This window comes from Pseudomonas sp. LTGT-11-2Z (genome assembly GCF_003691445.1).
In the GTDB taxonomy this organism is placed as follows: Bacteria; Pseudomonadota; Gammaproteobacteria; order Pseudomonadales; family Pseudomonadaceae; genus Aquipseudomonas; species Aquipseudomonas monteilii.
This window is the reverse complement of the sequence record NZ_CP033104.1, coordinates 5,293,814-5,405,315: the sequence shown is the minus strand read 5'-3', so window position 1 is coordinate 5,405,315 and position 111,502 is coordinate 5,293,814. Positions and strand designations below refer to the sequence as shown.

The following is a 111,502-nucleotide window of genomic DNA, read 5'->3' as shown; positions in this document are numbered from 1 at the left end:
AGGCCAAGCGGTGGATGCGTTGTTCGCTGGCCTTGCGCTCGCTGATGTCGGTGAAGAAGCACACGTAGCTGGCCAGGTCGCCCTCGTCATCGAGTACGGCGGTAATGCCGACCCACGCCGGGTAGTGGTCGCCGTCGCGGCGCTTGAGCCACACCTCGCCTTCCCAGCTGCCGCGCTGGTGCAGTTGCTTGACCACGTAGCGCAGGTGGCCTTCCTGCTGTTCATCGACGGTAAGCATGCCCGGAAGCTGGTCGAGCACTTCGCTGACGGCATAACCGCTGACACGGCTGAACGCCTCGTTGGCCTGGACGATATAGCCGGCCGGGTCGGTGATGAGGATCGCCGACGTGGAGTGCTCGAATACCGTCGCGGCCATGCGCAGGTCTTTTTCGGCGCGGCGTTGCTGGCTGATGTCGCGGCCCACGCCAAGCACGCCTTCAAAGCGTTGGTCATCGTCCCACACCAGCACCAGGCGCAGCTCGATCGGGATCTTGCGGCCATCGGCGCGCAGGCAGTCGAACAGGAACAGCTGGGTTGGCAGCTGGCTGCGCAGCTGGGCCAGTTGTGCCGGGTCGCCCATGGCGTTGCTGACGCGTTCCATCAGGCTGTAGATGCCGGTGAGCTGAGCCGGGTTGGCGATGATCGATTGCCAGCCGTTGGCAAAAATCCAGTCAGCCTGGTAGCCCAGCACGCTCTGCACGGAGGGGCTGACATAGTTGAGCTGCAGCAGGCTGTCGGTGGAGAAGATCACATCGCTGATGCTTTCGGCGAGCATGCGGTAGCGCTGTTCGCTGTCGCGCAGTGACTGGCTGGCCTCAATCTGCACCGTCACGTCCTTGCCCACGCCGATGATGCGCGTTACCAGGCCATCGGCGTCACGGGTCAGCACCTGTTCGCGGATATCGTAGCAGCGCCAGCCGCCATCACGGTGGCGGAAGCGCAACTGGCAGTGCAGCGGTTGATCATGGCCGTTGTCACGCTGTTGCTGGCGCAATGCCTGGTAGTGCGCGGCATCTTCGGGGTGCAGCAGCAGCTCCCAGAAACGGTCGCCCATCTGCGCAAGCTCGGTACGGTCGTAACCCAGGGTCTGCCCCAGGTGGCGGTTGCTGAAGATCATCCGCTGGCTGATTACGTCTTGCACATACAGCTGATCGGGCACGGTACGCACCACGTCCGACCAGAAACTTTCGCGCTCCAGCAACGACAGCTCGACCTGTTTGCGGCTGGTGATGTCGCTGATGCTGAGGATCACGGCCTGGTAGTCGCGGCGCTGCTGCGGCAGGCGTGCCATCAGCCACAGGTGCAACTCGCCACCCAGCGGAGCCGGCAGGCGCACTTCAAGCTCCAGCACCTGGCGTTGTTCGATCAGCGCGTCGATCAGTTGCATGCCGACGCTGTCGCGGCCATCGCCGCTGCCGTCGATCAGCCGCTGCCAGGCCCCTTCGTGGCATTCGATGTTCAACAGCTGGCGCGCTACCTGGTTGACCTCGGTAATCTTCAGCTCCAGCAACAGCGAGCGGCGCAGGTTCGGGTCCAGTGCCAGGCTGTGCCTGAGTGCGGCGTGGTTGCGCAGGTGGTAGCGGTCGAGCTGGCCGGGCAGGCTGGACAGGTCGAGCACGCACAGGGCCACGCCGGTGCCTTCGAAGATTTCCTGGTAGCGCCGGCGGTCTTCCTGCAGCGCGCGCTGGCGGCGGCGCATGTTGATCAGCGCCAACACCGGCAGCAGGGCGCAGAACAGCACCAGCAGGCATTTGCCGATCAGCGCAGGCAGCAATTTTTGCTGGGTCAGCTTGGCGTCGAACAGGCCGCGCAGTTGCCAGGTGCTGTTGTCGATGAAGGCCAGCATCACGCTTTGCAGCGGTTCGTGGCTGGTGTCGGTTGGGGCGTGCTGCTGCAGCACTTCGCCGCTGCGGCTGTTTTCCAGCAGCCACAGCGGGTGGCCGCCGCCATCGAGGTGAGTGGTGAGTTCGCGGTAGTAGTCCGGTGACAGGCGCAGCAGCCAGTAGCCGCGGTCCTGTTCGGCGGCCTGGCGCAGCAGCAGGTACAAGGTTCGATTGTCGGCCGAATTGGTAAAGAAGTACGGGCGCCCCTGGTTCAGCGTGAGCAGCTCGTCAAGCGCCTGGCGGTCTGGGCTGCCTGGCAGGCTGTCACTGCGCAGCTGCCCGGCGCTGTCCAGCCATGCCATGCTCTGCAGGGCGGGCAGGCGTTGGCGCAGGGTATTCAGCAGGCTGGGCAGGGCGGCAGGCGTCGGCGCATCGACGTAGGGCTGTACCACGTTCACGGCCTGCTGTGCCTTGAACGCCATGTTCAGGCTCAGGTGGTCGGCCAGCTCTGCGGTGGCGTCCAGGCTTTGTTTGCGCAGGTCGGCCTGGGTGTGGTTGAACTGGGCGAACAGCTGCCACAGCAGCAGGCCCAGCAGGATCAGGGCCAGCAGCGCCAGCGCACCCTTGATCGACCCGCCCAGGGTAGCGGCGGGCGCTTGTGGCGCGGAACGCAATGACGACGGATGAGTTAGGTTGGTCAAGCGTTGATCCTGCGATTGGGCTGGCGATGGCAGGGAAGGATCATGCACGGTGTGTGCCGGTACCTGGCTGGCGCAACGCGGTGGCGCACTATAAGGCCGGACACCTGAAACCGGCTAGCATGCCTAGGATTGTGGCAAAGTGCCAGCCGTGTTGACCGATGGTGCCTGCTGGGTGGTTCGGCAAGCCCCTGCAACCTGTGCGAGAATAGCGCCCGCTTCACATGACAACGCATCGGAGATGTTCGGTTTTGGTTACTCACTTTTCCTCCAATGGCCTCGATTCCGCCTGCGGGCGCAGCAGTCAGACCCTTGTCAGCACTGCCGTGACCGAGGACGTATCCTGCAAGTCTTGCCAGCGTTCGCTGAGCAAACCCGAGGTGGCCAACGCCGCCAAAAGCAAGGCCCCATCGCTGGCTGAACTGCGCAAGACCGCCCAGGCGGCAGCAGAGCCGGCAGTTGCAGTTGCTGCGGCCAACAAGCCGGCAGCCAAGGTGGTCAGCACGGCGCCTGCGGCCGCCAAACCCGCCAAGGTTGCCGAGCAGCAGCCTGCCCGCAGCGGTGGCTTCAGCGTGAAGTCTGCCTGGGCTGCGCGCCTGGCCGAGCAGGGTGACCGTTGCCGGTTGCCGCGTGGCAAGGCCAGGCAGCGTCACGTCTGAGCCATTTTCGGCTGCTGTGCCGGCCCTTTCGCGGCTAAAGCCGAGAAGGGGCCAGCACAGGCAATACGTTTCTCCCAGGGATCACTCCGATCCCGGCCCACCATCGCCCCCTCCTATGCAACGCCGTGCGTTGGCGTAGAATGGTCGACTTTGTTCAACGACACCCAAACACACATCTCCCTGGCCAGCGCGCCGGGGCGATCGTCGATGTCTTTACCTATCTGATTAGAGGGCTTGGTTTTGGCTCAATACGTCTACACCATGCATCGGCTGAGCAAGGTCGTGCCGCCGAAGCGGGAAATTCTCAAGAACATTTCCCTGTCGTTCTTCCCGGGCGCCAAGATTGGCGTGCTCGGCCTGAACGGCGCCGGTAAATCGACCCTGCTGCGGATCATGGCGGGCGTCGACAAGGAATTCGACGGCGAAGCCCGTCCGATGCCCGACATCAACGTAGGCTACCTGCCGCAGGAACCGCAACTGGACCCTAACAAGTCCGTTCGCGAAGTGGTCGAGGAAGCCGTCAGCGTGATCAAGGACGCCCAGGCGCGCCTGGACGAGGTCTACGCCGCCTACGCCGAACCGGATGCCGACTTCGACAAGCTGGCTGCCGAACAGGCCAAGCTGGAAGCCATTCTGCAAGCCTCCGATGGCCACAACCTAGAGCGCCAGCTGGACGTCGCCGCCGATGCTCTGCGCCTGCCAGCCTGGGATGCCCGCATCGAGCACCTGTCCGGTGGTGAGAAGCGCCGTGTGGCCCTGTGCCGCCTGCTGCTGTCGGCCCCCGACATGCTGCTGCTCGACGAACCAACCAACCACCTGGATGCCGATTCGGTCGCCTGGCTGGAGCGCTTCCTGCACGACTTCCCGGGCACCGTGGTTGCGATTACCCACGACCGTTACTTCCTCGACAACGTCGCCGGCTGGATCCTGGAACTGGACCGCGGCGCCGGCATCCCGTACGAAGGCAACTACTCGGGCTGGCTGGAAGCCAAGTCGGACCGTCTGGCGCAGGAATCCAAGCAGCAGAGCGCCCACGAAAAGGCCATGAAAGAGGAACTGGAGTGGGTGCGCAAAGGCGCCAAGGCTCGCCAGTCCAAATCCAAGGCCCGTCTGCAGCGCTTTGAAGAAATGCAGTCGCAGGAATTCCAGAAGCGCAGCGAAACCAACGAGATCTACATCCCGGCTGGCCCGCGCCTGGGCGACAAGGTCATCGAGTTCAAGAACGTCACCAAAGGCTACGGCGATCGCGTGCTGATCGACAACCTGTCGTTCGCCATGCCAAAAGGCGCCATCGTCGGCGTTATCGGTGGTAACGGTGCTGGTAAGTCGACCCTGTTCCGCATGCTGATGGGCAAGGAACAGCCGGACTCGGGCAGCATCGAGATCGGTGAAACCGTGCAACTGGCCTGCGTGGACCAGAGCCGCGAAGACCTGGACGGCGCCAAGACCGTGTTCCAGCAGATTTCCGACGGTTCCGACATGATCCGCATCGGCAACTACGAGATCCCGTCGCGTACCTACGTTGGTCGTTTCAACTTCAAAGGGGGCGACCAGCAGAAGTTCGTCAAGGACCTGTCCGGTGGTGAGCGTGGCCGCCTGCACTTGGCCCTGACCCTGAAGGAGGGCGGCAACGTCCTGCTGCTCGACGAACCGTCCAACGACCTGGACGTTGAAACCCTGCGTTCGCTGGAAGAAGCCCTGCTGGACTTCCCGGGCGCCGCGATCGTGATTTCCCACGACCGTTGGTTCCTGGACCGTGTGGCTACCCACATCCTGGCGTACGAAGACGACTCGAACGTGGTGTTCTTCGAGGGTAACTACACCGAGTACGAAGCCGACCGCAAAAAGCGCCTGGGCGATGCTGCTGCCCAGCCGCACCGTGTACGGCACAAAAAACTGGCCCAGTAAGCCGGTTTGAGATGCACAAGAATGGGGCTCTGCGGAGCCCCATTTTTGTGCCTTGGTGAAACGTGAAAACGGCTTTTTCGGCAGGTGATTTGTATACACTTACATAAATCGCACCAAATAATTTCAAAAAAACGACATCGCGCCCTATTCCAGTGCGATTGCTTCTTGGTACATTCCTGAAAAAACCAATAAGTCCAAAACCTTCGGTGAGATGTCTACCATGATCGAATCTGTCGACAATTTCCTTGCACGCCTGCAACAGCGTGACCCAGGCCAGCCTGAATTTCACCAGGCGGTGGAAGAGGTGCTGCGCACCCTGTGGCCATTCCTTGAAGCCAATCCGCATTACCTGCAATCCGGCATCCTCGAACGTATGGTCGAGCCGGAGCGTGCTGTGCTGTTCCGCGTTTCCTGGGTCGATGACCAGGGCAAGGTGCAGGTCAACCGCGGCTACCGCATCCAGATGAGCAGCGCCATCGGCCCGTACAAGGGCGGCCTGCGCTTCCACCCGTCGGTGAACCTCAGCGTGCTGAAGTTCCTGGCCTTCGAGCAGGTGTTCAAGAACTCGCTGACCTCGCTGCCCATGGGTGGCGGCAAAGGTGGCTCGGACTTCGACCCGAAAGGCAAGAGCGACGCCGAAGTGATGCGCTTCTGCCAGGCGTTCATGAGCGAGCTGTACCGCCACATCGGTGCTGACTGCGACGTACCGGCCGGTGACATCGGCGTGGGTGCCCGCGAAATCGGCTTCATGTTTGGCCAGTACAAGCGCCTGGCCAACCAGTTCACCTCGGTGCTGACCGGCAAGGGCATGACCTACGGCGGCAGTCTGATCCGCCCTGAAGCCACCGGTTATGGCTGCGTGTACTTCGCTGAAGAAATGCTCAAGCGCCAGGACAAGCGTATCGATGGCTGCCGCGTGGCGATTTCCGGCTCGGGCAACGTAGCCCAGTATGCGGCGCGCAAAGTCATGGACCTGGGCGGCAAGGTGATCTCGCTGTCCGACTCCGAAGGCACCTTGTACGCCGAAGCTGGCCTGACCGACGCCCAGTGGGATGCGGTGATGGAACTGAAAAACGTCAAGCGTGGCCGCATCAGCGAGCTGGCCGGGCAGTTCGGCCTGGAGTTCCGCAAGGGCCAGACTCCGTGGAGCCTGGCGTGCGACATCGCCCTGCCGTGCGCCACGCAGAATGAACTGGGCGCCGAAGACGCCCGCACCCTGCTGCGCAACGGCTGTATCTGCGTGGCCGAAGGCGCCAACATGCCGACCACCCTTGAGGCTGTGGATATCTTCCTGGACGCTGGCATTCTGTACGCCCCGGGCAAGGCCTCCAATGCCGGCGGCGTTGCCGTGTCGGGCCTGGAAATGTCGCAGAACGCCATGCGCCTGCTGTGGACTGCCGGTGAAGTGGACAGCAAGCTGCACAACATCATGCAGTCGATTCACCATGCGTGCGTGCATTACGGTGAAGAGGCGGATGGCCGTATCAACTACGTCAAAGGTGCGAATATCGCAGGCTTCGTGAAAGTGGCCGATGCGATGCTGGCTCAAGGCGTGGTCTGATTCGAGATCACCTGGGGCCGCAACACGGCCCCAGGTTTTTCAACCACCAATCTCGATAATCTCGATTTCCTGATCCCCCACCGGCCGCCGCCAAACCACCTCATCCCCAGGCCCTGCGCCCAGCAACGCCCGCCCCAACGGTGAGCCCCAATTAATCAAGCCCCGGCCGGCATCCGCTTCATCCTCGCCCACCAGCTGCACCACCTGTTCCTGATCCTGGGCATCCACAAACCGCACCCGGCTACCAATCTGCACCTTGCTGCGTGAAGTCGCTGCCGGCACCACCTGGGCACTCTGCACCCGCGCAGTGAAATAACGCAGGTCCCGCTCGGTCTCGGCCAGCCGCTGTTTGTCGGCACGCTCACCCTGCGCCTGCAGTTCGCTGCGCAGGGCATTCAGGTCGGCCACGCGCGCCTGTAAAAGGCGCAGGCCGTTGGCTGTGACGTAGTTGGGTTGTTCGCTGACGCGGCGCTCGACGGGCGGGTCGGCCTGGTCAGCAGCCTGGTCTTCGTTGACGAATGCTCGGCTCATGTTGGGCCTCCTTGTGCTGAAGACCAGCATGGCAGGCCGCCGGTTTCAAGGGATGTCCGTTTGCGACTGACTTAGTTGTGGCGATAGGCTTTTGCGGCACCGCGATCCTTTTCCTGCTGCCACTCCCGTTCGCGCTCGTCCCAGAAGCGCTCATGGTACTCGCGCTGTTCTTCGCTGTTCTGCATGGCGTGGCACTGGCGAAAGCCGTCGTCCCAGCCGGTTTCATACTGACGTTCGTGCAGGTAGCGCGGCACGTCCTTGCGGAAGTTGCCCACCATCAGCCCGGCGGCCTGGCGGCCGCTGCTGCAGCCGTCCTGGAAGCCATCGGCATAGGCAGGCGGATAACCACGGTTGACCATCTGCTCGTGGGTGGTTTCGCAACCTGACAGCAACAACGCCATGCACACGCCGAACCAGTACCGCGACATAACCACCCAGCCCTCCAATTGATAATGGAAAGTCTAGGTGGCGATTTGTCGGGGAGCTGTCAAAACGGTGTCAAAGAGTCGATTGGGTCACTAGTAGTGATACCACTTCAGCTCCAGCATCACCTCATTCTGCGCCGTCGCCAGGTGGCTGAACTCGCGCGATGCACTTAACCGCACGCCCAGGTTCTGGCTGATCTCCCACTGCTGGTTCAGGCTCACACTACGGCGGACTTCGCCATTGGTGAAGTAGTCGCCTTTGGCCTCCAGTGTCAGGTTGCCCAAGCCGTTTCGCCACAACAGGCCGCCATTGAAGCCTGCCGCTGGAGCGATGAATTCGGCGAAATCATTGTGATGTTCGACCCGCACGGTACCCAGAGCAAAGCCCAGCAAACCGTCGGCCAACTGCCAGGTACCCCCGGCGCCACCATTTACATGGCTGACCAGGACTTCGTCATCATGTTTTCCCGGCACGCGCTCAAGGCCGCCAGCCACCTGCCACGACCAGGGTTTGAGCAGCTCGTTACGCGGCGTCAGCGAGCGGATGGTGGCCAGGTCCAGGCGCTGCACTTGCCAGTCGTTGCCTTCGTATTGGCGCACCTTCAGTTGCAGGATCTCGATCTGCGCACCCAATGGGAAGCCGTAGGCGTTGTCGTTGAGGTCGTGATAGGCCATGCGCAGGCCATACTCGGCGTAGGCGCGGTCTTCACGGGTGCCCACTCCCAGCTGCCAGGTGCGTGAATCGTGGCCATCTTCGGGTAGGCCGGGGCGTTCGATCTGCAAGGGTGGCGGCGGGTTGCTGTTGATCGCCCGCAGCAGCTCGAAGCTGCGCTTCGCCTGCCCAGGGTCGCGCTCCTGGCCATTGGCCCGGTAACGCTCCAGGCGGTACGCGGCATCTTGCACGAGCGCTTGCCGTTCGCGGGGCAGGGCCTTGAATTCGGGGCTCTGCAATTGTGCGGTGTCGGCACTCACGGCCAGCACCTGCTGCTTTTCGCCGTGGTCCAGTGGCTCGGCGCGGGCCAGCAATTCACGTTCGCGAGAAGGGCGGTATGTCTCGCTGGCGACCAGGCCGGACTGCTTCACGGCCTTCACGGTGTCGGTCGGGATGGCGGTCAACGGGAACTGCGAGGTCAGGTCCAGGCTCGGTCGGGCCACTTGCAGCAGCTCCAGTAGGCGGTACGAGCAGTTTTCGTCGAAGAAGAAGTAGTCGAACTGGATCTGCTTCAACTCCCACACATGTTCGACCATGCGCCCGGTTTCTTCGGGGGTGAGGTCCAGCTGGTACTCCCACAGGTCGCGGTTTTCCAGGCTGCGGTATTCGGACAGTTTTTCCTGGTAGGGCATCAGCGCGAACAGCCCCGGGTAGCCGCCCATCAGGCCCTTCCAGGCGTACAGAATGCTGTTGTCGCTGCCTTCGATGTAGGCACCGAAGTTGATCGCGTAGCTCAGCAACGTGGTGTCGTCGCTTCGGGTGTTGGACTGGTCGATGCGCAGCAGGGTGTGGCCGAACATGGACGATGGGCTGTTCAGGTAGGCCGCCGGGAAAATCAACGCGGCGCTGTGCGGGTCGATCGACTGGTACCAGGTCTTGAATTCCTGGCAATCCGGTTGCGGCAGGCCTTGCAGGCCAAGCTGTTCACGTAGCCAGCGGGTGCGTGCAGGGAATACACACTGGGCATGCTTGTCGCCTAGGCTGGCCGGGGCATACAGCGCATCGACCGTGGCTTGCAGCTCCTGGTCGGGGTGGTGTGCGCCGTCCTGGGCGAGGAAGAACGCATCGTCGTCCACATAGCTGCGCCAGCCCCCGAGCTTGGCGGTTTCGTAATGGCCCAGGGCAATCCAGTAAGGGGTGTTGGCCAGTTGCTGGAGACGGCCTTGATCCAGTACGGGCGCGGCATGAACAGGGGCGCAGGCACACAGCGCCAGGGCAGCGAGGCGTTTGAGCATATCGGGCAACTACTTCTTGACGATGCCGAAAAAGGCGAAACCCGCCCCGGGTGGGGCGGGAGCAGCAGTGCTTAGGCCTCGGTAGCGTATTTGGCCAGGCGTGGGTCGTTCTTCAGAACGGCCAGGGTGTTGCTGTGGACAGTTTCAGCAGTGACGTCGGCGCTGGTGAAAATCTGGTTGAAGTGCTGGTGGGCGACCGACTGGAAGTAGCTGCGGTCTTCCGGGGCCACACCGAGGACCACGGCATAGGTGGTCAGTGCTTCGCCCTGGCCCATGGCCATGTCTTCGGAAAGCTCGTTCATCATGCCGTTCATGGCGAACCACGACTTGCCGCCGTAGGTCAGCGAGGCTTTGGTGGAGCAGCCGTTGGTGCCGGAGGTCATGCCGAAGGTGGCGTTACCGGAGGTGCCGTTGGTGGTGGAGGCCAGGAAGTGTGCCGGCGTGCCGCGCTGGCCTTCGAACAGCATGTTGCCCCAGCCGCAGTTCGGGCCGCCTGGCGCTTCGGCCATGGCGTTCAGCGAGACCACGGTGAACAGAGTACCCAGAAGAATCCGTTTCATAGCATTTGTTCTCTTTGTCTTAACCAAGGGTCAGGGTTTCTGGCAACTCGGTTGCCAGGTCGGGAAAGCATTTCACCCACCCGCGCAGCTTGGAGTTTAGGCACGATCTAAAGGTTGCGTTGTTGATTGCGAAAAATTTGCTGTCACATGACGTGCATGGGCTGCGACATAAAGTCCCGCAGAGCCTTGCAAGGCGCGCGCAGGCAGCGCCAGAATGCTGCGTATCTGCCCCGCCGAAGTAAGGAAACCCAATGCCCGATCCTGTCGCTGCGCGCCTGCGTCTTGCGCCTGAAGCCCTGACCCGGCGTTTCTCACCCGAGCAGTTTGCCTTTACCAATACTGACGATCTGGAGCCGTTTCGCGGAGTCCTGGGCCAGGAGCGTGCTGTCGAGGCCCTGCAGTTTGGTGTGGCCATGCCACGCCCCGGTTACAACGTGTACGTCATGGGCGAGCCGGGTACCGGCCGCTTCTCGTTCGTCAAGCGCTACCTCAAGGCCGAGGGCAAGCGCCAGCAGACCCCGGCTGACTGGGTCTACGTCAACAACTTCGACGACACCCGTGAACCGCGTGCGCTGGAATTGCCATCCGGCAGCGCCGGGGCGTTCATCGCCGACATGGGCGGGCTGATCGACAACCTGCTGGCGACCTTCCCGGCCGTGTTCGAACACCCGTCGTACCAGCAGAAGAAGGGCGCCATCGACCGTGCCTTCAACCAGCGTTATGACCGCGCCCTGGATGTGATCGAGCGCGCCTCGCTGGAAAAGGACGTAGCGTTGTACCGCGATGCCAGCAACGTTGCCTTCACCCCGATGGCAGACGGCAAGGCGCTGGATGAAGCCGAGTTCGCCCAGTTGCCGGAAGACGTGCGTGAACAGTTCCATGAGGACATTGCCCAGCTCGAAGAGCAGTTGAACGAAGAACTGGCCAGCCTGCCGCAATGGAAGCGTGAGTCGAACAACCAGCTGCGCCAGCTGAATGAAGAAACCATCACCCTGGCCTTGCAACCGTTGCTGGCACCGTTGTCGGAAAAGTATGCCGAGAACGCCGCAGTGTGCGCCTACCTGCAGTCGGTGCAACTGAACCTGCTGCGCACCGTGGTCGAGCAATTGGTCGACGACAGCAAGACCGACGCTGCCGCGCGCAAGCTGCTCGAAGAGCAGTACGCACCCAACCTGGTGGTCGGCCACCATGCTGCCGGTGGTGCGCCGGTCGTGTTCGAGCCGCACCCGACCTACGACAACCTGTTTGGCCGTATCGAATACAGCACCGACCAAGGCGCGCTGTACACCTCGTACCGCCAGCTGCGCCCGGGCGCGTTGCACCGTGCCAACGGCGGTTTCCTGATTCTCGAAGCCGAGAAGATGCTGGGCGAGCCGTTCGTGTGGGATGCGCTCAAGCGTTCCTTGCAGTCGCGCAAGCTGAAGATGGAATCACCGATCGGTGAGCTGGGCCGTGTTGCCACTGTCAGCCTGCAGCCGCAGATGATTCCGCTCAACGTCAAGCTGGTGATTATCGGTTCGCGCCAGCTGTACTACGCCTTGCAGGACCACGACTCGGACTTCCAGGAGATGTTCCGGGTGTTGGTGGACTTCGACGAAGACATGCCCATGGTCGACGAGAACCTGGAGCAATTCGCCCAGCTGTTGCGTACCCGCACCAACGAAGAGGGCATGGCGCCGTTGACCAGTGACGCGGTCGCGCGCCTGGCGACCTACAGCGCCCGCCTGGCAGAGAACCAGTCGCGCCTGTCGGCACGCATCGGTGACCTGTTCCAGCTGGTCAGCGAAGCCGACTTCATCCGCCAGTTGGCCAGTGACGAAATGACCGACGCCGGGCACATCGAACGTGCGCTCAAGGCCAAGGCCACCCGCACCGGGCGTGTGTCGCAGCGGGTGCTGGACGACATGCTTGCCGGCATCATCCTGATCGACACCGAGGGCGCGGCCATTGGCAAGTGCAACGGCCTGACCGTGCTGGAAGTGGGGGACTCGGCGTTCGGTATGCCGGCGCGCATCTCGGCCACCGTGTACCCGGGCGGCAGCGGCATCGTCGACATTGAGCGCGAGGTCAACCTGGGCCAGCCGATTCACTCCAAGGGGGTGATGATCCTGACCGGTTACCTGGGTAGCCGCTATGCCCAGGAGTTCCCGCTGGCGATTTCCGCGAGCATCGCGCTGGAGCAGTCTTACGGCTATGTGGACGGTGACAGCGCCTCGCTGGGCGAAGCCTGCACGCTGATTTCGGCCTTGTCGCGCACGCCGCTCAAGCAGTGCTTTGCCATCACCGGCTCGATCAACCAGTTTGGTGAAGTGCAGGCCGTGGGAGGGGTGAACGAGAAGATCGAGGGCTTCTTCCGCCTTTGCGAGGCCCGTGGCCTGACCGGTGAGCAGGGTGTGATCATTCCGCGTGCCAACGTTGCCACCCTGATGCTCGACGAGCGCGTGCTTCAGGCGGTGGAGAACGGCATGTTCCACGTCTACGCGGTCAGCCAGGCCGATGAAGCGTTGAGCCTGCTGGTAGGTGAGGAGGCCGGAGTGCTCGATGGCAACGGCCAGTTCACCGAGGGCAGCGTCAATGCCCGGGTGGTGGAACGCCTGCGCGAAATCGCCGAAATGATCAGCGAGGAAGAAATCGAGAAGGCAGAAAAGGAACGCCTCGAAGAGGTGATTGCCCAGGCCAAACCAGCCTGAGTCAATAAACCGGCGCTAGCGGCGATGTGCTACCGTTCAGCGCCGGTTTTCCATCTTTCTGTACGGTTCTTCTATGCTGGAACTTAAGGACGGTACAGCGTTCAGGATGGAAACAGCCTGAGGTACAGGCTGAACAAGGCTCTTTGGAGGGGACGCGGCCATGCGCAACCTCAGCCTCACACGCCAGTGCCTGGGCCTGGTGACCCGCATCGAATGCAGTATCCGCCCACTGGCTGGGGACAACGGCATGTGGACGCTGCTGTTTGCCGCCGGCATGGCCGGTGAACAACCCTCTGCGATCAAGGCTCAAGGGCCTTTCCATGGGCCGCTGGTGGCCGAATCGGTGCTCAATGCCATTGTCGACAGCCTGACCTTGCACGGGTACCAGGTGGCCGAGGACCCGCAGATCTGGTGCCTGCACCTGCAGGCGCAGTTGCGGCGGATCAATGGCGAGCGGTGCCGGAACCTGGGGGATTACCAGTTTCATCCTGAGTCTTGATTGAGCCTGGGGCCGCTTTGCGGCCCCAGGCTTTTGCTGTAACAGGTGGCTGGCTATACTCGCCGTCGTTTTTTAGTCACCTGATGAGTCCTGAACTTCATGGAACGTATCCTCGAAAATGCGATGTATGCCTCGCGCTGGCTGCTCGCACCCATCTACTTCGGCCTGTCCCTCGGCCTGCTGGCCCTGGCGCTGAAATTCTTCCAGGAAGTGGTCCACGTCCTGCCCAACGTTTTCGCCCTGAGCGAAGCCGACCTGATCCTGGTGATCCTGTCGCTGATCGACATGTCGCTGGTGGGCGGCCTGCTGGTGATGGTGATGATTTCCGGCTACGAGAACTTCGTTTCGCAACTGGATATCGACGAGAGCAAAGAGAAGCTCAACTGGCTGGGCAAGATGGACTCTTCGTCGCTGAAGATGAAGGTTGCTGCTTCGATCGTGGCGATTTCATCCATTCACCTGCTGCGGGTGTTCATGGATGCGCAGAACATCTCCACCGATTACCTGATGTGGTACGTGATTATCCACATGACCTTCGTGGTGTCGGCGTTCTGCATGGGCTACCTGGACAAGCTGACCAAGCACTGAGCCAAATAGCTGTTGGCACCGCCCGTCCGTTGCAAAACGGACGGGCGGTGTTGTTTCTGGCTTGTGCTTTCGGCCGGTCTGTACAAAAAATGAGCTCTCATGCGTGGTTCCCGTCGCGAGGTGCTCTCATGAACCTGCATCAGCTCAATACCGAGGCCAGGGCTGGCCATGTCGATGAACTGAACCTGATCGCCATCGAAGGCGGTGACTACCTGCTCGAGGCCCGGGTCAAAGGCCGTGCCCACCCCTTGTCCGACACCCGTGGTGAGCGCTTGCGTGTGCACTCGGTGGAGGATGCGCGCAAGTTGCTGCAAACCATCCCCATGGTTTCGATGAACCTGGTGCACTGGTCGGTGCAAGATGAAATGTGCGGCATGGGCACGCACCCGGAAGAAGACCTGAAGGTGCCGATTTCCCAGCGTTCGGCCTGGTAGCTGCTCGCAGCGCCCCAGTGTGCTAGGCTGCTCGCCCTTTTCATCAAGGGCGCGGCTGCACTGCGCCCTGCAGTGGAGCACGACAATGTCCGAACTCAACCTGTCCACCGACGAAACCCGCGTCAGCTACGGCATCGGCCGTCAGCTGGGCGGCCAGCTGCGCGACAACCCGCCACCAGGTGTCAGCCTGGAGGCCATCCTGGCCGGCCTGACCGATGCCTTCAATGGCGCCGACAGCCGCGTCAGCGAAGCCGACCTGTCGGCCAGCTTCAAGGTCATCCGTGACGTGATGCAAGCCGAAGCCGCAGCCAAGGCCGAAGCCGCTGCTGCTGCTGGCAAAGAATTCCTGGTCGAGAACGCCAAGCGTGAAGGCATCACCACCCTGGCGTCGGGCCTGCAGTTCGAAGTGCTGACCGCCGGTGAAGGCGCCAAGCCGACCCGCGAAGACAACGTGCGCACGCACTACCACGGCACCCTGATCGACGGCACTGTGTTCGACAGCTCCTACGACCGTGGCCAACCGGCTGAATTCCCGGTAGGCGGCGTGATCGCGGGCTGGACCGAAGCCCTGCAACTGATGAACGCAGGCAGCAAATGGCGCCTGTACGTGCCGAGCGAGCTGGCTTACGGCGCCCAAGGCGTTGGCAGCATCCCGCCGCACAGCGTGCTGGTGTTCGACGTCGAGCTGCTCGACGTTCTGTAATGCCTCGGGGCCGCTTTGCGGCCCATTCGCGGCACAAGGCCGCTCCTACAGGGGTATGCATTTTCCCATGAATATGCGTACCCCTGTAGGAGCGGCCTTGCGCCGCGAACGAGGGCGAAGCCCTCGCCAGACCTGTCAGTTCCAATCCGTTCCCGCCGGGCGCAACGCCCGCGCATAGCAGAACAGAAACAGATTCCGCACCAGCTCCTTGAGCACCCCCGGTTCACTCGAATTCAGCCCGCTCATGTCCAGGTCTCCCTGGTCACGCAGCTCGTCGAGTGCTTCCTCTTCAAGCACCGCGCACACTTCGCCGGTTTCCCGATGAAGAATGCGCAGGTAGGGGTGAGGGCGGTCCAGCCAGGCGTCGATCAGATAAGTCATGGCTATTCTTCTTGGATAGCAGTACCAATGAGAATAATTCTTATTATCTAAATAGCAAGCGCCAATTGGCAGATTTTTGTGTAATCAGACTTTGCGCACGAACTCGGACTTCAGCTTCATGGCGCCGATGCCGTCGATTTTGCAGTCGATGTCGTGGTCGCCGTCGCACAGGCGGATGTTCTTGACCTTGGTGCCGACCTTGACCACCAGGGACGAGCCCTTGACCTTGAGGTCCTTGATCACGGTGACGGTGTCGCCGTCCTGCAGGATGTTGCCGACCGAATCCTTTTTCACCACCTCGTCGCTGGCCGCCTCGGTATCGCCGCTGGCCGACCATTCGTGGGCGCATTCAGGGCAGATCAGCTGAGTGCCATCCTCATAGGTGTATTCGGAGTTGCATTTAGGGCAGGGTGGCAGAGTGCTCACTTCGGTTCCTCAAACAAACAGACGGGCGGTTAAAGGCCTGCATTGTAAAAGGTATTTTTCCAGAAGGGATTATGTCCGGACAAAAGCACCGCGGGCAAACACGCTCCTACAGTCGCAAATCCTGTAGAAGCGGGTTTGCCCGCGAATGAAGACGGCTCGGTCTGTCAGTGAGTACGCGCGACCGCAAACTCGCTCAATTCAACCAGCGCATCCCGATACTCGCTGGCCGGCAGCACTTCGAGGCACTCGATGGCACGCTTCACGTAATCACGGGCCAGCTCTGCGGTGTACTTAAGCGCCCCCGATTCCTCCACGGCCACGCGAATCTGCTCAAGGTCCTCCAGGCCACCTTTCTGGATCGCCTGGCGCACCAGTGCAGCCTGTTCGGCAGTGCCTTCGCGCATGGTGTAGATCAGCGGCAGGGTAGGCTTGCCTTCAGCCAGGTCGTCACCCACGTTCTTGCCAAGGGTTTGCGAGTCGCCTTTATAGTCCAGCAGGTCGTCGACCAGCTGGAAGGCCACACCCAGGTGGTCACCGAAGGTGCGCAGGGCTTCGCGCTGTTCGTCTGTCGCTTCGGCCAGCGCGGCAGCGCTGTGGGTCGAGGCTTCGAAGAGCATCGCGGTCTTGCCGCGGATGACTTCCATGTAGACTTCTTCGGTGGTGCTGGCATCGCGTACTCGCGACAGCTGCAGCACTTCACCCTCGGCAATCACGCGGGTGGCCTTGGACAGGATCTGCATGACCGGCATCGAGCCCAGCTCGACCATCATTTCGAACGAGCGCGAATAAAGGAAGTCGCCCACCAGCACGCTTGGCGCGTTACCCCACAGGGCATTGGCGGTGGAGCGGCCACGGCGCATGCCGGACATGTCGACCACGTCGTCGTGCAGCAGGGTGGCGGTGTGCAGGAATTCGATGGTGGCGGCCAGCAGGCGCAGGTCGTCGCCTTCGCGGCCCAGGGCTTTGCCGCACAGCAGCACCAGCAGGGGGCGCAGGCGCTTGCCACCGGCGGACGTGATATAGTCGCCGATCTTCGATACCAGCGGCACGCGCGAGGTCAGCTGCTTCTTGATGATCTCGTCGACGGCGCTGAAATCATCAGCCACCGCACGGTAGAAGGTTTGGGGTTGCATCGGCTGCTCCAGTGAGGTTGCGCGGCATGCTAGGTTGCAGGTCCCGGTGTGTCAAGGCGCGGTGCCAGCTGGCCGGGGGCGGCACTTGCAAGCAAAACCTGGGTTGCGTACAATCGCGCACCCTAACTTCCTGGGCAGCACCTGCCTTACGCAATTGCACCGGGCCGTTCCAGCCCCATGCAGCCATGCCAGCCAATACTCATCATATAAAGCGCTGGGTGAGCAGGATTATCGGAGAAATACCATGTCTTACGCAGTAATCGTTACCGGCGGCAAGCAGTACAAAGTCGCTGAAGGTGAATTCCTCAAGATCGAAAAACTGGAAGTCGCCACTGGCGAATCCGTGACCTTCGATCGCGTTCTGCTGGTCGCCAACGGTGAAGAAGTCACCATCGGTGCTCCAGTTGTTGCTGGCGCTAAAGTAGTGGCCGAAGTCGTTTCGCAAGGCCGCCACGACAAGGTTCGCATCATCAAGTTCCGTCGTCGTAAGCACCACATGAAGCGTATGGGCCACCGCCAGTGGTTCACCGAGATCAAAATCACCGGCATCCAGGCTTAATCCCCTAGATCCCCTGAATTTATTTGGAGAATTGAACCATGGCTCACAAGAAGGCTGGTGGTAGTACTCGTAACGGTCGCGACTCAGAATCTAAACGCCTTGGCGTGAAGATGTATGGCGGCCAGGTTATCAAGCCAGGCAACATCATCGTCCGTCAGCGCGGCACTGAATTCCACGCTGGCTACGGCGTTGGCATGGGCAAGGACCACACCTTGTTCGCCAAGATCGAAGGCGTGATCAAGTTCGAGAAAAAAGGCGAGTTCATGCGCCGTTACGTGAGCATCGTCGCCGCTTAATCGCGACGTCGCTCCAGAAGCCCCGTCATGCGACGGGGCTTTTTCGTTTGTGGTGAGCCTCTTGCAAAGCTGTTTGTCTGGGTTGCCGGCGTTGGTTTCTACGGTCGTACGGGGCCGCCGCGCTCATTTTTGCAAGAGCCTCATGTTTTTGAGTCATTCAGCTCGTCTGCCGACGAGAGGCGGTTTTAATGAAGTTTGTTGACGAAGTATCCATTCGGGTCAAGGCCGGTGACGGCGGCAACGGTTGCATGAGCTTCCGTCGCGAAAAATTCATCGAGAACGGTGGCCCCAACGGCGGTGACGGTGGCGACGGTGGCTCGGTGTACATGGTCGCCGACGAAAACCTCAACACCCTGGTCGACTATCGCTACACCCGTCACCACGAGGCCCAGCGCGGCGCCAACGGCGGTAGCACCGACTGCACCGGCAAGAAAGGCGAGGACCTGTTCCTGCGTGTGCCGGTCGGCACCACCGTGATCGACGCTTCCACCCAGGAAGTGATCGGTGACCTGGTGACCCCGGGCCAGAAGCTGATGGTCGCCCAAGGCGGCTGGCACGGCTTGGGCAACACCCGTTTCAAGTCCAGCACCAACCGTGCACCGCGCCAGACCACCCCGGGTAAACCAGGTGACCAGCGCGACCTGAAGATGGAAATGAAAGTGCTGGCCGACGTTGGCCTGCTGGGCCTGCCGAACGCCGGCAAGAGCACCTTCATTCGCTCGGTTTCCGCAGCCAAGCCGAAAGTGGCTGACTACCCGTTCACCACCCTGGTACCGAACCTGGGTGTGGTCAGCGTCGACCGCTGGAAGAGCTTCGTCATCGCCGACATCCCCGGCCTGATCGAAGGCGCCTCCGAGGGTGCCGGCCTGGGTATCCGCTTCCTCAAGCACCTGGCGCGTACCCGCGTGTTGTTGCACCTGGTCGACATGGCGCCGCTGGACGAAAGCAGCCCGGCCGATGCCGCCGAAGTGATCGTCAACGAACTGACCCGCTTCAGCCCGTCGCTGGCCGAGCGTGAGCGCTGGCTGGTGCTGAACAAGGCCGACATGGTCATGGAAGACGAGCGCGATGCGCGCGTTCAGGAAGTGGTCGAGCGCCTGCAATGGGAAGGCCCGGTCTACGTGATTTCGGCCATCTCCAAACAGGGCACCGAAAAGCTCAGCCACGACCTGATGCGCTACCTCGAAGACCGCGCCGACCGCCTGGCCAACGACCCGGCCTACGCCGAAGAACTGGCCGACCTCGACCAGCGTATCGAAGACGAAGCCCGTGCCCAGCTGCAGGCCCTGGACGACGCGCGTACCCTGCGCCGTACAGGCGTCAAGAGCGTACACGACATCGGCGACGATGACGGTTGGGACGATGATTTCGAGGACGACGAAGACGGCCCGGAAATCATTTACGTGCGCGACTGATCGGTTGCAGTACACTAAACGCCGCTCTCTGGAGCGGCGTTTTTGTATCCACGGTATCTACAGATTCGACATAGGTTGGAAGAAGATGCGAAGCAAGGTGACGGGCGCCAAGCGCTGGGTCGTGAAGATTGGCAGTGCTCTGCTGACCGCCGATGGCAAAGGCCTCGACCGCGGTGCCATGGCCGTTTGGGTCGAGCAGATGGTCGCGCTGCGTGAGGCGGGCGTGGAGTTGGTACTGGTGTCCTCCGGGGCCGTGGCTGCCGGCATGAGCCAGCTGGGCTGGACCACGCGACCGAGCGCGATGAACGAGTTGCAGGCGGCTGCCTCGCTCGGCCAGATGCGCCTGGTGCAGGCGTGGGAGTCGAGCTTCGGCGAGCACGGCAAGCACACCGCACAGATCCTGCTGACCCATGACGACCTGTCCGACCGCAAGCGCTACCTGAACGCCCGCAGCACCTTGCGCACGCTGGTCGACCTGGGCGTGGTGCCGGTGATCAACGAAAACGACACCGTGGTCACAGATGAGATCCGTTTCGGCGACAACGACACCTTGGCGGCGCTGGTGGCCAACCTGGTCGAGGCCGACCTGCTGGTGATCCTCACCGACCGCGATGGCATGTTCGACGCCGACCCGCGCAACAACCCCGAAGCCCAGCTGATTTACGAAGCCCGTGCCGACGACCCGTCGCTGGACGCCGTGGCCGGTGGCACCGGTGGTGCCCTGGGCCGTGGCGGCATGCAGACCAAGCTGCGCGCTGCGCGCCTGGCTGCCCGTTCCGGTGCCCACACCATCATCATCGGTGGCCGCATCGAGCGCGTGCTGGACCGCCTCAAGGCGGGTGAGCGCCTGGGTACCTTGCTGTCGCCCGAGCGCGGCATGCTCGCTGCGCGTAAACAGTGGCTGGCAGGCCACCTGCAAACCCGTGGGACGTTGGTGCTGGATGCCGGTGCCGTGCAGGCACTGCGTGAAGCCAACAAGAGCCTGCTACCGGTCGGCGTGAAGACCGTGCAGGGCAGTTTCCGCCGTGGCGAGATGGTGGTGTGCGTCGGCCCGGACGGTCTGGAGGTGGCGCGCGGGTTGGCCAACTACAGCGCGCTGGAAGCGCAGAAGATCATTGGCCAACCGTCCGATGCCATCGAAAGCCTGCTGGGCTATAGCGCCGAGCCGGAGCTGGTGCACCGCGACAACCTGGTGCTGGTATGAGCCTGTTCAAGTGGGTGATCGGGGTGGCAGCGCTGGTGCTGCCAATGCTGGCCGGGGCAGAGGAAATCGGCCAGGTGTCCACCGTGTTCAAGTTCCTCGGGCCGAATGACCGCATCGTGGTCGAGGCGTTCGACGACCCCAAGGTCGAGGGCGTGACCTGCTACCTGTCGCGGGCCAAGACAGGCGGTGTGAAGGGTGGGTTGGGGCTGGCCGAGGACCGGGCGGAGGCATCGATTGCCTGCCGTCAGGTGGGGCCGATCAACTTCAAGGGTGAGTTGAAGGACGGCGAGGAGGTGTTCAAGGAGCGCACCTCGCTGGTGTTCAAGACCATGCAGGTGGTGCGCTTCCTGGACAAGAAGCGCAATACGCTGGTGTACCTGGTGTACAGCGACCGCATGATCGAAGGCAGCCCGCAGAATGCGGTGACCGCGATACCGATCTTGCCTTGGGCGCATTGATAACCTGGTAGATCGCCGGGAGGCCTTCGGCCTCCTATCGCGACCTGCGGTCGCTCCTACGGGAGATTGCGATACCCCTGTAGGAGCGACCGCAGGTCGCGATGGGCCGCAAAGCGGCCCTGGTTACCTCAGGCCAACTCTTCGGCCTGATCCTCACGCACAACCGCCTTCACCTCATCCAGCCGGCTGATGAACTTCCAGTCCGCCTCGTCGATGTAGATGCCATTCGGCCCGCTACCGCCTTCCAGGTCGATCGCCACACGCGCCGATACCTGAGGCTTCACACTCGCCAGAATCGGCACGAAGCCCAGCTGCAGGCTGGTCTCCAGCAGTGCTGCCTGGTTGCGTTCGTCGATGTCTGCTGCCTCATCCAGGTAGTACGGCAGGCGAATGCGTCCGGCCAGGTCACGGTCCATCAGGTGCAGCAACAGGTACATGTTGGTCAGCGCCTTGATGGTCATGGTGGTGCCGTTGGACGCCGCGCCGTCGATGTCGGCGTGGATGACCGGTTGGCCGTTGACCTTGGTGATCTCGAACGCCAGCTCGAACAGGTCCTTCAGGCCCAGCTGGTTGTGGTTGGCCGCCACCAGCCGTGCCAGGTACTCCTTGGCCTCTTCGTTCTTGTTGTCCTGCTCGGCGCTTTGGGTCAGGTCGAACACCGACAGGGTTTCGCCTTCTTCGTACTGGCCGGCACTGTGGATGATCTGGTCGATGTGCTTGAGCGCTTCCTTGTTCGGTGCCAGCACCACGCGGAAGCTTTCCAGGTTGGACACCTGGCGCTTGTTGATCTCGCGGTTGAACAGGGCCAGCTGGTGCTCGAGGCTGTCGTAGTCGCTGCGGATGTTGCGCAGAGTACGGGCAATGTCGGTGACTGCAGCGCGGCGTGCCTTGGCCAGGGTCAGGGCTTCGTCGGTGCGGTGCGCGTAGGCGTTCACCAGCAGTTGCAGGCGGCGTTCCATGTCGTCTTCGCTGTCGAACTTGGCCACGCCTTTCAGGCGTACCTGGGCGTACAGCGCCTCGATCTGGTTGTCCACGCGCTGCAGGGCTTGCCAGCTGTCCTGGTAGTCATTGAGCAGCGGCAGCAGGTTGTCCATCGAGTCGTCGATGGCTTCCATGAACGGCGTGCCGTAGGGCAGGTCGGCCGGCAGCAGTTGACGACGGCGCAGGGCGTCTTCCAGGGTGCGTTGCTTGGACTCGAGGTCGCCGATCTGGCGGCCGACCAGCTGCAGCTTGGCCGACAGCTGCTGGACGCGCTCGGTGAAGGCGTCGCTGGAACGCTTCAATTCGTCCTGGGCAGCTTCCAGCTGCGACAGTTGTTCCAGCTTCTCTGGCTCTTCGGCGCTGAGGGTTTCAGTGCGGCGGAAGTCTTCCAGCGCCTTTTGCGCATCCAGCACTTCCTGATACAGGGTTTCGGTTTGCGCTTTGGAGGCGGAGCGGTCGGCGGCTACGGCTTGCTGGGTCTTGAGCTGTTTCAGCTCTTTTTCCAGGCGCTCCTTCTGGTCGCGCAGGGCGGCACGGTCGGCCAGGGCCTGCAGTGCCGGCGGGTCGATGTTGGTCAGGTCGATGGCCAGGCCCGGCGCTTCGAAGCGCTCGCCCTTGAAGCCGTCGAGCACCGCTTCCAGCGATTTTACCCACAGGTCGCTGTCGTCCAGCTCGATGCCACGGTCGCCCAGCGGCAGGCTGAACAGCGCGCCGTTGAACAGGCGCATCAGGCGGTCGACGTCGGCTTGCGAGAACTCTTCGCGCAGGCGGGCATAGCTGTTGTTGTCGGCGTGGTCGAGCTGCTGCTTGACCTGTTTCAGGCGTTTTTCCAGGTCGCGTACGCGCTCGTCGAGGTCTTCGGCGCTAAACTGCCGCGACTGGGCCAGGGCGCCGGCCAGTTCGTCGTGGGCGTCCTTGGCTGCCAACAGTTGCTGTTCCAGGACCTTGACGTCATCGACCAGGGCAAAGCGGTGCTTGAGCACCGACAGCTCGCCCAGCCAGCGCTGGATGCCGGTAATTTCACGCTCCAGGCGCATCAGCTCCTGGGTGCCGCCGCGCTGGTCATTCTGCAGGCGATCCTGCTCGCCACGGTAGTGCTCGGACTGGATGACCAGCTCTTCCTTGCGCGCCATGGCGTATTCCTGCCAGGTGCCCAGCAGGGTGTCGAGTACGGGCGAAATGCGGTGCAGTTTGCCGCGCAGGATGTCGCGCTGGGCCACACCACCGGCCAGGGCCTCGACCAGCGGGCCGGCGGCGACCAGGGCGTTGTAGTCCTGCTCCATGCGGCGCACGTCGCGGAACGCTTCCTCGCAGGCGGCGATGTAGTCGACGCTGCCCGAACGCAGGCTGTGCTCGAACGCATCGAGGAACAGCTGCTTGAGCTTGGCGGCGGTGATTTCGCGCATGTGCAGCAGGTTGATGAACAGTGCGCGGAAGGTTTTCAGGCTTTGCTCGCTGGTGGAGCGCAGCGGGATCATGGTCAGGTCCAGCGGCACCGAGGTGTGGCCGCCAACCAGCAGGCGGCGCAGTTCATCCGGCTTCAGCTCGTAAGCCTTGATCCCTAAGCGTTCAAGGTTGGTGAACAGCTCTTTCTGGCGCAGGCAGGTGTCGTTCTTCTGGTAGTGGGCCAGGTCCAGTTCGCCCTTGTAGGCAAAGAACTGGTGGCCGAAACCGCCACCCGGGCCGCGACCGACCACGCCGATCACGTGCGGGCCGTGCGGCAGGCTCAGTTCGCAGAGAATGTACGAGGTGTCGCTGGCGAAGTAGAAGCGGCGCGACTGCTCCAGGCTGTACTTGCCGAAGCTCATGTCCGACATGCGTGCCAGGATCGGGAACTGCAGGGCGTTGATCGACGCCGATTTACCCAGGTTGTTGGCGCCGTACACCGACAGCGGGTGTTCCAGCGGGAACAGGCCAAGGCTGTATCCGGCGGTGTTGAGCAGTGCGAAGCGGCGGATGCCGTAGCGTTCCTGGCTCATGCGTCAATCTCCTGTTGCTCTTCGCGGATGGCCCGGGCCAGGGCTTGCTCTTCGCTTTCCTCGCCGTCGAACGGGCTGAGGTCCAGCGGATCGTCGGTGCGGTTGAGTTCTTCGGGGCTTTCTTCCTCGACCAGCACCGGGGTGGGCAGCGGCAGGTCGCTGTGCAGGGTGGCGGCCAGGTCGCGGTCCTGCTGCACCGACAGGCACACATCGAGGAAGCGGTGCATCGGCGGCAAGAAGCGGTAGATGCCGCCTTCTTCGTGGGCAAAGCCAAGCTGGGTCATGCGGCGCAGGATTTTTTCTTCCAGCTCGTCCACCGTCTGCACTTCGGCCTGCAGGAACAGGTCGCGGTACTTGTCCAGCAGCGAGGGCAGCTCGTCACGGCCAATACTGCCGCCATCGAGCACGGCCATCGGGTCGCGGCCCTGGTCGGCCAGATGCTCGACCAGAATGAAGGTGAACAGCGACAGGCGCTGTGCGGTCTTGTTCACCTGTGCGGCGGTCATGTCCGGCACGAAGTAGTAGAAACCACGGGTGTCGCACACCAGCTCGAAGCCCAGGGCCTTGAACAGGGTGCGGTACTGGTCCTGGAAGTTCGACAGCTGGGCGTACAGCTCCGGGTCGCGGCGGCTGACGTGGAAGCCTTTGAACAGCTCGCGGAAGATCGGTGCGAGCTGGGACAGTTCGGAAAGATCAAGATGCATGGGCTGGGCTCGCGTTGGGTTCGGTAGGCGCGCTGGTGGCGTCTTCGCGGCTGGAGGTCAGGGCGAACGAGCGCAGGCTGACCAAGTGTTCCTGGGTGGTGTATTCGCGGCGGTCGAGGCGTTCGCGCTTGAAGCGCTTTTCTCGCGACAGGCGCGAGAACCAGTACAGCAGCTCGTCGGTGGCGCCTTCGGGTTCTTGCTCCAGCAGCCAGACCATCAGGTCGGGCAGCGGCAGGGCCTGTTCGCAGCGTTCGGCCATCTCTTTGACCGTGCGCGGTGCGCGGGGCAGGGCGCCGGACTGGGTCTTGTGGGCCTTGGGGAAGCGCGCCGGCTTGGGCTCGAAGCGGGCCAGGGCGTACACATAGGCCTCGACCTGGCTCGCGCTGCCCAGGAAGGTGCTTTGCGGGCGGGTGAACATCGGCATGGCCGCTTGCGGCACGGCATCGATGCCCTTGCGCCGGATCACCGACAGGGCCAGCGCAGCGCCACGGGTCACGGCGTTGTGCCGGCGGGCTTCTTCACGCAGCGGCAGCAGCAGTTCGCGGGCATGGCGCAGGGTGAGCTGGGCGCTGGTCTGCATTTCCAGAATGCGCGCGTGGGTACGCAGCAGCATGTCGTCGTCGACCAGGTGGCCCAGACGGGCCTGTTCGCCCAGCAGCTTCAGCAGCACGGTCTCGACCTTGCGCACGCCTTGTTCGAAGGCGCCGTCGGCGTTCACCAGCTGGATCATCGGCTCGACGTATTCGTCCCAGGTGGCCAGGACTTCAGCATAACGCTGACGCAGCGGGATCTGGCGGTTGCTGGTCTTGGCCCGCTCGGCCACGGCCACCAGCGCCTGCTCGTCGTTATCGAGCTTTTTCAGTACATCGCGCACACGCATGTCGAGCAGGCGCAGCTGGCGCGCCAGGTCGTCGCTGTCGCGGTTGTCGAAGGCATCCTGGATGTGGCCGGCCAGGCGCTCCAGGTGGCGCAGGTAGGCTTCGATCTCCAGGCACAGGCCCAGCCGGTGTTCGCGGCGCAGGTAGGCGAGGAAGTCGTGGATCTGCGCGTTGAGCTCGAAACGGTTCGGGCTTTTGGCCACCGGGACCAGGATATCCAGGCGGATCCATACGTCGAGCAGCTGGGTGATGTCCTGCGGGGTGCTCTCGACCTGCTGACGGGCCACGTGCTGGCGCAGCTCGACCAGGCTCAGGGTGCCCTGGTCGAAACGCTCGCACAGCGGCTCGATCAGGGCCCAGTGTTCGGCTAGGGCGCGCAGGACGCGCTTGGGTTCGATCATTGGCTTCGACTCGTTGCCAAGAAAAAGGGGGCGATTGTACTGCATCCGGGGGGGAGGTTTTTACCCCTTGGTCTGTAATGAGAGATGTTTGGCTTGAGGTTTGTGCTGGATGTGGGACCGAGCGCCGCCCGCGCGGCGCATCGGGGCGGCGCTCGGTCGGACAGACCCTGCAAAAACCGAGGCGTACACGCTAGAATGTGCGACGTTTCATACCCCGGACCCCCGAGCCTTGCTGACCGAACCCCGCCGCCGCGCCTACCTTTCCGCCATGCAAGTGGTGCATTGGCTGCCGCGCGCCGAACTGCCGTTCGCCGCACCGTCGCGGCCCGAGCTGCTGCTGCCGGTGGCACCGGTCGAGGACATCGATTTCGAGGTCAGGCCGGCACCGGCTGCAAACACTGCGCCCGCCGCCCCTCAGGCTCGCTCCGGCGAGCGGCCAAAAATCGAAATCCCGCGCCCGGGCAGTGCGCCCAAACCGGCTGCCAAGCCTGTCGAGGCCGAGGAACAGCCCGCACCGCCACGGCCGGCCCCCGTGCCGCCCCCGCGTTTCTCGCTGCAACTGCTGCGCGCCGGCAGTTGCCTGCTGCTGGTCGAACTGGCCACCGGCCAGCCGTTCCAGAGCCGCGATCCATCCTACCTGCTGCTCAAAGACATGCTGCGCGCCGCCGGCCTGCCTGACGCCCCGCAGATCATCGGTGAACCGGTGCGCTGGCCGTTGCTGGTGCGAGGCAACATGGACCAGGGGCCTGAAGCCGCGCGCGATTTTGTCCGGGGCTTTGTCCAGGCACGCCTCGAAGATGCCCCGAGCACCTGCCTGTGGCTGATCGGCCTGCCGGCGCTGCGCTTTGCCGCCAATGCCGACGTCGAAGCCTATTACCAAACCCTGACGCTCGACGGCCTGGGCGACGCCTGGGCACTGCCGGGCCTTGAACTGTTGATGGACGAGCCGCAGCGCAAGGCGGACGTCTGGAAAGCCATGCGCCAGCTGATGGCGCGCTGGAAGAGCGTTGAATGAGTGAATCGATCAGTTTCCGCCCGATGACCGAGGCGGATCTGGATGCCGTACTTAAGATCGAATATGCCGCCTTCAGTCATCCCTGGACCCGCGGGATCTTTCAGGATGCGCTCAAATCGTACGAAATCTGGCTGATGTTCGACGGCCAGCAGCAGGTAGGCCATGGCGTGATCAACGTGATCATCGACGAGGCGCACCTGCTCAACATCACCGTCAAACCTGAAAACCAGGGCCGTGGCCTGGGCCTGCGTTTGCTGGAGCACCTGATGGCCCGGGCCTACCAGCTCAATGGTCGCGAGTGCTTCCTGGAGGTGCGTGCCAGCAACCAGTCCGCCTATCGTTTGTATGAGCGCTACGGCTTCAACGAAATCGGCCGCCGCCGCGACTATTATCCGGTTGCCGGGGGGCGTGAAGACGCGCTGGTGATGGCGTGCACCCTGCTTGAGGACTGACCGAGCATAGCCGCTACCACCTTTGGCCTGGTTTTCTTTGTTCTCTATGCACGGATGGATAAAGGATGAAAAAACGGCTTCTGGTGGCGGGCCTGCTGATTGTTGGTGCAGCACACGCCGACGAACGCGACCTGTGGATGTTCGCCCAATGGGCTGGCGACCACCAAACCCGGCCTTTCCGTGAAATGCTGGTGGATGCCCGCCTTTACGGCGTAGTGCCTATCCACCAGTTGCTGCGCTCGGCTTCGGACTGGAAGCTGTGCCAGGCGTCTCCCTTTGCCGTGCCGCCTGCCAGCAACTGGGCGGCTGTACGTTCGACCCTTTCGCTGATCAAGACGCTTGATGACCAAGGCATCCTGCGCCAGTTCGAAGTGGTCTCCGCCTACCGCAACCCACGCCTGAATACCTGCGCGGGTGGTGCTGCCAACAGTGCCCATACCCGCGCCTTCGCCGTCGATATCCTGTTGCCGGCCTGGGCTGATCCCAACCCGCTGTGCCGCTTCTGGCAGCAGTATGGCCAGGCCTGGAACATGGGCCTGGGGCGCTACCCGTCCGGGCGTATCCATGTGGATACCGCCGGCTATCGCACCTGGGGCGGCGATGGCAGCGCCGGCTCGTCGTTCTGCATCAAGCCCAGGTGAGCCAGGCAGCGCTGGCATTCGCTTGTGACCCATTCGGCAAAACGCTGGCGCTTTCCGCCGTCTTCGACCGGTTGTGGGCTCAGCAAGTGGTAGGCCGAGCCATCGCGCACAAAACCGAAGGGTGCCTGCAACTGCCCGCTGTCGAGTTCGTCGCGCACCATCAGGGCTGAGGCCATGGCCACGCCCAGGCCGGCGTTGGCGGCCTGGATCGACAGGTAGAAGTGCTCGTAGTCGCTGCGTTCGTTATGCCGCGCCTGCTGGCCGCTGAGGCGTAACCAGGTGGGCCAGGCGCCGGGGCGGGTGGTGCTGTGCAGCAGGCGCTGGCCGTTCAGCTGATTGGGGGCGGTGGGATGACACACCGGGCCGATCCATTCGTCGCAGATTTTCTGGTTGTACAGCTGGTTATCCCAGTGAAAGTCGTCGCGGCGGATTGCCAGGTCGACACCGCTACGGGCGAAGTCCAGCGGCCCGCCTGCGGCTACCAGGTGCAACTGCAGGTCGGGGTGGTCGGCATGGAAGCGAGGCAGGCGCGGGATCAGCCAGCGCATGGCGATGGTCGGCTCGCAGGACAGCACCAGCACATTGTCGCGGGCCTGTTGTTGCAAGCGCTGCACGGCGCCTTCGAGCTGTTCGAAGATCGCCTGGGTGGTGCCCTGCAGGGCGCGGCCGGCTGGGCTGAGGAAAATGGCCCGGTTACGGCGTTCGAACAGGTCCACGCCGAGGTGTTCTTCAAGCAGGCGTACCTGGCGGCTGACGGCGCCGTGGGTGACGTGCAGGTGCTCGGCGGCGCGCACGAAGCTTTCGGTCTGGGCGGCGATGTCGAAGTAGCGGAAAGCGTTCAAGGGCGGCAATTTCATGGCTTGCATGTTTTCAGGCCCGGCCTCTTCGCGGGCGTGCCCGCGAAAAGGCCAGTACTGGCAAAACACCTCTGTGAGAAAAACTGTCAGATATGTCTCACTATAAATCGATTTTTCCCCACCTATAAGCGCTCGATAATCATCCCTTCTGTGCATTTTCATCGCCTATCGAGAGCCACCCGCATGACCGAACTCATCGCCGTCGCCCTGTTCACCCTGCTCGCCGTCATCAGCCCAGGCGCCGATTTCGCCATGGTCACCCGCAGCAGTTATGCACAGGGCCGAAGGGCCGGGTTGGCCGCTGCCGTGGGCATTGCGCTGGGAGTGCAGGTGCATGTGCTGTACACGGTGTTGGGCATTGCAGTGCTCATCAGCCAGAGCCCGGCTTTGTTCTTCACCATGAAAGTGCTGGGTGCGGGTTACCTGATCTATCTGGGTTACCAGTCATTGACCAATACGCGGCGCATCAGCCTGGAGGGTGTAGGGCAAGCCGATGGTGGCGTGCTGCAAGCCCTGCGGTCGGGCTTTCTGACCAACGCCCTCAACCCCAAGACCATGTTGTTTGTCATCAGTGCGTTCACCCAGGTCGTCCAGCCCAACAGCCCGTTGGTGCTGGATTTCGCCTACGGCGCGTTCATGTCCTTGACCCATTGGCTGTGGTTCAGCCTGGTGGCGGTGTTCTTCTCCAGTACGGCACTGCGCAAGGCCATGATCGAACGGCAAATGCTGGTGGACCGTGCCATAGGCCTGGCGCTGATCGGGCTTGGCCTTGCGGTAGCCGTAACCGGCATACGGTGAAGTGTCGATTGCATGACGGGGTGATGGCCATGGCAGGCGCCTGCAGCCAGCGCGCTTTTTATCTGCAACCACTGCCTGTCGAGTCAGGGGCTGAAAGCGATAGCCCTGATCGTGATCGTGGCATTGGCTCTGGCGCTGTAGTTGCAGCAGGGGCGGCCTTGGCTGCAAGTGAGGGTATTGCCCGGCGCTAACTTTTTCGCAGGCAAAGAAAAAGGGCTTACCTTGCGGTAAGCCCTTCGTCTTGTTTGGTGGCTACACAGGGACTTGAACCCCGGACCCCAGCATTATGAATGCTATGCTCTAACCAACTGAGCTATGTAGCCGATGGCGCGCATTATTCTCTTGAACGCCCCCCCTGTCAACACTCATTTCAAAAAAAATTTGCACGCTTTCAAAAGCTTAGCGGCCGGGCACGGTTTCAGCGCACCACAAGCCAGTGGCCGAGCACGTCCTGAAGCTGCAAATGCTGGGCCGCAGCCAGGGATTGCAGGCTCTCCTGTGGCCGGTCGAGGTTGAAATCACCGCTTACGCGCCGATGGGCCATTTGTTCATCCATCATCCACAGGCGTTGCCCCTGGTACCCGGCAAGGCGCTCCAGCACCTGCCCCAAAGGCATGTCGGTGGCTTTCAGGCGGCCGTTGCGCCAGCTGTCGGCGGTTTTCAGGTCGGCTTTCTGCACCGGGTTGATACGCATGTCATCAAAGGTAACCCGCTCACCCGCCGAGACCATGCGTTGATCCCCCCCTTGGGTGACCAGGGCCTTGCCACTGAGTAGCACGAGTTCATCATGATTTGCATGGCGGGCGACCTGCAGGCGGGTGCCGAACACCTGGATGCGTGCGTTGCCCACTTCCACTTCCATCGCCCGCCCATCGAGCACAACCTCCAGGTACACCTGGCCCTGCACCAGGTGCAGTTGACGCGTGCGGCCGCGCAGGTCGACGTTCATGGCGCTGGCGCTGTCCAGGTTAAGCGTGGTGCCATCTGCCAGACGCGTGCTGCGGCGTTCGCCCACGTCGGTGTGCAACTCGCTGGCAAGGCGCTGCATCAGCGGCCAGTAGAGGTAGGCTGCGGCGCTTAATACGAGCAGGAACACCAGTGCCAGCCATTTGCCCAGGTGACTGCGGCGCACGGTGACCTGCCGTGGGCGGGGGCGGGCGGGTGGTGGCTGCAACTGCTGCCAGCACGTTTCCAGCTCGGCGTAGGCGCGAGCGTTTTCGGGGGCCTGGCACCAGGCCGCGAATGCCTGGCGCTGGGCTTCATCACAGCCGGGTTGGTGCAATAGCGAAAACCACTCCAGCGCTTCCTGCTGTGGGTCGGGCTGCAGTTGCATGGCGGGCATCGGGCTCATGGGTAGGTCTGCTCACGATAGGGGCCGTTTCGCCCAACGATGACAGGGGTATGGGTCAAGGATGCTAATTATATTGAGAACCATTTTCAAGTGCGTCGCAAAGGGGGATAAAAAAGGTAGCTATGTATCTATTTGTTTCCTGATAATCGGATCCCAAACCTAAGGACGGAGATTTAGGCAAATGGCCATCAGTAGTGCCTCCACCGCGTCCACCAACGCAACGGCGAACCAAGCCACGCCGCTGGTGATGCGCATCATTGGTTTCTGCGCCCTGGCGCACCTGATCAACGACCTGATCCAGTCGGTGCTGCCGGCGATCTACCCGATGCTCAAGGCCAACTACGACCTGAGCTTTGCCCAGATCGGCCTGATCACGCTGACGTTCCAGATCACCGCTTCGTTGCTGCAACCCTGGGTCGGCTTTTTCACCGACCGCCGGCCGACACCGAACCTGTTGCCGATGGGCACCTTGTGCACGCTGGTGGGCATCGTGATGCTTGCCTTTGTGGGCAGCTTCCCGATGATCTTGCTGGCCTCGGCGCTGGTCGGTATCGGCTCATCGACGTTCCACCCGGAAACCTCGCGTATTGCACGCCTCGCCTCTGGCGGGCGCTTCGGCCTGGCCCAATCAACCTTCCAGGTGGGCGGCAACACCGGTTCGGCCCTGGGCCCGCTGCTGGCGGCGGCCATCGTCATTCCATTCGGTCAGACCCACGTCGCCTGGTTCGGCCTGGCCGCGCTGTTCTTCTTTGGCGTCACCTTGATGCTGCGTGGCTGGTACAAGGAGCACCTCAACCAGGCCAAGGCGCGCAAGGCGGTGCAAGCCACCCACGGCATCTCGCGCAACCGGGTGATCGCGGCGCTGATCGTTCTGGGCCTGCTGGTGTTCTCCAAGTACTTCTACATGGCCAGCTTCACCAGCTACTTCACCTTCTACCTGATCGAAAAGTTCGATGTGTCGGTGGCCAGCTCGCAGCTGCACCTGTTCCTGTTCCTCGGCGCGGTGGCGGCCGGCACGTTCTTTGGCGGGCCGATCGGTGACCGCATCGGGCGCAAGGCGGTGATCTGGTTCTCGATTTTGGGCGTGACGCCGTTCACCTTGGCACTGCCGTATGCAGACCTGTTCTGGACCACGGTGTTGAGCGTGGTGATCGGCTTTATCCTGGCGTCGGCGTTTTCCGCGATCGTGGTGTATGCGCAGGAGCTGGTACCGGGCAGCGTGGGCATGATCGCCGGAATCTTCTTCGGGCTGATGTTCGGCTTCGGCGGCATTGGTGCGGCGCTGCTGGGGTATGTGGCGGACCTGCGCGGTATCGAATATGTGTATGGGCTGTGCTCGTTCCTGCCGTTGTTCGGCTTGTTGGCGGTGTTCTTGCCGTCTACGGGTAAACGCTGATATCCCTGGGGCTGCGTTGCAGCCCCGACGATTGACGACCTGACACCCTTGGCCTAGAGTGCCGCCTCTTTTTCCAACCACCTGCGTAGTAGTCAAAGCAATGCGCCGTACCCAGTCCCTGCCAAACGCCCGTCAGCCTGCCTTCCAGGCCTTGCGTCGTGCGTGGCCGAGCGACACGGTGCTCAAGCGCCGCCGCAGCGTGCTTTTTGCCTTCACCTTCTCGCCACACCTCGCCTGAACTGATCTGCGCTTTTGCGTCGCTCGCCAATCTGGCGTGCGCGCCTGTGTCTGCACGTCTTTTCGGTTTGCAAGGAGTGGTACATGAACATGCGTTTGCTGGCGGGCCTGTTGTTCGCCGTTTCGGTCGTGGGTTTCAGTTTGGGGGCCAGCTTGCCGCTGGTGTCGTTGCGCCTGCATGAAGCGGGGGCGAGCACCCTGGAGATTGGCATCATCTCGGCCGTCCCTGCTGCGGGCATGATGCTCTCGGCGTTTCTGGTCGATGCCTGCTGCCGTCACCTCACCCGGCGCACCATTTACTTGCTGTGTTTCAGCCTATGCACGGTCAGCATTGCCTTGCTCGAGCCGGCATTCGGTTCGCTGTGGCTGCTGGCGCTGCTGCGCCTGGGCCTCGGGCTCGGCATGGGGATCGCCATCATCCTCGGCGAGTCGTGGGTCAACGAGCTGTGCCCGGAGCACAACCGCGGCAAGATCATGGCCCTGTATGCCACCAGCTTCACTGGCTTTCAGGTGCTCGGCCCGGCCATGCTGGCGGTGCTGGGTGCCGATAGCCCGTGGATCACCGGGGTGGTCACCGCCTGCTATGGCCTGGCGCTGCTGTGCATCGTGCTGACCGTGCCCAACGACCATGTCGAACATGAAGAGGGCGAAAAGAGCTTTGGCTTGGCCGGGTTCTTCCGTGTGGCGCCGGCGCTGTGCGTGGCGGTGCTGTTCTTTTCGTTCTTCGATGCCGTGGTGTTGTCGCTGTTGCCGGTGTATGCCACCAGCCATGGGTTTGCCGTGGGCATCGCGGCGCTGATGGTGACTGTGGTGTTTGCTGGCGATATGCTGTTCCAGTTGCCGCTGGGCTGGCTAGCCGACCGGGTGGAGCGCACCGGGCTGCACCTGGTGTGCGGGCTGGTGGCGATGGCGATCGGCATCGGCCTGCCTTGGTTGTTGAACCTCACCTGGCTGCTGTGGCCGCTGTTGGTGGTACTGGGCGCGGTGGCAGGGGGTATCTACACCTTGGCGTTGGTGTTGATCGGGCAGCGCTTCAAAGGCCAGGACCTGGTCACTGCCAACGCCAGCGTAGGGTTGCTGTGGGGCGTGGGGAGCCTGATCGGGCCGCTGCTCAGTGGCGCGGCAATGAATGTGGCGCCACATGGCTTGCCCATGGCGCTGGCGCTGATGGCCGGGTTGTTCGTGTGTTTTGCCAGGCAGTCGTACCGGCGTGCGGGGCGCATACGCGCTGTGGCGCAGTGATGACCTTTCAGGCTGCGCCGACGTTTACCCAGAAGCGCGTCCGGTAGTCGACCCGCACAGGCAGGCTGCGAGTGAGCAGTTGCAGGACCTGCTCGGTGTCAGCCAGCTGAAAGGTGCCAGACACTTTCAAGCTTGCCACTTCAGGCGCGCAGCGCAACAGGCCTGGACGGTACCGGCCGAGTTCGGCGACAAACTCGGCCAATGGCATCTGCCGCACACTGAGTACACCGTCGGTCCAGCCCCAGGGGTCGCTGTGCAGCGTCACTGCGTGGATGCTGCCATTTGCCCCGATCTGCAAGGTTTCGCCTTGCTCGATTTGCCGCGCAGAGGCGGAGGAGGGGAACAGCGTAACTTCGCCACGACGCACCGACAGCAGCAGGCCCTGGCTGTTTTCGCGCAGCAACAGCTGGCTGCCGAGTGTGGTCAGCGGGCCGACACGGGTGTCGATACGGAACGGTCGGTTGTCATTCGGGTTGCTGTCCAGGCTGACCTCGCCGTGGATCAGTTCCAGCCGGCGCTGCGCTGCGCTGTAGCGCAAGTCGATGGCGCTGGCGGTGTTGAGCTGGATGCGGCTGCCGTCGCTGCCTTGCCATTGGCGTCGTTCACCTGTGGCGGTGCTGCTGTCGGCCAACAGTTGTGGCAAGCCCAACGGTTCGCGTGCGGCCCAGCCCAGGCTGCCGCCCACGGCCAAGAGCCCCAGCAACTTAAGGTGGTTTCGGCGGCTGACGCGTTGGCGCTGGCCGCCCTCCAGGGTCCGCCGGCTCAGGTCCTTGGGCAACGCAGCCATCTCGTCACTGAGGTGGCTGACACGCTGCCAGGCCAGCGGGTTGTGCGGGTGGCTGGCCAGCCATTGCCGGAACTGTTGCTCGGTATGTGCGCTGGGGCGGTCGAAGCGCAGTTTCACCAGCCAGTCGATCGCCTGGTCGACCTGTGCCTGCGCGGGTGCGCTGTCAGGTGTCGGCATAGCGCAACCGGTAGCAGACGCCCAGGGCCTTGGCCAGGTCTCGCTCGATGGTGGCGCGGGATACGTCCAACTGCTGCGCGATCTGCACGATGCTCAAACCGTCCAGTTGGGCCAGCAGAAACGCCTGGCGTACACGCGGCTTCAACTGGTGCAGGGCACGGTCCAGGCGCTCCAGGGCATCGAGGATGACCAACCGGTCTTCCTCGCTGGGCACTTCAGCCTCGGGCAAGTGCGCAAGGCTTTCCTGGTAGGCCCGCTCCAGTGCGCGCCGGCGGAACTGGTCGATCATCAGGCCACGGGCGATGCTGCTGAGGTAGGCGCGTGGCTCTTTCAGCGGCGACACCTGGCGGGCGCGCAGCAAACGTACGAAGGTATCCTGAGCCAGATCGGCGGCATGCTCGCCGCAACCAACCCGGCTACGCAACCAGTCGCGCAGCCAGGCATGGTGGGACTGGTACAGCAGAGCGACCTCGGCCGGTTTGAGCGTGTCGTTGATCTGCATCGTAGCGAAGGCCCAGTCCCTTGATGTGTGCGATTGTGAATTGTTCTCAATTCTATGCGGGGATCATGGCGTGGAGCAATGGTATGCCAGGAATTAGCCGCGCAAGAACCGGCGTTTGCCCGATGAACGGCTGCGCTAAGCTGGACCTGCAATCGACTTGATGGAGGTGCCATGATTCTGGCCGACCTTTCGCCGCAGGCCTTGCGCGAGGCCACCGATTACTTTGCCGCGCTCGATCCGGACTGGTCGCGGCACGTCGCGGCGACCGGGCCGTGTCTGCACCAGGCCACGCCGGGGCGTGAGCCTTATGAGGCACTGGTGCGGGCGATTGCCTACCAGCAGCTGCATGCCCGCGCCGCAGAGGCGATCCTTGGCCGGTTGTTGGCGCTGTTCCCGCAGGTTGCGTTCCCGGCACCTGAGCAACTGTTGGCTGTCAGCCCGGATACCCTGCGCGCCTGTGGGTTTTCGGCAAGCAAGATGGCCACGGTGCAGGGCATTGCCCAGGCCCGGCTGGAGGGCCTGGTGCCGACGCGGGAAGAGGCATTGGCCATGGCTGATGAAGCCCTGATCGAGCGCTTGGTGGCATTGCGTGGGGTAGGACGTTGGACAGTGGAGATGCTGCTGATCTACAGCCTGGAACGGTCGGACATTCTGCCAGTGGACGATTTTGGTGTGCGTGAGGGCTATCGACGGCTCAAGGGGCTGGAGAAGGCGCCAACGCCTGCGCAGATGCGCTCGCTGGGTGGCGGCTGGCGCCCATACCGTACCGTGGCGGCCTGGTACCTGTGGCGGGCCTGAGGCTTTTGCACTGCCTGTGCCTGCCCTTTCGCGGGTTTACCCGCGAAGAGGCCGGTACAAGCAACCACATACTCGGAAATCAAAGATGAACGCCTACACCACCCCCGACCAACGCTGGCACGCTGTAGAATCCCGCGACACCGCTGCCACCGGCCACTTCGTCTACGCCGTGCGCACCACCGGCGTCTACTGCCACCCCGGTTGCAAGTCTCGCATGGCCAAGCGCAGCAACGTCGAGTTCTACGACACCCCCGTTGCCGCCGAAGCGGCCGGTTACCGCGCCTGCAAACGTTGTATAAGCAAGGCCAGCGCCACCCGCCACAGTCAACTGGTCACCCGTGCCTGCCGCCTGATCGAAGCCAGCGACCCTGCACCCAGTCTCGACCAGCTCAGTGCGCAACTGGCCGTCAGCCCCTTCCACCTGCACCGTTTGTTCAAGGCTGAAACCGGCGTCACCCCCAAGGCTTATGCCACCGCCTTCCGCGCCCGGCGTGTGCGTGCGCACCTGGAAGACGGTGAGCGTTCAGTCACTGACGCCATCTACGACGCGGGCTACAACTCCAACAGCCGCTTCTACGAAAGCGCCGGTCAGCGCCTGGGCATGCGCCCCCGGCAATTCCGTGCTGGCGGCACCGGGGCAACGATCCATTTCGCCATCGGTCAGTGTTCACTGGGCGCGATCCTGGTGGCCCAAAGCGAGAAGGGGATCTGCGCGATTCTGTTGGGCGACGATCCCGAGGCCCTGTTGCAAGACTTGCAGGACCAGTTCCCCAAAGCCCTTCTGATTGGCGGCGACAGCGCCTACGAACAGCTGGTTGCCGAAGTGGTGGGCTTCGTCGAAGCCCCGGCGCTGGGCCTGACCTTGCCGCTGGATGTACAGGGCACGGCGTTTCAGGAGCGGGTGTGGCAGGCCCTGCGCGAGGTGCCGGCTGGCAGCCGGGTCAGCTACACCGACATCGCCGAGCGCATCGGTGCGCCCAAAGCGGTGCGCGCAGTCGCCATGGCCTGCGCGGCCAACCACATCGCCGTGGCCATCCCGTGCCACCGGGTAGTGCGTCGGGACGGCGACATCAGCGGCTACCGCTGGGGCGTCGAGCGCAAACAGCAGCTACTCAAACGAGAGACGGCACTCTCCTGATGGCTTGAAGCCGCGTAGAATCCTCCGCCAAATCGAGTTGTAAAGAGGAATATTCGATGAGGCGTGTCAGCCTTGCCCGTTATTGCGCAGGCCTTATGGTCCTGCTGTTGGCGCTTGCCAGTCCGGCGTGGTCGGCCCCGGCCACGCCATTGTCCAACCTGGCGGCAGCCGAAGCGCCAGCGCTGGATGAAAACGCCAGCATCGAGCAACTGAGCGAACGGTTGGATCAGGTCCGTCAGGGCGTCACCAGTGAGGCCAACGACGACCTGCTGTCGCAATTGCGCCTGGCCGCGATGCAGGTGCAGCGCCAGGCGGACGCATTGAGTGCGCAGCGCACCACCGATGTGGAAAAGCTCGACGACAAGCTGAAGGTGATTGGCCCGGTCCAGCCGGACGAGGCCGCCACCCTGACCCAGCAGCGCAAAGCCCTGGAGGCCGAAAAAAAGGCGCTGGTGGCCCAGCAGGATCAGGCCACCAAGCTGACCCAGTCAGCACGCGACCTGTCCACGCAAATCGTCAACCTGCGCCGCAGTCAGTTCAACTCGCAGATCACCAGCCGTGCGGCCTCGCCACTGAGCCCGGCGTTCTGGCAAAGCATCATCCGCCCCACCCAGGACGACGTGGCGCGCCTGCGTGACCTGCGCGGCGAGGCAGCCGATGCCATCAGCAGTGCCTTCAGCGCCGAAAACCGCTGGCTGTTCATTACCAGCCTGGTCGCGGCGATTCTGGTCTGGACTCTGGTGCGGCGCGTGCTTGAGCGGTTGCTGGCCAGCGCCATGGTGGGCTGGTTACCTGAGGGCCGTCTTCGCCGCAGCGCCTTGGCCCTGGGCGTCAGCCTGGCAACCCTGGGCACCATCGCCGGTTCTGTTTCGCTGCTGCGTTGGGGGCTGGAGAGCAGCGCCGAGCTGGGCAGCGATATCGCCAGCCTGACCAACCACATTCTCGCCCTGGTGGTGTTCAGTGCCTTCATCACTGGCCTGGGCCGTGCCATGCTGATGTTGCAGCGCCCGTCCTGGCGGCTGCCGCCGATCCCCGACGAAGTGGCCAGTGCACTGGGCTGGTTCCCCAAGGTGCTGGCATTGGCACTGATGGTCATGATGACCATGGAGCGCATGAACAGCGTGATCGGCGCCAGCCTGGCGCTGACGGTGGCCGTCAACGGGCTGACCGCGCTGGTGGTGGCGTTCATCTTTGCCGGCGCGTTGCTGCGTTACCGCCGCACCCTGCGCAAGCATGACCTGGAGCGCCCCACGGGCCTGGCCGGGCTGATCCCGTTTGTAATGGTCATCTGGTTGTCGTTGATTCTGCTGGCGCTGCTCGCCGGTTACCTGACGCTTGCCTACTTCCTCACCGCCAAGTTGCTGTGGGTTAGCCTGGTCGTCACCTGTGCCTACTTGCTGACCACGTTCTTTGGCGACCTGTGCGAAACCCTGTTGTCGCCGCGTCAGCCCGGTGGCCTGGCTCTGGCTTCTACCCTGGGCCTGGCGCCGCGCCATCAGGCACAGGCCAGCACCATCCTGGCCGGCATCGGCCGCACCATCGTGCTGTTCCTGGCGCTGTTGCTGGTGTTGATGCCATCGGGCACCAGCCCCAGCGAACTGTTGCTGAGCCTGGGCGACTGGGACGGCACCGGCGGCAAGCTGCTCGGCAACCTGAACATCGTGCCGCAGGACATTCTGCTGGCCCTGGCGATTTTCTTCGGTGGCCTGTTCGCTATTCGCGTGGTCAAGCGCTGGCTGAGCGATCGCCTGCTGCCGGAAACCGACATGGACGCCGGCATGCGCGCCTCGCTGGTGACCCTGGTGGGGTATCTGGGCTTCCTGTTCCTGGCCATGCTGGTGATGTCGACCTTGCGCATCAACCTCACCAGCCTGACCTGGGTGGTCAGTGCCCTGTCGGTCGGTATCGGTTTCGGTTTGCAGCAAATCGTGCAGAACTTCATCTCCGGCCTGATCCTGCTGACTGAGCGCCCGGTAAAGGTGGGCGACTGGGTTAGCCTGGCAGGTGTCGAGGGTGATATCCGCCGCATCAACGTGCGCGCCACCGAGATCCAGATGTCGGACCGTTCGACGGTGATCGTGCCCAACTCGCAGTTCATTTCGCAGAACGTGCGCAACGTGACCATGGGCAATGCGTTGGGTGTGGTCAGCATTACCCTGACGCTGCCACTGGAAACCGATGCCAACCGTGTGCGCGAGCTGCTGCTGGCGGCATACGACGAGCATGAGGCGATTCTGGATGCGCCGGCCACTTCGGTGTCGTTCAAGGACCTGACCAGCAGCGGAATGGTGATTGGCGTGAGCGGTTATGTAGCCGGGCCGCGACAGGTATCGGGTACCCGCAGTGACCTGCTGTTCACCATTCTCGGGCGGTTGCGCGACGAAGGCATTCCCCTGTCATCGCCACAGAGCATGGTGCTGGTGCAAGAGGGCGCTCGCCCCGCTGACGAGTCGGTGTAAAGAGCGGGGGCGCCAAGCGCCCCCGACCTCAATGCTGCTTGGCCTGCCTGATCCGCAGCAAAATCACCAGCAACACCAACAACACTGGCGGCGCCATGGCCAACAACCCATCCCGCGCCGTCAGCCCCAACCCCAGCACATTCAGCCCGCCATACAGCAGCTTGAACAGATTCAGCAAGTAGTAGGTGATGGCGATGATCGACAGCCCCTCCACCGCCCGCTGGATCTTTACCTGGGCATCAGCCCGGGCATTGAGGCTGCGCAGAATGCCGGCGTTCTGTTCTTCCATCTCCACTTGCACCCGCGCCTGCAGCAAGTCGCCCAGGTTCGCCACGTTCTTCGCCAATTGTTCCAGCCGCTGCTCGGTGGCCGCGCAGTAGCGCACGGTCGGCTTGAACCGACGTTCGATGAACACCCCCAAACGCTGGCAGTCCCCCACATGGCTCTCCCGCAGTTCGCCCAGGCGTTCGAACACCAGTTGTGCATAGGCTTGGGTGGCGCCGAAGCGGTGGCGGGTTTTTACCGTGCGGCTTACAACCTGGCGTGACAGGTGGGCAATGGCTTCCAGCAGTCCTTTGGAGTCATGCCCTTCACCCCCGGCACTGCGCTCGGATAGGGTGACCAGGGTTTTGTCGAAGGCATCCAGCTCCTGGCTCAGGGCCTTGGCCGTGGTCAGGGTCAGCGAGGCCATCATGCGGTACGTCTCGATCTCCAGCAGGCGGCGGATCATGCGGCCCTGGCGGTAGGCATTGAGGCGGCGGTTGATGAACAGGAAGCGGTTGGTGCCGTCCTCGGTCAGGCGGAAGTCACTCCATACCACCGCATCGCCACCACCGACGCACGAGCCGCAGGGGTCTTTGAAACCGTATTGGGGCAGATCCAGGCCTTGCTCGTCGCGTACCAGCACCTGCACGGCGTTGATCACCTGTGCCGCCTGCGGGGCGATGGCCTCGGCCAGCACGGGTGGCAGGGCTTGCCAATCGGTATCGGCAGCCGTGCAGGGCACTACCAGTGTCAGGGTGAAGAACTCGGTGTGCCGTTCCCACTTGAACGGGTGGCCGTCCAGGCGGGTGATGCCTTGGGCTGCCGTAGTGTCCAGGGCATCCGGGCAGCAGCGTTGCAGCAGGGCCGCACAGGCAGCATCACCGCCGAGCAGGGCCAGGTGGAAGACATGCGCCGGGCCGTCGAAATACAGCGACGGGCGGGCGTGCAGTTCGTTGTGCAAGGCGGTGCGTTGAGGGTGCATGGGTGGTCCGGCCTGGTGTTGTGATTGTGGGGGTACCAGGAAGTGGGACTTTGCGGGGGGAGGGGAAAGTCACGCGGGCGAGGGTTTGTATCGCGAAAAGGGCCGCAACGCGGCCCCTTGCGATATCAGCCGAGGCACCGCGTCACATGCTTGACCGACTGGTAGGCCGACAACCCCCACGGCCCCAGCTCACGGCCGATCCCGCTGCCTTTGGTGCCGCCCCACGAGGTTTCGACGAACACGGCCTGCACCGAGTTGATCCATACATGGCCAACTTCCAGCGCATCGGCCACGCGCTCGGCACGTTCCAGGTCCGCGGAGCAGACGGTGGCTACCAGCCCGAAGCGGCTGTCGTTGGCCTCGGCAATCGCCTGTTCCTCGCTGGCAAACCGCCGTGCACACAGCACCGGGCCAAAGATCTCCTCGCTCCACAGGCGGCTGTCTTTCGGCACATCGGCATACAGCGTCGGGCTGACGAACCAGCCGTCCCGGTCCAGCGCCTTGCCACCGGCCAGGCACTGCAAACCCTCCTCGCGTGCGGTGGCAAAGTAGCTGGCCACCTTTAGCCATTGTGCCTGGCTGGTCAGCGGGCCCATGTCGACTTCTTCGGTCAACGGGTTACCCACCCGCAAGTTTTCCAGTGCCGCTTGCAGGCGCGGCAGCAGCGCATCGGCAATACCGTCCTGCACCAGCAGGCGCGAAGTGGCCGAGCACATTTGCCCGGCGTTCCAGGTGATGCCGGCGACGATCCACTCCACTGCCTGGTCCACATCGCAATCATCGAACACCACGATCGCCGACTTGCCGCCCAGCTCCAGCGTGACTGGCCGGCACTGCGCCGAAGCGCTGCGCATCACCTGGCTGCCGACGCTGTTGCTGCCAGTGAACGACAGCTTGTCCAGGCCGTTGTGGTTGCTCAACGCAGCGCCAGTCTCGGCCTTGCCGTTGACGATGTTCAACACGCCAGCCGGCAGGCCCAGGGCATCGGCGATCTGGCCGTAGGCCTGCTCGATCAGCGGGGTGACTTCCGACGGTTTGAGCACAACGGTGCAGCCAGCGGCCAAGGCCGGGGCGAGCTTCCAGGCGCTGGTCACCAGCGGGAAGTTCCACGGCACGATCAGGCCGACTACACCCACCGGCTCCAGGCGGGTACGGGCAGTGAAGCCTGGCGCGGCCAGTGGCACATCACGGTTCTTCGAAGGCAGCTGTTCTGCCAGTTCGGCGTAGTAAGTGAAGGTGGCGATGGCGTCGTCCAGGTCGATTTCGGCCTCATGGCGCGGCTTGCCGTTGTTGCGCATCTGCAAGGTGATCAGCGCTTCGCGGCGCTGCCCGAGCTGTTCGGCAAAACCGCGCAGGAAGGCTGCACGCTCGCTGGCGCCGGTGCTTTTCCAGGCGGGCAGGGCGCTACGGGCGGCGGCCACGGCCTGGTCGACCTGGGCAACGCTGGCAGCCATGAATTCAGCGAACGGTTGCCCCAGCGCAGGGTCGTTGACGCTGATGCAGTCGCTGCCCTGGCCTTCGACCCAGCGGCCGGCGATATAGTGGGAAGTGGTCATGGTCGGTTTCCAGTCAGGCCATTTCGGCAGTGGTCACGGGCGTGTGCGTGGTGCTTTTGCAACGCACCCAACGCGGGCCTTGAGGGCCATACACACCAGCAGGTTCAGGGAAAAGGTTGAGCAGCAGCAGGTACAGCACGCCAGCCAGCCCCAGGGTGACCGGCAGGCTCAGGTCGATGCCCCCGGCCAGGTCGCCCAGCGGGCCGACGAACTGCCCCGGCAGGTTGACGAAGCACAGGCCGACCGCTGCGCTGGGGATCCACGCCCCCATGCCGCGCCAGTTCCAGCCATGCAGGAACCAGTAGTGGCCACCACGCTGGCCGCGGGTGAACACCTGCAGGTCATCGGCGTGGTAGAAGCCGCGGCGGGTAATCAGGCCGAGGATCATGATCACCATCCACGGGCTGGTGCAGGTGATGATGAGCACCGCAAAGGTCGACACGCTCTGCACCAGGTTGAAGGTGAAACGGCCGACGAAAATGAAGCCGATCGCCAGTACACCGATCAGCAACGTGGCGCCGGCGCGGCTGAGCAAGCGCGGAAACACGCTGGACATGTCCAGACCGGTGCCATATAGCGCCGTGGTGCCGGTGGACATGCCGCCGATCACCGCAATCAGGCACACCGGCAGGAAGAACCAGGTTGGGGCCACGGCCAGCAGGCCACCTACATAATTGTTGGCGGCGATGTAGTCCGGTGCCTGGGTTGCAACCAGGGTGGCCGTGCACAGGCCGAACAGGAACGGAATCAGTGTGGCGCCCTGGGCGGCAATCACGGCCAGCATGATGCGCGCCTTGGGCGTTTCACGCGGGATGTAGCGTGACCAGTCGCCCAGGAAGGCGCCGAACGACACCGGGTTGCTCATGGCCAGGATCGCTGCACCGACGAAGGCTGCCCAGAAGCCCGCCTGGCCCAGGTTGACGCTGCCGGCGTAACCGGCATCGAACGGCCCGGCAAAGGCGACGATACCCAGCAGGAACAGCAGGCTCGACGCCCACACGGCAATTTTGTTGACCCACAGCATGAAGCGGAAGCCGAAGATGCACACCACCAGCACCAGCACCGCGAACAGGCCGTAGGCCAGGCCCAGGGTAAGGTCGGTTTCCGGCAGGCCGGCCAGGCGCTTGGCCCCGCCGATCAACGCATCGCCCGAGCTCCACACCGACAGCGAGAAGAACGCCACCGCCGTCAGCAGCGACAGGAACGAGCCGACGATACGCCCATGCACGCCAAAGTGTGCGCCTGAAGACACCGCGTTGTTGGTGCCGTTCAGTGCCCCGAACAGGCCCATGGGTGCAAGGATCAGCGCGCCCACGGTAACGCCGAGCAGAATTGCCCACACACCTGCCTGGAACGACAGCCCGAACAGCACCGGGAAGCTGCCCAGCACGGCGGTAGCGAAGGTATTGGCGCCGCCGAAGATCAGGCGGAACAGGTCCAGCGGGGAGGCGTCGCGTTGATCGTCGGGGATCTGTTCGACGCCGTTGGTCTCGATACCGGTCGAGTGGCTCATGGTGATGCTCCAGCGCGGTTGTTGTAGCCTGCGCAGTGCGCGGGCCTTCTTGTGGGTGCGATGGCAGGGCGGCAGGGCCGCGTAAAAAGGTGATCAGGCCGGCGATACGACCGACAGGTGTTCGTGGCAGGCCAGCCACTGTTCGCCGTGGCGGCGGAACACGATGGTTTCGCGCTCGCTCAACTGGTGTTCTTCACCGGCGATGCGGATATGGGTGGCCACATCGTGCATGAAGATCGCCACATCACCTTGCACGCTCACCTGGGCATTGCCCGACTCGCAGGCGAGCACGGCAAAACCCTCGACCTGCCACTGGGCCCAGAGGTCTTCGTAGGCACGGCGCGACAGCAGCGGTTGCGGCAAGGTGTGGAAGAGGAAGGTGGCGTCTTCGCTGAAGCAGGCGAAATAGCGGGCGGTGTCGTTGCTGGCAAACGCGGCGACGAGGTCGGCGGCCGCCTGCCGTACCTGGAGAGTCTGGTCCACGGGAGTGGCCTCACGGTTTTTGTGATTATGGTGAAGCGATTCTGGTGGCGGTTGGCGAGGGGAAAAATCGCTGGCGGCAAATAATCAGTTCAGGAATTTGTGAAGTGATGGCAGAGCTTCCTTTTAAAGCGGAAGGGAGCGGCCAGGCAACCCGACCGACGGCCTCTGCAGTCCTGCATCCTTGCCTACGCTGATACTCCCAACCCGCTGAAGCAAGGAGATCCCCCATGGCCTTCGAATACAAGCGCCTGGACAAGAACAACGCTGCGGTGCTGCTGGTCGACCACCAGACCGGCCTGCTCTCGCTGGTAAGGGATATCGACCCCGACCGCTTCAAGAACAACGTGCTGGCTCTGTCCGACCTGGCCAAATATTTCAAGCTGCCGACCATCCTCACCACCAGCTTCGAGACTGGCCCCAACGGCCCGCTGGTGCCGGAACTGAAAGAGCAGTTCCCCGACGCCCCCTACATTGCACGCCCCGGCAACATCAACGCCTGGGACAACGAAGACTTCGTCAAGGCGGTAAAAGCCACTGGCAAGAAGCAGCTGCTGATTGCCGGTGTGGTCACCGAAGTGTGCGTGGCCTTCCCGGCACTGTCGGCACTGGAGGAGGGCTTCGAGGTGTTCGTCGTCACTGACGCCTCTGGCACCTTCAACGAACTCACCCGCGACTCCGCCTGGCGGCGCATGGAGGCTGCCGGTGCACAGTTGATGACGTGGTTCGGCGTGGCCTGTGAGCTGCACCGTGATTGGCGCAATGACATTGAAGGGCTGGGGACCCTGTTCTCCAACCATATTCCGGATTACCGCAACCTGATGACCAGCTACAACACGTTGGCCAAGTAGGTTTTTTTTGGGGGGGCTGCACCGCAGCCCCCTCTCAGCCGGCAAGCGAAGCGGCAAACCGTCATGAATCGACCATACTGACTCTTCATTCCCCTTCAGGAGAGTGTCATGTCGAAGCCGTCCAGGAAGAAACCCACCCAGGAAATGCCAGAAAAACTGGGCGGCAAGGCCTACGAAAAAGCGCTCAAACACCTGCATGTAGAGCTGGTGAAGCTACAGGAGTGGGTGGTTGCCAAGGGCCTGAAGGTGTGCATCGTCTTCGAAGGCCGTGACGGTGCCGGCAAGGGTGGCACCATCAAGGCCATCACCGAGCGTGTCAGCCCACGGGTGTTCCGCGTGGTGGCACTGCCCGCACCGACCGAGCGAGAGAAAACCCAGATGTACCTGCAGCGCTATCTGGGCCACCTGCCCGCTGCGGGCGAAGTGGTGATCTTCGACCGCAGCTGGTACAACCGCGCCGGGGTCGAGCGGGTCATGGGCTTCTGCTCTGACGAGCAAGTGGACAAGTTTCTGACCGGTGTGCCCGTGTTCGAAAAGGTCATGGTCGAGTCGGGGATCATCCTCATCAAGTACTGGCTTGAAGTCAGCGCCGAAGAGCAGACCCGGCGCCTGCAGGACCGCATCAATGATGGCCGCAAGCTGTGGAAGCTGTCGCCGATGGACCTCAAGTCGTACACCCGCTGGGATGATTACACCCAGGCGCGCGACGACATGTTCCAGGCATCGGATACCGCCTGGGCACCGTGGTTCGTGGCCCATTCCAACGACAAGCGGCGCGCCCGGCTGAACATCATCAGCCATCTGCTTGGCCGCATTCCCTACAAGGACATCACCCGCGACCAGCTGGTGAAGTTGCCCAAACGCGGCAAGATCGGCAAGTACAAGGCTGTGGCCTATCCGTTCAAGGTCGTTGAAGAACGCTTCTGACCCCCTCCCTGCGGGGAGCTGCGAAGGTACGAGCTCATGCCACATGACGGCAGCCTGTTGCAGGCGACGGTGGTGTTCCTGTTGGCCGTGGTGCTTCTGGTACCACTGGCACAGCGCCTGAAAATGGGGGCGGTACCGGGTTACCTGCTGGCGGGTATCCTGATTGGTCCTTCGGTGTTCGGCCTGCTCGACAACCCGGACAACGTGGCGCGGCTGTCGGAAATGGGCGTGGTCATGCTGCTGTTCGTGATTGGCCTTGAACTCTCACCCCGGCGTCTGTGGACCATGCGCCGGGCGCTGTTTGGCGTCGGCAGCTTGCAGGTGGGGCTGACTGCGGTGCTGCTTGGGCTGCTGGCGTACTGGCTGTTCGACCAATCGAAACCCGCTGCCATCGTGCTAGGCCTGGGCCTGGCGCTGTCGTCCACCGCCTTTGGCTTGCAGGTACTGGCCGAGCGCAAGGACCTGGGCAAGCCGCACGGTCGCCTGGCGGTGGCCATCCTGCTGTTTCAGGACATTGCCGCCATCCCCTTGATTGCCGTGGTGCCGCTGCTCGGGGGCGATGTCAGCACCGCCGACGAAGGGGCCTTGCCACTGCTGGCAGTGGCTGTCGGCATAGGCGTGCTGATTGTCTTTGGTCGCTATCTGTTGACCCCGGTATTCAAGTGGACGGTGGGTTCGGGCTTGCCCGAGCTGTCGACGGCCACGGCCTTGCTGGTGGTGCTGGGCACCGCCTGGCTGATGGAGCACGTGGGCGTGTCGATGGCACTGGGTGCATTTCTGGCCGGCGTGCTGATGGCCGAGTCGCCATTTCGCCACGAACTGGAAACCCAGATCGAGCCGCTCAAAGGCCTGCTGCTGGGGCTGTTCTTCGTTGGCGTGGGCATGAGTGCCGACCTGCGCCTGCTGTTTGGCATGCCACTGATGGTGTTAGGCCTGACCGTGTTGCTGGTCGCCATCAAGCTACCCTTGCTGTATGGCCTCGGGCGTACGGTTGGCGGGCTCAACAAGGCCCAGGCGTTGTGCCTGGGTGTGGTGCTGGCCTCGGGTGGCGAGTTTGCCTTCGTGGTGTTCAAGCTGGCGCTGGAGCATCAGGTGCTGACTCGGCAGGTGCATGACGTGCTGGTGCTGGCCATTACCTTGTCGATGGCGGTGGTACCGCTGGTGATGATGGCCTTGGCGCGGCAGTTACGAGACGCCAGCCCCGTACAGGCAACCCCGGAAACGAGTGACTGAACCGTGGCACATGACGAACTGAATGTTCGGAGGTGAAGCATGCAACCGGGTATCAAGCTGGACAGCGCCCTGTCGCGGGGTTTGCTCGATGTGCTGATCAAAGCCGGCCTGGTGGCTGCCTTGGTGATCTTTGCCTTTCAGGTGTTCCAGCCATTTCTGGAGCTGATGCTGTGGGCGGTTATCCTGGCGGTCACCCTGTACCCGTTGCATTGTCGCCTCCAGCGCCGTACCGGCCTCAAGCAGGGGTATGCGGCGACGCTGGTGGTGGTGTTGGTACTGGTGGTGCTGCTGGTGCCGATCTACCTGGTGGTGATGTCCATCGGCGAATCGGTGGACAGCCTGGTGACGTTGCTCAAAAGCGGAGCCTGGAGCGTGCCGACCCCGCCTGACGCTGTGGCGGCCTGGCCACTGATCGGGCCGAAGGTGCATGCCCTTTGGTTGGCGGCCTCCGAAAACATGGCCAGTGTGCTGAACCAGTGGATGCCCCAGCTCAAGGGCGCCGGGCGCACGGTGCTGGGTGCTGCGGCCAGTGCCGGGGGGGCCTTTTTGCTGTTCATTGGTGCGATCATCATCTCCGGGGTGATCATGGCCTTTGGTGACCGTGGTGAAATCGCGGCACAGCGTATCGCCATGCGGGTATCGGGTGAGGAGCGGGGCAAGCCATTGGCCAAGTTATGCACCGCGACCATTCGTGCGGTGGCCCAGGGTGTGATCGGCATTGCGTTCATCCAGATGTTGCTGATCGGCGTCGGCTTCGTGGTCAAAGGGGTGCCAGGGGCCGGCATGCTGGCCATCGTCATCCTCATGCTGGGGATTGCCCAGGCGCCCGCTACCCTTGTCACGTTGCCGGTGATCATCTATGTGTTCAACGTCGAAGGCTTTACCGCCGCGACCATCGTGTTTGCCATCTACACCTTCGTTGCCGGGCTGGCCGACAACGTGCTCAAGCCGCTGCTGCTGGGGCGAGGGGTGGACGTGCCGATGCCGGTGGTGCTGATCGGGGCGCTGGGCGGCATGGTGGTCAAAGGGATCATCGGCTTGTTCATCGGCCCGGTGATCCTTGGCGTCACCTACGTGTTGTTCTGGCAATGGGTTGCACTGCAGGTGCCGGAGCAACCGGCACCACCTGCTGCCTGAGCCAGGGGTTGCCATGCCCAAGTACGGCTATGGTCTGGGGCTGCTGCTAGTGCTGGCCGGCTGCACCCAGGTTGGCCCGGATTTCGAAAAGCCCCAGGCCCCTTGGCTGGCCGGCTGGAGCACGCCTTTGCTGGAGCAGGCAGGACGCAACGCTGTGGCGCCCGACCTGCGCCGCTGGTGGACGGTGTTCGCCGACCCAATGCTGGACGCGCTGATTGCCGAGGCCGATGCCAACAACACCAACCTTCGCGTGGCGGGCCTGCGCATCGCCGAAGCCCGTGCCCAGCTGGCCATCGTGCAGACCGGGCGTTATCCACAGTTGCAACAGTTGAGCGCGCAGAGCCTGTACCTGAATCAAGACCAGTCCGGCGCTGCAGCAGCGCGTGACTCGGTGTTCTGGCAATCCAGCGTGGGCTTCGACATCGGTTGGGAAATTGACTTCTGGGGGCGCTTCAGCCGCGCCATCGAAAGCGCAGATGCGGCCTACTTCGTTTCCCAGGCCAATTACGCCGATGCCATGCTGCTGTTGCGTGCACAAGTGGCCGACACCTACTTCGCCCTGCGTACCGCCGAGGCACGGCTGGATATCGCGCGCGAGAACGCCGAGCGCCAGGCGCGTAGCCTGGAGATCACCGAGCGGTTGTTCCGCCACGGCGAAAATGACGAGCTCGACTGGCAGCAGGCGCGCACCCAATACCTGGCGACCCTGGCCACCATCCCCGAGTTCGAAAACCAGCTCAACGCGCTGCGCAACGTGCTGTGCTCGCTGCTGGGCCGCCCGCCCGGGCCGCTGCCGCAGCTGGAGGCCGGTCATGGCCAGCTGCCATTGCCAGACCGCGCCGTGCTTCAGGACGTACCGGCCAACCTCTTGCAGCGCCGCCCGGACATCCGCGCCGCCGAGCAGGCGGTGGCGGCGCAGTCGGCGCTGGTTGGGGTTGCCGAGGCCGATCTTTATCCACAGCTGAGCCTGCTGGGCAGCATTGGCTGGACCTTTTTATCCGCCAGTCACCTGCCCGACACCTTCGACCTGGCTGCTGGCCCGAGCCTGATCTGGAACCCGTTCGACTATGGCCGGCGCAAGAATGCCGTGCGCGTAGAGGATGCCCGCTTGCAGCAACTGATCGAGCTGTACCAGCAAAACGTGCGCGAAGCGGCCCGCGAAGCCGACGATGCCGCCAGCGGGCTTGTCCGCTCGCTGCAGAGCGCAACCATTCGCGACCAGGCCTCGCAGGCTGCGCAGCGTTCGCTGAACCTGGCCAGCTCGCAGTACCGCGAAGGCTTTGCCGACTTCCAGCGCGTGCTCGATGCCCAGCAACTGCTGTTGCAGCAACAGGACGGTTACCTGGTCAGCCGTGGCAACGCAGTCAGTAGCCTTGTGACTTTGTACAAGGCCTTGGGCGGTGGCTGGGATGCCCGCCGCGCACCGATCGACCCGGCCACCCGCCAGCACATGCAGCACCGCACCGACTGGGGCGAGCTGCTCGACGAGCCAGCCCCCACCGCACATGCACAAGGTGAAAAGCAATGAGCGACAGCACGCCTACGCCCCCCCCGCCAGCCCCTGATCGCGGCATGCGCTGGGTGCTGCTGCTGATAGCCGTGAGCCTGCTCTGGTACTTGCTGGCCGACCGCTTCACGCCGTACACCCAGCAGGCCCGCCTGCAGGCGTACGTGGTTCCGGTGGCCGCCGAAGTGGCCGGGCAGATCAAGCGTGTCGCAGTCGGCAACAACCAGGAGGTGCGCCAGGGCGATGTGCTGTTCGAGCTCGATCAGGAACAGTACCGCATTGCCTTGGCCCGCGCCGAAGCCGACCTCGAAACCGTGCGCCGTCAGATCGGCGCCAGTACCGCCGGCATCGACTCGGCCCAGGCCGCGCTCGTGGCCGCCGAGGCCAACGCACGCAAGGCCCGGCAGGACGCCGAGCGCCTCAAGCGCCTGATTGATGAGGACCCCGGCACAGTATCGGTACGTCGCCTGGAAGGCGCCCAGGCAACCCGCGACCAGGCCATCAGCCAGGTGGCGGCGGCCCGTGCGGAGGTGGAGCGGGCCCGTGAGCAGCAGGGCGGGGCGCAGGAGGACAACGCCCAGCTGCGCAGTGCTGCGGCCAATGTCGAAAAGGCACGGCTTGACCTGGCGCGCACGGTGGTGCGCGCTGATGCGAATGGCCTGATCACCGACCTGCGCACTGACGTTGGGCATTATGTCGGGGCTGGCAGCCCGATGATGACGCTGATCAGTATCCACGACGTGTGGATAAGTGCCGACATGACCGAGAACAACCTCGGCCGCCTGCGCCCCGACACCCCGGTGCTGGTGGTGCTTGATGCGCTGCCCGGTACCGTGTTGAAGGGGCGTGTTCGCAGCATTGGCTACGGCGTGAGCGTGGGCCAGGGCACCCCGCCGGGTACTTTGCCGACCGTTCAGAACAGCCGCGAGTGGCTGCGTTCGGCACAGCGCTTCCCGGTGATTGTCGAGCTTGAGCGCGACCAACTTCAGGACAAAACCGTGCTGCGGGTTGGTGGCCAGGCCGAGGTCATGGCCTTGCCTGGCGAAGGCAACCCGCTGAACCTGCCGGGCAGGTTGTTCATGTGGCTGATGAGCTGGCTGTCGTATGCCTATTGAATTGCGCCGCCTGCGGGCCCTGCGCCTGGCCTGGGGCGTGGCGCTGTGCCTGGTGGTCAGCTTCGGCATCGGCCTGCCCGTGCCGATCCTGGCACCGGTGTTCGCCGTGCTGTTGCTGGCCATGCGTAGCCAGCCATTGCCGTTGCGCGCGGCACCCGCCTTGGCGGTACTGGTGCTGCTCGCGTGTGGCAGCGGGTTATTGCTGATTCCACTGTTGCGTCACGCCCCGGTCAGCGGAGTGTTGCTGGTGGGCGTGGGCGTTTTTCTCACGTTGCGCTATGCCTTGATGGGCGGCAACGGCCTGCTGGCCAACTTGCTGATAGTCGGCCTGACCATGATTGCTGCTGCGGGTACCAGCGACTTCACCTTGGCCCTCTCGGTGGTCGAAGCGCTGGCCAAAGGCATGTTGCTTGCGGTGCTGGGCACGGCCTTGGCCCATGTGCTGTTTCCCGAACCTGCCAATGCGCCGGCACAGCCGGTTCCGCCGCTGCTGGGGCGCGGGCATGTCAGCTGGGTAGCGTTGCGCGCCACGTTGATTGTGATGCCGGCCTTCCTGCTGGCGCTGATTGCCCCGGACCAGTACATGCCGCTGATCATGAAGGCAGTGAGTGTGGGGCAACAGGCCGGCGAAACCCGCGCGCGGCACGCCAGCCGTGAGCTGGTTGGCTCAACGTTGCTCGCCGGGTTGCTGGCGATACTGATGTGGGGCGCGTTGAGCCTGTTCGTGCACCTGTGGATGTTTTTTTTGTGGGTGCTGCTGTTCGCGCTCTGGCAGGCGCGGCGGCTGTATCAGGTGGTGCAGAACCGGCAGAGCCCGGCGTACTGGGTGAGCTGCCTGACGACCCTGTTGATCCTGCTGGGGCAGTCGGTGCAGGACAGTGCTGGCGGGCAGGATGTGTACAAGGCGTTTGCGGTGCGCATGGCACTGTTTCTGGCGGTGTCGGTGTATGCCAGTGCCATGCTGATCTGGATTGATCGGCGCCGGGTTCGGGCTGCCTAGGGTTGCCAGTCAACTCCGCTCTCATCCAGATAGGCATCCACCGCCGCGCCCACCGTTGGATGAAAGGCATTCTCCCCCATATGGTGGAACAACCCGAACCGCCGCATCTTGTCCTTCACCGGGTCCTTCATCTCGGCAAACTGCAACTCCACCCCCCGTGCTTCCAGCGCCCGGTCCAGCTCGGCCAGCATGTCGGCCGAAGTGATGTCGATACTGGTCACTGGCTCCGCCGCGATGATCAACCGCTGCACCGGTGTAGGCGACGCGTCCACTGCCGCCATCACTGTGCTCTGGAACTGCTCGGCGTTGGCGAAGAACAGCGGCGCGTCCCAGCGCAGCAGCACCAACCCTGGAATGCGTCGGGCCTGTGGATAACGCTGCACATCATGGTAGCCCCGCGTACCATCCACCCGGCCCAGTACCGCATGGTGCGGCCGCCAACCGTCCCACAGAAACTCTATCACTGCGATGGCCACGGCGATGCAGATACCTGGAATAGCGCCAAATACGGCTACGCCGACAAAGCAGGTGAACGACAGCCAGAACTCCCACTGCTGCATGTGGAATATACGTTTGAGGTCGGTGAACTCGAACAGGCCCAGTGCGGCAGCAATCACCACGGCGGCCAAGGCACTGTTGGGCAGGTGCTGCATCAGATTGGGCGCCACCAGCAGCAACAGGGTTACCGCCAGCGCGCCGATAATACCGGTGAGTTGGGTTTGCGAGCCTGCCGCTTCGGCCACTGGCGTGCGCGATGAACTGCTGCTGATCGGAATACCCTGGAACAGCCCCGAAGCCAGGTTGGCTATACCCAGGCCGAACATTTCCTGGTTCGGGTTGATCGGCATTTTCAGGCGGGCGGCATAGGAGCGCGACAGCACACTGGTGTCGGTGAACGACACCAGCGCTACCGCGATGCCACCGAGCAGCACCTCCACCAGGTCGATGTCGCTGACCCAGGGGAAGACAAAACCGGGCAGCCCTTGGGGCAACTCGCCGAGCACCTTCACGCCTTGCTGGTCGAGCCCCAGCAGGCTCACCGCCAGCGTGGCCAGCACCACGGCAATGAGGATGCCCGGTACCCGCTTGAGGGGCTTGAGCAAAAGGATCAGCACCAGGCTGCCACCACCGACCATGAAGCTTGGCCAATGCCCTTGGCCGGCAAGCAAGGCCTGAATCAGGTTCCAGATATCTCGTAGCGGTCCTTGGCTGTCCACCGAGAGGCCGAACAGCTTGGGCAGTTGGCTGATCAACACCGTGAGGGCGATACCGTTCATGTACCCATAGCGGATCGGCTTGGACAGCAACTCGGTGATGAAGCCCAGGCGCAGCAGCCCGGCAATCACACAGAACGCCCCGGCGACCAGCGCCATCATGCTGGCGATGGCGATTGCCCGCTGCGGGTCACTGGCGGCGTACTGCACCACCACCGCCAGGATCGGCGCGGCCAGTGCCGAGTCCGGGCCCAGCACGAGGATGCGGCTGGGGCCGAACAGGGCATAGGCCAGCAAGGGGATGATGGTGGCATACAGGCCATAGATGCCGGGGACGCCGGACGCTTCAGCGTAGGCAATGCCCACGGGTACCAGCATGGTGGTGAGCACCAGGCCGGCGCCGATGTCCTTGGCCAGCCAGGCTGGCTTGTAGTGGAGCAGGGTGACCAGGCCGGGTAACCAGCGTTGCCAGTCGAAGCGAGTGGGTTCGGGCATGGTGCGGGCTCTGGGGGAGGAGGGGACTCAATCACAGCTTAGATGTTGGGATGGGGGGCTGCGCAGCAGCCCCTTCAATCTCAATCCATCTATACAGTCGTCACCACTGCTGCGCATTCAACCGGGAAGTTCACCGAGTTGGCAATAAAACACTCATGGTGCGCATCCTCATGCAAACGCAAGGCAATCTCCCGGTCCGAGTTCGCACTGATGGTCACTTGCGGGCGCAGTAGCACTTGAGTGAAGCGACCCTTCCTCTGTGTATCGCCCTCCACCATGCGCCCCAGTGGTTTGTCGACGTACTCCAGCACATTTACACCATTCACCGCACACAGGTGCAGGTACCAGAGCTTGTGGCAGGCCGACAGCGATGCTACCAGCATGTCTTCCGGGTTCCAGCGTTGTGGGTCACCGCGAAAGGCGGGGTCTGCCGATCCGGCCAAGGCAGCCTTGCCGGGGGCCTCAACGTTGAAGTCGCGTGCATAGGCGGTATAGCTGGACGTACCGTCACCCTTGTTGCCGGTCCAGGTCACTTGCACTTCGTACTGGTGTTCTTTCATCTGTCCTCCTTGAACCCATGAGCCCATCGCGGGCAACGCCGACTATAGCGCTTCCTGTACTGTCGATGGCGGGCAGGGCCTCCAGCACCTCAATGCCCGCCTGCACATGACCGAGGGCCTGAGCCTGGTGCTGGGGGCCGGGCAAAACAAAACCCCTTGAAGCGTAAGCCTCAAGGGGTTTGTGGTTACAGCAGGCTACCGCTTAGACGTTGAAGCGGAAGTGCATCACGTCGCCGTCTTTGACGATGTAATCCTTGCCTTCCAAACGCCATTTACCGGCTTCCTTGGCACCGCTCTCACCCTTGAACTGGATGAAGTCGTCATAGGCCACCACTTCAGCGCGGATGAAGCCTTTTTCGAAGTCGGTGTGGATCACGCCAGCGGCTTGTGGTGCGGTGGCACCTACGCGTACGGTCCAGGCACGTACTTCCTGCACGCCGGCAGTGAAGTAGGTTTGCAGGTTCAGCAGCTCGTAACCGGCGCGGATCACACGGTTCAGGCCAGGCTCTTCCAGGCCCAGGGCCTCGAGGAACATGTCCTTCTCTTCACCGTCGTCCAGCTCGGCGATTTCCGCTTCGATCTTGTTGCACACCGGCACCACCACCGCGCCTTCTTCCTCGGCAATGGCCTTGACCACGTCCAGGTGCGGGTTGTTGTCGAAACCGTCTTCCGCCACGTTGGCGATGTACATCACCGGCTTGCTGGTCAACAGGTGGAAGCCGCGGATGACCGCCTTGTCTTCGGCGCTCATGTTCTTCATCAGGCTGCGCGCTGGCTTGCCTTCGGTGAAGTGCGGGATCAGTTGCTCCAGGATAGCCTTCTGCGCCAGGGCTTCCTTGTCGCCGCCCTTGGCGTTGCGGGCAACCTTCTGCAGTTGCTTCTCGCAGCTGTCGAGGTCGGCGAAGATCAGTTCGAGGTCGATGATCTCGATGTCACGCTTGGGGTCGACGCTGTTGGAAACGTGGATCACGTTTTCGTCTTCGAAGCAGCGCACCACGTGGGCAATGGCGTCGGTCTCGCGGATGTTGGCGAGGAACTTGTTGCCCAGGCCTTCGCCTTTCGACGCACCCGCCACCAGGCCGGCGATGTCGACGAATTCCATGGTGGTGGGCAGGATGCGGTTTGGCTTGACGATTTCAGCCAGCGCATTCAGGCGCGCATCGGGCATCGGCACGATGCCGCTGTTTGGCTCGATGGTGCAGAAAGGGAAGTTCTCCGCCGCGATGCCAGACTTGGTCAGGGCGTTGAACAGGGTGGACTTGCCGACGTTGGGCAGGCCGACGATGCCGCAATTGAAACCCATGGGTATTCCCCTCTCTAAAGGAAATCAGGCCTTCTGGCTGTGCAGCTCGCGCATCGCCTTGGCGAAGTCGCCGGCAAGCACGTCCGGCAGCACGCCGAGGGCAAAATCGATGCTGGCGTCGAGCTTCTCCTGCTCGGCGCGTGGCGCGCGGCCCAGGACGAAGTTGGAGACCAGTTTGGCGTCGCCCGGGTGGCCGATGCCAAGCCGCAGGCGGTGGAAGTCGTTCTGGTTGCCGAGCTGCGCGATGATGTCGCGCAGGCCGTTATGCCCACCATGGCCGCCGCCGCGCTTGAGCTTGGCAACGCCCGGAGGCAGGTCGAGTTCGTCGTGCGCCACCAGGATCGCTTCCGGCTTGATGCGGAAGAAATTGGCCAAGGCCGCCACGGACTGGCCGCTACGGTTCATGTAGGTGGTGGGGATCAACAAACGAACGTCGTTGCCCTGATGGCTGAACTTAGCCGTCAGGCCGAAATATTTCTTGTCAGCGGTCAGCGAAACACGCTGTGCGCTGGCAATGCGTTCAACGAAAAGAGCCCCTGCGTTATGCCGGGTCTGTTCGTATTCGGGGCCGGGGTTACCCAGGCCGACGATCAACTGGATGGCGGTCACGTCAGGGGCTCTTCCTTGGAGTTGGTGGGTTACAGGGCGCGCGGCACTGTAACCCGATCAACGCCGGCGTGCGAGTAGATTACTCGGCAGCGCCTTCTGCTTCTGGAGCAACGCGTGGAGCGTGAACGTTGGCAACAGCTTTGTCATCACCGTGGGCCAGAGCAACGAACTCTACGCCTTTCGGAGCTTTCAGGTCCGACAGGTGGATGATGGTGCCGACTTCGGCGTTGGCCAGGTCAACTTCGATGAACTCAGGCAGGTCTTTGGCTTCGCAGGAAACTTCGATCTCGGAAACAACGTGGGAGATCTCGCCGCCTTTCTTGACCGGTGCTTCTTCGTTGATGAAGTGCACTGGAACAACAGCGGTCAGTTTCTGGCCAGCAACAACGCGAACGAAGTCGGCGTGCATGATGAACTGCTTGGCTGGGTGGCGCTGCATGGCCTTGATGATGACGTTTTGCTTAACGCCGTCAACGTTCAGCTCGATAACGTGGCTGAAGGCAGCTTCGTTTTCGAACAGCTTGGTGATTTCCTTGGCCAGGATGGTCAGGGATTGAGCTTCTTTATCGCCACCGTAGACAACGGCTGGGATGCTCAGCGAGTGACGCAGGCGGCGGCTCGCACCTTTCCCCAGGTCAGTACGCGCTTGGGCGTTCAGGATGAAATCAGTCATTTTGCTTCTCCAAAATAGCCCCCCGAGGGCGTTTGCGACCAGCGCCAACGGGGATGGCAAAAAAGCCCCGCCCCAACACATGTTGGGGCGGGGCGCTTCACATCAACACGTGTTCCGCTTAGCGGAACATCGCGCTGATCGATTCTTCGTTGCTGATGCGGCGTACCGCTTCAGCGACAACCGGTGCGATATCCAGCTGGCGGATACGGTCACAGGCTTGAGCAGCGGCGGACAGCGGAACGGTGTTGGTCACCACCAGCTCGTCCAGTACCGACTTCTCGATGTTCTCGATCGCGCGGCCCGACAGGACAGGGTGCGTGCAGTAGGCGTAAACCTTGGCAGCGCCGTGTTCTTTCAGGGCTTTGGCCGCGTGGCACAGGGTGCCGGCGGTGTCGACCATGTCGTCTACCAGGATGCAGGTGCGCCCTTCGACGTCGCCGATGATGTGCATAACCTCGGAGTGGTTAGCCTTTTCGCGGCGTTTGTCGATGATACCCAGGTCGACACCCAGGGACTTGGCGACTGCACGTGCACGCACGACACCACCGATGTCCGGGGAGACAATCATCAGGTTCTCGAAACGCTGGTCTTCGATGTCGTCAACCAGTACGGGCGAGCCGTAGATGTTGTCGACCGGGATATCGAAGAAGCCTTGGATCTGGTCAGCGTGCAGGTCGACGGTGAGAACACGGTCGATACCCACGACAGTGAGCATGTCAGCGACGACTTTGGCGCTGATGGCTACACGTGCCGAACGCGGACGGCGGTCCTGGCGGGCATATCCGAAGTAAGGAATCACGGCGGTGATTCGGGATGCTGAGGAGCGGCGGAAGGCGTCGGCCATCACTACCAGTTCCATCAGGTTATCGTTGGTCGGGGCACAGGTCGGCTGAATAATGAAAACGTCTTTACCGCGAACATTTTCATTGATCTCAGTGCTGATCTCACCGTCGGAGAATTTACCGACAGAGACGTCACCGAGAGGGATATGCAGCTGACGTACGACACGCCGAGCCAGATCGGGGTTAGCGTTCCCCGTAAAGACCATCATCTTGGACACGCGCAGTACCTGAAGGCTGAGGGTATACCTGGATGAGTATAAGGAAAATGGCAGGGGCGGCTGGATTCGAACCAACGCATGGCAGGATCAAAACCTGCTGCCTTACCGCTTGGCGACGCCCCTGTATCTGTTGCTGCGAACGCTTATGCGCTCGGCTTCTTGACCAGACTTTGCAGCTTGCGATGCAACATCGAAACATTGCTTCCTTTCGCCACAAACCCTGTTTGGGTCGCTGAAAGAAGGGCCAGAACTTTATCAGCTTCGGCTTTGCTTGGGAAGGCCCCAAACACACAACTTCCAGTGCCGGTTAGTCGAGCCTCAGTGAATTTTCCCAGTGAATTCAATGCATTGCGAACTTCTGGGTAATTCTGCTCTACCACCGGTTGGCAGTCATTTCGACTGTTTCCCTTGGGAACGGGGCGCATCTTAAGGGGGAGTGAATCACGTGTCAACTGTGGATGTGAAAAAATTTCTACTGTGCTGACAGACACTTGCGGCACCAGCACGACATACCAGGGTTCTTCCGGGTCTACCGGGGTGAGTTGTTCGCCCACGCCCTGTGCGAACGCCGCATGGCCGCGCACGAATACCGGTACGTCGGCGCCCAGGCTCAGGCCCAGTGCGGCCAGTCGGTCTTCGTCCCAGTCGAGCTGCCAAAGGTGGGCCAGGGCAAGCAGGGTGGTGGCGGCATCCGAGCTGCCACCACCGATGCCGCCACCCATGGGCAGCACTTTGGTCAGCCAGATGTCGGCGCCGAGCGGGGTGCTGGATTGCTCCTGCAACTTGCGGGCGGCGCGCACGATCAGGTTGCTGTCGTGCGGTACGGCTTCAATCTCGGTGTGCAGGCGGATCACGCCATCGTCACGCAGGGCGAAACTCAGTTCGTCGCCATGGTCGAGAAACTGGAACACGGTTTCCAGTTCGTGGTACCCATCTGGGCGGCGGCCGATGATGTGCAGCCACAGGTTGAGCTTGGCCGGGGCGGGCAGGGTGAGCGTTTGCATGTGATCAGTGCCCCAGCTGGCGTGGCTGCCAGTCCTTGACCACCAGGGTCACGTCCAAGTCCTTGCCGTGCAGTTTCAGGCGCTCGGGCAGCCAGTAGCCGTTCTGCTCGGTGTAGCTCAGGTACTGCACCTGCCAGCCGTCCTGGTCGAGGCTGGCCAGACGGCTGTCACCGTCCAGGGTCAGCTTGCTCTTGCTGTCGGGGGCGGGCAGGCCGCGTACCCACCAGACCAGGTGGGACACCGGCAGTTGCCAGCCAAGCTGCTCTTCCAGCAAAGCTTCGGGGCTCGTGGCCTCGTAACGGCCCTGGTTGGCTACTTCCAGTACCACGCCACCCGGCCGGCCGGTCAGGCGTGCGGCACCACGGCCCAGCGGGCCGGCAAGGCGGATGTCGTAGTAGTCCTGGCGCTGCAGCCAGAACAGCGTGCCGCTGCCGGAGTCGCGCGGTGCGCGGATGCCGACCTTGCCGTTGATCTGCCAGCCATCGAGGCTGCTCAGTTGTTCTTTATGGGCGCGCCACTGTTGTGGGTTGCCGTGGCCCTGCAGGGCCTCGCGGCTACCGAAACCGGCACAACCGGCCAGCAGGGCGATCAGGGTGAAGGTGATGCAATGGCGCAGGAACATGGCGTTAAAGGGTCTCGGATCCGGTCAGGCGCAGGAGGGTCTTGCGCAGGATGGGGCTGTCGGCCTGGGCTTCGAAGCCTTTGGCCCACACCTGGCGGGCTTCGCGGCGCTTGCCGTTGGCCCACAGCACTTCGCCCAGATGGGCGGCCACTTCATGGTCTGGGAAGTTGGCAAAGGCCTGACGCAGGTAGGTTTCGGCCTCGTCGAGGTTGCCCAGGCGATAGTTGACCCAACCCAGGCTGTCGAGCACTGCCGGGTCGTCCGGGGTCAACTGATGGGCCTTGTCGATCAGCGCCTTGGCTTCGCTGTAGCGGGTAGTGCGGTCGGCCAGGGTGTAACCCAGGGCGTTCAGGGCCATGGCATTTTCTGGCTCGCGGGTGATGATGGCGCGCAGGTCTTTTTCCATCTGTGCCAGGTCGTCGCGTTTTTCGGCCAGCATGGCGCGGGTGTACAGCAGGTTGAGGTCGTCCGGGTACCGTTGGATGGCTTGTTGAAGCACCTGGTTGGCCTGGGCGTCCTTGTTGTTGTTGCTGTAGCTCTCCGACTCGATCAGGTACAGCTGGATGGCGAGGTCCGGCTGGGCTTCGCGGGCTTCGGCGAGCAGGCGCGAAGCGTCGGTGCCTCGGCCGTTGGCAATCAGGATATCGGCCTGGCGCAGTTGCGCGGGCAGGTAATCGGGGCCAGGGCCGACCAGCGCGTATTCGCGCAGGGCACCTGCGGGGTCGTGGCGCTCTTCCCGGATGCGGCCCAGGTTCAGGTGCGCGGCGTCGACGTTGCTGTCACGCTCAATCAGTTCCTGCAGGTAGCCTTCGGCTTCATCCCAGTCTTTGTTCTCCAGGCACACCAGCGCCAGGGAGTAACGAAGTTCGTCATCGTCAGGGTACTGCTGGACCAGGCTGAGGAACTCGCCCTTGGCATCGGCGATGCGGTCTTGCTCGACCAGGGTGCGGGCGTAGGTCAGGCGCAGGCGCTTGTCATCCGGGTTGTCGCGGATAGCGCTGCGCAGCAGTGGCAGGGCTTCCGGGCCACGGTCCAAAGTCTGCAGCAATCGGGCGCGCAGCAGGATCGGGGCGATTTCGCCGTTCTGCGCCGGGTGCGACTCAAGCAGCTCCAGTGCCTCTTCGGCCTTGCCGTCCTGATTCAGCAGTAGCGCTTTGCCGAACACCAGCTGGCCGTTGTTCGGGTATTTCACCAGCAGGCGCTCGAAGCTTTGCAGCAGGCCATCGCGGGTGCTCTGGTCGGTTTCGGCGGCAGACAGGGCGAGGAAGTCGAAGTGGGTGTCGCCTTGGCCCTGCAGCACCTTTTCCATATAGGCCATGGCGTCGTCATAGCGGCCGGCGCGGGCCAGCTGGATGGCGGCGGCGCGTTGGGCGTCGAGGTTTTGCGGGTCGTTGCGGGCCCAGACCAGGGCGTTTTCCAGCGATGGCTCATCGGCGCCGAGGTACTCGGCGATGCGATAGGCACGTTCGGAAACCGCAGGGTCCTGGGTTTTGGCAGCCTGGTCGGTGTAGTTGGCCAGGGCGATGTCGAAGCGGTTGCGCTGGCCGGCCAGCTCTGCGACCAGCAGGCTATAGAGTGTGTCCTGCTTGAACGAGCCATACACCACGGGCTTTTGGGCCTCGCTCTTTGCGGCCTCGGCGACGGGAGGCTCGGCCTTTTGCGGGGCCAGGCTCTGGCAGCCCTGAAGCAGGGCGAAGGCAAGCAGCAATGCGTATGGTTTGTTCATAGAAGGCTTTAGAAGGACTCACCGGCGGTCGGAGCATGATGACACAAGCGCGGTGGCAAACCCACCTGCGAAGGTATGAAGCTGCGCTTCGCTTATGCAGACCGCGCAGCGCCTGCGTGGTTCGCCGCAGAGCCTGCCAACACGATCCAGTGCTCTTGCTCTTGCTCTTGCTCTTGCTTTTGCTCTTGCTCTTGCTCTTGCTCTTGCTTCAGCTTTTGCTTCTAAGCGCGCGATAGTTCAGGCGCTGTAGATTGCGACTTCAGGAGGCCGAGCGGAGGGATTGCGGAGGGAGGTGACGGGCATGGATGCCCGTCAAGCGCTGAGGCCCCATGGATGGGGCCTGCAGCGCGTACTCCCGGGAGCAAGCCCGTAGCGAGGGAACCCCGGAGCGCAGCGTAGGGGCCGGATGATGGGAGCGGACGGTTTTTGGTTCCTTTTTGCCACGACAAAAAGGGACCCGCCGTAAGGGCGGAAAGGTGACTGAGCGCCACCTTCGAGAATGAATGTTTACTGTGTTGTTGATGCCCACGCCTAAAAGCGAAAAGCGAAAAGCGAAAAGCGAAAAGCGAAAAGCGAAAAGCGAAAAGCGAAAAGCGAAAAGCGAAAAGCGAAAAGCGAAAAGCGAAAAGCGAAAAGCGAAAAGCTTAAGCGATGGTTTTTATATAGCGATAAGTCCGTATGCGGTGGCGACGCATACTCACCTTTTCGCCCTTACGGCGAGTCACTTTTTGCCAAACGCGGCAAAAAGTAACCAAAAAACGCTGCGCTCCCATCATCCGGCCCCTACGCTGCGCTCCGGGGTTCCCTCACTCCGGCCTTGCTCCCGGGAGGACCGCGCTGCAGGCCCCATCCTGGGGCCCAGCGCTTGACGGGCATCCATGCCCGTCACCTCCCTCCGCAAGGCCTGCGTTCGGCCTCCTGAAGTCGCGAAGATCAAGATCAAGATCAAAAGCCAGATCAAAAGCCAGATCAAAAGCGGGGGAGGGGTGAAATTACCGCTGATGCTGGCCTGGACGCGGCGATAGCCGCAGCGCTATCAGCGCAATAGCGAACGGTGGTTGTCCAAAAACCTGCGAAAGAGGACAATTATCGGCTTCCCGTCACAACCAGCGACCTTGCATGGCCTTTCTTGCACTTGGTATCAACCATAAGACTGCCTCGGTAGACGTACGCGAGCGCGTGGCGTTTACCCCAGAGCAGCTGGTAGACGCCCTGCAGCAGCTCTGCCGACTGACATCCAGCCGCGAAGCGGCGATCCTGTCGACCTGCAACCGCAGCGAGCTGTATATAGAGCAGGACCACCTGTCCGCCGACGCCGTGTTGCAATGGCTGGCCGACTATCACCGCCTCAGCCTCGACGAGCTGCGCGCCAGCGCCTACGTGCACGAAGAGCACGATGCCGTGAGGCATATGATGCGCGTGGCCTCGGGCCTTGACTCGCTGGTACTCGGTGAGCCGCAGATTCTCGGCCAGATGAAGTCGGCCTACGCCGTGGCGCGTGAAGCAGGTACCGTCGGCCCGCTGCTCGGGCGCCTGTTCCAGGCCACCTTCAGCGCCGCCAAGCAGGTGCGTACCGACACTGCAATCGGCGAAAACCCGGTTTCGGTGGCGTTTGCCGCGGTCAGCCTGGCCAAACAGATCTTCGCCGACCTGGGTCGCAGCCAGGCCTTGCTGATCGGTGCCGGCGAAACCATCACCCTGGTCGCCCGCCACCTGCACGAGCAGGGCGTACGTCGTATCGTCGTGGCCAACCGCACCCTGGAGCGCGCCAGCACGCTGGCCGAGCAGTTCGGTGCGCATGCCGTGCTGCTGGCCGACATCCCCCAGGAGCTGGCCAACAGCGACATCGTCATCAGTTCCACCGCCAGCCAGTTGCCGATCCTGGGCAAAGGCGCGGTCGAGAGTGCGCTCAAGCAGCGCCGGCACAAGCCGATCTTCATGGTCGACATCGCCGTGCCGCGCGACATCGAACCTGAAGTCGGCGAACTGGACGATGTCTACCTGTACACTGTCGATGACCTGCACGATGTGGTGGCGGAAAACCTCAAGAGCCGCCAGGGCGCGGCCCAGGCCGCCGAAGAGCTGGTGTCGGTGGGCGCCGAAGACTTCATGCTGCGCCTGCGTGAACTGGCTGCGGTGGATGTGCTCAAGGCCTATCGCCAGCAAAGCGAGCGCCTGCGCGACGAAGAACTGCAAAAAGCCCAGCGCCTGCTGGCGAACGGCGGCAACCCCGAAGACGTGCTGGCCCAACTGGCCCGGGGCCTGACCAACAAACTCCTGCATGCGCCCAGCGTGCAGTTGAAAAAGCTCTCGGCCGAGGGCCGCCTCGATGCGCTGGCCATGGCCCAGGAACTCTTTGCCCTCAACGAGGGCTCCACGGACAAATCCCCGCAATGAAAGCGTCGCTGCTGAACAAACTGGAAATCCTCCAGGACCGCTTCGAAGAACTCACCGCCCTGCTCGGTGACGCCGAGGTCATTTCCGACCAGACACGCTTTCGCGCGTATTCCCGTGAGTACGCCGAGGTCGAGCCGGTCTACGCTGCTTATAAAGAGTGGCGCAAAGTGCAGGACGACCTCGAAGGCGCCCAGGCGCTGCTCAAGGACAGTGACCCGGACCTGCGCGAAATGGCCGTGGAAGAAGTGCGTGAAGCCAAGGAGCAACTGTTGACGCTGGAGGCGCAGCTGCAACGCATGCTGCTGCCCAAAGACCCTAACGATGGTCGCAACGTGTTCCTCGAAATCCGCGCCGGCACCGGTGGCGACGAGGCGGCGATCTTCTCTGGCGATTTGTTCCGCATGTACTCGCGCTACGCCGAAAAGCGCGGCTGGCGCCTGGAAATTCTGTCCGAGAACGAAGGCGAGCACGGCGGCTACAAGGAAATCATCGCCCGTGTCGAGGGTGAAAACGTTTACGGCAAGCTCAAGTTCGAGTCGGGCGCTCACCGCGTCCAGCGTGTACCCGAGACCGAATCCCAGGGTCGTGTGCACACCTCCGCATGCACGGTGGCGGTGCTGCCCGAGCCGGACGAACAGGCCGCCATCGAAATCAACCCGGCCGACCTGCGCGTGGACACCTACCGTGCCTCCGGCGCCGGTGGCCAGCACGTGAACAAGACCGACTCGGCCATCCGCATCACTCACTTGCCTACCGGCATCGTGGTCGAATGCCAGGAAGAGCGTTCGCAGCACAAGAACCGGGCTCGCGCCATGTCCTGGCTGTCGGCCAAGCTCAACGACATGCAGACCAGCGCAGCACAGAATGCCATCGCCAGCGAACGCAAGCTGCTGGTGGGCTCTGGCGACCGCTCCGAGCGCATCCGCACGTACAATTATCCACAGGGCCGGGTGACCGACCACCGCATCAACCTGACCCTGTATTCGCTGGACGACATCCTCAGTGGTGGCGTAGAGGCGGTGATCGAACCGCTACTGGCCGAATACCAGGCCGATCAACTGGCCGCCCTGGGGGACTGATGACCATCATCGCCAGCCTGCTGCGCAACGCGCAGTTGCCCGAATCGCCCACCGAACGGCTGGATGCCGAATTGCTGCTGGCGGCTGCCATCGGCAAGTCGCGCAGTTACCTGCACACCTGGCCCGAGCGTATCGTCAGCAGCGAAGATGCCGAGACTTACGCGGGTTACCTGCAGCGCCGCCGTGGTGGCGAGCCGGTGGCTTACATCCTCGGGCAGCAGGGCTTCTGGACAATCGACCTGGAAGTGGCGCCGCATACCCTGATCCCGCGGCCAGACACCGAGCTGTTGGTCGAGACGGCCCTCGAACTGCAACCCGCCTCGCCAGCCAAGGTGCTGGACCTGGGCACCGGTACGGGCGCGATTGCCCTGGCCTTGGCCAGTGATCGCCCGGCCTGGCAGGTGACTGCGGTTGACCGGGTAGAGGAAGCCGCTGCCCTGGCTGAGCGCAACCGCCAGCGCCTGGGCCTGGCTAATGCCCAGGTGCGGGTAAGCCACTGGTTCGACAGCCTGGTCGGCGAGCGTTTTGACCTGATTGTCAGTAACCCGCCCTACATCGCAGCTGCAGACCCGCACCTGGTGGCCGGTGACGTGCGCTTCGAGCCCAGCAGTGCGCTGGTCGCTGGCGTCGATGGCCTGGACGACCTGCGCGTGATCGCCGCCCAGGCCCCTGCGCACCTGTTGCCGGGGGGCTGGTTGTTGCTGGAGCATGGCTACGATCAGGCAGCAGCGGTACGCGCCTTGCTGGCGGAACACGGTTTTATCGAGGTTACCAGCCGCACGGACCTGGGCGGCCATGAACGCATTACCCTGGGGCGCCTGCCATGCTGAGTGATGAGGAACTGTTGCGTTACAGCCGGCAGGTACTGCTGGCCCAGATCGACATCGATGGCCAGTTGCGGCTCAAGCAGAGCAAGGCGCTGATCGTCGGGCTCGGTGGCCTTGGCTCGCCAGTTGCCCTGTACCTGGCCGCCGCCGGGGTGGGTGAGCTGCACCTGGCCGACTTCGACACCGTAGACCTCACCAACCTGCAACGCCAGGTCATCCACGACAGTGCCAGTGTCGGCATGAGCAAGGTCGACTCGGCCTTGCAGCGCCTGGAGGCGATCAACCCGGAAATCAGCCTGGTTGCCCACCGCCAAGCACTGGACGAGGACTCGCTCGCTGCCGCCGTGGCGGCGGTCGACCTAGTACTGGATTGCTCCGACAACTTCGGTACCCGCGAGGCGGTAAACGCCGCGTGTGTTGCGGCTGGCAAGCCACTGGTCAGCGGCGCGGCGATCCGCCTGGAAGGGCAGTTGTCGGTGTTCGACCCGCGACGTGACTACAGCCCTTGCTACCACTGCCTGTACGGGCATGGCAGCGAAGCCGAGCTGACGTGCAGCGAAGCCGGTGTGATCGGCCCACTGGTGGGGCTGGTAGGCAGCTTGCAGGCGCTGGAAGCGATGAAGCTACTGGCCGGGTTCGGCGAGCCGCTGGTCGGCCGCTTGCTGTTGATCGATGCTCTCGGCACGCGCATCCGCGAATTGCGGGTCAAGCGCGACCCGGCCTGTGCAGTCTGCGGCAAGCGCGATGGCTGAGCGTTCGGCGCCAATCGGCGTAATGGACTCCGGGGTTGGCGGCTTGTCGGTGCTCGCCGAGATCCAGCGGCTGCTGCCCAACGAGACGCTGCTGTACGTGGGCGATTGCGGCCACATACCCTACGGCGAGAAGTCGCCAGATTATATCCGTGAGCGTCTCCGGCGCATTGCTGCGTTCTTCCATGAACAGGGCGCCAAGGCCATGGTACTGGCCTGCAATACCGCCACGGTGGCGGCGGTGGCCGACCTGCGCGAGTTGTACCCGACCTGGCCGCTGGTGGGCATGGAGCCGGCGGTGAAGCCCGCTGCCGCCGCCACGCGCTCGGGCGTGGTCGGTGTGCTGGCCACCACCGGTACCCTGCAAAGCGCCAAGTTCGCCGCCTTGCTCGACCGTTTTGCCAATGACGTACAGGTCATCACCCAACCTTGCCCGGGGCTGGTCGAGTTGATCGAGGCCGGCGACCTGGCCAGCCCGGCAGTGCGCCAGTTGTTGCAAGGTTATGTACAGCCGTTGCTGGCCGCTGGCTGCGACACGCTGATCCTGGGCTGCACCCATTACCCCTTCCTGCGCCCGTTACTGGCCGGCATGGTGCCAGCCGATGTGGCCATCATCGACACCGGCGCCGCGGTGGCGCGCCAGTTGCAGCGGCTGCTGGGCGCGAATGACCTGCTGGCCGATGGGCCGGCCCGGGATACCCGCTTCTGGACCAGCGCCGACCCGCAAACCCTCAGAAATATCCTACCGATGCTGTGGCATAAGTCTGGCGATGTGCAAAGCTTTGCGTTGTGAAAAAAACGTGAAAATTAGCTGAACTATCGTTCCACTGCCGCGCTCTACCGCTTTGCCTGAGATGAGGCAGGCATTAATAACAGCATCAGGAAGAAGGATGTTTCTCATGAAGAAACTGCTCGGCTTGGCGGCGGCTGCCGCTTTTACTCTGGGGCAAGCACTGTCGGCGCAGGCAGCCGATATTTCCTTTTCGGTAGGTCAGACCGGTGACTCGACAATGGTCTACCGGCTGGGACTGCAATCAAACTGGGATGCCAGTTGGTGGCAGACCAGCGTTGGCCGCCTGACCGGCTATTGGGATGGGGCCTACACCTATTGGGATGGCGACGAGACGGCGAGCAACCACAGCCTTTCGTTCGCGCCAGTGTTCGTTTATGAGTTTGCCGGGGCGTCGGTCAAGCCCTACATCGAAGCCGGGATCGGTGTGGCAGCGTTTTCCAGCACCGAACTGGAAAGCAACGAGCTGGGCTCGGCATTCCAGTTCGAAGACCGCATCGGCTTTGGCTTGCGCTTTGCTGGCGGGCATGAGATCGGCGTGCGGGCCATTCACTACTCCAACGCGGGTATCAAAGAGCCCAACGATGGAGTAGAGAGCTACAGCCTGCATTACCGCATGGCGCTGTAGCTGGCACGTTAGCCGTCTAGCTACGTGGCAGCGGCCATAGACTGCTCAGATCAAGTGTTTCCAGCACCAGCTCTGGCTCTCTCTGTGGCCACCGCCGCAGCAGTTCTTCAGCCGCACGCCGCGGCGTCCATTCCTCCGGTATGGCTTGCGCCGGCGTCACGGGTGTTTTCAGCGATTGGGGGCTGACCACCGTAACGTCTATCCCTTGGCCTTTCAGCGTCTTGCGCTGTTCACGCATCCATTGCGGCATGTTGTTCCAGCCAGCGCTCACCTGGGTTGGTGCATACAGCTGCAGCGCCGAATACCGGTTGAAAACGGCCATCACCTGCGGTGATTCACCTTTCAACAGCAAAGGCAGCGCATTGGCAAGGCTATGTTCGCCCGCCACCTGGTTGCTGGTGACAATCGCCTCGAACACATCGCTGCCCGCCAGTGGGGCATCCAGGTAGTCGCTGGTACCGGCGTTGAGGATCAGGCCATCCAGCGAGCACCAGGCATGGCATATCTGCTGGCACGCATCTGCCGCTTGCCCATCGGCATGCAACTGCCAGGGCAGGCGCAAGAAGCGCCGCCCATGCTGTGCCGCCAAGGCGTTCAGTTCATCGCTTTCCTTAGCACTGGCGGCAACGCAATGGCCCTGTTCGAGCAAGCGTTCCACCAAAGCCAGACCTAATCCGTTGCTGGCGCCTGTAACCCAAAAACTGCGTGAGTCAGTCAAGACGTTGTACCCTCTAATTCTGCCGACGTGGTAGGCCCTTGAAGGCTTCCAGTGCACGCTGGCGACTGCTGCTGAGATTCACCATGGGACAGTGATACAAATTATTATCAAAAAGATCTCGGTGTTTCACGGGCTCATGGATGGTTTTATCGTCGAGGTCACGTAATTCCGGCAGCCAGTGCCGAATGAACCGCCCCTGTGGGTCGAAACGTTGCGACTGCGAAATCGGGTTGAAGATGCGGAAATAGGGCACTGCATCGGTGCCGGTAGACGCGCTCCACTGCCAGCCGCCGTTGTTCGCGGCCAGGTCGCCGTCTATCAGGTGGCGCATGAAGTAGCGCTCGCCCTTGCGCCAGTCGATCAGCAGGTTCTTGCTCAGGAACATGGCCACCACCATGCGCAGGCGGTTATGCATCCACCCAGTATGCAACAACTGGCGCATGGCGGCGTCGATGATCGGGAAACCCGTACGGCCCTGTTCCCAGGCTTCCAGATCTGCCGGTGCATCGCGCCAAGGCAACGCTTCGGTTTGCGCGCGGAAGGCGCGGTGGCGAGAGACCTGTGGGTAACCGGTCAGGATGTGCTTGTAGAACTCGCGCCACAGCAGCTCGTTGATCCAGGTTTGCACGCCCGCGCTGCCGCTGTCGAACTCGCCCCGGTTGCTGGCCAGGGCACCGTGCAGGCACTGGCGCGGCGAGATCACCCCCGCGGCCAGATAGGCCGAAAGCTGGCTGGTGCCGGGTTTGGCTGGCAGGTCACGCAGTTGCTGGTAGTCATCAATGGTTTCATCGAGAAAGCGAGACAATCGCCCCTGCGCTTCGGCTTCACCCGCCGGCCAATGTGCTTGCAGGGCGCGCTCGGGCTTTTCAAAACCCTCCACATGCTGCGGAATCGGGTCGCTCTGGATCTGCAGGGGCGCTTGCTGTTTAACCCGGTGAGCCATGGCTGGCAGGCTGCGGTGCAGGAGCTCCAGACAGGTTTTTTTGAACTGGCTGAAAACCTGGAAGTAGTCGCCGCTGCGAGTGAGGACTGTGCCCGGGCGGAAGAACAGCTGGTCGAGGTGGCTGTGTGCCTGAATGCCCGACTTTTCCAGCAGGGCTCGGGTGGCATCGTCACGGCGCTGTTCGTTGATGCCGTACTCTTCATTCCAGTGAACGCTCGCCACCTGATGCTGGCGGCATACCTCAAGCACGGCCTGTGGTGCCTGCTCCCAGGTGTCGATGCTGCGGATCAGCAGGGGAATATTCAGGCCTTCCAGCGACTGGCGCACGTCGCGCAGGTTGCGCAGCCAGAAGTCGACTTTGCAGGCAGCGTCGTCGTGGGCCAGCCACTGGGCGGGGCTGACAAGCCACAGGGCGATGGTCGGGCCGCGTTCACTGGCGGCGCTGAGCGCAGTGTTGTCATTGATGCGCAGGTCACTGCGCAGCCAGGTCAAATGCATGGTGCAGGCGTCTCTTCAGGCTGGCGGTCATGGGCTTGAAGCAAGCGCAATGCCGCCTGAGGGGTGTCGAACAGGGCGAGGTCTGGCAGCTCCAGGGCACGCAGCTGCGCTTCATGCAGTACCAACGTCGCACCACCGGCCAAGGTTTTCACGGGCAGGTTGTGCAGGGCGCGTTGCAGTGCCTTGCCATCAAAGCGTGGCCCCAGGTGCAGAAGCACGGCACGCGGGGCGAGCGTGCTTACGGCACGTTGCAGGTGCGGGCCGGTGACCGGGTGTTCCAGTACTTCTACCGGAAAACCGTTGCTGGTGAACAACCAGGCGCATAGCCATAAACCGGGGCTGAAAGTACGTTCACCGTCTTCCACCAGCAATACGGCCGGGCCCTGCAGCAACTGGTTGTCGTGGTACACGCGGGCGCCGAGCTTGCTGCGTAGCCAGCTGTGGAAAAACACCTGCTCCAGTTGCGCGTTGAAGTAATTGCGCCAGCGCAGGTCGAGCAGGTCGAGCAGTGGCAGCAGCAATTGTTCGCACAGGGTAACAGCGGGGTACAGCGCCATTGCCTGGTTGAGCTGGTGGTCGAGGGCACGCTGTGACAGGTTGGCGATAGCCTCGATCAGCTGGAGCTGCCGGGCCTGCCAGTCGCCTTTGGGCGCAGTGCTGGAGGGTTTGTCGAGCAGCTCGCCCACCTGCCCGACCGAGGCCCCCCGCTGCAGCCAGGCAAGGATGGCTTCGACCCGTTCGACCTGTTCCAGCGGGTACAGGCGGTGCCCTTTCGCGGTGCGCTGTGGCTTGAGCAGGCCATATCGGCGTTCCCAGGCGCGCAGGGTGACCGGATTGACGCCGGTGCGACGGGCCAGCTCACCGATGGGCAACAAGGTTTCAGACGGCATTGCGCAGGCCCAGGTTTTCGGGGTGCGGTTGCAGGTACGCTTGCTGCTGTAGGTAGGGGTCAGGGTGGTTGCGTAAATGGTGCTTGAGCAGGGTCAGTGGCACCACCAGCGGTACCACGCCTTTTTGATACTGGCCGATGACCGTCTGCAGTTCGGCTTTGTCCTGTTGTGTCAGGCTGTCCTTGAAATAGCCGCAGAGATGCTGCAGCACGTTGCTGTGGGTTCCGCGGCTGGCGCAGCGACGCAGGGCCTGCATCAGTTGGCTGAAGTAGCGCGGGCCGATGTTTTGCGGGTCGTCATCGCGGCTCATGCTACCCAGCAGGCGCCCGAGGGTGCGGTAGGCCTGGGGATTGTTGGCCATCACCAGGTATTTGTAACGCGAATGGAAGCGCACCAGCGCGCCACGGCTAAGGCCGTCGGCCAGCAGGCGCTGCCAGTCGGCGTAGGCATACACGCGGCTGATGAAGTTCTCTCGCAGCACGGCGTCGTGCAGGCGGCCTTCTTCTTCCACGGGTAGGTCCGGGCGTTTCACACAGAACGCCTGGGCGTAGACGCCGCGTCCTCGCTGGAGGGCCGGGTGGCCGTTGTCCTGGTAGACCTTGACCCGTTCCAGCCCGCAAGACGGTGATTTCTGCATGAAGATGTAGCCGCAAATGTCGTCGAGTTCGTCGGCCATTTGTTCGCCGTACGTGCGCAGCGGGCCGGTCAGGTCCATGCCGGGGTTACGGGTGCCGACCACTTCGGGAGTTTCGGGGTTGCCTACCAGGCGGATAGGGTCACGCGGAACGCCAAGGCCGATGGCCACTTCCGGGCACACCGGCTGCCAGTCAAAATGTTGTTCTAGCTGCGTCAGGCACAGGTCGGAGGCCTTGTGGCCGCCGTTATAGCGCACGCTTTGGCCCGTCAGGCAGGCGCTGATGGCGATACGCGGCTTGCTGTGGGTGAAAGGGTCGTGCATGGCTGTCTCCAGTAAACCTGTACATGGCAAAAAACTTGTACAGGTTTATTCCAGCACAGCCCTGAAGTTATGCAAACCATTATTTTTGTATAGCGCTACATCATTCCAGGTGTTCGAGCAGTCGCCGTGCCGCTTCCTGGCCGCTGAGCCAGGCGCCCTCGACGCGCCCGGAAAGGCACCAGTCGCCGCACGCGTACAAGCCTTGGTCGGCATCGGCCAGCGCGCCCCATTCGTGGTTGCTGCTGGGGCGTGCATAGAGCCAGCGGTGGGCCAGGGCGAAGGTAGGTGCGGGCACCACGCAGCCGACCAGCTCGGCGAACTCGCCCCACAGCTGTTCGATCACTTCTTCCTTGGGCAGGTCGAGGTGTTGCCGGCTCCAGTCAGACGTGGCGTGCAGCACCCAGGTGTCGAGTTGTTCGTCACGGCCGGGTTTGCTGCGGTTGCGGGCCAGCCAGTCGAGCGGGTTGTCTTGCACGAAACAGCCTTGCATCGGCGTATCCAGCGGCGCTTGGAAGGCGAGGGCGACGGCCCAGGTGGGCTCCATCTGCACGCCAGCGGCCACGGCAGCCAGTTTTGGGGTAGCAGCCAGCAGCGGCGTGGCCTGCGGTGCCGGTACCGCGATCACCACGCGGCTGTAGGGGCCATGGCTGCAGCCTTCGGTGTCCTGCAGGTGCCAGTACTGTTTGCCGCGGAACACCTCGGTGATGCGGCAGCCGAAGTTCACCGTCACATCCTTGAGCAAGCCACGGGTGATGGCGCTCATGCGGGGCACGCCCACCCAGCGCGTCTGCTCGTCGGGAGAGGGGGTGAGTTCGCCGTCACGGTAGTTGTACAGCTGCGGCTTCCACTGCTCGGCCCAGCCAGCGGCGACCCACTGTTGTACCTGCTCGACGAAACGCCGGTCACGGGCGGTGAAATACTGCGCGCCGAGGTCGAGTGCGCCGGCTTCGCTGCGCTTGCTGGCCATGCGACCGCCACTGCCGTGGCCTTTGTCGAACAAATGCACGGATTGCCCCGCCTTCTGCAAGGCCTGGGCAGCTGACAAGCCGGCGATACCGGCCCCGATGATGGCGATAGGTACTGTCATGATGGCCTCTTCAAACCTTGCTGTAAGCAGACTACGCTGTCAGGCAAACCTGTACAATCCAGAATTTTTGTATAAGGTTATTCCGCTTTGGCGGGCAGGTTAGCCTATGTTTATCCGAGAGCGTCGGGTCAAAAAAGTGCCTTGATGTTAAAAATAGACCACCGCCGCATTCTGCGAGGACACAGCCATGCATATATTGCTGACAGGCGGCACCGGGTTGATAGGCAGGCACCTCTGCCAGCACTGGCTTGGCCAAGGCCATCGCCTGACGGTGTGGAGCCGGCGCCCTGAGCAAGTGCCGAAAATGTGTGGCACTGGTGTACGTGGCATTGCCCGTCTGGAGCAACTGGAAGCGGACGATCACCTGGATGCAGTGATCAACCTCGCCGGCGCGCCGATTGCGGACCGGCCCTGGACGGCGGCCCGGCGTAACCTGCTGTGGGCCAGCCGCGTTACCCTGACCGAGCAGTTGCTGAGCTGGCTGGGTACCCGCGAGCAGCGACCAGACGTGCTGATCTCCGGCTCTGCGGTTGGCTGGTACGGTGATGGTGGTGAGCGCGAGCTGACCGAGGCATCACCGCCGGTGCGCGAAGATTTTGCCAGCCAGTTATGCATTGCCTGGGAGGAAACGGCCCTGCGTTCCCAGGCACAGGGCATCCGCGTGGTGCTGGTGCGAACTGGGCTGGTGCTGGCCAGCGATGGCGGCTTTTTGTCGCGGCTGCGCCTGCCCTTCAAGCTGGGGCTGGGCGGGCCTTTGGGCGATGGTCGGCAGTGGATGCCGTGGGTCCATATAGACGACCAGGTCGCCCTGATTGATTTTCTTTTGCGGCACAAGGATGCCAGCGGTCCCTATAATGCCTGCGCCCCGGAGCCGGTGCGCAACCGCGAGTTCGCCAGGTGTCTGGGGCGCACCTTGCATCGGCCGGCGTTGCTGCCGGTGCCGGCGCTGCTGCTCAAGGCTGGCCTGGGCGAGCTGTCGACCTTGCTGCTGGGTGGCCAGCGGACACGCCCGGTACGCTTGTTGGCGGCTGGCTTCACCTTCCGCTTCAACGATCTGCAATCGGCCCTGGACAACTTGTCCAGCCGCCTCTGACATAGGATGCTGCATGACCGATCACGCCCTGCTGCTGGTCAACCTGGGTTCCCCGGCCTCCACCTCGGTGGCCGATGTACGCCGTTACCTCAACCAGTTCCTCATGGACCCGTACGTGATCGACCTGCCCTGGCCGGTGCGGCGGCTACTGGTGTCGCTGATCCTGATCAAGCGCCCGGAGCAGTCGGCGCATGCCTATGGCTCGATCTGGTGGGAGGAGGGCTCGCCGCTGGTGGTGCTGACCCGTCGTCTGCAGGCTGCCATGGTCGAACACTGGCCCCACGGCCCGGTGGAAATTGCCATGCGCTATGGCCAGCCGGCCCTGCCAGACGTGCTGGAGCGCCTGGCGGCCCAGGGTGTACGCAAGGTGACCTTGGCACCGCTTTATCCACAGTTCGCCGACAGCACGGTGACCACTGTGGTCGAGCTGGCCAGGCAGACGGTCAATGAACGTCGGTTGCCGTTGCAGATGCGTGTGCTGCAACCGTTCTACGAGCATCCGGACTACATCGAGGCGCTGGCCGCCAGCGCGCGTCCGTACCTGGAGCAGGATTACGACCACCTGTTGCTGAGCTTCCACGGCTTGCCGGAGCGGCACCTGAAGAAGCTGGACCCGACCGGCAAACACGATTTCCAGGCAGCCGACTGCTGCAAGGATGCCAGCGCCGAGATGCGTGCGGTGTGCTACCGCGGGCAGTGCCTGGCCACGGCCAAGGCCTTTGCGCAGAAGATGGGCATCCCGGATGGCAAATGGTCGGTGTCGTTCCAGTCGCGGTTGGGGCGGGCCAAGTGGATCGAGCCCTATACCGAAGCGCGGCTGGATGAGCTGGGCAAGGCAGGGGTGAAGAAATTGTTGGTGATGTGCCCGGCGTTCGTGGCCGATTGCATCGAGACGCTGGAAGAGATCGGCATGCGTGGCAGCGAACAGTTTGTCGAGGCCGGCGGGCGGGAGCTGGTGCTGGTGCCGTGCCTGAATGATCACCCTGAGTGGGTAAGGGTGTTGGCGGGGATGTGCGAAAAAGCCTGATCTGATGGTTGCCTGAACCGGCCTCTTCGCGGACAACCCCGCGAAGAGGCCAGATCAGGTTAAAGCCGGATCACGGCAACTGATCATCCAGCTTCTTGTGCTTCCAGCCATCATTGCCCGGCAAGATCAGGTTCAGGGCAATCGCCACGATGGCGCACAGGGCGATGCCTTTCAGGCCCCAGTCATCCGGGCCGTCACCGCTGCCGATCAGCACGCCGCCGATACCGAACACCAAGGTGACCGACACGATCACCAGGTTGCGGGCTTCGGCCAGGTCGATCTTGTGGCGGATCATGGTGTTCATGCCCACTGCCGCGATCGAGCCGAACAGCAGGCACAGAATGCCGCCCATCACCGGTACCGGGATGCTTTGCAGCAGCGCGCCGAACTTGCCGATGAACGCCAGGGTGATGGCGAAGACCGCCGCCCAGGTCATGATCTTCGGGTTGTAGTTCTTGGTCAGCATCACCGCGCCAGTCACTTCGGCGTAGGTGGTGTTGGGCGGGCCGCCGAACAGGCCGGCTGCGGTAGTGGCCAGGCCGTCACCCAGCAAGGTGCGGTGCAGGCCAGGCTTTTTCAGGTAGTCACGACCGGTCACGCTACCGACCGCGATTACCCCACCGATATGCTCGATCGCTGGTGCCAGGGCAACAGGGACGATGAACAGGATGGCCTGCCAGTTGAACGCCGGTGCGGTGAAGTTGGGAATCTCCAGCCACGGTGCAGCGGCGATCTTGGCGGTATCGACCACGCCGAAGGCGAACGACAGGGCAAAGCCTACCAGCACACCCGCAATGATCGGCACCAGGCGGAAGATGCCTTTACCGAACACGGCGACGATCAGCGTAGTGAGCAGCGCCGGCATCGAGATCATCATGGCGGTCTTGTACGGCAGCAGCACGCTGCCATCACCGGCCTTGCCCATTGCCATGTTGGCAGCGATCGGTGCCATGGCCAGGCCGATGGAGATGATCACCGGGCCGATCACCACCGGCGGCAGCATGCGGTCGATGAACCCGGTGCCTTTGATTTTCACCATCAGGCCCATGAAGGTGTACACGAAGCCTGCGGCCATCACGCCGCCCATGGTCTCGGCCAGGCCGAACTGGCCTTTGGCGAGGATGATCGGAGTGATGAAGGCAAAGCTGGAGGCCAGGAACACCGGTACCTGGCGGCCGGTGACCAGCTGGAACAGCAGGGTGCCGATGCCGGCGGTGAACAGCGCGACGTTCGGGTCGAGGCCGGTGATCAATGGCATCAGCACCAGCGCGCCGAATGCAACGAAGAGCATCTGCGCGCCCGAAACGACCTGGCGCCAGAGCGGGTCGTTGAAGCCGTCCTGCATGGTCAGGCGTCCTTTTGCTTGGTGCCGAAGATTTTGTCACCGGCATCGCCCAGGCCCGGCACGATGTAGCCGTGTTCGTTCAGACGCTGGTCGATCGAGGCGGTGTAGATCTGCACATCCGGGTGGGCTTTTTCCACCACTTCGATGCCTTCTGGCGCGGCAACCAGCACCATGGCGCGAATCTCTTTGCAGCCGGCCTTTTTCAGCAGGTCGATGGTGGCGACCATCGAGCCGCCGGTGGCCAGCATCGGGTCGATGATCAGGGCCAGGCGCTGGTTGATATCCGGCGCGAGTTTTTCCAGGTAGGTGTGGGCTTCCAGGGTTTCTTCGTTACGGGCAACGCCGACGGCGCTCACCTTGGCGCCCGGGATCAGGCTGAGCACGCCGTCAAGCATGCCGATGCCGGCGCGCAGGATAGGCACTACGGTGATTTTCTTGCCGGCGATTTTTTCAACTTGCACCTTGCCACACCAGCCGTCGATCTCGTAGGTTTCGAGTGGCAGGTCCTGGGTGGCTTCGTAGGTCAGGAGCGCGCCGACTTCCTGGGCGAGTTCGCGAAAGTTCTTGGTGCTGATATCGGCACGGCGCATCAGGCCGAGCTTGTGGCGGATCAGCGGATGGCGGATCTCACGAGTGGGCATAGGGGGGCTCCGAAAGGCGGGCAAAAAAACCGCGCTAGATTAATCTATTCAGCCTGTGCTGTCGTCTGGTCATTCTGGACGTTAGTCCATAAATGCTTGATCTGTGACGAGCGGATGCGTACCTTTGCCCGCTTTTCCAAAATGCCCCACCGGAGAGCGCCATGTCCGCCGATCTCGAGCATATCCGTCAAGTCATGCGTGAAGCTGACTGCCTGTACACCGAAGCTGAAGTCGAAGCGGCCATCGCCAACGTCGGCGAGCAGATCTGCAAAGACCTGCACGACAAGAACCCGGTGGTGTTCTGCGTGATGAACGGTGGCCTGATCTTCGCCGGCAAACTGCTCACCCACCTGCAGTTCCCGCTGGAAGCGTCGTACCTGCACGCCACCCGCTACCGCAACCAGACCAGCGGCGGTGAGCTGTTCTGGAAGGCCAAACCGGAAGTGTCGTTCATCGACCGTGACGTGCTGATCGTCGATGACATCCTCGACGAAGGCCACACCCTCAGCGCCATCATCGAGTTCTGCAAGCATGCCGGCGCGCGTTCGGTGCACACGGCGGTACTGATCGACAAGGACCACGACCGCAAGGCCAGCCCGGACCTCAAGGCCAACTACGTGGGCCTGCCGTGCGTCGACCGCTACATCTTCGGCTACGGCATGGACTACAAAGGCTACTGGCGCAACGCCAACGGCATCTTCGCCGTCAAGGGGTTGTGACCATGCGCCAGCCTGCGTTCATCGACCAATCGCTGTTCGCCGGGCTGGCCGAAAAGGCTGCCGCCAACCCGCGCGGGCGGCAGCATCACAACTTCCATGAGATGGAAGAGCCTTGCCACCGCATGGCGGTGGGGCTGCAGCCGAATACCTATATTCCGCCGCACCGCCACCTGAGCGACGACAAGGCTGAGGCCCTGATCGTGCTCAAGGGCCGCCTGGGCTTGCTGATTTTCAATGAGCAGGGCGTGGTAACCGCCAAGCGGGTGCTACAGGCGGGCGGCGACTGCCTGGGAGTGGACCTGCCACCAGGCACGTACCATGGGTTGGTGGTGCTGGAGCCCGACAGCATGCTGTTCGAATGCAAGGCCGGGCCTTATCGGCCAGTGGGCGAGGGCGAGCATGCGCACTGGGCGCCGCGTGAAGGCGAAGAGGGTGTCGCCGAGTACCAGGCCTGGATGCGCGCGCAGTTCGATTGATAGTGCCTGCACACGGCATGCTAGAGTGCTCCTTCATACAAGGAGCCTCACATGCGTGCGATTCTTCCCCTCCTGCTGGCAGTCAGCCTGCCACTTGCCGCCGCACCGCTGCACAGTCAGTTCCTGCCACCTGACGACCTGTCTTTACGCCAGGAGGCGCCGACCGGCCAGCAATTGCTGCAAGTGACCGACTACTCCGTGGTGGTGGGTGCCCAGCGCCAGTCCGATCAGCAGCCGATCCCGATCACGTCGTCGTTGCAGGTGCGCCTGAAAGGCAAGCCGCTGAGCAAGGGCGCGACCATTGCCCAGGTGCTGCTGACGTTCGACGGTGAGGCGGCCAAGAGCCTGAAGAAGCCCGTGTATGACGAAAAAAACCGCACCCTGAGCCTGAATTACCCGGTCAGCGACTATCGGGTGATCATGGACCTGCTGCGCAACGAAACGCTGTATGTGCAGTTTCTGACCTATAACAACGGCCATATCTGGGCCGACCTGCACACCGGTACCGTACGTACGCGTTGAGGCACGCGGCCTGCGAGGGGTACACTGCCGGCCTTCGAAATTCCGTGATGGTCCAGTTGGAGTCGGCAATGCGTAAAGACAAGAAACAGGTAATCGGTGACGAAATCAGCGACGACTACATCAAGTCGTTCCTTCAGTTCGAGCCGGCCGATGGCGTGACCTCGCCGTCGCTGCACAAGCTGGTCAAGGCCTACCGTGGCCTGCGCGTCGATGACTTCGAGCGCTTTGTCGGCTTCTTCGTCGAAGCGGGCCTGGACCTGGATGGCAAGGACGAGCACGGAAAGACCTTCGTCGAGCAGATAGCCGACCAGCGCAATGCGCCGGAGTACATCGAGATCATCGATAAAGCCCGCGGCTGATAACGGCCCAGGCACAAAAAAACGCCCCGAGGGGCGTTTTTTCGTTTCAGGCCGGCATTAAGCGTAATGCTTGGCTGCCGGGCTGCTTTCCACCAGGTCCAGCGCCACGTCGTTGTCGGCACTGATCTTGTGGTACAGAGCGGCATCGGTCGCCAGCGTCTTCTCGCGCGCCGGGAAGATTTCCTTGAGCTTGGCAGCCCAGGCACCTTTGGCCTGCTCGGGGAAGCAGCGCTCGATCAGTTCCAGCATGATCGACACGGTAACCGAAGCACCTGGCGATGCGCCGAGCAGTGCGGCCAGGCTGCCGTCCTGGGCCGAGACCAGCTCGGTACCGAACTGCAGCACGCCGCCTTTTTTCGGGTCTTTCTTGATGATCTGCACACGCTGACCGGCCACTTCCAGTCGCCAGTCTTCGGCCTTGGCCTGCGGGTAGAAGCGACGCAGGGCTTCCAAGCGCTGCTCCATCGACTGCATCACTTCGCTGACCAGGTACTTGGTCAGGTCCATGTTGTCGCGGGCCACGGCCAGCATCGGGCCGATGTTGCCCATGCGTACCGACAGCGGCAGGTCCATCAGCGAACCGTGCTTGAGGAACTTGGTGGTGAAGCCAGCGTATGGGCCGAACAGCAGCGAAGTCTTGCCGTCTACAACACGGGTGTCCAGGTGCGGCACCGACATCGGCGGGGCGCCTACGGCGGCCTGGCTGTAGACCTTGGCCTGGTGCTGTTTGACGATTTCCGGGTTGTCGCAACGCAGCCACTGGCCGCTGACCGGGAAGCCGCCGAAGCCTTTGCCTTCCGGGATGCCCGACAGCTGGAGCAGCGGCAGGGCCGCGCCACCGGCGCCGAGGAAGACGAAGCGGGCGTCGACTTCACGGCTGCCGCCGCTGTTGACGTCCTTGATGCTCACGGTCCAGCCGCTGCCGTTACGACGCAGGCCGACAACCTTCTTGCTGTACTTGACCTGTGCGTCCTGCGAGTCGCCCAGCAGCTTGAGCAGCTTGTTGGTCAGGGCGCCGAAGTTGACGTCGGTGCCTTTGGCCACGCGGGTAGCGGCGATGTGCTGGTCGGCCGGGCGGCCAGGCATCATCAGCGGCATCCAGTCGTTCATCACGGCCTTGTCTTCGGTGTATTCCATGTCGGCGAAGGCATGGTGCTGCTTGAGCAGCTCGAAGCGCTTCTTGAGGAAGGAAACACCCTTGTCACCTTCGACGTAGCTCAGGTGCGGGACAGGGTTGATGAACGCACGTGCCGAGCCGAAGTTGCCCTTCTTGCTCAGGTAAGCCCAGAACTGGCGCGAAACCTCGAACTGGGTGTTGATGTGCACGGCCTTCTTGATGTCGATGCTGCCATCTGCGGCCTGGGGCGTGTAGTTAAGCTCGCACAGACCGGCGTGGCCGGTGCCTGCGTTGTTCCAGGGGTTGGAGCTTTCCGCGGCTCCGGAGTCCATCGCCTCGACGACCTCAAGCTTCAGGGTCGGGTCGAGCTCCTTGAGCAGTACGGCCAGGGTGGCACTCATGATGCCCGCGCCTACCAGTACCACATCAACCGATTCGTTCTGCGCCATTTAACGCGTCTCCACAATCTACAGCTACCTAATTGACAGCATAGGACCTGGGTTCGCCAGGGTCGCCATGTCCGACTTTTCGCAGTTCTTGCAACTTCCGCGGACACCGCCAATCAGTCTTCGGGTTCGGGTATTGAACGCCGTTTGCCACAGGTGCGGCAATTCGACTTATGGTCAAGGTGTCGTGCGTGCGTTATGGAACGGTTCAGACACTCATACGGGATGAGCGCATTTGCCGCCTGTTCAGGGCTGTTCGGGACACATCTGCCGCTTTTGCACATGCCAGACTGTTCATTTGCTCGCCACACTCTTGTGAAGTTGTGAAAACCGTTTTTTCACGCTCTTTTGGAGACGTGAACCTCAAAGGGGGACTGCGCGATGGCAACCCGCAGGTTCATGCAGTGTGAAGGGCCGGAAAAGCAGGCACGACAGCCGATGCAAGACCTGAGTGGAAGGCTCTCTGTGGGCGAAGCGGTGAAGTTGCCGGGGTCAATCGGCGAGTGCGGGGCCCGATCAGGAGACGTCCTTATAATCGGGGGGAGATTATAGCGATGTCGCGGGCAGAAATGTCGCCATTCGTGGTTTTTATTGCAGCGTTTGTCAGGCCGCGAGGATGCGCTGGTGCCAGCGGCGGCTTGCGCGGGCGCAAACCCGGGCGTCGGCAGGCAGTTCGTGGCCCAGCCAGGCCAACCGGGTTTCACCAATCTGGACCCAGTCGCTGCCGTTGGGGGCCTGGCTGCATTGCTTGAAGGCCACGCATTTGCCGTGGGCATCGAGGCGGGCATAGGCATGGTGGCGCGGGCGTTGGAAGAGCAGCGTCCAGAGCGAGGCCATGACGAGGAGTCCTTTGCGTGAGGGCTTGGCGCGAGGATAAGGGCGAGGCCATGAAACGATTGTGACAAGCGGGCCGGACCGATGACTGGTCGATGCGTGCCTAGGTATACTGTGCGCCTTAGCCGCATTTTCTGGAGAAACGCGCATGTTGCAACGTCTGTTGTTCGGTTTGATCGCCGTGGCCAGCCTCAGCCTGGTCGGTTGTGCCCACAGCCCGCAACAACTCAACCCGCAACCCACGCTCAAGGCCCAGCTCACGCCGGTCGGCCATGGCCAGCCGGTGGTGGTCCGGGTGGTTGACGGCCGGGCTTCGCAGTCCCTGGGTACCCGTGGTGGCATGTACCCCGAAACCAGCACCATCAGCGTCAGCGGTAACGACGTGGTGCCCAAGCTGCAAGCCCAGGCCGAAGCTGCCGTGCGCCTGCTCGGTTTCACCCCGACGCCAAATGCCTATAACGCACCGCAGCTGACCGTGACCCTGGCCGAGCTGAAATACCAATCGCCCAAAGACAACCTGTACGTGACCGAAGCCACCATCGGCGCCACCTTCCGTGCCGACGTGCGCAACGGCGGCCGCAGCTACAGCGGCCGTTACGGTGCTTCGCTGGACCAGCGTTTCGGCATGGCGCCGAACCAGGACACCAACACCCAGCTGGTGGGTGATGTGCTGAGCGATGCGTTGACCCGTATGTTCAAAGACCCGACCATCGGGCAGGTGCTGGGGCAGTAAGCCCTCAGCAATAAAAAAAACCGCTGCCTGGGTGCCAGGCAGCGGTTTTTTTGTCTGTACAGGTTCAAGCCGCTTCTATGTGGAAATCCAGCAAGCTGAAGCCGGTTCCGGCATCCACTTCGGGCAAGTCTTCGTGCACATGCCCACCTAGCGCACAGTAGACGAGCCATTGGCGGTCCTGCACGTTGATGGCAAAACCATCGATCAGCGCCTGTTGTTCATCGCTCTGGGCGACGAGGTAAAGGCGGTCCTGGTTTTCGGCGTGCAACATGAACAAGCTCCGGGTCATGAAAGGCCGATAGGGTGGCCTGTTCTGATGACGAGCTAATGACAGATGAAATTTAATGACACTTTGTCGCCCAGGACGGGTACGCGGGTGCGACTTGGGTAAAATGCGGGCCTTTGTTGCTGCTCACACCGAGGTCGCCTGATGTCCTTGCAAGTGCTCTGGGGGTTTCTGTCCGCCCACCCCGCCAAGTGGATCAACCTGCTGGCGCTGCTGCTGACGTGTCCGGGTGGGTTGCTGCTGCACAGTGCTCGGCGGCGTGATGCCGAGACCCGTGAATACATGGCGGTGGATGAGGGGATTGTGGACGCGTTCGACCTTCGAGTGCCGAAGTACTTCTATATCCTCGGTTTCTCGTGCCTGGCGATGGCGTTGCTGCTGTCCTGGTTCAGCACCTGGGTCTGAGCAATGGGGGCTGCAAAGCAGCCCCCAGCAATCTATCAGGCGACCGGCGCTTGTTGCCTGACCTGGTACTGGTTACGCACCGGCGTCGCATACTGCAACACCAGGTAAGGCCGCTGCTCTTCAGGGCAGGCATCCAGGCGGCGCTGCCATTCTTCCTTGGCCTTGGCCAACTCATCGGCCGGGAACACTTTCTCGGCACTCGGCACCTGCAGGGCCTCGTCCTTGCCCTCCCACATCGCATACGCCAGGTAATGCACCGGGAATAGCCGGTAGCCACCCAGGATCTGCCGGTCGATTTCCGCCGCCAGCTGCTTGGTATCCTCGTGGTATTCGGTCACCGGTGGGGCGAAGTTGATATGCACCCGGCCCTTGTAGCCGGTAATGCCCTTGGCGATGCTGTTGTCATCCTCGCCCGGCGCCTTCTTGTAGGTGCCGGTGGTGGCGCGGATGTAAAGCTCGCGGGCCTTGGCCTGGTCGCACGGGTCGTATTCGTAGCTGATCGACACGGGCGTCAGGTTAAGGCTCTGGATCACTGCACCGAACGGCTCGTCCTTGCGGCTCATGTGGAACATCTTGAGGATCGCCGAGTCGGTACGGTCGTCACCGTCCTTGGCCCGCCCTTCGGCCTGGGCGATCCAGATCGAGGTGGCATCGTTGCGGATCGAGTGGTTGATGTAGGCCGAGAGCAACTGGTAAGCCGCCAGCTTCTCGCGGCGCCCGCTGATCGAACGGTGAACGATGAAGCTTTTGTTCAGGCGCATCATGTCGCTGACAAAGGGCTTTTGCAGCAGGTTGTCACCAATGGCGATGCGCGGCGTGGGCAGGCCGGCATGGTACACCGCGTAGTTGACGAAGGCGGGGTCCATGACGATGTCACGGTGGTTGGCCAGGAACAGGTAGGCAGTGCCGGCCTTGAGCTGCTCCACGCCGGAATAGGTGACGCCGTCGGTGGCACGGTCGATAGTCTGGTCGACGTAGTACTCGACTTTGTCCTGCAAGGTGGAAACGCAGGTGACGCCGGCGAATTCCTTGCGCAGGCGGCGGGCAATCAGCGGTTTGAGCAACCAGCCGAGAGCACCGGCCGCACGCGGGAAGCGGAAGTGGGTGAGGATATCGAGGAATGCCGGGTCGCTGAGCAGGCGTGCCAGAACGGCAGGGACCTCAGCGTCGTCGTACGGTCGGATGGCATCGAATTCGCCCATCATGCTCTCTTGTTGGAAACGGCTAGGGTAATAAGGTAGGGGCGGGCTCCGAAAAACGGCTCGGACACACACTGGCCCTGTAAACAGACCGGCAATTATACGCATAAGTCACCCCGGAGGCCGCGATGCTGGAAACTGCGATCTACGATTGCCCTTATTGTGGCGAAGAAGTCGAAACCACGGTGGACCTGTCCGGCGGCGATCAGGAGTACATCGAGGACTGCCAGGTATGCTGCAAGCCTATCCGCTTCGTACTGCAGGTTCATGGCGAGGAGTGGATGCTGGATGTCTTCGGTGAGAACGACTGATGCGGCGGATCTATGAACCTGAAAGCCTGCTCGAAGCCGAAATGCTGATCGGAATGCTGGCCAGTGAGGGTGTCGATGTGCAACTGGTGGGCCGTGACCTGATGGGCGGTGTGGGCGAGTTGCCGATGCAAGGCTTGCTGGGGCTTGCGGTAGCGGATGAGCAGGCCGAGTACGCACGGCGGCTGATCGATGCGTACAATGATGCCCAGCCACTGGTTGGCGACGAACCGGAGAGTTTCCCCGGTACCTTGATCTGCTAGGTTCTGAATTCGCCCATGTGTGGACGTTACGCCCTGTTTCGCTGGCCCCAGGCGCTGGCCTGCCTGCCTGGTTTTCCCGAAGGCCAGCCGGCCCAATGGAACATTGCTCCCGGTGCCACGGTGCTGATCCAGCGCCAGCTCGACGGCCAGCAGCAACTGGCCAAGGCGCGCTGGGGGCTGACCCCGGCCTGGCTTACCGACCTGTCCCGCACCCCCGCCCATGCCCGCGCCGAAACGCTGGCCGAGCAACCCATGTTCCGCGAGGCGTTTCGCCAGCGCCGCTGCCTGATGCCGGCCAACGGCTTTTACGAGTGGCGTGGCAGCGTGCGTAAACGCCCGTACTGGTTGACCCCGGGGGAGGGCTCGTCGCTGTACTTTGCTGCTGTGTGGGAGGCCTATCCCGTGCAGGATCAGGTGTGGCTTAGCTGTGCGGTGGTGACCCAGGCGGCCATGAACCAGCGTCGACCGCTGATACTGGATGAGGTGGGGCAGGCCGCCTGGCTCGACCCGGATACGCCGGTTACCCGCTTGCACGAGTTGCTGGCCAGCCCTGCGGCACAGCTGCGCGAGCGGGCCCTGGCCAATTTCGTCAATGACCCGAAGCTGGATGCGCCGGAGTGCCTGACTCCAGCCTGATGCGCTGGTCGATAAAATCTTCCCTGCGGCTATGGCAGCCACAGGCGAGTCGGCCTAGGATACGCCGCATGTGGATAGGGAGTGCTTTCATGCGTAAGTCTTTTGTTGTCAGCCTGTTGAGTACTGGCATCCTGCTGGCCGGCTGCCAGGCGGTGAACACCACCAGCGGTGGTGCTGTCGGCGTGCAGCGCCAGCAGTACATGTTCAGCATGCTTTCGACCGATGAGGTCAACCAGATGTACGCCCAGTCGTACCAGCAGACCTTGGGCGAAGCGTCGAGCAAGGGTGTGCTCGACAAGTCCAGCGCCGATGCCAAGCGCGTGCAGGTCATCGCCAACCGCCTGATCGCCCAGGCGCCCAAGTTCCGCCCGGATGCCGCGCAGTGGAACTGGGAAGTCAACGTGATCAAAAGCGACGAACTGAACGCCAACTGCGGCCCAGGCGGCAAGATCATCGTCTACACCGGGCTGATCGATCAGCTCAAGCTCACCGATGCGGAAATTGCCGCCGTGGTGGGGCATGAAATTGCCCACGCCCTGCGTGAGCACAGCCGTGAGGCGATGTCCAAGGCCTATGGCGTGCAAATGGCCCGTCAGGGTGCCGGTGCCCTCTTGGGCCTGGGTGAGGGCAGCATGGCCATGGCCGATGCCGTGGTGAACTACTCCATGACCCTGCCCAACAGCCGGGCCAACGAGAACGAAGCCGACCTGATCGGCCTGGAACTGTCGGCCCGTGCGGGTTATGACCCGAATGCCGCGATCACCTTGTGGAACAAGATGAGCAAGGCTTCCGAAGGCGCGCCACCAGAGTTCATGAGCACTCACCCGGCTTCTGAAAGCCGTATCGCTTCGCTGCAGGCAGCGATTCCGAAGGTGATGCCGCTGTACCAGGCTGCCAAGCAGTAGTTGCAGAACCCGGGGCCGCAACGCGGCCCCGCCTTTGCTGTTATCCCACCCAGCCACTGGCCTTCATCGCCGAATAGACGGCCACGATCGCCAGCACGAAGAACGCCGTGGCCGCCAGGCGACGAATCAGCGTCAGTGGCAGCTTGTCTGCCGCGAAGTTACCCGCCAGAACCACCGGCACGTTGGCAATCAGCATGCCCAGCGTGGTACCGATAATGACCATGATCAGGTGCGGATACTGCGCAGCCAGCATCACGGTTGCAACCTGGGTCTTGTCACCGATTTCGGCCAGGAAGAACGCGATCAGCGTGGTCAGGAACGGCCCGAAGCGACGTGCGGGGTTTTCGTCTTCATCCATCTTGTCCGGTACCAGTGTCCACAGCGCGGTGGCGGTAAAGCTCGCGGCCAGGATCCAGTGCAGGGCCGAGTCGCTGAAGAAGCTGCCGAACCATGCGCCCACGGCACCGGCTGCAGCATGGTTGGCCAGGGTGGCGGCGATGATGCCGGCGATGATCGGCCAAGGCTTGCGGAAGCGGGCAGCAAGAATGAGAGCGAGCAGTTGCGTCTTGTCGCCGATTTCGGCCAAGGCAACGATAGCGGTGGGGACCAACAGAGATTCCAGCATCAGGATTCCTACGGGGGCGGGTCGACACGGCTATGACACGTACAGCCTCCCCGCCCCGGGTAAGGTGTGCGTGTCATAGGTCTTGTCAAACCCTGGATCCGTCTACGCGGATCTCTCCATGCAGGCTGGCATGGTGGGTCGCACGCGCCATGGTCTGTGGACCAAGTATGTTGACGCGTACCGGGCGAGCAGTGCGCTCGCGGGAGACTACTCCCCTAGGACGGTGCGGATTCTGCCTAGGCAAAACGCTTTCGGCAAGCGCTGTTTTTTATCCGTGGGTTGCCTGGTAGATACGGAAGCCGTCGGCCTCGTCGCGTACCTGGCAGTTGCCAAGTGCCCCTTCGATCAGCGGTTGGTAGCGCAGGAAGCTGTTGGCGACCAAGCGCATTTCGCCCCCTTTTCGCAGATGAACGGCAGATTTTTTCAGCAAGTTCTCCGAGGCCTGGTAATTGGTGTGCACCCCGGTATGGAACGGTGGGTTGCTCAGAATCAGGCTCAGCTCGGCAGGTGCCGCATCAATGCCATCACCGCTGATCACCTCACCCTCCAGGCCGTTGGCAGCCAGTGTCAGACGACTGGCCTCAACCGCGAAGGCGTCCACATCCAGCAGCGTTACCCGGCTTTGTGGATAACGGCGCTTGACCGTGGCGCCCAATATCCCTGCGCCGCAGCCGAAGTCCAGCACATGGCCGCCTGGCAGGCCGTCGAGGTGCTTGAGCAGCAGGGCAGTACCGCGGTCGAGGCGGCCGTGGCTGAATACGCCCGGCAGGCTGACCACCTGCAAGGGGCCGTCTTCCAGCGCCAGCTCGAAGTGCTCGGCCAGGCTTGCCAGCGGCTTGGCATCGGGGGCGTGCTCGATGGTCACTTGCCACAGCTGGCAGTGGCGGGCGCTGTCGAGCTTGCGCGGTTTGCCAAAGGCTTGCAGTTGCTTGGCCGCACCTTCGATGCCGCCGCGTTTTTCGCCGACCAGGTACAGCTCACGGCCGGCCAGGCGCGATGCCAGGGCATTCAGCAGGTAGGCCGCCAGCTCACGGGACTTGGGCAGGAACAGCACGGCGCTGTCGAATGCCATTTCAGGCGGCTCTACCCCGTAATGGCTGCGGCCGGCGAAGCGGCTGTCGAGCATGGCCTGATCGCCGGCATGCCAAGTCCAGGCCTTGGCCTGTGGCAATTGGGCGAGCAGGCCGTCGGCGGGGGCGCCAGCGATCAGCAGCGGCCCCTGGAACAGCTCTGCCTGGCGGAGCAACACTTCACTGCGCGGGTCCATGGACGACGCCTCCTGGAAAAAAGTGGCGAAGTGTAGCAGAGGCGGGCGCCGGGCTCAGCTGACCACGCGGCGTGGCTGCCCGGCAAAGAAGGCCTGAGCGTTCTCGCTGAGCTGGCCGACGATACGCTGGCGCGACTCTACCGCACCCCAGGCGCTGTGCGGGGTGATGATCAGGCGTGGGATGCCCGGTTCGAGCAGCGGGTTGCCGTTGACCGGCGGCTCCACACTCAACACATCGGTGGCCGCGCCGCCCAAGTGGCCCTGGCGCAGGGCGTCGGCCAACGCCTGTTCGTCGATCAGGCCGCCACGGGCAGTGTTGACCACCAGCGCATTGGGCTTGAGCAGGGCCAATTCGCGGGCACCGAGCATATGCCGGGTGTGCTCGTTCAGTGGGCAATGCAGCGTCAAGGCGTCCACTTGCGGGAGTAGTTCGTCCAGCGGCAGCCGGTCGTCACGCTCCGGGCGGCCGGGAATCTGCCCGCTCAGCACGCGCATGCCGAAGGCTTCGGCCAGCCGCGCCACCGCGCCGCCGAGCTCGCCGTGACCGAGCAGGCCGAGGGTTTTGCCCTCCAGCTCGACGATGGGGAAGTCCAGCAGGCAGAACTGGCTGGCCTTGGCCCACTGGCCGTCGGCTACGGCCTGGTTGTAGTCGCACAGGCGGGTGGCCAGGGCCAGCAGCAGGGCGAGGGTGTGCTGTGCGACGGACGGCGTGCCGTAACCCTGGCAGTTGCAGACGGTAATGCCTTGGGCGCGCGCCGCTGCCAGGTCGACATTGTTGGTGCCGGTGGCGGCCACCAGGATCAGCTTGAGCTGCGGGTTGGCGGCCAGGGAGGGGGCGTCGAGCATTACCTTGTTGCTGACCACGGCGACCGCGCCTTGCAGGCGCTCTGCCACCTGGTCGGGACGGGTGGCGGCGAACAGTTCGAATTCATCGAACTGCTGCTTCAGGGGCGAGAGGTCGAGGTCGCCAAGGTCCAGGGACTGGTGATCGAGAAACACGGCGCGACGCGGGCTGGGCATGGGGGGCTCCGGTGGCAGGGCGGGGTATTGGTGTTATGGCCATTCGCGGGCACGCCCGCGTTTACAGGCGCAGTGTCTAGCCCGGGGTTACTGCCCGTCAACGCCTGCCACTCATACCTTCGGCTCGCAAATCATTCCTTCGGCTGATTTAGCCGTCACATTGCCGCACTACAGTAGTTGTCAGACTTGTCCGGCTCGCTTTTCAGAAAAGGGATACCCATGTTGCAGACCCGCATCATCAAGCCCGCCGAGGGCGCCTACGCCTACCCACTGCTGATCAAGCGCCTGCTGATGTCCGGTAGCCGCTATGAAAAGACCCGTGAAATCGTCTATCGCGACCAGTTGCGGCTGACATATCCACAGCTCAACGAACGTATTGCACGCCTGGCCAATGTGCTGACCGAGGCCGGAGTAAAGGCCGGTGATACCGTGGCGGTGATGGATTGGGACAGCCACCGCTACCTGGAATGCATGTTCGCCATCCCGATGATCGGTGCGGTGGTGCATACCATCAACGTGCGCCTGTCGCCCGAGCAGATCCTCTACACCATGAACCACGCCGAAGACCGCGTGGTGCTGGTCAACAGCGACTTCGTCGGCCTCTACCAGGGTATTGCCGGGCAGCTGACCACCGTCGACAAGACCCTGTTGCTGACCGATGGCCCGGACAAGGCCGCCGAGCTACCCAATCTGGTGGGTGAATACGAGCAATTGCTGGCCGCTGCCAGCCCGCACTACGATTTCCCCGACTTCGACGAAAATTCGGTGGCCACCACCTTCTACACCACTGGCACCACCGGCAACCCCAAGGGCGTGTATTTCACCCACCGGCAACTGGTGCTGCACACGCTGGCCGAGGCTTCGGTCACCGGCAGTATCGACAGCGTGCGCCTGCTGGGCAGCAACGACGTGTACATGCCCATTACCCCGATGTTCCATGTGCATGCCTGGGGCATCCCCTACGCCGCCACCATGCTCGGTATGAAGCAGGTGTACCCGGGACGCTACGAGCCAGACATGCTGGTCAAGCTGTGGCGCGAGGAGAAGGTCACGTTCTCTCATTGTGTGCCGACCATTCTGCAGATGCTGCTCAACTGCCCGACCTCGCAGGGCCAGGACTTCGGCGGCTGGAAGATCATCATCGGCGGCAGCGCGCTCAACCGCTCGTTGTACCAGGCAGCCCTGGCCCGGGGTATCCAGCTAACCGCAGCGTACGGCATGTCCGAGACCTGCCCGCTGATATCCGCCGCGCACCTGAACGACGAACTGCAGGCCGGTAGCGAAGACGAGCGCATCACCTACCGCATCAAGGCCGGCGTGCCGGTGCCACTGGTCGAAGCGGCGATTGTCGATGGCGACGGCAACTTCCTTCCTTCGGATGGCGAGACCCAGGGCGAGTTGGTGCTGCGTGCGCCGTGGCTGACCATGGGTTATTTCAAGGAGCCGGAGAAGAGCGAGGAGCTGTGGCAGGGCGGCTGGCTCCACACCGGTGACGTCGCCACCCTCGACGGCATGGGCTACATCGACATCCGTGACCGTATCAAGGATGTGATCAAGACCGGTGGCGAGTGGATTTCCTCACTCGATCTGGAAGACCTGATCAGCCGCCACCCGGCCGTACGTGAAGTGGCGGTGGTCGGAGTGGCCGACCCGCAGTGGGGCGAGCGCCCGTTTGCCCTGCTGGTGGTGCGCGACGGCCAGGCCATCGATGCCAAGGCGCTCAAGGAACACCTCAAACCGTTCGTCGAGCAAGGGCACATCAACAAGTGGGCGATTCCTAGCCAGATCGCCGTTGTTACTGAAGTTCCCAAGACCAGTGTCGGTAAGCTCGACAAGAAACGCATCCGCCAGGACATCGTCCAGTGGCAAGCCAGCAACAGCGCCTTCCTTTCCACCCTGTAACCGCCGTGCGGGTCGCGAACGCCAGAACGCGACCCGCACGCTAGAGGCCTTCACGCCTTGCCAAACGGCTGAAATGCGCCATCCTTTAGCACTGCCAGCCCGCAACCGGGATAACAGTGCAGCGAGTTGGCGGCATGGAGCGCAAATCACACTTTAGAGGGATCAAGCGCCTGTGCCTTGCTGGCTATAGTCGGGGCCAGGGGATTTTCAGGAATGGGGGAGGGCGACACGCGCAAGCCGTGTCGTCGCAGGTGCAAACCTGCAAACCGGTCGCTCGGGCCGTTCTTGAAAGGACTCACTGCCATAACAAAAAAGTACATGGAGTAGCGTCGATGAAATCTGCAAACCTGTTCTGGCGCCGGGCCAAGTTGCCCCTGGCCGTCAGCCTTGCTTCCACGCTCGCAAGTCCTGCTTTCGCTGTCAGCTTCAACATTGGTGAAATCGAAGGCCAGTTCGACTCCTCGCTCTCCATCGGCGCCAGCTGGTCGACGGCCAACCCCAACAAGAACCTGATCGGTGTCAACAACGGCGGCAAGGGCCTGTCTCAGACCTCCGACGATGGCCACCTGAACTTCAAGAAGGGCGAAACCTTCTCCAAGATCTTCAAGGGTATTCATGACCTGGAGCTCAAGTACGGCGATACCGGTGTGTTCGTGCGCGGCAAGTATTGGTATGACTTCGAACTCAAGGACGAAAGCCGCGAGTTCAAGGACATTAGCGACTCCAATCGCAAGGAAGGCGCCAAGTCGTCCGGCGCCCAGTTGCTCGACGCCTTCGTGTACCACAACTACTCCATCGCTGATCAGCCTGGCTCTGTGCGCCTTGGCAAGCAGGTGGTGAGCTGGGGCGAAAGTACCTTCATCGGCGGCGGCATCAACTCGATCAACCCCATCGACGTATCGGCGTTCCGCCGCCCAGGGGCGGAGATCAAGGAAGGCTTGATCCCGGTCAACATGTTCTACATCTCGCAAAGCCTGACCGACAACCTGTCGGCCGAAGCCTTCTACCAGATCGAGTGGGACCAGACGGTTGTCGACAACTGCGGTACCTTCTTCTCTCAGCCGGACATCATCGCCGACGGCTGTACCGACAACCTGCGTGTGCTCAACAGCAGCCGCACAGTGCCGGCTGCGGCCCAGCAGTTCCTCGCCACCCGTGGCGTCAACATCAATGAAGAAGGTGTGATGGTGGCGCGCGGCGCCGACCGCGACGCCCGGGACAGTGGCCAGTTCGGTGTGGCCATGCGCTACATGTTCGAACCGCTCGACACTGAATTTGGCGCCTATTTCATGAACTACCACAGCCGTGCGCCGATCTTCAGCGCCACCGGCGCCTCGCCTTCGGTATTTGCCGGGCTGAGCGCGCTGCCGGCGCAGCTGCGTGCATTGGCGCCGTTGATCGTCGCGGGTAACTCGAAGTATTTCGTCGAATACCCGGAAGATATCCGCCTGTATGGCCTGAGCTTCTCCACCACATTGCCCACCGGCACCGCGTGGAGCGGCGAAATCAGCTACCGGCCGAATGCCCCGGTGCAGCTGAATACCACCGATATCCTGTTCGCGGGTGTGCGTCCGATTGGCGGTGCATTGACCAACGCCTCGCTGCTGACCGGTACGCCAGGGGAAGACCTGCACGGGTATCGCCGTAAGGAGATCACTCAATTCCAGACCACCCTGACGCACTTCTTCGACCAGGTGATGGGCGCCAGCCGGATGACCGTGGTGGGTGAAGTGGGTGTCACCCATGTCGGCGGGCTGGAGAACGCACACGACACGCGTTACGGTCGTGACCCGGTGTTCGGCCCTGGTCCATTGCCATCCACTGGTGGCGCAGACACCTGCCAGGCGCTCAATGCCAGCACTATCGCAGGCGCTGGTGCGGGGGCATCCACTGCCAACCTGAACCGCAACTGCGAGAACGACGGCTACACCACCAGCACTTCCTGGGGTTACCGCGCCCGCGTCATCTGGGACTACAACGACGTCTTCGCCGGGGTGAACCTGAAGCCGAGCGTGGCCTGGTCGCATGACGTGTCTGGCTACTCGCCAGGCCCTGGTGCGAACTTCGAGGAGGGCCGCAAGGCAGTTAGCCTGGGCCTGGACGCCGAGTACCAGAACACCTACACGGCGAGCCTGTCGTACACCAACTTCTTCGATGGCAAGTACACCACTGTGGATGACCGTGACTTCGTCGCGCTCAGCTTCGGCGTGAACTTCTAAGCACACAGATCCAGGACGACACGACATGAACAAGACCAGAAGTCTGCTGCAAGCCGGTGTACTGGGCCTGTCCCTGCTGGCGACCAGCGTGATGGCTGCGGTATCCGCCGACGAGGCGGCCAAGCTGGGCAGTACCCTGACCCCGATGGGCGCCGAGAAGGCCGGCAACGCCGATGGCTCGATCGGCCCGTGGGAGCCGCTGTCGAAGAGTGCGGGCAGCGTCGACAGCAAGGGCTTTTTGGCCGACCCGTATGGCAGTGAAAAGCCGCTGTTCACCATCACCGCGCAGAACGCCGACCAGTACAAGGACAAGCTTTCGCCGGGCCAGTTGGCCATGCTCAAGCGTTACCCGGACACCTTCAAGATCCCGGTATTCAAAACCCATCGCGGTTCAACCGTCCCGGCCGATGTGTTTGCGGCCATCAAGGAAAACGCCACCAAGACCACCCTGGTGGAAGGCGGCAACGGCCTGAACAACTTCCGCACGGCTGTGCCGTTCCCGATCCCCAAAAGCGGCCTGGAGGTGATCTGGAACCACATCACCCGCTACCGGGGGGGCAGTGTCAGCCGCCTGGTAACCCAGGCCACGCCACAGCAGAACGGCTCGTTCAACCCAGTGTACTTCTCCGACCAGTTCGTCTTCCGCGACAAGATGAAGGATTACGACCCGAACAACCCGGGCAACATCCTGTTCTACTTCAAGCAGGAAGTGACCGCGCCTGCGCGCCTGGCCGGTACCGTGCTGCTGGTGCACGAAACCCTCGATCAGGTGAAGGAACCGCGCAAGGCGTGGATCTACAACGCCGGCCAGCGCCGTGTGCGCCAGGCGCCGCAGGTGTCGTATGACGGCCCGGGTACCGCTGCCGATGGCTTGCGTACCTCCGACAACCTGGACATGTTCAACGGTGCGCCAGACCGCTACGACTGGAAGCTGGAAGGCAAGAAAGAGCTGTACATCGCCTCCAACGCCTTCAAGCTGGACGACCCCAAGCTGAAGTACACCGACATCATCAAGGCCGGGCACATCAACCAGGACCTTGCCCGCTACGAGCTGCGCCGCGTGTGGCATGTGGTCGCGACCCTGAAGCCAGGCCAGCGCCACATCTATGCCAAGCGTGACTTCTACATCGACGAAGACACCTGGCAGGCGGCGGTGATCGACCAGTACGACGGTCGCAACCAGCTGTGGCGCGTTTCCGAAGCTCATTCCCAGCCGTATTACAACAATGAGGTGCCTTGGTACACCCTGGAGGCCATTTACGACCTGCAGTCGGGTCGTTACCTGGCCTTGGGCATGAAGAACGAAGAGAAGCGTGCCTACGACTTCGGCTTCAGTGCCAGCAAGGCTGACTTCCAGCCAGCAGCGCTGCGTCAGTCGGGTATTCGGTAACCTGAAAGACTCCGTGTGATCCCCAGAACGCCCCGGCCTGCCGGGGCGTTTCTATTTTCCTGCCCTGTCCTCTTCGCGGGCAGGCCATAAACCTGCTGAATACCCACCCAAACCCCCGCACCAGCCGCTGTCCATCAGCCTTGTCGCTTTTTGTCGCAGTCTTTCCCGGGGCAAATGCGCCCATCATCTTCAAATGCGCTGCGTTACCGGCTAGTCTCGCAAGCATCCATATCGCCGTAGTCTTCCAACCAGAACGAGCCGGCCATGACAGACTTGTCCCGTACGCATGGATTCGCCAGCCAGGCCCTGGGCCTGCTGGACGGGCGTTTCTTTCGGCCCCCCCTGCCGGAGGGGCATGTGCCGCGTCCGCGCCTGTGCCAGCGCCTGTACACCGGCCTCGGCGCTCGCCTGCTGCTGGTCAACGCCCCGGCGGGTTTCGGCAAAAGCTCCCTGGCCATCGAGTTTTGCGAGGCACTGCCTGAACACTGGCGCAGCCTGTGGCTTGGCCTGAGCCAGCGAGATGCAGACCCAGGCCGCTTCCTTGAGCGCCTGCTCGAAGGGCTGCAGCAATACTGCCCGGCCCTGGGTGGTCAGGCCATGGGCTTGCTGAAAATGCGCCAGCGCCATCAGCCGTTCGCCTTCGAAGAGTGGCTTGACGGCCTGCTCGACGAGCTGGCGTTGTACCTGCAAGCGGATACACCGTTGCTGCTCGTACTGGATGATTACCACCTGGCCCAAGGGCCTGTACTTGACCGTTGCCTGCAGTTTTTCCTCAACCACCTGCCGGCCGGCCTGGTGTTGCTGGTTACCAGTCGCCAGCGCCCGGACTGGCACCTGGCGCGCCTGCGGCTGTCGCGTCAGCTGGTCGAGCTGAACGAACAGGATTTGCGCCTTACCGCCGAAGAGTCGCTGGCGGTACTCGGTCGCCAGCCCACGGGCCTGCGCGGCCAGGCCCTGGACAACCTTATCCAGCGCAGTGATGGCTGGGTGGCCGGGTTGCGTTTCTGGCAACTGGCGGCCAGCGACAGTGCCGACGAGCAGGCCTTGCCCCAGGCGCTGCATGGTGGCGAAGGGCTGATTCGCGACTACCTGCTCGAAGAAGTCATCGACATGCTGCCCGCCGATGTGCAGGCCTTCTTGTACGAAACCGCGTGCCAGGAGCGTTTCTGCGCCCAACTTTGCGATGCCGTGCGGATTCGCCACGACAGTGCCGAGATCCTGCGTTTCCTGCAGGCGCACCAGGTGTTTCTGGTGCCGTTGGACGAGCACGGCCACTGGTTCCGTTATCACCACTTGTTCTCCGACTTGCTGCGCAGTCGCCAGGCCAACGAACCGCTGGCCGGCTTGCACTTGCGGGCGAGCCGTTGGTTCGAAGCCCAGGGCCTGCTGGACGAGGCGGTGGAGCAGGCCTTGCGTGCCGGCCACCTTGATGTTGCCGCCGACCTGGTGCAGAGCCTGTCCGAGGAGCAACTGCTGGCCGAACAGAACGTCGGCATGTTGCTGCGCTGGAAGATGGACTTGCCCGACAGCCTGCTGATCAGCACGCCAAGGTTGATTGTGCTGTACAGCTGGGCGTTGGGCCTGGCTTGCCAACTGGACGCGGCCGAGGAGCTTGCCGGCTACCTCAGCCGCTTCCTGCCCGCACCTTCGGCGACCGCGCAAAAGTCGATGTTGGCCCAGTGGCTGGCGCTGAGTGGGGTGATTGCCCGAGGCCGGGGTGACCGTGAGCGCACGTTGGCCTATTGCAGCGAAGCGCTGCAGAGCCTGCCAAGCAAGCGCTATGGCCAGCGCCTGGTGTGCCTGTCGACGCTGTCCAACCTGGCCATCGCCGATGGTGATTTCTGGCGGGCCCGCGGCTGGAACCGAGAAGCCCTGGAACTGGCCCAGCGAGTCGGCAACCCGTTGTTCGAGGCCTTGGCCCATTACGACCGGGCGCGTGTACTGCACGCCCGTGGCGAAGTATTGCGGGCGCTGGACGAAGTGCGCCAAGGGCTGCAACGCCTGCAAGGGCTTTCGGCACAGCGGTTGTATGCCGTGCGCGCACGCCTGACCCTTTACGAAGGCTATCTGTTGGTTTCGCGCCTGCAGCCTGCCCAGGGCCGTGCGCGGTTGCGCGCGGGGCTGGGCGAGGCGCGGGCCTGCCGGGACATCAGTGTGCTCATCGGCCATTGCGTGATCGCCACGCTCGATGGGCGGGAAGGGCACTTTGCCGAGGCCTTTGCCGAACTGGCCGAGGCTGAGCGCCTGATGCATATCTGGGACGTGCCCCCGGTCTACTACCTGGCCATGATTACCCTGGTCAAATGCGAACTGTGGCTGGCCCAGGGGCGCACCGACCTGGCCGAGTCGTGGCTGCTGCGCCTGGGCCAGACCTACGGCGGTGAGCAGCCAGCGGCAGCACCGGAGTTCCACCCACTGCTGCCGTTGCACATTGCGCTGCAGCAGGCGCTGCTCGAGCGCATCCAGTTACGCGGCGACGACGCCGTGCAACGTCTGGCCAGCCTGGTCGAGCGCGGGCAGGCCAGTGGCGGCATGATGCTCACCGTCAGCGCTCTTTGCCAATGGCTCTCTCTGCTGCTGGCCGAAGGCCGCGAAGCGCAGGCCGCGCAGTTGCTGCCAGGCTTGCTTGAGGCCGCCCGTGGCGGCGTGCTGCAACCGTTCCAGCCGCTGCTGGAAAAACACCCGCAATGGCTTCACGAGCAACTGCAGGCAGGTGCCGCGTGCCCGGTTCAGGCCGAACTGCTCAAACGCCTGCCACCGCTGCCAAGCGCCAGCACGGGCAGCGGCGAGGCGTTGAGTGGCCGTGAGCTGGCAGTGCTCGAACTGATCGCTCAGGGTTGTTCCAATCAGCAGATCAGCGAGCGGCTGTTCATATCCCTGCACACGGTCAAGACCCACGCCAGCCACATCAATAGCAAGCTGGGCGTCGAGCGGCGTACGCAGGCGGTGGCCAAGGCCAAATCCCTGGGGTTGCTGGCGTGATGCTGGTCCTGCAGGTCATTGCCCGCTAAAGTGATGGCCTGAGGCCATGGTTTGTGGCCGCCAATGCTCTACCCTCATCTTTCCCGACCAGCTGCCGATACAGCGATCGGTGGCATCGCCTCGCGCGATTTTTCAATCATTCCAAGGCAGGTCGTGTTGATGCTGCAGTACGGGCAAAAAAGCTTTCTGATCGTCGACGACTTTACCGACTTTCGCACGTCGACCCGTTCAATGCTGCGCGAGTTGGGCGTGCGCGACGTGGACACCGCTGACAGCGGCGAGCAGGCGCTGCGCATGTGCGCACAGAAGCGCTATGACTTCATCCTGCAGGATTTTCACCTGGGTGATGGCAAGAAGAACGGCCAGCAGGTGCTCGAAGACCTGATCATCGACAAGCACATCAGTCATGAGTGCGTGTTCATCATGGTCACGGCCGAGAGCAGCCAGGCCATTGTCCTCAGTGCCATCGAGCACGAGCCCGATGCCTACCTGACCAAACCGTTCAACCGGGTTGGCCTGGCCCAGCGCGTCGAGAAGCTGTATCAGCGCAAGACCTTGCTCAAGCCGATTCTGCAGGCCCTGGACCGCAGTCGCCCGGCCGAAGTGCTGGCAGCTTGTGCCGAGCTGTGCAAGAAAGACCCGCGCCTGGCACCACTGTGCCTGCGCTACCGGGCCGATGCCTTGCGCAACCTCAACCGCTTCGAGGAGCTGGAAAAATTCCTCAAAGCCATCCTGGCCAGTCGCCCGCAGCCGTGGGTGTACGCTGCATTGGGCGCCCTGATGCACAAGCGTGGCCAGAATGCCCAGGCCCAGGGCGTGTACGAGCAGGCACTCAAGGCGTTCCCGATCATGCCAGGGCTTTACGACGGTATGGCCGAAGTGCTGGTGGCTCAGGGCGATACCCGACGTGCGCAAAACCTGCTGGAAGAGGCGGTACGCCTGTCGCCACTGTCAGTGCGTCGGCAGTCGACCCTAGGCAAGCTGGCGCTGGAAAACGAAGACTTCGAAAGCGCGTCGAAGGCGTTCCGTCATGCGGTGAACCAAGGGCAGAGCTCGCGCTACAAGGACGCCGAAAACAACCTGGGCCTGGTGCAGGCCCTGATGAGCAAGAATGCAGGCTTCGGCCTGGACGCCCGTACCCGGGTCGAGATCAACACCACGCTCAGCGAAGTGGCCAAGGAAAACCCCGAAGACCAGGGTTTGCAGGTGCGCGCGCGGATGATGAAAGCCGCCAGTCTGCAGCAGGCGGGCGACCCGGAAACGGCGGCCAAGCTGACCGAGCAGGCGATCCAGCGCCTGGACAAGATGAACCAGTTTTTCTCGGTCGATTCGGCCCTGACCGTTGCCGCACAGTTGCAGGCAATGGGCCAGGAAGCCGCCGCCATCGGCGTGCTGAAAAGCTGTGTGGAAAGTTATGGCGATGACCCCAAGGTCATGGAGAAAGTGGGCAAGCTGACGGACGACCCCAGCGTGCTCAACGCCATTACCGAAGCGGTCACCCTCAATCGCCAGGGTGTGCGCAGTTACCAGGGAGGGCAGCTTGGCGAGGCGTTGCAACTGTTCCGCAAGGCGCTGGGTATGCAGCCGAAGAACATCAGCATCGCCCTCAACACCGCCCAGGCGCTGCTGCGTATTGGCGGTGACAACCCTCAGCCCGCGATCATGCAGGAATGCCAGGACGCCTTGACCAGCGTGGCCGGTATCCCTGCCAGCGACAATCGCTATGACCGTTACCGCAAACTGCACATCCGAGTGTTCGGCGCATGAATCAAGACAATCAGGGGCTGGACTTTTCCACGGTGATCGCCTCCACCGTGCACGACCTCAAGAGTTCGTTGTCGGCGCTGATCCAGTCCCACAATCAGTGGGTTGAACGCCTGCCCGAAGAGCTGCGCGGTGGTGCCGAGCAGGGCATCATGGAGCATGAGTTTCGCCACCTCAACGGCATGCTGGTGCAACTGCTGGGGCTCTATAAACTGGGTATCAACCAGCTGCCGGTGTGCCCGGACTACCATGAGCTGGACGACTTCATCGAAGCCCAGCTGGCGGCGCACCAGGAAGTGCTCAAGCACAACGACATCCTCGCCACCTGGCGCATCGACACCGACAACCCGCTGGGTTTCTTCGACCGCGAACTGGTGGCCTCGGTGATCGCCAACGTCATCACCAACGCCACCCGCTATGCCGGGCACGCTTTGCTGATCACTATCGAAGAGGCCGACAACCAACTGGCCATCTGCGTGAACGATGACGGCCCGGGTTATCCAAAGCACATGCTCGAGCGCCAGGAGGAGTACATCCAGGGCATTGACTCGACCAGCGGCAGTACCGGCCTGGGGCTGTACTTTGCGGCGCGGATTGCGGCGTTGCATGAAAGCGGCGGGGTGCGCGGGCGGATCGAGATTTCCAATGGCGGGGCGCTTGGGGGCGGGTTGTTCAGGTTGTTCTTGCCTTAGGCCAGCAGGGCATGGCCTTGGATTTTTAGCGCCCTTCAGATCGAGCGCCGCCCGCGCGGCGCATCGCGAGCTGGCGCTCGCTCTTACGTTTGTTTCGGGACAGTTATGCCTGTAACAGTCGCGCGCGACCGCCTTTTTTCATACGACACGGTATCAACGTATGCGCCAGAGGGGGCGCGCGCGAATCTCACTGGTACAATTGGCCCGAAACAAACGTAAGAGCGAGCGCCAGCTCGCGATGCGCCGCGCGGGCGGCGCTCGATCTCACAGGCGCTGCAGCGTCCAAGACAGGCCCTCCATGAAGACTGCCCCGACCACTCTCATCCGCGAAACCTTCCCCGTAGGCCCCCTGCAATGCAATTGCACCCTGGTCGGCGACCCCTTGACCAAAAAGGCCATCGTCGTCGACCCGGGCGGTGACCCGGACAAGATCCTGGCGCGCCTGCAGGCCCATGGCCTGACGCTGGTAAGCATCATCCACACCCACGCGCACTTCGATCACTTCCTCGCCTCGGGCAAGCTCAAGGAGCTGACCGGCGCTACCTTGCACCTGCACAAGGACGACCAGGTACTGTGGGACAACCTGGAGATGCAGTGCCAGATGTTCGGGGTACCGTACACGCCAGTGCCTGCCCCCGACCGTTGGCTGGGCGATGATGAAGAGCTGGCCTGCGGCTGTGGCGTGGCCCTGCATACGCCAGGCCATACCCCGGGCTCGATGAGCTTCTGGTTCGCCGATGCCAAGCTGTTGATTGCCGGCGATACCCTGTTCCGCCGGGGCATTGGCCGCACCGATTTGTGGGGTGGGGACCAGCGGGCAATTGTGCGCTCCATCAAGGAGCGGCTGTACCGGCTGGACGAAGAGGCCATCGTGGTCACCGGCCACGGGCCCGATACTCGGCTGGGCGATGAAATGCGCGAAAACCCCTTCGTACGTGCCTGATGGCACATGAAGGCACTTTCATGGAATTTTTCGTTGCCGATGCAATCCAAGGCTGGCATAGATCCATTCGAGATCTGCCGCATTTATGAATTTCAGTAGGAGCTTGTCCATGTTCACCATGCGTCGTCTGATTATCGTCGCAACTGCCGCTGCCCTGATGACCGGCTGTGCCGGCCAGAACCCTTATGACAACCAGGGTCAGGCGCAGGGCTCCACTGGGATGAGCAAGACCGCCAAGTACGGCGGCCTGGGCGCGCTGGCCGGCGCCATCGCCGGTGCCGCGATCGACCATAACAACCGTGGCAAGGGTGCGCTGATCGGCGCTGCTGCGGTGGGTGCTGCCGCTGCCGGTTACGGCTACTACGCCGACAAGCAGGAAGCAGAGCTGCGCGCGCAAATGGCCAACACTGGCGTGGAAGTGCAACGTCAGGGTGACCAGATCAAGCTGATCATGCCGGGCAACATCACCTTCGCCACCGACTCGGCCAACATCGCCCCTAGCTTCTACTCGCCGCTGAACAACCTGGCCGGTTCGTTCAAGCAGTTCAACCAGAACACCATCGAAGTGGTCGGTTTCACCGACAGCACCGGCAGCCGCCAGCACAACATGGACCTGTCCCAGCGCCGTGCGCAGGCGGTCAGCACCTACCTGACCTCGCAGGGTGTGGATGCCTCGCGGATCTCGGTACGTGGCATGGGCCCGGACCAGCCGATCGCCAGCAACGCCGACGCCAATGGCCGTGCGCAGAACCGCCGCGTGGAAGTGAACCTGAAGCCGATTCCGGGTCAGCAGTATGACCAGCAGCAAGGCCAGGTTCAGCAGTATCCCTGATTGACCGCCGGGGCTGCAAAGCAGCCCCCTGCTTCTAGCGCACCACGCTGGCCTGAATCGCCGTCAGGGCAATGGTATGCACGATATCGTCAACCTGAGCCCCGCGCGGCAGGTCGTTCACCGGCTTGCGCAGCCCTTGAAGCATCGGCCCAAGGCTCACCCCGTCAGCACTGCGTTGCACCGCCTTGTGCGTGGTGTTGCCGGTATTCAGGTCGGGGAACACGAACACCGTGGCACGCCCGGCCACCGGGCTACCCGGCGCCAGGTCCCGTGCAATCGCCGGGTTGGCCGCCGCGTCGTACTGCAATGGCCCATCGATCAGCAACGCCTGCGCTGCGCCTTGCGCCAGGCGTGTTGCCTCGCGCACCTTCTCCACTTCCTCATCACTGGCTGAATCGCTGGAATAACTGATCATCGCCACCCGTGGTGCGATGCCGAAGGTCTGCGCGGACTCGGCGCTCTGCCGGGCGATCTCTGCCAACTCGGCAGCGCTCGGATGCGGGTTCATCACGCAGTCGCCGTACACCAGCACCTGCTCGGGGAACAGCATGAAGAACACCGACGACACCAGGCTTGAGCCCGGCGCAGTCTTGATCAGTTGCAGGGCAGGGCGAATGGTGTTGGCGGTGGAGTGCACCAGGCCCGAGACCAGGCCGTCCACTTCGTCCAGGGCCAGCATCATGGTGCCGATCACTACCGGGTCTTCCAGTTGCTGCTCGGCCATTGGGGCGTTGAGGTTCTTGCTCTTGCGCAGCTCTACCATGGGCTCTACATAGCGCCCGCGAATCAGCTCGGGATCGAGGATTTCCAGGCCTGGCGGCAGGGTAATGCCCTGGGCGCGCGCCACGGCGTCGACATCCTCGGGCTTGGCCAGCAGCACGCAGCGGGCAATGCCACGGGCCTGGCAGATGGCCGCAGCCTGCACCAGCAACGGCTCGGCGCCTTCGGGAAGGACAATACGCTTGTTGGCCTGCTGCGCCCGCTGGATCAACTGGTAGCGGAACACGGCTGGCGACAGGCGCATTTCACGCGGGGTGCCGCAGCGTTGGTGCAGCCAGGCGGCGTCGAGGTGGCTGGCGACAAAGTCAGTGATGAACTCGGCGCGCTCGCGGTCGTCCACAGGGATTTCGCGGTTTAGCGAATTGAGCTGGTTGGCGGTGTCGTACGAGCCGGTGCTGACTGACAGGATCGGCAGCCCAGCCTGGAGCGCGCCGCGGCACAGGCCGAGGATGCGCGCGTCGGGCTTGCTGTCACTGGTCAGCAGCAACCCGGCCAGGGGTACGCCATTGATCGCCGCCAGGCTGACGGCAAGGATGATGTCGTCGCGATCGCCCGGGGTGACCACCAGGGTACCCGAGGTCAGCAGCGGCACCGTGTTGGCCACGGTACGTGCGCAAATAATGATCTTGCTCATGCGCCGCTGCTCGTAGTCGCCGGCATTGAGCACCTGGGCACCGAGCAGCTCGGCCACGTCGCGGGTGCGTGGGGCGTTCAATTCAGGCTGGTAGGGGATACAGCCGAGCAGGCGGAAATCGTTGCCGCGCAGCAGGGGCGAGTGCTCGCGCAGGCGGGTGGCGAAGTCGGCCATGCTTTCGTCGGTGCGCACCTTGTTGAGGATGACACCGAGCACTTTCGGGTCGCGTGGGCCGCCGAACAGCTGGGCCTGCAGTTCGACCCGGCCGGACAGTTCGCTGAGCACTTCGTTTTCCGGGGCCGACACCAGGATCACCTCGGCATCCAGGCTCTTGGCCAGGTGCAGGTTGACCCGCGCCGCGTAGCTGGCATGGCGCGTGGGCACCATGCCTTCGACCACCACCACGTCGTTGCCGACGCAGGCTTGCTGGTAGAGGCGGATGATCGCTTCGAGCAGTTCGTCGAGCTGGCCATCGCCGAGCATGCGCTCGACCTGGGCCAGGCTCAGGGGCACCGGGGGCTTGATGCCATGGGTGCGGGCCACCAGTTCGGTAGAGCGCTCGGGGCCGGTGTCACCCGGGTGGGGCTGGGCGATCGGCTTGAAGAAGCCGACCTTAAGGCCCGCGCGCTCCAGGGTGCGCACCAGGCCCAGGCTGATGGAGGTCAGGCCGACACCGAAGTCGGTCGGCGCAATGAAAAATGTCTGCATGCGTGCTTCTCGAAATAAGCGGTGCAAGAAATTAACGGCCAAGGGTAGCGCTATCGGCCCCTTGTGCGCACCAGCCGCATGCGAAAGGCTGGCCGATGTGCTGCGCGCGTTGGGCCGGGTCGAGCACCCAGGGGCGTGCCTGCCACGGTGGCTGGTGGCGCAGGTGCTGGGTATGGCCACAGGACAGTTCGGCCACCCAGTGGCCTTCTTCGTCCTGGTGGAAGCCGGTGATCCGACTGATGGGCCGCTGCTCGTCCGCAGCACGTTCGCAATCGGACGATGGCTTCGTTACACTTGTGCGCTCTACATTCTTTTGCAAAAGGTCTTGCCCCATGCTGATCGCCGCCAACAAGGCTGTCTCCATCGACTATACCCTGACCAACGACGCCGGGGAGACCATCGACAGCTCCGCCGGTGGCGCGCCGCTGGTTTACCTGCACGGTGCCGGCAACATCATCCCGGGCCTGGAAAAAGCCCTGGAAGGCAAGCAGGCCGGTGATGAACTGAACGTTTCCATCGAGCCGGAAGACGCCTACGGCGAATACCTGGCCGAGCTGGTCAGCACCCTGAACCGCAGCCTGTTCGAAGGCGTCGACGAGCTGGAAGTGGGCATGCAGTTCCACGCTTCGGCGCCGGACGGCCAGATGCAGATCGTCACCATCCGCGACGTCGACGGCGACGACGTCACCGTTGACGGCAACCACCCGCTGGCCGGCCAGCGCCTGACCTTCCAGGTCAAGGTGGTCAACGTACGTGACGCCAGCGACGAAGAAATCGCTCACCGTCACATCCACGGTGAAGGTGGCCATCACCACTGATTTTCTGCGCTAAGCTCAGAAAGTCGCCAGGCGCTCGGGCAAGCCGATTTGCCTTCCTTCGGGAGGTGGACGGTTTGGACGAGCGCCTTTTTAGTGGGCGGAATTTGCCTGTGCGGCAACCGGGAACCTGAGAGGGGATGTCATCATGAGTGCATTTCACGACCTGAAACTGGACGCACTGAACGGCGGAGAGCTGCCCCTGGCCCCGTTCAAGGGCCAAGTGGTGCTGGTGGTCAACGTCGCTTCCAAGTGTGGGCTCACGCCGCAATACAAGGCCCTGGAAAACCTCTACCAGGTTTACAAGGACAAGGGCTTCAACGTGCTTGGCCTGCCGTGCAACCAGTTTGCCGGGCAGGAGCCAGGCAGCGAAAAGGAAATCCAGGATTTCTGCAGCCTCAACTATGGGGTGAGCTTCCCGCTGGGGGGCAAGCTGGAGGTCAACGGGCCGCAGCGCCATTCGCTATACCGCCTGCTGGCGGGTGAAGGAGCCGAGTTCCCGGGCGACATCACCTGGAATTTCGAGAAGTTTCTGGTGGGCAAGGATGGGCGGGTGCTGGCGCGCTTTTCACCGCGTACGGCGCCGGATGATCCGGCGGTGGTGCAGGCTATCGAGAAGGCGTTGGTTTGAAGGCGGCCTGCCGCGATATCTTCGGCGCCTGTGAGATCGAGCGCCGCCCGCGCGGCGCTAGATCTCACAGGCGCTGCACATATTGAGCAGAACGCCCAGTCGCAGTACCGGTTTGCTTGCAAGCACCATAGAGATACCCCTCAAACTGCTCGACAATCGCCGGCCACCCCTGACGGCTTGCATGCTGTCGCGCATTCAGGCGTACCCGGCGCAACGTTTCCTCCTCCTCCAGCAGCCAGCAAGTCGCATCCACAAACGCTGCCTGGTCCCCCGGCATGGCCAGTGCTCCGCTGTGGCCATGACGAATATGTTGCGCAGCGGCAGCCTCGTCATAGGCAACCACCGCCAACCCCGAGGCCATGGCTTCGAGCACCACATTGCCAAAGGTTTCAGTCAGGCTCGGGAACAGAAACAGGTCACCGCTGGCATAGTGCTCGGCCAGCACCTCACCTCGCTGTGCGCCACAGAACACCGCATCCGGCACCTGCTGTTGGAGTGCTGAACGCTGTGGCCCGTCACCCACTAGGATCAGGCGCAGGCGTTTCTGTGGATAAGTCTTCTGCAATGCCTCAAGGCACGGGCGCAGTAGCCCGAGGTTCTTTTCCACCGCCAGCCGCCCGACATGCAGCACGGCGATATCGTCCTGGCCTAGTCCCCAGCTCTCACGCAACGCCTGGCTGCGCCGGGCCGGGTTGAACAGGCAGGCATCGACCCCCCGGGCCAGCAGCTCCAGGCGTTCGAAGTCACGGCGCTCAAGCTCCAGGCGCTGGCTGAGGCTGGGCACCAGGGTGATCGCTGTACGCCGATGGAACCAGCGCAGGTAGTGGGTGAGCAGGCGCGCCAGCAAACCCAGGCCATATTGGCCGGAATACTGCGGGAAGTTGGTGTGAAAGCCACTGACCACCGCCACCCCCAGGCGCCGGGCTGCGCGCAGGGCACTGAGCCCCAGCGGGCCTTCGGTGGCGATGTACAGCACATCCGGGCGTTGCCGGCGCCAGCGGCGCATCAGCTTGTGCATCGACACCTCGCCCCACTGCAAGCCCGGGTAGCCGGGCAGGGCCCAGCCACGGCACAACATCAGGTTTGGGTCGTTGTGCGCCGGTGTTTCACCGGCCTGGCGCGGGCGTACCACCTCAACGTCGTGGCCGCGCTGACGCAGCCCTTCGCTGAGGCGGCCAAGGGTATTGGCCACACCGTTGATTTCGGGTGGGAAGGTTTCGCTGACCAGGGTAATGCGTAGGGCGGGTGTATTCATGACAAAAAGTTTCCGCCTGCTGGATTGCGCCAATGTGACGGCCATGTGACATCCAGATGACGCCCGACCGCCGGCGCTTGCGCCTTTTTGAATATTTCCTGGTGCGGCACTCAAGAAGGTACAGGCGGCAGCCGATGCAGATGCATTCGACTACGTAATGCGCTCCAGGAGAGCGATGATGTTCAACAACAAGCTCAAGCAAGAAATCCGGCAGCTGCGCGAAGACCTGATGTCCATCGAACAGGTCAAGAGTAGCCTCGACAGCGAGATGTTGGTACTTCAACTCGACCCTCAGGGACGGATCGAGATGGTCAACGGCAACTTCGAGAGCGAGATGCTCTACCGTGCCGAACAATTGCTTGGACGCAACATTGAGGACATCGTCCCCGCGCATGTGAAGTCGCTGGATTTCTACCAACGCATGAAAAGCGCGATCACCCGTGGCGAGCACCTGAACGGTGCCTTCCGCCTGCTGCGCGGCAATGGTCAGGAAGCCTGGCTGCGCTCGATCCTGCAGCCGGTCAAGAACAGCGAAGGGCGTATCAAGTACTTCACCCTGCATTCCAGCGACCTCACCCGCACCATCGAGACCTCGCGCGAGCATGAAAGCCTGATCAAGGCGTTGATGCGCTCGACTGCCGTTATCGAGTTTGACCTGGACGGCACCATCCTCACTGCCAATGACCGTTTCCTGGCCACCGTCGGCTATCGCCTGGAACAGATTCGCGGCAAGCACCACCGCATGTTCTGCGAGCCGGAAGAGGCCAATTCGGCCGGCTATCAGGCGTTCTGGGACAAGCTGCGCCGTGGCGAATACGTTGCCGAGCGCTTCAAGCGCATTGACGCCCACGGCCGGGTGATCTGGCTGGAGGCCTCGTACAACCCGATCTTCGACGCCCATGACGTGCTGTACAAAGTGGTCAAGTTCGCCACTGTGATTACCGACCAGGTCAATCAGGAACAGGCGGTGGCCGAGGCAGCAGATGTTGCCTACAACACCTCGCTGGGTACCGATGTCAGCGCCCAGAAGGCCACCGATGTGGTTACCCAGACCGTCAGCGTGATGCGCGGCCTGGAGGCCTCGATGCAGGAGGCGGCCGAGGGCATTCAGGCGCTGGATACCCAGTCGCGGGTAATCGGCTCCATCATCAAGACCATCAGCGACATCGCCGGGCAGACCAACCTGCTGGCGCTCAATGCCGCTATCGAGGCGGCCCGTGCCGGCGAACAGGGGCGGGGTTTTGCCGTGGTTGCCGACGAAGTGCGTCAACTGGCTTCGCGCACCAGCACCGCCACCGAGGAAATCGCCCGGGTGGTAAAGCAGAACGAGCAACTGGCGCAGGCGGCGGTGGCGATCATCGACACCAGCAAGCGCCAGGCCGAGCAGGGGCTGGCACTGGCTGACGAGACGGGCAGCGTGATTGTCGAGATCCAGGACGGGGCGAAACGGGTGGTGGATGTGGTGGGGCAGTTTTCCAGCCGGTTGGGGCAGTGAAGCCCCGGCCAGGCAAGGATTGATCTGATGGGGCGGGGGTCAGTTGCGCTCCCGCACCCAGAACAACGTAGCCCCGGCCACCGCCGCCGGCATCATCAGCACGTTCACCCCCGGGATCATCAACGCCAGGTAGGTAATCCCGCCAAAGCCCAGGCTCTGCCAGCGCTTGCTGCGCAGCCAGGCGAGCATGTCCTGCCAGCTCATCTTGTTGTTGTCGGCCGGGTAGTCGATGTACTGGATGGCCATCATCCATACCCCGAACATCAGCCACAGTGGTGCGGCCACCACGTTCACCACCGGGATGAATGACAGGATGAACAGGCCAATAGCCCGTGGCAGGAAGTAGCCCAGCTTGCGCATTTCGCGGCTGAAAGTGCGTGGCACCATGGCCACCAGCTCACCCCAGCTGAACGCGGGGAAGTTATCCTGGCCGCGCACCACCACCTCGACCTTTTCCGCCAAAAAGCCGTTGAACGGCGCGGCAATGATATTGGCCACCAGGGTGAAGGTGAAGAACACCATCAGCAGCAGCAAGGCCACGAACAGCGGCCAGAGGATGTAGCTGAGGAAGCTCAGCCAGTCCGGCAGCGTTGGCATGAGCGCGTCCAGCCACAGGCCGAACTGGTGGCCGGCGAAGTAGATCAGGCCACCGAACAGCAGCAGGTTGACCGCCAACGGCAGCAGCACGAACAACCGCAGGTTGGGGCTCAGCACCAGTTTCAGGCCTTCGCGCAGGTATTGGGGGCCAGAGAGGACAGGGGCTTGCATCGAGGTACTCCGCAGAGAAGGAAAACGCGCTGACCTTACCGAGTTTGCCGCGCCGACGGAAGGCGGGTTGCGGGCGGGAAACGGGATGTAACAAAAGCGCCGGGGGCGTATTTATCGATGAAATCGCAGCATAGACGATGCCTATGAGGTGGATTGTCTAAGGATATTTCCTTAATCTTTGCGACCTCGCTACAGTGCGCTCAACTTTCCGCTTTTCGGGCCTGCGCGTTGTAGCCTTCCCCAAGTGCTGCGTGGGTCCGTTTTAAATTTCCAGCTGGCGCAGCCGGTACACCGATGCCGGCCCGTGCGGCCCGCTCGACAGGAGTTCGACATGTCTGAAGTACGTCATTCGCGCGTCATCATTCTCGGTTCCGGCCCTGCCGGTTACAGCGCCGCAGTCTATGCTGCCCGCGCCAACCTCAAGCCGCTGCTGATCACCGGTATGCAGGCCGGTGGCCAGCTGACCACCACCACCGAAGTCGACAACTGGCCGGGCGACCCCCACGGCCTGACCGGCCCGGCCCTGATGCAGCGCATGCAAGAGCACGCCGAGCGTTTTGAAACCGAAATCGTCTTCGACCACATCAATGCCGTCGACCTGGCCAACAGGCCGTTCACCCTGCAGGGTGACAGCGGCAAGTACACCTGCGACGCACTGATCATCGCCACCGGTGCCAGCGCCCGTTACCTGGGCCTGCCGTCGGAAGAAACCTTCATGGGCAAGGGCGTTTCGGCCTGCGCTACCTGCGACGGTTTCTTCTACCGCAACAAGCCGGTCGCCGTGGTTGGCGGTGGCAACACTGCCGTGGAAGAGGCGCTGTACCTGGCCAACATCGCCAGCAAGGTGACCCTGGTACACCGTCGCGAAACCTTCCGCGCCGAGAAGATCCTGGTCGACAAGCTGAACGCTCGTGTGGCAGAAGGCAAGATCGAGCTCAAACTCAACGCCACCCTGGACGAAGTGCTGGGTGACAACATGGGCGTGACCGGTGCGCGCCTGAAGAACAACGACGGCAGCAGCGACGAAATCAAGGTCGACGGCGTGTTCATCGCCATTGGCCACACCCCGAACACCTCGCTGTTCGAAGGTCAGCTGACCCTGAAAGACGGCTACCTGGTGGTCAACGGCGGCCGTGAAGGCAACGCTACTGCCACCAACGTTGAGGGTGTGTTCGCTGCAGGTGACGTGGCTGACCACGTTTACCGCCAGGCAATCACCTCGGCGGGCGCTGGCTGCATGGCGGCTCTGGACGTAGAGCGTTATCTGGACGGCCTGGCCAACGCCTCGTTGTGATTGGATAACACCCCTAAAAAAACCGGCTGAAAAGCCGGTTTTTTATTGCCCGCAACCAGCTTACAGGCTTAAGCGCATCGACAGGTCAACCGCCTTCACATCCTTGGTCATGGCACCAATCGAGATGTAGTCCACGCCGGTTTCGGCAATCACACGCAGGGTCGTTTCGTTGACCCCACCGCTGGCCTCCAGCTTGGCCTTGCCCGCGTTGATGCGCACTGCTTCGCGCATTTCTTCAAGGTTCAGCTCATCAAGCATGATGATGTCCGCGCCAGCGGCCAGCGCCTCGCGCAGTTCATCCAGGCTTTCCACTTCGATCTCAACCGGCTTGCCTGGCGCAATACGGTGTGCAGCGGCCACGGCTTCGGCCACGCCGCCGCTGGCAGCGATGTGGTTTTCCTTGATCAGGAACGCGTCGTACAGGCCGATGCGGTGGTTGTCGCAGCCGCCACAGGTTACCGCGTACTTCTGCGCCAGGCGCAGGCCCGGCAGTGTTTTACGGGTGTCCAGCAGGCGCACCTGGGTGCCTTCCACCAGGTCGGCCAGGAAGCGCGCACGGGTGGCCACCCCCGACAGCATCTGTAGGAAGTTCAGCGCACTGCGCTCACCGCTCAGCAGCGAACGGGCCGGGCCTTCCAGGTGGAATAGCGGCTGGTTGGCAGTCGCCCGCTCACCGTCCGCCACCTGCCAGTGCACCGCCACGCGTGGGTCGAGCTGACGAAAAACGGCGTCGACCCAGGCGGTGCCGGCGATCACGCAGTCTTCGCGGGTGATGATGGTCGCCTTGGCGAGGCGCTCGGCCGGGATCAACTGCGCGGTGATATCGCCACTGCCGATGTCTTCCAACAGTGCACGGCGCACATTGGCTTCGATTTCAGCGGTCAGGTCGGCGAGGCGTAGGTTCGGCATGTTCGGCTCCACTAGCTAGATGCCCGCGATTATAGGGCAGGGGGCCGGTGTGTACAGCCGCCTTGGCGAAGTCCGTTGGTCGGGCATCGTGAGCCATTCAAGCCCATTCGGGTCATTCACCGGTCGGCGAAACGGCGCTGGCAGCGATGCGATTTTTTACCGATAATAGCGCCCAGT

At 62.8% G+C, this 111,502-nt stretch carries 107 protein-coding genes, 2 tRNA genes, 1 pseudogene and 1 riboswitch (1 of these 111 only partly in view); of the genes and pseudogenes, 61 read left to right on the top strand and 49 right to left on the bottom strand.

The genetic code is table 11. The annotated features are described in order from the left end of the window. On the bottom strand, positions 1-2,524 hold the 5' portion of the coding sequence (locus tag D8767_RS25470; RefSeq protein WP_063977263.1) for a bifunctional diguanylate cyclase/phosphodiesterase. The gene continues 1,307 nt to the left of window position 1, outside the view; 2,524 of the gene's 3,831 nt are visible here — the first part of the coding sequence; its start codon is at positions 2,522-2,524; its stop codon lies off the left edge, out of view. A gap of 248 nt (positions 2,525-2,772) precedes the next feature. On the opposite strand from D8767_RS25470, the gene D8767_RS25465 reads away from it, so the two are divergent. The 3 genes from D8767_RS25465 to gdhA all read left to right on the top strand — a co-directional run bounded on the left by D8767_RS25465 (position 2,773) and on the right by gdhA (position 6,649). Continuing rightward, positions 2,773-3,180: a hypothetical protein gene (locus D8767_RS25465; RefSeq protein WP_016713361.1), complete on the top strand. Its 408-nt coding sequence runs from the start codon at positions 2,773-2,775 to the stop codon at positions 3,178-3,180. A 240-nt stretch (positions 3,181-3,420) separates the two neighbouring features. Beyond that, a complete protein-coding gene (gene ettA, locus D8767_RS25460; protein ID WP_016713360.1) occupies positions 3,421-5,088 on the top strand; it encodes an energy-dependent translational throttle protein EttA in 1,668 nt (555 codons plus the stop codon). Between the two features lie 220 nt (positions 5,089-5,308). Beyond that, a complete protein-coding gene (gene gdhA, locus D8767_RS25455) occupies positions 5,309-6,649 on the top strand; it encodes an NADP-specific glutamate dehydrogenase (RefSeq protein WP_016713359.1) in 1,341 nt (446 codons plus the stop codon). A gap of 39 nt (positions 6,650-6,688) precedes the next feature. Here the strand turns inward: gdhA and D8767_RS25450 are convergent, their stop codons facing one another. The 4 genes from D8767_RS25450 to D8767_RS25435 all read right to left on the bottom strand — a co-directional run bounded on the left by D8767_RS25450 (position 6,689) and on the right by D8767_RS25435 (position 10,112). Next, complete coding sequence (locus tag D8767_RS25450) at positions 6,689-7,180, bottom strand: GreA/GreB family elongation factor (protein WP_016713358.1); 492 nt, start codon at positions 7,178-7,180, stop codon at positions 6,689-6,691. A 71-nt stretch (positions 7,181-7,251) separates the two neighbouring features. Further along, the gene (locus tag D8767_RS25445) at positions 7,252-7,608 is read right to left on the bottom strand and encodes a hypothetical protein (RefSeq protein WP_016713357.1); all 357 of its coding nucleotides are present in this window, start codon (positions 7,606-7,608) and stop codon (positions 7,252-7,254) included. Positions 7,609-7,698: 90 nt separating this feature from the next. After that, positions 7,699-9,552 carry a DUF4105 domain-containing protein gene (locus tag D8767_RS25440; protein WP_016713356.1) on the bottom strand — a complete coding sequence of 618 codons (1,854 nt, stop codon included), beginning with the start codon at positions 9,550-9,552 and terminating at the stop codon, positions 7,699-7,701. A gap of 71 nt (positions 9,553-9,623) precedes the next feature. Beyond that, the gene (locus tag D8767_RS25435) at positions 9,624-10,112 is read right to left on the bottom strand and encodes a DUF3015 domain-containing protein (protein WP_016713355.1); all 489 of its coding nucleotides are present in this window, start codon (positions 10,110-10,112) and stop codon (positions 9,624-9,626) included. A 251-nt stretch (positions 10,113-10,363) separates the two neighbouring features. On the opposite strand from D8767_RS25435, the gene D8767_RS25430 reads away from it, so the two are divergent. The 5 genes from D8767_RS25430 to D8767_RS25410 all read left to right on the top strand — a co-directional run bounded on the left by D8767_RS25430 (position 10,364) and on the right by D8767_RS25410 (position 15,026). Continuing rightward, on the top strand, positions 10,364-12,802 hold the full coding sequence (locus D8767_RS25430; protein ID WP_016713354.1) for a Lon protease family protein: 2,439 nt from the start codon (positions 10,364-10,366) through the stop codon (positions 12,800-12,802). Between the two features lie 160 nt (positions 12,803-12,962). Further along, the gene (locus D8767_RS25425; protein ID WP_016713353.1) at positions 12,963-13,301 is read left to right on the top strand and encodes a hypothetical protein; all 339 of its coding nucleotides are present in this window, start codon (positions 12,963-12,965) and stop codon (positions 13,299-13,301) included. 99 nt (positions 13,302-13,400) lie between these two features. Then, complete coding sequence (locus tag D8767_RS25420) at positions 13,401-13,889, top strand: TIGR00645 family protein (RefSeq protein ID WP_003247486.1); 489 nt, start codon at positions 13,401-13,403, stop codon at positions 13,887-13,889. A gap of 128 nt (positions 13,890-14,017) precedes the next feature. Beyond that, positions 14,018-14,323, top strand: coding sequence for a DUF6482 family protein (locus tag D8767_RS25415; protein WP_016713352.1), 306 nt, complete (start codon positions 14,018-14,020; stop codon positions 14,321-14,323). Between the two features lie 85 nt (positions 14,324-14,408). After that, positions 14,409-15,026: an FKBP-type peptidyl-prolyl cis-trans isomerase gene (locus D8767_RS25410; protein ID WP_016713351.1), complete on the top strand. Its 618-nt coding sequence runs from the start codon at positions 14,409-14,411 to the stop codon at positions 15,024-15,026. Positions 15,027-15,161: 135 nt separating this feature from the next. On the opposite strand, the gene D8767_RS25405 is transcribed toward D8767_RS25410, so the two are convergent. From D8767_RS25405 to D8767_RS25395, 3 genes are all read right to left on the bottom strand, one after another. Beyond that, positions 15,162-15,407 (bottom strand): hypothetical protein, encoded by a 246-nt coding sequence (locus D8767_RS25405; protein WP_016713350.1) that lies wholly within the window; start codon positions 15,405-15,407, stop codon positions 15,162-15,164. A gap of 84 nt (positions 15,408-15,491) precedes the next feature. Next, positions 15,492-15,833, bottom strand: a complete 342-nt coding sequence (locus tag D8767_RS25400; protein ID WP_016713349.1) for a zinc ribbon domain-containing protein YjdM — start codon at positions 15,831-15,833, stop codon at positions 15,492-15,494. Between the two features lie 164 nt (positions 15,834-15,997). After that, positions 15,998-16,966: a polyprenyl synthetase family protein gene (locus tag D8767_RS25395; RefSeq protein WP_016713348.1), complete on the bottom strand. Its 969-nt coding sequence runs from the start codon at positions 16,964-16,966 to the stop codon at positions 15,998-16,000. 244 nt (positions 16,967-17,210) lie between these two features. Here D8767_RS25395 and rplU point away from each other — a divergent pair, with 244 nt between their 5' ends. The 5 genes from rplU (at position 17,211) to D8767_RS25370 (ending at position 20,898) form a co-directional block, all read left to right on the top strand. Next, on the top strand, positions 17,211-17,525 hold the full coding sequence (gene rplU / locus D8767_RS25390; RefSeq protein WP_003247466.1) for a 50S ribosomal protein L21: 315 nt from the start codon (positions 17,211-17,213) through the stop codon (positions 17,523-17,525). A gap of 38 nt (positions 17,526-17,563) precedes the next feature. Further along, a complete protein-coding gene (gene rpmA, locus D8767_RS25385; protein WP_003247464.1) occupies positions 17,564-17,821 on the top strand; it encodes a 50S ribosomal protein L27 in 258 nt (85 codons plus the stop codon). Between the two features lie 188 nt (positions 17,822-18,009). Then, positions 18,010-19,236, top strand: a complete 1,227-nt coding sequence (cgtA, locus tag D8767_RS25380) for an Obg family GTPase CgtA (protein ID WP_016713347.1) — start codon at positions 18,010-18,012, stop codon at positions 19,234-19,236. Between the two features lie 85 nt (positions 19,237-19,321). Beyond that, the gene (gene proB / locus D8767_RS25375; RefSeq protein WP_016713346.1) at positions 19,322-20,440 is read left to right on the top strand and encodes a glutamate 5-kinase; all 1,119 of its coding nucleotides are present in this window, start codon (positions 19,322-19,324) and stop codon (positions 20,438-20,440) included. Continuing rightward, positions 20,437-20,898: a CreA family protein gene (locus D8767_RS25370; RefSeq protein WP_016713345.1), complete on the top strand. Its 462-nt coding sequence runs from the start codon at positions 20,437-20,439 to the stop codon at positions 20,896-20,898. Before proB ends, D8767_RS25370 begins: the two co-directional genes overlap by 4 nt. Before the next feature lie 128 nt (positions 20,899-21,026). On the opposite strand, the gene mksF is transcribed toward D8767_RS25370, so the two are convergent. From mksF to mksB, 3 genes are read right to left on the bottom strand one after another with little or no spacing between them, the layout of a single operon-like run. Then, on the bottom strand, positions 21,027-23,858 hold the full coding sequence (gene mksF / locus D8767_RS25365) for an Mks condensin complex protein MksF (RefSeq protein ID WP_016713344.1): 2,832 nt from the start codon (positions 23,856-23,858) through the stop codon (positions 21,027-21,029). Further along, positions 23,855-24,562, bottom strand: a complete 708-nt coding sequence (gene mksE / locus D8767_RS25360; protein WP_016713343.1) for an Mks condensin complex protein MksE — start codon at positions 24,560-24,562, stop codon at positions 23,855-23,857. The genes mksF and mksE overlap by 4 nt, the downstream gene beginning before the upstream one ends. Continuing rightward, the gene (gene mksB, locus D8767_RS25355) at positions 24,552-25,841 is read right to left on the bottom strand and encodes an Mks condensin complex protein MksB (RefSeq protein WP_016713342.1); all 1,290 of its coding nucleotides are present in this window, start codon (positions 25,839-25,841) and stop codon (positions 24,552-24,554) included. The genes mksE and mksB overlap by 11 nt, the downstream gene beginning before the upstream one ends. Before the next feature lie 229 nt (positions 25,842-26,070). Between mksB and D8767_RS25350 the strand changes: the two genes are divergently transcribed. The 3 genes from D8767_RS25350 to D8767_RS25340 all read left to right on the top strand — a co-directional run bounded on the left by D8767_RS25350 (position 26,071) and on the right by D8767_RS25340 (position 27,949). Further along, positions 26,071-26,856 (top strand): hypothetical protein, encoded by a 786-nt coding sequence (locus tag D8767_RS25350; RefSeq protein WP_016713341.1) that lies wholly within the window; start codon positions 26,071-26,073, stop codon positions 26,854-26,856. Next, positions 26,853-27,308: a ribosomal protein S18-alanine N-acetyltransferase gene (rimI, locus tag D8767_RS25345; protein WP_016713340.1), complete on the top strand. Its 456-nt coding sequence runs from the start codon at positions 26,853-26,855 to the stop codon at positions 27,306-27,308. The genes D8767_RS25350 and rimI overlap by 4 nt, the downstream gene beginning before the upstream one ends. 65 nt (positions 27,309-27,373) lie before the next feature. Next, positions 27,374-27,949 carry a D-Ala-D-Ala carboxypeptidase family metallohydrolase gene (locus D8767_RS25340; protein ID WP_016713339.1) on the top strand — a complete coding sequence of 192 codons (576 nt, stop codon included), beginning with the start codon at positions 27,374-27,376 and terminating at the stop codon, positions 27,947-27,949. Here D8767_RS25340 and D8767_RS25335 read toward each other — a convergent pair. Next, a complete protein-coding gene (locus tag D8767_RS25335; RefSeq protein ID WP_025754690.1) occupies positions 27,889-28,806 on the bottom strand; it encodes a LysR substrate-binding domain-containing protein in 918 nt (305 codons plus the stop codon). The genes D8767_RS25340 and D8767_RS25335 overlap by 61 nt on opposite strands. Before the next feature lie 183 nt (positions 28,807-28,989). Between D8767_RS25335 and D8767_RS25330 the strand changes: the two genes are divergently transcribed. After that, a complete protein-coding gene (locus D8767_RS25330; protein WP_016713337.1) occupies positions 28,990-29,604 on the top strand; it encodes a LysE family translocator in 615 nt (204 codons plus the stop codon). A 246-nt stretch (positions 29,605-29,850) separates the two neighbouring features. Here D8767_RS25330 and D8767_RS25325 read toward each other — a convergent pair. Both D8767_RS25325 and D8767_RS25320 read right to left on the bottom strand, forming a co-directional pair. After that, positions 29,851-29,927: transfer RNA gene (locus D8767_RS25325), tRNA-Met, on the bottom strand. Positions 29,928-30,022: 95 nt separating this feature from the next. After that, positions 30,023-30,946: a FecR domain-containing protein gene (locus D8767_RS25320; protein WP_016713336.1), complete on the bottom strand. Its 924-nt coding sequence runs from the start codon at positions 30,944-30,946 to the stop codon at positions 30,023-30,025. A 190-nt stretch (positions 30,947-31,136) separates the two neighbouring features. Between D8767_RS25320 and D8767_RS25315 the strand changes: the two genes are divergently transcribed. The 3 genes from D8767_RS25315 (at position 31,137) to D8767_RS25310 (ending at position 33,830) form a co-directional block, all read left to right on the top strand. After that, on the top strand, positions 31,137-32,351 hold the full coding sequence (locus D8767_RS25315) for an MFS transporter (RefSeq protein WP_016713335.1): 1,215 nt from the start codon (positions 31,137-31,139) through the stop codon (positions 32,349-32,351). Positions 32,352-32,451: 100 nt separating this feature from the next. Next, positions 32,452-32,589, top strand: a complete 138-nt coding sequence (locus D8767_RS28875) for a hypothetical protein (RefSeq protein ID WP_016713334.1) — start codon at positions 32,452-32,454, stop codon at positions 32,587-32,589. 83 nt (positions 32,590-32,672) lie between these two features. Continuing rightward, positions 32,673-33,830 carry an MFS transporter gene (locus D8767_RS25310; RefSeq protein WP_016713333.1) on the top strand — a complete coding sequence of 386 codons (1,158 nt, stop codon included), beginning with the start codon at positions 32,673-32,675 and terminating at the stop codon, positions 33,828-33,830. A 7-nt stretch (positions 33,831-33,837) separates the two neighbouring features. Here the strand turns inward: D8767_RS25310 and D8767_RS25305 are convergent, their stop codons facing one another. Both D8767_RS25305 and D8767_RS25300 read right to left on the bottom strand, forming a co-directional pair. Next, positions 33,838-34,794, bottom strand: a complete 957-nt coding sequence (locus tag D8767_RS25305; RefSeq protein ID WP_016713332.1) for a FecR domain-containing protein — start codon at positions 34,792-34,794, stop codon at positions 33,838-33,840. After that, entirely contained in the window at positions 34,781-35,296 is a 516-nt protein-coding gene (locus D8767_RS25300; RefSeq protein ID WP_016713331.1) for a sigma-70 family RNA polymerase sigma factor, read from the bottom strand. Before D8767_RS25300 ends, D8767_RS25305 begins: the two co-directional genes overlap by 14 nt. 171 nt (positions 35,297-35,467) lie before the next feature. Here D8767_RS25300 and D8767_RS25295 point away from each other — a divergent pair, with 171 nt between their 5' ends. From D8767_RS25295 to D8767_RS25285, 3 genes are all read left to right on the top strand, one after another. Next, on the top strand, positions 35,468-36,094 hold the full coding sequence (locus tag D8767_RS25295; protein ID WP_016713330.1) for a DNA-3-methyladenine glycosylase: 627 nt from the start codon (positions 35,468-35,470) through the stop codon (positions 36,092-36,094). Positions 36,095-36,179: 85 nt separating this feature from the next. Continuing rightward, positions 36,180-37,232 carry a bifunctional DNA-binding transcriptional regulator/O6-methylguanine-DNA methyltransferase Ada gene (gene ada / locus D8767_RS25290; RefSeq protein ID WP_016713329.1) on the top strand — a complete coding sequence of 351 codons (1,053 nt, stop codon included), beginning with the start codon at positions 36,180-36,182 and terminating at the stop codon, positions 37,230-37,232. Between the two features lie 56 nt (positions 37,233-37,288). Further along, a complete protein-coding gene (locus D8767_RS25285; RefSeq protein ID WP_028699491.1) occupies positions 37,289-39,691 on the top strand; it encodes a DUF3772 domain-containing protein in 2,403 nt (800 codons plus the stop codon). Positions 39,692-39,719: 28 nt separating this feature from the next. On the opposite strand, the gene D8767_RS25280 is transcribed toward D8767_RS25285, so the two are convergent. From D8767_RS25280 to D8767_RS25265, 4 genes are all read right to left on the bottom strand, one after another. Beyond that, a complete protein-coding gene (locus D8767_RS25280) occupies positions 39,720-40,937 on the bottom strand; it encodes a DUF3422 domain-containing protein (protein WP_016713327.1) in 1,218 nt (405 codons plus the stop codon). A gap of 125 nt (positions 40,938-41,062) precedes the next feature. Next, on the bottom strand, positions 41,063-42,493 hold the full coding sequence (locus D8767_RS25275; protein ID WP_016713326.1) for an aldehyde dehydrogenase family protein: 1,431 nt from the start codon (positions 42,491-42,493) through the stop codon (positions 41,063-41,065). Between the two features lie 13 nt (positions 42,494-42,506). Beyond that, positions 42,507-44,006: a cytosine permease gene (locus D8767_RS25270; protein WP_016713325.1), complete on the bottom strand. Its 1,500-nt coding sequence runs from the start codon at positions 44,004-44,006 to the stop codon at positions 42,507-42,509. Positions 44,007-44,099: 93 nt separating this feature from the next. Next, positions 44,100-44,489, bottom strand: coding sequence for a nuclear transport factor 2 family protein (locus tag D8767_RS25265; protein ID WP_016713324.1), 390 nt, complete (start codon positions 44,487-44,489; stop codon positions 44,100-44,102). A gap of 227 nt (positions 44,490-44,716) precedes the next feature. On the opposite strand from D8767_RS25265, the gene ycaC reads away from it, so the two are divergent. From ycaC to D8767_RS25230, 7 genes are all read left to right on the top strand, one after another. Continuing rightward, positions 44,717-45,337, top strand: a complete 621-nt coding sequence (gene ycaC, locus D8767_RS25260; RefSeq protein WP_016713323.1) for an isochorismate family cysteine hydrolase YcaC — start codon at positions 44,717-44,719, stop codon at positions 45,335-45,337. A gap of 108 nt (positions 45,338-45,445) precedes the next feature. Further along, complete coding sequence (gene ppk2, locus D8767_RS25255; RefSeq protein WP_016713322.1) at positions 45,446-46,264, top strand: polyphosphate kinase 2; 819 nt, start codon at positions 45,446-45,448, stop codon at positions 46,262-46,264. A gap of 36 nt (positions 46,265-46,300) precedes the next feature. Continuing rightward, positions 46,301-47,497, top strand: a complete 1,197-nt coding sequence (locus D8767_RS25250; RefSeq protein ID WP_016713321.1) for a monovalent cation:proton antiporter-2 (CPA2) family protein — start codon at positions 46,301-46,303, stop codon at positions 47,495-47,497. Between the two features lie 39 nt (positions 47,498-47,536). Beyond that, a complete protein-coding gene (locus D8767_RS25245; RefSeq protein WP_016713320.1) occupies positions 47,537-48,634 on the top strand; it encodes an AI-2E family transporter in 1,098 nt (365 codons plus the stop codon). Between the two features lie 13 nt (positions 48,635-48,647). After that, the gene (locus D8767_RS25240) at positions 48,648-50,162 is read left to right on the top strand and encodes an efflux transporter outer membrane subunit (protein WP_016713319.1); all 1,515 of its coding nucleotides are present in this window, start codon (positions 48,648-48,650) and stop codon (positions 50,160-50,162) included. After that, the gene (locus D8767_RS25235; RefSeq protein WP_016713318.1) at positions 50,159-51,256 is read left to right on the top strand and encodes an HlyD family secretion protein; all 1,098 of its coding nucleotides are present in this window, start codon (positions 50,159-50,161) and stop codon (positions 51,254-51,256) included. The genes D8767_RS25240 and D8767_RS25235 overlap by 4 nt, the downstream gene beginning before the upstream one ends. Continuing rightward, positions 51,246-52,256 carry a DUF2955 domain-containing protein gene (locus tag D8767_RS25230; RefSeq protein WP_016713317.1) on the top strand — a complete coding sequence of 337 codons (1,011 nt, stop codon included), beginning with the start codon at positions 51,246-51,248 and terminating at the stop codon, positions 52,254-52,256. Before D8767_RS25235 ends, D8767_RS25230 begins: the two co-directional genes overlap by 11 nt. Here the strand turns inward: D8767_RS25230 and D8767_RS25225 are convergent. The 10 genes from D8767_RS25225 to D8767_RS25180 form a co-directional block, all read right to left on the bottom strand. Beyond that, complete coding sequence (locus D8767_RS25225; RefSeq protein ID WP_016713316.1) at positions 52,253-53,965, bottom strand: SulP family inorganic anion transporter; 1,713 nt, start codon at positions 53,963-53,965, stop codon at positions 52,253-52,255. The two genes, D8767_RS25230 and D8767_RS25225, sit on opposite strands and share 4 nt — an antisense overlap. An 89-nt stretch (positions 53,966-54,054) precedes the next feature. After that, on the bottom strand, positions 54,055-54,525 hold the full coding sequence (locus tag D8767_RS25220) for an OsmC family protein (RefSeq protein ID WP_016713315.1): 471 nt from the start codon (positions 54,523-54,525) through the stop codon (positions 54,055-54,057). Between the two features lie 202 nt (positions 54,526-54,727). After that, positions 54,728-55,828 (bottom strand): redox-regulated ATPase YchF, encoded by a 1,101-nt coding sequence (gene ychF, locus D8767_RS25215; protein WP_016713314.1) that lies wholly within the window; start codon positions 55,826-55,828, stop codon positions 54,728-54,730. Between the two features lie 24 nt (positions 55,829-55,852). After that, a complete protein-coding gene (pth, locus tag D8767_RS25210; protein ID WP_012270476.1) occupies positions 55,853-56,437 on the bottom strand; it encodes an aminoacyl-tRNA hydrolase in 585 nt (194 codons plus the stop codon). A 79-nt stretch (positions 56,438-56,516) separates the two neighbouring features. Further along, positions 56,517-57,110, bottom strand: coding sequence for a 50S ribosomal protein L25/general stress protein Ctc (locus tag D8767_RS25205; protein ID WP_016713313.1), 594 nt, complete (start codon positions 57,108-57,110; stop codon positions 56,517-56,519). Between the two features lie 118 nt (positions 57,111-57,228). Next, entirely contained in the window at positions 57,229-58,170 is a 942-nt protein-coding gene (locus D8767_RS25200) for a ribose-phosphate pyrophosphokinase (RefSeq protein ID WP_003247410.1), read from the bottom strand. Between the two features lie 48 nt (positions 58,171-58,218). Continuing rightward, positions 58,219-58,293 (bottom strand) — tRNA-Gln (locus D8767_RS25195). A gap of 20 nt (positions 58,294-58,313) precedes the next feature. Continuing rightward, the gene (gene ispE, locus D8767_RS25190) at positions 58,314-59,174 is read right to left on the bottom strand and encodes a 4-(cytidine 5'-diphospho)-2-C-methyl-D-erythritol kinase (protein WP_016713312.1); all 861 of its coding nucleotides are present in this window, start codon (positions 59,172-59,174) and stop codon (positions 58,314-58,316) included. A 4-nt stretch (positions 59,175-59,178) separates the two neighbouring features. Then, positions 59,179-59,796: a lipoprotein insertase outer membrane protein LolB gene (lolB, locus tag D8767_RS25185; RefSeq protein WP_016713311.1), complete on the bottom strand. Its 618-nt coding sequence runs from the start codon at positions 59,794-59,796 to the stop codon at positions 59,179-59,181. A gap of 4 nt (positions 59,797-59,800) precedes the next feature. After that, positions 59,801-61,522 carry a tetratricopeptide repeat protein gene (locus D8767_RS25180; protein WP_016713310.1) on the bottom strand — a complete coding sequence of 574 codons (1,722 nt, stop codon included), beginning with the start codon at positions 61,520-61,522 and terminating at the stop codon, positions 59,801-59,803. 1,119 nt (positions 61,523-62,641) lie between these two features. On the opposite strand from D8767_RS25180, the gene hemA reads away from it, so the two are divergent. From hemA to D8767_RS25145, 6 genes are all read left to right on the top strand, one after another. Beyond that, complete coding sequence (gene hemA, locus D8767_RS25170; protein ID WP_016713308.1) at positions 62,642-63,919, top strand: glutamyl-tRNA reductase; 1,278 nt, start codon at positions 62,642-62,644, stop codon at positions 63,917-63,919. After that, complete coding sequence (prfA, locus tag D8767_RS25165; protein WP_016713307.1) at positions 63,916-64,998, top strand: peptide chain release factor 1; 1,083 nt, start codon at positions 63,916-63,918, stop codon at positions 64,996-64,998. The genes hemA and prfA overlap by 4 nt, the downstream gene beginning before the upstream one ends. Next, positions 64,998-65,828: a peptide chain release factor N(5)-glutamine methyltransferase gene (prmC, locus tag D8767_RS25160; RefSeq protein WP_016713306.1), complete on the top strand. Its 831-nt coding sequence runs from the start codon at positions 64,998-65,000 to the stop codon at positions 65,826-65,828. The genes prfA and prmC overlap by 1 nt, the downstream gene beginning before the upstream one ends. Beyond that, the gene (locus tag D8767_RS25155) at positions 65,822-66,577 is read left to right on the top strand and encodes a molybdopterin-synthase adenylyltransferase MoeB (RefSeq protein ID WP_016713305.1); all 756 of its coding nucleotides are present in this window, start codon (positions 65,822-65,824) and stop codon (positions 66,575-66,577) included. The genes prmC and D8767_RS25155 overlap by 7 nt, the downstream gene beginning before the upstream one ends. Continuing rightward, complete coding sequence (gene murI, locus D8767_RS25150) at positions 66,570-67,367, top strand: glutamate racemase (protein WP_016713304.1); 798 nt, start codon at positions 66,570-66,572, stop codon at positions 67,365-67,367. The genes D8767_RS25155 and murI overlap by 8 nt, the downstream gene beginning before the upstream one ends. Before the next feature lie 106 nt (positions 67,368-67,473). Next, positions 67,474-67,992: an acyloxyacyl hydrolase gene (locus D8767_RS25145; RefSeq protein ID WP_033724065.1), complete on the top strand. Its 519-nt coding sequence runs from the start codon at positions 67,474-67,476 to the stop codon at positions 67,990-67,992. A gap of 16 nt (positions 67,993-68,008) precedes the next feature. Here D8767_RS25145 and D8767_RS25140 read toward each other — a convergent pair whose 3' ends face one another. The 5 genes from D8767_RS25140 to D8767_RS25120 all read right to left on the bottom strand — a co-directional run bounded on the left by D8767_RS25140 (position 68,009) and on the right by D8767_RS25120 (position 73,086). Next, a complete protein-coding gene (locus tag D8767_RS25140; protein ID WP_016713302.1) occupies positions 68,009-68,710 on the bottom strand; it encodes an SDR family oxidoreductase in 702 nt (233 codons plus the stop codon). A gap of 13 nt (positions 68,711-68,723) precedes the next feature. Continuing rightward, complete coding sequence (gene phrB, locus D8767_RS25135) at positions 68,724-70,151, bottom strand: deoxyribodipyrimidine photo-lyase (RefSeq protein ID WP_016713301.1); 1,428 nt, start codon at positions 70,149-70,151, stop codon at positions 68,724-68,726. Beyond that, the gene (locus D8767_RS25130; protein WP_016713300.1) at positions 70,142-71,041 is read right to left on the bottom strand and encodes a MerR family transcriptional regulator; all 900 of its coding nucleotides are present in this window, start codon (positions 71,039-71,041) and stop codon (positions 70,142-70,144) included. The genes phrB and D8767_RS25130 overlap by 10 nt, the downstream gene beginning before the upstream one ends. Beyond that, positions 71,031-71,999: a DUF523 and DUF1722 domain-containing protein gene (locus D8767_RS25125; protein ID WP_016713299.1), complete on the bottom strand. Its 969-nt coding sequence runs from the start codon at positions 71,997-71,999 to the stop codon at positions 71,031-71,033. Before D8767_RS25125 ends, D8767_RS25130 begins: the two co-directional genes overlap by 11 nt. 100 nt (positions 72,000-72,099) lie before the next feature. After that, positions 72,100-73,086: an NAD(P)/FAD-dependent oxidoreductase gene (locus D8767_RS25120; RefSeq protein ID WP_016713298.1), complete on the bottom strand. Its 987-nt coding sequence runs from the start codon at positions 73,084-73,086 to the stop codon at positions 72,100-72,102. A 187-nt stretch (positions 73,087-73,273) separates the two neighbouring features. On the opposite strand from D8767_RS25120, the gene D8767_RS25115 reads away from it, so the two are divergent. Together D8767_RS25115 and hemH are read left to right on the top strand one after the other, a co-directional pair. After that, positions 73,274-74,179, top strand: coding sequence for a TIGR01777 family oxidoreductase (locus tag D8767_RS25115; RefSeq protein WP_016713297.1), 906 nt, complete (start codon positions 73,274-73,276; stop codon positions 74,177-74,179). A 13-nt stretch (positions 74,180-74,192) separates the two neighbouring features. After that, on the top strand, positions 74,193-75,206 hold the full coding sequence (gene hemH, locus D8767_RS25110; RefSeq protein WP_016713296.1) for a ferrochelatase: 1,014 nt from the start codon (positions 74,193-74,195) through the stop codon (positions 75,204-75,206). A 70-nt stretch (positions 75,207-75,276) separates the two neighbouring features. Here hemH and D8767_RS25105 read toward each other — a convergent pair whose 3' ends face one another. Together D8767_RS25105 and upp are read right to left on the bottom strand one after the other, a co-directional pair. After that, on the bottom strand, positions 75,277-76,551 hold the full coding sequence (locus D8767_RS25105; protein WP_016713295.1) for a uracil-xanthine permease family protein: 1,275 nt from the start codon (positions 76,549-76,551) through the stop codon (positions 75,277-75,279). 2 nt (positions 76,552-76,553) lie between these two features. Further along, a complete protein-coding gene (upp, locus tag D8767_RS25100) occupies positions 76,554-77,192 on the bottom strand; it encodes a uracil phosphoribosyltransferase (RefSeq protein WP_011532223.1) in 639 nt (212 codons plus the stop codon). A 161-nt stretch (positions 77,193-77,353) separates the two neighbouring features. On the opposite strand from upp, the gene D8767_RS25095 reads away from it, so the two are divergent. From D8767_RS25095 to D8767_RS25080, 4 genes are all read left to right on the top strand, one after another. After that, entirely contained in the window at positions 77,354-77,911 is a 558-nt protein-coding gene (locus D8767_RS25095; RefSeq protein ID WP_016713294.1) for a hypoxanthine-guanine phosphoribosyltransferase, read from the top strand. A gap of 2 nt (positions 77,912-77,913) precedes the next feature. Then, positions 77,914-78,387, top strand: coding sequence for a WbuC family cupin fold metalloprotein (locus D8767_RS25090; RefSeq protein WP_016713293.1), 474 nt, complete (start codon positions 77,914-77,916; stop codon positions 78,385-78,387). A 51-nt stretch (positions 78,388-78,438) separates the two neighbouring features. Further along, a complete protein-coding gene (locus tag D8767_RS25085; protein WP_016713292.1) occupies positions 78,439-78,909 on the top strand; it encodes a hypothetical protein in 471 nt (156 codons plus the stop codon). Positions 78,910-78,977: 68 nt separating this feature from the next. Beyond that, positions 78,978-79,268, top strand: a complete 291-nt coding sequence (locus D8767_RS25080) for a PA4642 family protein (RefSeq protein ID WP_003247360.1) — start codon at positions 78,978-78,980, stop codon at positions 79,266-79,268. A 57-nt stretch (positions 79,269-79,325) separates the two neighbouring features. Here the strand turns inward: D8767_RS25080 and mqo are convergent, their stop codons facing one another. Continuing rightward, on the bottom strand, positions 79,326-80,834 hold the full coding sequence (mqo, locus tag D8767_RS25075) for a malate dehydrogenase (quinone) (protein ID WP_016713291.1): 1,509 nt from the start codon (positions 80,832-80,834) through the stop codon (positions 79,326-79,328). 600 nt (positions 80,835-81,434) lie between these two features. Continuing rightward, on the bottom strand, positions 81,435-81,668 hold the full coding sequence (locus tag D8767_RS25070; protein ID WP_016713290.1) for a hypothetical protein: 234 nt from the start codon (positions 81,666-81,668) through the stop codon (positions 81,435-81,437). Positions 81,669-81,813: 145 nt separating this feature from the next. On the opposite strand from D8767_RS25070, the gene D8767_RS25065 reads away from it, so the two are divergent. After that, complete coding sequence (locus D8767_RS25065; protein ID WP_016713289.1) at positions 81,814-82,398, top strand: YajG family lipoprotein; 585 nt, start codon at positions 81,814-81,816, stop codon at positions 82,396-82,398. Between the two features lie 64 nt (positions 82,399-82,462). On the opposite strand, the gene D8767_RS25060 is transcribed toward D8767_RS25065, so the two are convergent. Continuing rightward, positions 82,463-82,669 carry a hypothetical protein gene (locus D8767_RS25060; RefSeq protein WP_003247353.1) on the bottom strand — a complete coding sequence of 69 codons (207 nt, stop codon included), beginning with the start codon at positions 82,667-82,669 and terminating at the stop codon, positions 82,463-82,465. Between the two features lie 159 nt (positions 82,670-82,828). On the opposite strand from D8767_RS25060, the gene D8767_RS25055 reads away from it, so the two are divergent. Continuing rightward, positions 82,829-83,089: a hypothetical protein gene (locus D8767_RS25055; RefSeq protein ID WP_016713288.1), complete on the top strand. Its 261-nt coding sequence runs from the start codon at positions 82,829-82,831 to the stop codon at positions 83,087-83,089. Positions 83,090-83,124: 35 nt separating this feature from the next. On the opposite strand, the gene D8767_RS25050 is transcribed toward D8767_RS25055, so the two are convergent. Further along, a complete protein-coding gene (locus D8767_RS25050) occupies positions 83,125-84,294 on the bottom strand; it encodes a 1-acyl-sn-glycerol-3-phosphate acyltransferase (RefSeq protein ID WP_161751628.1) in 1,170 nt (389 codons plus the stop codon). Between the two features lie 122 nt (positions 84,295-84,416). Between D8767_RS25050 and D8767_RS25045 the strand changes: the two genes are divergently transcribed. The 4 genes from D8767_RS25045 (at position 84,417) to D8767_RS25030 (ending at position 86,400) form a co-directional block, all read left to right on the top strand. Next, on the top strand, positions 84,417-84,599 hold the full coding sequence (locus D8767_RS25045; protein WP_012270508.1) for a CPXCG motif-containing cysteine-rich protein: 183 nt from the start codon (positions 84,417-84,419) through the stop codon (positions 84,597-84,599). Then, the gene (locus tag D8767_RS25040; RefSeq protein ID WP_016713286.1) at positions 84,599-84,859 is read left to right on the top strand and encodes a putative signal transducing protein; all 261 of its coding nucleotides are present in this window, start codon (positions 84,599-84,601) and stop codon (positions 84,857-84,859) included. Before D8767_RS25045 ends, D8767_RS25040 begins: the two co-directional genes overlap by 1 nt. 15 nt (positions 84,860-84,874) lie before the next feature. Then, entirely contained in the window at positions 84,875-85,495 is a 621-nt protein-coding gene (locus D8767_RS25035) for an SOS response-associated peptidase (protein ID WP_016713285.1), read from the top strand. Between the two features lie 89 nt (positions 85,496-85,584). Further along, positions 85,585-86,400 (top strand): M48 family metallopeptidase, encoded by an 816-nt coding sequence (locus tag D8767_RS25030; RefSeq protein WP_016713284.1) that lies wholly within the window; start codon positions 85,585-85,587, stop codon positions 86,398-86,400. 40 nt (positions 86,401-86,440) lie between these two features. On the opposite strand, the gene D8767_RS25025 is transcribed toward D8767_RS25030, so the two are convergent. The 3 genes from D8767_RS25025 to D8767_RS25015 all read right to left on the bottom strand — a co-directional run bounded on the left by D8767_RS25025 (position 86,441) and on the right by D8767_RS25015 (position 89,312). Continuing rightward, entirely contained in the window at positions 86,441-87,022 is a 582-nt protein-coding gene (locus tag D8767_RS25025; protein ID WP_174442266.1) for a TMEM165/GDT1 family protein, read from the bottom strand. Between the two features lie 91 nt (positions 87,023-87,113). Continuing rightward, positions 87,114-87,253: riboswitch (yybP-ykoY riboswitch) on the bottom strand. Positions 87,254-87,293: 40 nt separating this feature from the next. Next, the gene (locus D8767_RS25020; protein WP_016713282.1) at positions 87,294-88,292 is read right to left on the bottom strand and encodes a class I SAM-dependent methyltransferase; all 999 of its coding nucleotides are present in this window, start codon (positions 88,290-88,292) and stop codon (positions 87,294-87,296) included. Positions 88,293-88,346: 54 nt separating this feature from the next. Further along, the gene (locus D8767_RS25015; protein WP_016713281.1) at positions 88,347-89,312 is read right to left on the bottom strand and encodes a 2-hydroxyacid dehydrogenase; all 966 of its coding nucleotides are present in this window, start codon (positions 89,310-89,312) and stop codon (positions 88,347-88,349) included. 219 nt (positions 89,313-89,531) lie between these two features. Here D8767_RS25015 and D8767_RS25005 point away from each other — a divergent pair, with 219 nt between their 5' ends. The 8 genes from D8767_RS25005 to D8767_RS24960 all read left to right on the top strand — a co-directional run bounded on the left by D8767_RS25005 (position 89,532) and on the right by D8767_RS24960 (position 102,036). Then, the gene (locus D8767_RS25005) at positions 89,532-91,214 is read left to right on the top strand and encodes a fatty acid--CoA ligase (protein ID WP_016713280.1); all 1,683 of its coding nucleotides are present in this window, start codon (positions 89,532-89,534) and stop codon (positions 91,212-91,214) included. 332 nt (positions 91,215-91,546) lie between these two features. Next, the gene (locus tag D8767_RS24995; protein ID WP_016713279.1) at positions 91,547-93,433 is read left to right on the top strand and encodes a DUF1302 domain-containing protein; all 1,887 of its coding nucleotides are present in this window, start codon (positions 91,547-91,549) and stop codon (positions 93,431-93,433) included. Positions 93,434-93,458: 25 nt separating this feature from the next. After that, complete coding sequence (locus D8767_RS24990; protein WP_016713278.1) at positions 93,459-94,823, top strand: DUF1329 domain-containing protein; 1,365 nt, start codon at positions 93,459-93,461, stop codon at positions 94,821-94,823. Positions 94,824-95,087: 264 nt separating this feature from the next. Next, entirely contained in the window at positions 95,088-97,805 is a 2,718-nt protein-coding gene (locus D8767_RS24980; RefSeq protein WP_016713277.1) for a LuxR C-terminal-related transcriptional regulator, read from the top strand. A 159-nt stretch (positions 97,806-97,964) separates the two neighbouring features. Then, the gene (locus tag D8767_RS24975; protein ID WP_016713276.1) at positions 97,965-99,572 is read left to right on the top strand and encodes a tetratricopeptide repeat-containing response regulator; all 1,608 of its coding nucleotides are present in this window, start codon (positions 97,965-97,967) and stop codon (positions 99,570-99,572) included. Then, complete coding sequence (locus D8767_RS24970) at positions 99,569-100,261, top strand: sensor histidine kinase KdpD (protein ID WP_016713275.1); 693 nt, start codon at positions 99,569-99,571, stop codon at positions 100,259-100,261. The genes D8767_RS24975 and D8767_RS24970 overlap by 4 nt, the downstream gene beginning before the upstream one ends. Before the next feature lie 298 nt (positions 100,262-100,559). Then, on the top strand, positions 100,560-101,204 hold the full coding sequence (locus D8767_RS24965) for an MBL fold metallo-hydrolase (protein ID WP_016713274.1): 645 nt from the start codon (positions 100,560-100,562) through the stop codon (positions 101,202-101,204). A 109-nt stretch (positions 101,205-101,313) separates the two neighbouring features. Beyond that, complete coding sequence (locus D8767_RS24960) at positions 101,314-102,036, top strand: OmpA family protein (RefSeq protein WP_016501466.1); 723 nt, start codon at positions 101,314-101,316, stop codon at positions 102,034-102,036. Positions 102,037-102,070: 34 nt separating this feature from the next. On the opposite strand, the gene pta is transcribed toward D8767_RS24960, so the two are convergent. Both pta and D8767_RS24950 read right to left on the bottom strand, forming a co-directional pair. Next, the gene (gene pta, locus D8767_RS24955) at positions 102,071-104,158 is read right to left on the bottom strand and encodes a phosphate acetyltransferase (RefSeq protein ID WP_016713273.1); all 2,088 of its coding nucleotides are present in this window, start codon (positions 104,156-104,158) and stop codon (positions 102,071-102,073) included. A gap of 31 nt (positions 104,159-104,189) precedes the next feature. Continuing rightward, positions 104,190-104,492 carry a DUF3565 domain-containing protein gene (locus tag D8767_RS24950; protein WP_025754816.1) on the bottom strand — a complete coding sequence of 101 codons (303 nt, stop codon included), beginning with the start codon at positions 104,490-104,492 and terminating at the stop codon, positions 104,190-104,192. Here D8767_RS24950 and D8767_RS24945 point away from each other — a divergent pair. Together D8767_RS24945 and D8767_RS24940 are read left to right on the top strand one after the other, a co-directional pair. Continuing rightward, positions 104,491-104,976 (top strand): peptidylprolyl isomerase, encoded by a 486-nt coding sequence (locus D8767_RS24945; RefSeq protein ID WP_016713271.1) that lies wholly within the window; start codon positions 104,491-104,493, stop codon positions 104,974-104,976. The genes D8767_RS24950 and D8767_RS24945 overlap by 2 nt on opposite strands. 145 nt (positions 104,977-105,121) lie before the next feature. Beyond that, positions 105,122-105,604: a glutathione peroxidase gene (locus tag D8767_RS24940; protein WP_016713270.1), complete on the top strand. Its 483-nt coding sequence runs from the start codon at positions 105,122-105,124 to the stop codon at positions 105,602-105,604. Positions 105,605-105,668: 64 nt separating this feature from the next. Here D8767_RS24940 and D8767_RS24935 read toward each other — a convergent pair whose 3' ends face one another. After that, positions 105,669-106,859 (bottom strand): glycosyltransferase family 1 protein, encoded by a 1,191-nt coding sequence (locus D8767_RS24935; RefSeq protein ID WP_016713269.1) that lies wholly within the window; start codon positions 106,857-106,859, stop codon positions 105,669-105,671. Positions 106,860-107,016: 157 nt separating this feature from the next. Between D8767_RS24935 and D8767_RS29795 the strand changes: the two are divergent. Together D8767_RS29795 and D8767_RS29790 are read left to right on the top strand one after the other, a co-directional pair. Next, positions 107,017-107,766 (top strand): annotated as a pseudogene (locus tag D8767_RS29795) (PAS domain-containing protein); the annotation flags it as partial. 156 nt (positions 107,767-107,922) lie between these two features. Then, positions 107,923-108,354: a methyl-accepting chemotaxis protein gene (locus D8767_RS29790; RefSeq protein ID WP_371105378.1), complete on the top strand. Its 432-nt coding sequence runs from the start codon at positions 107,923-107,925 to the stop codon at positions 108,352-108,354. Between the two features lie 39 nt (positions 108,355-108,393). Here the strand turns inward: D8767_RS29790 and cysZ are convergent, their stop codons facing one another. Continuing rightward, positions 108,394-109,122, bottom strand: a complete 729-nt coding sequence (cysZ, locus tag D8767_RS24925) for a sulfate transporter CysZ (RefSeq protein WP_016713267.1) — start codon at positions 109,120-109,122, stop codon at positions 108,394-108,396. A 331-nt stretch (positions 109,123-109,453) separates the two neighbouring features. Here cysZ and trxB point away from each other — a divergent pair, with 331 nt between their 5' ends. Continuing rightward, the gene (trxB, locus tag D8767_RS24920; RefSeq protein WP_016713266.1) at positions 109,454-110,416 is read left to right on the top strand and encodes a thioredoxin-disulfide reductase; all 963 of its coding nucleotides are present in this window, start codon (positions 109,454-109,456) and stop codon (positions 110,414-110,416) included. A 60-nt stretch (positions 110,417-110,476) separates the two neighbouring features. Here trxB and nadC read toward each other — a convergent pair whose 3' ends face one another. Further along, a complete protein-coding gene (gene nadC, locus D8767_RS24915; RefSeq protein ID WP_016713265.1) occupies positions 110,477-111,325 on the bottom strand; it encodes a carboxylating nicotinate-nucleotide diphosphorylase in 849 nt (282 codons plus the stop codon). Positions 111,326-111,502 lie beyond the last annotated feature (177 nt).

Excerpts from the sequence above, each read along its gene's own strand:
- gdhA (WP_016713359.1), top strand. The coding sequence starts at position 5,309 with ATGATCGAATCTGTCGACAATTTCCTTGCACGCCTGCAACAGCGTGAC.
- D8767_RS25450 (WP_016713358.1), bottom strand. The coding sequence starts at position 7,180 with ATGAGCCGAGCATTCGTCAACGAAGACCAGGCTGCTGACCAGGCCGAC.
- D8767_RS25445 (WP_016713357.1), bottom strand. The coding sequence starts at position 7,608 with ATGTCGCGGTACTGGTTCGGCGTGTGCATGGCGTTGTTGCTGTCAGGT.
- D8767_RS25440 (WP_016713356.1), bottom strand. The coding sequence starts at position 9,552 with ATGCTCAAACGCCTCGCTGCCCTGGCGCTGTGTGCCTGCGCCCCTGTT.
- D8767_RS25435 (WP_016713355.1), bottom strand. The coding sequence starts at position 10,112 with ATGAAACGGATTCTTCTGGGTACTCTGTTCACCGTGGTCTCGCTGAAC.
- D8767_RS25430 (WP_016713354.1), top strand. The coding sequence starts at position 10,364 with ATGCCCGATCCTGTCGCTGCGCGCCTGCGTCTTGCGCCTGAAGCCCTG.
- D8767_RS25425 (WP_016713353.1), top strand. The coding sequence starts at position 12,963 with ATGCGCAACCTCAGCCTCACACGCCAGTGCCTGGGCCTGGTGACCCGC.
- D8767_RS25420 (WP_003247486.1), top strand. The coding sequence starts at position 13,401 with ATGGAACGTATCCTCGAAAATGCGATGTATGCCTCGCGCTGGCTGCTC.
- D8767_RS25415 (WP_016713352.1), top strand. The coding sequence starts at position 14,018 with ATGAACCTGCATCAGCTCAATACCGAGGCCAGGGCTGGCCATGTCGAT.
- D8767_RS25410 (WP_016713351.1), top strand. The coding sequence starts at position 14,409 with ATGTCCGAACTCAACCTGTCCACCGACGAAACCCGCGTCAGCTACGGC.
- D8767_RS25405 (WP_016713350.1), bottom strand. The coding sequence starts at position 15,407 with ATGACTTATCTGATCGACGCCTGGCTGGACCGCCCTCACCCCTACCTG.
- D8767_RS25395 (WP_016713348.1), bottom strand. The coding sequence starts at position 16,966 with ATGCAACCCCAAACCTTCTACCGTGCGGTGGCTGATGATTTCAGCGCC.
- rplU (WP_003247466.1), top strand. The coding sequence starts at position 17,211 with ATGTCTTACGCAGTAATCGTTACCGGCGGCAAGCAGTACAAAGTCGCT.
- rpmA (WP_003247464.1), top strand. The coding sequence starts at position 17,564 with ATGGCTCACAAGAAGGCTGGTGGTAGTACTCGTAACGGTCGCGACTCA.
- cgtA (WP_016713347.1), top strand. The coding sequence starts at position 18,010 with ATGAAGTTTGTTGACGAAGTATCCATTCGGGTCAAGGCCGGTGACGGC.
- proB (WP_016713346.1), top strand. The coding sequence starts at position 19,322 with ATGCGAAGCAAGGTGACGGGCGCCAAGCGCTGGGTCGTGAAGATTGGC.
- D8767_RS25370 (WP_016713345.1), top strand. The coding sequence starts at position 20,437 with ATGAGCCTGTTCAAGTGGGTGATCGGGGTGGCAGCGCTGGTGCTGCCA.
- mksF (WP_016713344.1), bottom strand. The coding sequence starts at position 23,858 with ATGAGCCAGGAACGCTACGGCATCCGCCGCTTCGCACTGCTCAACACC.
- mksE (WP_016713343.1), bottom strand. The coding sequence starts at position 24,562 with ATGCATCTTGATCTTTCCGAACTGTCCCAGCTCGCACCGATCTTCCGC.
- mksB (WP_016713342.1), bottom strand. The coding sequence starts at position 25,841 with ATGATCGAACCCAAGCGCGTCCTGCGCGCCCTAGCCGAACACTGGGCC.
- rimI (WP_016713340.1), top strand. The coding sequence starts at position 26,853 with ATGAGTGAATCGATCAGTTTCCGCCCGATGACCGAGGCGGATCTGGAT.
- D8767_RS25340 (WP_016713339.1), top strand. The coding sequence starts at position 27,374 with ATGAAAAAACGGCTTCTGGTGGCGGGCCTGCTGATTGTTGGTGCAGCA.
- D8767_RS25335 (WP_025754690.1), bottom strand. The coding sequence starts at position 28,806 with ATGAAATTGCCGCCCTTGAACGCTTTCCGCTACTTCGACATCGCCGCC.
- D8767_RS25330 (WP_016713337.1), top strand. The coding sequence starts at position 28,990 with ATGACCGAACTCATCGCCGTCGCCCTGTTCACCCTGCTCGCCGTCATC.
- D8767_RS25320 (WP_016713336.1), bottom strand. The coding sequence starts at position 30,946 with ATGCCCGCCATGCAACTGCAGCCCGACCCACAGCAGGAAGCGCTGGAG.
- D8767_RS25315 (WP_016713335.1), top strand. The coding sequence starts at position 31,137 with ATGGCCATCAGTAGTGCCTCCACCGCGTCCACCAACGCAACGGCGAAC.
- D8767_RS28875 (WP_016713334.1), top strand. The coding sequence starts at position 32,452 with ATGCGCCGTACCCAGTCCCTGCCAAACGCCCGTCAGCCTGCCTTCCAG.
- D8767_RS25310 (WP_016713333.1), top strand. The coding sequence starts at position 32,673 with ATGAACATGCGTTTGCTGGCGGGCCTGTTGTTCGCCGTTTCGGTCGTG.
- D8767_RS25305 (WP_016713332.1), bottom strand. The coding sequence starts at position 34,794 with ATGCCGACACCTGACAGCGCACCCGCGCAGGCACAGGTCGACCAGGCG.
- D8767_RS25300 (WP_016713331.1), bottom strand. The coding sequence starts at position 35,296 with ATGCAGATCAACGACACGCTCAAACCGGCCGAGGTCGCTCTGCTGTAC.
- D8767_RS25295 (WP_016713330.1), top strand. The coding sequence starts at position 35,468 with ATGATTCTGGCCGACCTTTCGCCGCAGGCCTTGCGCGAGGCCACCGAT.
- ada (WP_016713329.1), top strand. The coding sequence starts at position 36,180 with ATGAACGCCTACACCACCCCCGACCAACGCTGGCACGCTGTAGAATCC.
- D8767_RS25285 (WP_028699491.1), top strand. The coding sequence starts at position 37,289 with ATGAGGCGTGTCAGCCTTGCCCGTTATTGCGCAGGCCTTATGGTCCTG.
- D8767_RS25280 (WP_016713327.1), bottom strand. The coding sequence starts at position 40,937 with ATGCACCCTCAACGCACCGCCTTGCACAACGAACTGCACGCCCGCCCG.
- D8767_RS25275 (WP_016713326.1), bottom strand. The coding sequence starts at position 42,493 with ATGACCACTTCCCACTATATCGCCGGCCGCTGGGTCGAAGGCCAGGGC.
- D8767_RS25270 (WP_016713325.1), bottom strand. The coding sequence starts at position 44,006 with ATGAGCCACTCGACCGGTATCGAGACCAACGGCGTCGAACAGATCCCC.
- ycaC (WP_016713323.1), top strand. The coding sequence starts at position 44,717 with ATGGCCTTCGAATACAAGCGCCTGGACAAGAACAACGCTGCGGTGCTG.
- ppk2 (WP_016713322.1), top strand. The coding sequence starts at position 45,446 with ATGTCGAAGCCGTCCAGGAAGAAACCCACCCAGGAAATGCCAGAAAAA.
- D8767_RS25250 (WP_016713321.1), top strand. The coding sequence starts at position 46,301 with ATGCCACATGACGGCAGCCTGTTGCAGGCGACGGTGGTGTTCCTGTTG.
- D8767_RS25245 (WP_016713320.1), top strand. The coding sequence starts at position 47,537 with ATGCAACCGGGTATCAAGCTGGACAGCGCCCTGTCGCGGGGTTTGCTC.
- D8767_RS25240 (WP_016713319.1), top strand. The coding sequence starts at position 48,648 with ATGCCCAAGTACGGCTATGGTCTGGGGCTGCTGCTAGTGCTGGCCGGC.
- D8767_RS25235 (WP_016713318.1), top strand. The coding sequence starts at position 50,159 with ATGAGCGACAGCACGCCTACGCCCCCCCCGCCAGCCCCTGATCGCGGC.
- D8767_RS25230 (WP_016713317.1), top strand. The coding sequence starts at position 51,246 with ATGCCTATTGAATTGCGCCGCCTGCGGGCCCTGCGCCTGGCCTGGGGC.
- D8767_RS25225 (WP_016713316.1), bottom strand. The coding sequence starts at position 53,965 with ATGCCCGAACCCACTCGCTTCGACTGGCAACGCTGGTTACCCGGCCTG.
- D8767_RS25220 (WP_016713315.1), bottom strand. The coding sequence starts at position 54,525 with ATGAAAGAACACCAGTACGAAGTGCAAGTGACCTGGACCGGCAACAAG.
- ychF (WP_016713314.1), bottom strand. The coding sequence starts at position 55,828 with ATGGGTTTCAATTGCGGCATCGTCGGCCTGCCCAACGTCGGCAAGTCC.
- D8767_RS25205 (WP_016713313.1), bottom strand. The coding sequence starts at position 57,110 with ATGACTGATTTCATCCTGAACGCCCAAGCGCGTACTGACCTGGGGAAA.
- ispE (WP_016713312.1), bottom strand. The coding sequence starts at position 59,174 with ATGCAAACGCTCACCCTGCCCGCCCCGGCCAAGCTCAACCTGTGGCTG.
- lolB (WP_016713311.1), bottom strand. The coding sequence starts at position 59,796 with ATGTTCCTGCGCCATTGCATCACCTTCACCCTGATCGCCCTGCTGGCC.
- D8767_RS25180 (WP_016713310.1), bottom strand. The coding sequence starts at position 61,522 with ATGAACAAACCATACGCATTGCTGCTTGCCTTCGCCCTGCTTCAGGGC.
- hemA (WP_016713308.1), top strand. The coding sequence starts at position 62,642 with ATGGCCTTTCTTGCACTTGGTATCAACCATAAGACTGCCTCGGTAGAC.
- prfA (WP_016713307.1), top strand. The coding sequence starts at position 63,916 with ATGAAAGCGTCGCTGCTGAACAAACTGGAAATCCTCCAGGACCGCTTC.
- prmC (WP_016713306.1), top strand. The coding sequence starts at position 64,998 with ATGACCATCATCGCCAGCCTGCTGCGCAACGCGCAGTTGCCCGAATCG.
- D8767_RS25155 (WP_016713305.1), top strand. The coding sequence starts at position 65,822 with ATGCTGAGTGATGAGGAACTGTTGCGTTACAGCCGGCAGGTACTGCTG.
- murI (WP_016713304.1), top strand. The coding sequence starts at position 66,570 with ATGGCTGAGCGTTCGGCGCCAATCGGCGTAATGGACTCCGGGGTTGGC.
- D8767_RS25145 (WP_033724065.1), top strand. The coding sequence starts at position 67,474 with ATGAAGAAACTGCTCGGCTTGGCGGCGGCTGCCGCTTTTACTCTGGGG.
- phrB (WP_016713301.1), bottom strand. The coding sequence starts at position 70,151 with ATGCATTTGACCTGGCTGCGCAGTGACCTGCGCATCAATGACAACACT.
- D8767_RS25130 (WP_016713300.1), bottom strand. The coding sequence starts at position 71,041 with ATGCCGTCTGAAACCTTGTTGCCCATCGGTGAGCTGGCCCGTCGCACC.
- D8767_RS25125 (WP_016713299.1), bottom strand. The coding sequence starts at position 71,999 with ATGCACGACCCTTTCACCCACAGCAAGCCGCGTATCGCCATCAGCGCC.
- D8767_RS25120 (WP_016713298.1), bottom strand. The coding sequence starts at position 73,086 with ATGACAGTACCTATCGCCATCATCGGGGCCGGTATCGCCGGCTTGTCA.
- D8767_RS25115 (WP_016713297.1), top strand. The coding sequence starts at position 73,274 with ATGCATATATTGCTGACAGGCGGCACCGGGTTGATAGGCAGGCACCTC.
- hemH (WP_016713296.1), top strand. The coding sequence starts at position 74,193 with ATGACCGATCACGCCCTGCTGCTGGTCAACCTGGGTTCCCCGGCCTCC.
- D8767_RS25105 (WP_016713295.1), bottom strand. The coding sequence starts at position 76,551 with ATGCAGGACGGCTTCAACGACCCGCTCTGGCGCCAGGTCGTTTCGGGC.
- upp (WP_011532223.1), bottom strand. The coding sequence starts at position 77,192 with ATGCCCACTCGTGAGATCCGCCATCCGCTGATCCGCCACAAGCTCGGC.
- D8767_RS25095 (WP_016713294.1), top strand. The coding sequence starts at position 77,354 with ATGTCCGCCGATCTCGAGCATATCCGTCAAGTCATGCGTGAAGCTGAC.
- D8767_RS25090 (WP_016713293.1), top strand. The coding sequence starts at position 77,914 with ATGCGCCAGCCTGCGTTCATCGACCAATCGCTGTTCGCCGGGCTGGCC.
- D8767_RS25085 (WP_016713292.1), top strand. The coding sequence starts at position 78,439 with ATGCGTGCGATTCTTCCCCTCCTGCTGGCAGTCAGCCTGCCACTTGCC.
- D8767_RS25080 (WP_003247360.1), top strand. The coding sequence starts at position 78,978 with ATGCGTAAAGACAAGAAACAGGTAATCGGTGACGAAATCAGCGACGAC.
- mqo (WP_016713291.1), bottom strand. The coding sequence starts at position 80,834 with ATGGCGCAGAACGAATCGGTTGATGTGGTACTGGTAGGCGCGGGCATC.
- D8767_RS25070 (WP_016713290.1), bottom strand. The coding sequence starts at position 81,668 with ATGGCCTCGCTCTGGACGCTGCTCTTCCAACGCCCGCGCCACCATGCC.
- D8767_RS25065 (WP_016713289.1), top strand. The coding sequence starts at position 81,814 with ATGTTGCAACGTCTGTTGTTCGGTTTGATCGCCGTGGCCAGCCTCAGC.
- D8767_RS25060 (WP_003247353.1), bottom strand. The coding sequence starts at position 82,669 with ATGTTGCACGCCGAAAACCAGGACCGCCTTTACCTCGTCGCCCAGAGC.
- D8767_RS25055 (WP_016713288.1), top strand. The coding sequence starts at position 82,829 with ATGTCCTTGCAAGTGCTCTGGGGGTTTCTGTCCGCCCACCCCGCCAAG.
- D8767_RS25050 (WP_161751628.1), bottom strand. The coding sequence starts at position 84,294 with ATGATGGGCGAATTCGATGCCATCCGACCGTACGACGACGCTGAGGTC.
- D8767_RS25045 (WP_012270508.1), top strand. The coding sequence starts at position 84,417 with ATGCTGGAAACTGCGATCTACGATTGCCCTTATTGTGGCGAAGAAGTC.
- D8767_RS25040 (WP_016713286.1), top strand. The coding sequence starts at position 84,599 with ATGCGGCGGATCTATGAACCTGAAAGCCTGCTCGAAGCCGAAATGCTG.
- D8767_RS25035 (WP_016713285.1), top strand. The coding sequence starts at position 84,875 with ATGTGTGGACGTTACGCCCTGTTTCGCTGGCCCCAGGCGCTGGCCTGC.
- D8767_RS25030 (WP_016713284.1), top strand. The coding sequence starts at position 85,585 with ATGCGTAAGTCTTTTGTTGTCAGCCTGTTGAGTACTGGCATCCTGCTG.
- D8767_RS25020 (WP_016713282.1), bottom strand. The coding sequence starts at position 88,292 with ATGGACCCGCGCAGTGAAGTGTTGCTCCGCCAGGCAGAGCTGTTCCAG.
- D8767_RS25015 (WP_016713281.1), bottom strand. The coding sequence starts at position 89,312 with ATGCCCAGCCCGCGTCGCGCCGTGTTTCTCGATCACCAGTCCCTGGAC.
- D8767_RS25005 (WP_016713280.1), top strand. The coding sequence starts at position 89,532 with ATGTTGCAGACCCGCATCATCAAGCCCGCCGAGGGCGCCTACGCCTAC.
- D8767_RS24995 (WP_016713279.1), top strand. The coding sequence starts at position 91,547 with ATGAAATCTGCAAACCTGTTCTGGCGCCGGGCCAAGTTGCCCCTGGCC.
- D8767_RS24990 (WP_016713278.1), top strand. The coding sequence starts at position 93,459 with ATGAACAAGACCAGAAGTCTGCTGCAAGCCGGTGTACTGGGCCTGTCC.
- D8767_RS24980 (WP_016713277.1), top strand. The coding sequence starts at position 95,088 with ATGACAGACTTGTCCCGTACGCATGGATTCGCCAGCCAGGCCCTGGGC.
- D8767_RS24975 (WP_016713276.1), top strand. The coding sequence starts at position 97,965 with ATGCTGCAGTACGGGCAAAAAAGCTTTCTGATCGTCGACGACTTTACC.
- D8767_RS24970 (WP_016713275.1), top strand. The coding sequence starts at position 99,569 with ATGAATCAAGACAATCAGGGGCTGGACTTTTCCACGGTGATCGCCTCC.
- D8767_RS24965 (WP_016713274.1), top strand. The coding sequence starts at position 100,560 with ATGAAGACTGCCCCGACCACTCTCATCCGCGAAACCTTCCCCGTAGGC.
- D8767_RS24960 (WP_016501466.1), top strand. The coding sequence starts at position 101,314 with ATGTTCACCATGCGTCGTCTGATTATCGTCGCAACTGCCGCTGCCCTG.
- pta (WP_016713273.1), bottom strand. The coding sequence starts at position 104,158 with ATGCAGACATTTTTCATTGCGCCGACCGACTTCGGTGTCGGCCTGACC.
- D8767_RS24945 (WP_016713271.1), top strand. The coding sequence starts at position 104,491 with ATGCTGATCGCCGCCAACAAGGCTGTCTCCATCGACTATACCCTGACC.
- D8767_RS24950 (WP_025754816.1), bottom strand. The coding sequence starts at position 104,492 with ATGGGGCAAGACCTTTTGCAAAAGAATGTAGAGCGCACAAGTGTAACG.
- D8767_RS24940 (WP_016713270.1), top strand. The coding sequence starts at position 105,122 with ATGAGTGCATTTCACGACCTGAAACTGGACGCACTGAACGGCGGAGAG.
- D8767_RS24935 (WP_016713269.1), bottom strand. The coding sequence starts at position 106,859 with ATGAATACACCCGCCCTACGCATTACCCTGGTCAGCGAAACCTTCCCA.
- D8767_RS29790 (WP_371105378.1), top strand. The coding sequence starts at position 107,923 with ATGCGCGGCCTGGAGGCCTCGATGCAGGAGGCGGCCGAGGGCATTCAG.
- cysZ (WP_016713267.1), bottom strand. The coding sequence starts at position 109,122 with ATGCAAGCCCCTGTCCTCTCTGGCCCCCAATACCTGCGCGAAGGCCTG.
- trxB (WP_016713266.1), top strand. The coding sequence starts at position 109,454 with ATGTCTGAAGTACGTCATTCGCGCGTCATCATTCTCGGTTCCGGCCCT.
- nadC (WP_016713265.1), bottom strand. The coding sequence starts at position 111,325 with ATGCCGAACCTACGCCTCGCCGACCTGACCGCTGAAATCGAAGCCAAT.